Origin of the sequence: Rahnella sp. WP5 (assembly GCF_000745615.1) — a bacterium.
Taxonomy (GTDB): domain Bacteria; phylum Pseudomonadota; class Gammaproteobacteria; order Enterobacterales; family Enterobacteriaceae; genus Rahnella; species Rahnella aceris.
On the sequence record NZ_KN050720.1, the window covers coordinates 651,585 to 766,927 of the forward strand.

At 52.3% G+C, this 115,343-nt stretch carries 102 protein-coding genes, 2 tRNA genes and 1 riboswitch; of the genes, 47 read left to right on the forward strand and 57 right to left on the reverse strand.

Annotated features, from left to right (window positions below):
• The first annotated feature begins 1 nt into the window (after window position 1).
• Together EX31_RS20110 and EX31_RS20115 are read left to right on the forward strand one after the other, a co-directional pair.
• Window positions 2–77: transfer RNA gene (locus tag EX31_RS20110), tRNA-Val, on the forward strand.
• A 7-nt stretch (window positions 78–84) separates the two neighbouring features.
• Window positions 85–160, forward strand: a tRNA-Lys gene (locus EX31_RS20115).
• A 65-nt stretch (window positions 161–225) separates the two neighbouring features.
• Here EX31_RS20115 and eutC read toward each other — a convergent pair.
• The 3 genes from eutC to eat are packed head-to-tail and all read right to left on the reverse strand — an operon-like array spanning window position 226 to window position 3,860.
• Window positions 226–1,035, reverse strand: a complete 810-nt coding sequence (eutC, locus tag EX31_RS20120) for an ethanolamine ammonia-lyase subunit EutC (protein ID WP_037036336.1) — start codon at window positions 1,033–1,035, stop codon at window positions 226–228.
• Between the two features lie 11 nt (window positions 1,036–1,046).
• A complete protein-coding gene (locus EX31_RS20125) occupies window positions 1,047–2,429 on the reverse strand; it encodes an ethanolamine ammonia-lyase subunit EutB (RefSeq protein WP_037036339.1) in 1,383 nt (460 codons plus the stop codon).
• A 21-nt stretch (window positions 2,430–2,450) separates the two neighbouring features.
• Window positions 2,451–3,860: an ethanolamine permease gene (eat, locus tag EX31_RS20130; RefSeq protein WP_015689496.1), complete on the reverse strand. Its 1,410-nt coding sequence runs from the start codon at window positions 3,858–3,860 to the stop codon at window positions 2,451–2,453.
• Between the two features lie 287 nt (window positions 3,861–4,147).
• Here eat and EX31_RS20135 point away from each other — a divergent pair, with 287 nt between their 5' ends.
• Both EX31_RS20135 and EX31_RS20140 read left to right on the forward strand, forming a co-directional pair.
• Window positions 4,148–4,699 (forward strand): nucleotidyltransferase family protein, encoded by a 552-nt coding sequence (locus EX31_RS20135; RefSeq protein WP_037036341.1) that lies wholly within the window; start codon window positions 4,148–4,150, stop codon window positions 4,697–4,699.
• Window positions 4,700–4,813: 114 nt separating this feature from the next.
• A complete protein-coding gene (locus tag EX31_RS20140; protein ID WP_013574442.1) occupies window positions 4,814–5,155 on the forward strand; it encodes a FlxA-like family protein in 342 nt (113 codons plus the stop codon).
• A gap of 32 nt (window positions 5,156–5,187) precedes the next feature.
• Here the strand turns inward: EX31_RS20140 and EX31_RS20145 are convergent, their stop codons facing one another.
• Window positions 5,188–6,114: a LysR family transcriptional regulator gene (locus EX31_RS20145; protein WP_013574441.1), complete on the reverse strand. Its 927-nt coding sequence runs from the start codon at window positions 6,112–6,114 to the stop codon at window positions 5,188–5,190.
• A gap of 98 nt (window positions 6,115–6,212) precedes the next feature.
• Between EX31_RS20145 and EX31_RS20150 the strand changes: the two genes are divergently transcribed.
• Window positions 6,213–7,202, forward strand: coding sequence for a bile acid:sodium symporter family protein (locus EX31_RS20150; RefSeq protein WP_013574440.1), 990 nt, complete (start codon window positions 6,213–6,215; stop codon window positions 7,200–7,202).
• 78 nt (window positions 7,203–7,280) lie between these two features.
• Here the strand turns inward: EX31_RS20150 and EX31_RS20155 are convergent, their stop codons facing one another.
• The 3 genes from EX31_RS20155 to zipA form a co-directional block, all read right to left on the reverse strand.
• A complete protein-coding gene (locus EX31_RS20155) occupies window positions 7,281–7,523 on the reverse strand; it encodes a DUF3820 family protein (RefSeq protein ID WP_037036343.1) in 243 nt (80 codons plus the stop codon).
• Between the two features lie 3 nt (window positions 7,524–7,526).
• Window positions 7,527–9,548, reverse strand: a complete 2,022-nt coding sequence (gene ligA / locus EX31_RS20160; RefSeq protein WP_037036345.1) for an NAD-dependent DNA ligase LigA — start codon at window positions 9,546–9,548, stop codon at window positions 7,527–7,529.
• Window positions 9,549–9,619: 71 nt separating this feature from the next.
• The gene (gene zipA / locus EX31_RS20165; RefSeq protein ID WP_037036348.1) at window positions 9,620–10,618 is read right to left on the reverse strand and encodes a cell division protein ZipA; all 999 of its coding nucleotides are present in this window, start codon (window positions 10,616–10,618) and stop codon (window positions 9,620–9,622) included.
• Between the two features lie 223 nt (window positions 10,619–10,841).
• On the opposite strand from zipA, the gene cysZ reads away from it, so the two are divergent.
• From cysZ to crr, 5 genes are all read left to right on the forward strand, one after another.
• Window positions 10,842–11,642, forward strand: a complete 801-nt coding sequence (cysZ, locus tag EX31_RS20170) for a sulfate transporter CysZ (protein WP_013574435.1) — start codon at window positions 10,842–10,844, stop codon at window positions 11,640–11,642.
• Between the two features lie 210 nt (window positions 11,643–11,852).
• Window positions 11,853–12,818 (forward strand): cysteine synthase A, encoded by a 966-nt coding sequence (gene cysK, locus EX31_RS20175; protein ID WP_013574434.1) that lies wholly within the window; start codon window positions 11,853–11,855, stop codon window positions 12,816–12,818.
• Between the two features lie 403 nt (window positions 12,819–13,221).
• A complete protein-coding gene (gene ptsH, locus EX31_RS20180) occupies window positions 13,222–13,479 on the forward strand; it encodes a phosphocarrier protein Hpr (protein ID WP_013574433.1) in 258 nt (85 codons plus the stop codon).
• A 50-nt stretch (window positions 13,480–13,529) separates the two neighbouring features.
• A complete protein-coding gene (gene ptsI / locus EX31_RS20185) occupies window positions 13,530–15,257 on the forward strand; it encodes a phosphoenolpyruvate-protein phosphotransferase PtsI (protein ID WP_013574432.1) in 1,728 nt (575 codons plus the stop codon).
• 48 nt (window positions 15,258–15,305) lie between these two features.
• Window positions 15,306–15,815: a PTS glucose transporter subunit IIA gene (gene crr, locus EX31_RS20190; RefSeq protein WP_013574431.1), complete on the forward strand. Its 510-nt coding sequence runs from the start codon at window positions 15,306–15,308 to the stop codon at window positions 15,813–15,815.
• 56 nt (window positions 15,816–15,871) lie between these two features.
• Here crr and EX31_RS20195 read toward each other — a convergent pair whose 3' ends face one another.
• The 10 genes from EX31_RS20195 to EX31_RS20240 all read right to left on the reverse strand — a co-directional run bounded on the left by EX31_RS20195 (window position 15,872) and on the right by EX31_RS20240 (window position 25,239).
• Complete coding sequence (locus EX31_RS20195) at window positions 15,872–17,221, reverse strand: HAMP domain-containing sensor histidine kinase (protein WP_037036350.1); 1,350 nt, start codon at window positions 17,219–17,221, stop codon at window positions 15,872–15,874.
• On the reverse strand, window positions 17,202–17,885 hold the full coding sequence (locus EX31_RS20200; RefSeq protein WP_013574429.1) for a response regulator transcription factor: 684 nt from the start codon (window positions 17,883–17,885) through the stop codon (window positions 17,202–17,204). The genes EX31_RS20195 and EX31_RS20200 overlap by 20 nt, the downstream gene beginning before the upstream one ends.
• A gap of 102 nt (window positions 17,886–17,987) precedes the next feature.
• Complete coding sequence (cysM, locus tag EX31_RS20205; protein ID WP_013574428.1) at window positions 17,988–18,872, reverse strand: cysteine synthase CysM; 885 nt, start codon at window positions 18,870–18,872, stop codon at window positions 17,988–17,990.
• A gap of 115 nt (window positions 18,873–18,987) precedes the next feature.
• Window positions 18,988–20,082, reverse strand: a complete 1,095-nt coding sequence (cysA, locus tag EX31_RS20210) for a sulfate/thiosulfate ABC transporter ATP-binding protein CysA (protein ID WP_013574427.1) — start codon at window positions 20,080–20,082, stop codon at window positions 18,988–18,990.
• Window positions 20,072–20,947, reverse strand: coding sequence for a sulfate/thiosulfate ABC transporter permease CysW (gene cysW, locus EX31_RS20215; protein ID WP_013574426.1), 876 nt, complete (start codon window positions 20,945–20,947; stop codon window positions 20,072–20,074). The genes cysA and cysW overlap by 11 nt, the downstream gene beginning before the upstream one ends.
• Window positions 20,947–21,777, reverse strand: a complete 831-nt coding sequence (gene cysT, locus EX31_RS20220) for a sulfate/thiosulfate ABC transporter permease CysT (protein ID WP_013574425.1) — start codon at window positions 21,775–21,777, stop codon at window positions 20,947–20,949. Before cysT ends, cysW begins: the two co-directional genes overlap by 1 nt.
• The gene (locus tag EX31_RS20225; protein ID WP_037036354.1) at window positions 21,777–22,799 is read right to left on the reverse strand and encodes a sulfate ABC transporter substrate-binding protein; all 1,023 of its coding nucleotides are present in this window, start codon (window positions 22,797–22,799) and stop codon (window positions 21,777–21,779) included. Before EX31_RS20225 ends, cysT begins: the two co-directional genes overlap by 1 nt.
• A gap of 212 nt (window positions 22,800–23,011) precedes the next feature.
• Window positions 23,012–23,911 (reverse strand): Dyp-type peroxidase, encoded by a 900-nt coding sequence (locus EX31_RS20230; protein ID WP_037036357.1) that lies wholly within the window; start codon window positions 23,909–23,911, stop codon window positions 23,012–23,014.
• 104 nt (window positions 23,912–24,015) lie between these two features.
• Window positions 24,016–24,645, reverse strand: a complete 630-nt coding sequence (locus EX31_RS20235; RefSeq protein ID WP_037036358.1) for an RpoE-regulated lipoprotein — start codon at window positions 24,643–24,645, stop codon at window positions 24,016–24,018.
• Between the two features lie 150 nt (window positions 24,646–24,795).
• On the reverse strand, window positions 24,796–25,239 hold the full coding sequence (locus tag EX31_RS20240) for a DUF2919 domain-containing protein (RefSeq protein ID WP_013574421.1): 444 nt from the start codon (window positions 25,237–25,239) through the stop codon (window positions 24,796–24,798).
• 217 nt (window positions 25,240–25,456) lie between these two features.
• Between EX31_RS20240 and EX31_RS20245 the strand changes: the two genes are divergently transcribed.
• The gene (locus EX31_RS20245; RefSeq protein WP_037036599.1) at window positions 25,457–25,855 is read left to right on the forward strand and encodes a YgiW/YdeI family stress tolerance OB fold protein; all 399 of its coding nucleotides are present in this window, start codon (window positions 25,457–25,459) and stop codon (window positions 25,853–25,855) included.
• A gap of 63 nt (window positions 25,856–25,918) precedes the next feature.
• Here EX31_RS20245 and EX31_RS20250 read toward each other — a convergent pair whose 3' ends face one another.
• The gene (locus tag EX31_RS20250; RefSeq protein WP_013574419.1) at window positions 25,919–26,344 is read right to left on the reverse strand and encodes a GNAT family acetyltransferase; all 426 of its coding nucleotides are present in this window, start codon (window positions 26,342–26,344) and stop codon (window positions 25,919–25,921) included.
• Between the two features lie 276 nt (window positions 26,345–26,620).
• Between EX31_RS20250 and amiA the strand changes: the two genes are divergently transcribed.
• The 4 genes from amiA (at window position 26,621) to EX31_RS20270 (ending at window position 30,039) form a co-directional block, all read left to right on the forward strand.
• Window positions 26,621–27,505 carry an N-acetylmuramoyl-L-alanine amidase AmiA gene (amiA, locus tag EX31_RS20255; RefSeq protein ID WP_037036359.1) on the forward strand — a complete coding sequence of 295 codons (885 nt, stop codon included), beginning with the start codon at window positions 26,621–26,623 and terminating at the stop codon, window positions 27,503–27,505.
• A gap of 99 nt (window positions 27,506–27,604) precedes the next feature.
• The gene (gene hemF, locus EX31_RS20260) at window positions 27,605–28,588 is read left to right on the forward strand and encodes an oxygen-dependent coproporphyrinogen oxidase (protein ID WP_015689490.1); all 984 of its coding nucleotides are present in this window, start codon (window positions 27,605–27,607) and stop codon (window positions 28,586–28,588) included.
• Window positions 28,588–29,037 carry a YaiI/YqxD family protein gene (locus EX31_RS20265; protein WP_013574416.1) on the forward strand — a complete coding sequence of 150 codons (450 nt, stop codon included), beginning with the start codon at window positions 28,588–28,590 and terminating at the stop codon, window positions 29,035–29,037. The genes hemF and EX31_RS20265 overlap by 1 nt, the downstream gene beginning before the upstream one ends.
• 54 nt (window positions 29,038–29,091) lie before the next feature.
• Entirely contained in the window at window positions 29,092–30,039 is a 948-nt protein-coding gene (locus EX31_RS20270) for a uridine-preferring nucleoside hydrolase UriH (RefSeq protein ID WP_037036361.1), read from the forward strand.
• 59 nt (window positions 30,040–30,098) lie between these two features.
• Here EX31_RS20270 and maeB read toward each other — a convergent pair whose 3' ends face one another.
• A complete protein-coding gene (gene maeB, locus EX31_RS20275; protein WP_013574414.1) occupies window positions 30,099–32,378 on the reverse strand; it encodes an NADP-dependent oxaloacetate-decarboxylating malate dehydrogenase in 2,280 nt (759 codons plus the stop codon).
• A gap of 369 nt (window positions 32,379–32,747) precedes the next feature.
• Between maeB and tal the strand changes: the two genes are divergently transcribed.
• From tal to yegD, 3 genes are all read left to right on the forward strand, one after another.
• Complete coding sequence (tal, locus tag EX31_RS20280) at window positions 32,748–33,698, forward strand: transaldolase (protein ID WP_013574413.1); 951 nt, start codon at window positions 32,748–32,750, stop codon at window positions 33,696–33,698.
• A 56-nt stretch (window positions 33,699–33,754) separates the two neighbouring features.
• Window positions 33,755–35,749 carry a transketolase gene (tkt, locus tag EX31_RS20285; RefSeq protein WP_037036362.1) on the forward strand — a complete coding sequence of 665 codons (1,995 nt, stop codon included), beginning with the start codon at window positions 33,755–33,757 and terminating at the stop codon, window positions 35,747–35,749.
• A 141-nt stretch (window positions 35,750–35,890) separates the two neighbouring features.
• On the forward strand, window positions 35,891–37,243 hold the full coding sequence (gene yegD, locus EX31_RS20290; RefSeq protein ID WP_013574411.1) for a molecular chaperone: 1,353 nt from the start codon (window positions 35,891–35,893) through the stop codon (window positions 37,241–37,243).
• Between the two features lie 68 nt (window positions 37,244–37,311).
• Here the strand turns inward: yegD and EX31_RS20295 are convergent, their stop codons facing one another.
• Window positions 37,312–38,265, reverse strand: a complete 954-nt coding sequence (locus EX31_RS20295; RefSeq protein WP_037036363.1) for an aldo/keto reductase — start codon at window positions 38,263–38,265, stop codon at window positions 37,312–37,314.
• A 259-nt stretch (window positions 38,266–38,524) separates the two neighbouring features.
• On the opposite strand from EX31_RS20295, the gene mdtD reads away from it, so the two are divergent.
• The 12 genes from mdtD (at window position 38,525) to EX31_RS20360 (ending at window position 52,917) form a co-directional block, all read left to right on the forward strand.
• The gene (gene mdtD, locus EX31_RS20305) at window positions 38,525–40,000 is read left to right on the forward strand and encodes a multidrug transporter subunit MdtD (RefSeq protein WP_037036364.1); all 1,476 of its coding nucleotides are present in this window, start codon (window positions 38,525–38,527) and stop codon (window positions 39,998–40,000) included.
• Window positions 39,997–41,382 (forward strand): envelope stress sensor histidine kinase BaeS, encoded by a 1,386-nt coding sequence (gene baeS / locus EX31_RS20310; protein WP_037036365.1) that lies wholly within the window; start codon window positions 39,997–39,999, stop codon window positions 41,380–41,382. Before mdtD ends, baeS begins: the two co-directional genes overlap by 4 nt.
• Entirely contained in the window at window positions 41,383–42,102 is a 720-nt protein-coding gene (gene baeR, locus EX31_RS20315) for an envelope stress response regulator BaeR (RefSeq protein WP_037036367.1), read from the forward strand.
• A 154-nt stretch (window positions 42,103–42,256) separates the two neighbouring features.
• Window positions 42,257–42,604, forward strand: coding sequence for a YegP family protein (locus tag EX31_RS20320; protein WP_013574406.1), 348 nt, complete (start codon window positions 42,257–42,259; stop codon window positions 42,602–42,604).
• A 186-nt stretch (window positions 42,605–42,790) separates the two neighbouring features.
• Window positions 42,791–44,176: a prephenate-dependent tRNA uridine(34) hydroxylase TrhP gene (yegQ, locus tag EX31_RS20325; protein ID WP_013574405.1), complete on the forward strand. Its 1,386-nt coding sequence runs from the start codon at window positions 42,791–42,793 to the stop codon at window positions 44,174–44,176.
• Window positions 44,177–44,545: 369 nt separating this feature from the next.
• Entirely contained in the window at window positions 44,546–45,433 is an 888-nt protein-coding gene (yegS, locus tag EX31_RS20330) for a lipid kinase YegS (RefSeq protein WP_013574404.1), read from the forward strand.
• A 245-nt stretch (window positions 45,434–45,678) separates the two neighbouring features.
• Window positions 45,679–47,241, forward strand: a complete 1,563-nt coding sequence (locus EX31_RS20335) for an MFS transporter (RefSeq protein ID WP_037036369.1) — start codon at window positions 45,679–45,681, stop codon at window positions 47,239–47,241.
• The gene (yiaK, locus tag EX31_RS20340; RefSeq protein WP_037036371.1) at window positions 47,228–48,241 is read left to right on the forward strand and encodes a 3-dehydro-L-gulonate 2-dehydrogenase; all 1,014 of its coding nucleotides are present in this window, start codon (window positions 47,228–47,230) and stop codon (window positions 48,239–48,241) included. The genes EX31_RS20335 and yiaK overlap by 14 nt, the downstream gene beginning before the upstream one ends.
• Before the next feature lie 191 nt (window positions 48,242–48,432).
• The gene (manD, locus tag EX31_RS20345) at window positions 48,433–49,647 is read left to right on the forward strand and encodes a D-mannonate dehydratase ManD (protein ID WP_013574401.1); all 1,215 of its coding nucleotides are present in this window, start codon (window positions 48,433–48,435) and stop codon (window positions 49,645–49,647) included.
• An 11-nt stretch (window positions 49,648–49,658) separates the two neighbouring features.
• Window positions 49,659–50,672, forward strand: coding sequence for a Zn-dependent oxidoreductase (locus tag EX31_RS20350; RefSeq protein WP_037036374.1), 1,014 nt, complete (start codon window positions 49,659–49,661; stop codon window positions 50,670–50,672).
• A gap of 123 nt (window positions 50,673–50,795) precedes the next feature.
• Entirely contained in the window at window positions 50,796–52,085 is a 1,290-nt protein-coding gene (locus EX31_RS20355; RefSeq protein WP_015689485.1) for an MFS transporter, read from the forward strand.
• A 277-nt stretch (window positions 52,086–52,362) separates the two neighbouring features.
• On the forward strand, window positions 52,363–52,917 hold the full coding sequence (locus EX31_RS20360; RefSeq protein WP_037036379.1) for a chorismate mutase: 555 nt from the start codon (window positions 52,363–52,365) through the stop codon (window positions 52,915–52,917).
• Window positions 52,918–52,922: 5 nt separating this feature from the next.
• Here the strand turns inward: EX31_RS20360 and EX31_RS20365 are convergent, their stop codons facing one another.
• Window positions 52,923–54,896: a glycoside hydrolase family 127 protein gene (locus EX31_RS20365; protein ID WP_037036380.1), complete on the reverse strand. Its 1,974-nt coding sequence runs from the start codon at window positions 54,894–54,896 to the stop codon at window positions 52,923–52,925.
• Between the two features lie 23 nt (window positions 54,897–54,919).
• A complete protein-coding gene (locus EX31_RS20370; protein WP_037036381.1) occupies window positions 54,920–56,329 on the reverse strand; it encodes an MFS transporter in 1,410 nt (469 codons plus the stop codon).
• A gap of 281 nt (window positions 56,330–56,610) precedes the next feature.
• Here EX31_RS20370 and EX31_RS20375 point away from each other — a divergent pair, with 281 nt between their 5' ends.
• The 3 genes from EX31_RS20375 (at window position 56,611) to EX31_RS20385 (ending at window position 59,186) form a co-directional block, all read left to right on the forward strand.
• Window positions 56,611–57,438 carry an AraC family transcriptional regulator gene (locus tag EX31_RS20375; protein WP_197060751.1) on the forward strand — a complete coding sequence of 276 codons (828 nt, stop codon included), beginning with the start codon at window positions 56,611–56,613 and terminating at the stop codon, window positions 57,436–57,438.
• A gap of 90 nt (window positions 57,439–57,528) precedes the next feature.
• The gene (locus EX31_RS20380; RefSeq protein ID WP_013574394.1) at window positions 57,529–58,215 is read left to right on the forward strand and encodes a GntR family transcriptional regulator; all 687 of its coding nucleotides are present in this window, start codon (window positions 57,529–57,531) and stop codon (window positions 58,213–58,215) included.
• 122 nt (window positions 58,216–58,337) lie between these two features.
• Window positions 58,338–59,186: a hypothetical protein gene (locus EX31_RS20385; protein WP_013574393.1), complete on the forward strand. Its 849-nt coding sequence runs from the start codon at window positions 58,338–58,340 to the stop codon at window positions 59,184–59,186.
• A 7-nt stretch (window positions 59,187–59,193) separates the two neighbouring features.
• On the opposite strand, the gene thiD is transcribed toward EX31_RS20385, so the two are convergent.
• The gene (thiD, locus tag EX31_RS20390; RefSeq protein ID WP_037036383.1) at window positions 59,194–59,994 is read right to left on the reverse strand and encodes a bifunctional hydroxymethylpyrimidine kinase/phosphomethylpyrimidine kinase; all 801 of its coding nucleotides are present in this window, start codon (window positions 59,992–59,994) and stop codon (window positions 59,194–59,196) included.
• Window positions 59,991–60,800, reverse strand: a complete 810-nt coding sequence (gene thiM, locus EX31_RS20395; RefSeq protein WP_037036384.1) for a hydroxyethylthiazole kinase — start codon at window positions 60,798–60,800, stop codon at window positions 59,991–59,993. Before thiM ends, thiD begins: the two co-directional genes overlap by 4 nt.
• A 34-nt stretch (window positions 60,801–60,834) precedes the next feature.
• A riboswitch (TPP riboswitch) is annotated at window positions 60,835–60,933 on the reverse strand.
• A gap of 290 nt (window positions 60,934–61,223) precedes the next feature.
• Here thiM and EX31_RS20400 point away from each other — a divergent pair.
• The 6 genes from EX31_RS20400 to EX31_RS20425 all read left to right on the forward strand — a co-directional run bounded on the left by EX31_RS20400 (window position 61,224) and on the right by EX31_RS20425 (window position 66,862).
• The gene (locus tag EX31_RS20400; protein WP_051931106.1) at window positions 61,224–62,213 is read left to right on the forward strand and encodes a glycosyltransferase family 2 protein; all 990 of its coding nucleotides are present in this window, start codon (window positions 61,224–61,226) and stop codon (window positions 62,211–62,213) included.
• 30 nt (window positions 62,214–62,243) lie between these two features.
• Window positions 62,244–62,882 (forward strand): class I SAM-dependent methyltransferase, encoded by a 639-nt coding sequence (locus EX31_RS20405; RefSeq protein ID WP_231576089.1) that lies wholly within the window; start codon window positions 62,244–62,246, stop codon window positions 62,880–62,882.
• Complete coding sequence (locus EX31_RS20410; protein WP_051931108.1) at window positions 62,867–63,775, forward strand: hypothetical protein; 909 nt, start codon at window positions 62,867–62,869, stop codon at window positions 63,773–63,775. Before EX31_RS20405 ends, EX31_RS20410 begins: the two co-directional genes overlap by 16 nt.
• Window positions 63,759–65,531, forward strand: a complete 1,773-nt coding sequence (locus EX31_RS20415; RefSeq protein ID WP_037036389.1) for an ArnT family glycosyltransferase — start codon at window positions 63,759–63,761, stop codon at window positions 65,529–65,531. Before EX31_RS20410 ends, EX31_RS20415 begins: the two co-directional genes overlap by 17 nt.
• Before the next feature lie 97 nt (window positions 65,532–65,628).
• Window positions 65,629–66,063: a GNAT family N-acetyltransferase gene (locus EX31_RS20420; protein WP_037036391.1), complete on the forward strand. Its 435-nt coding sequence runs from the start codon at window positions 65,629–65,631 to the stop codon at window positions 66,061–66,063.
• A 139-nt stretch (window positions 66,064–66,202) separates the two neighbouring features.
• Complete coding sequence (locus tag EX31_RS20425) at window positions 66,203–66,862, forward strand: DUF3313 domain-containing protein (RefSeq protein ID WP_037036392.1); 660 nt, start codon at window positions 66,203–66,205, stop codon at window positions 66,860–66,862.
• Between the two features lie 51 nt (window positions 66,863–66,913).
• Here EX31_RS20425 and EX31_RS20430 read toward each other — a convergent pair whose 3' ends face one another.
• Window positions 66,914–67,807: a LysR family transcriptional regulator gene (locus EX31_RS20430; protein WP_037036394.1), complete on the reverse strand. Its 894-nt coding sequence runs from the start codon at window positions 67,805–67,807 to the stop codon at window positions 66,914–66,916.
• Between the two features lie 85 nt (window positions 67,808–67,892).
• Here EX31_RS20430 and EX31_RS20435 point away from each other — a divergent pair, with 85 nt between their 5' ends.
• Window positions 67,893–68,666, forward strand: a complete 774-nt coding sequence (locus EX31_RS20435) for an NAD(P)H-dependent oxidoreductase (protein WP_037036396.1) — start codon at window positions 67,893–67,895, stop codon at window positions 68,664–68,666.
• Between the two features lie 118 nt (window positions 68,667–68,784).
• On the opposite strand, the gene EX31_RS20440 is transcribed toward EX31_RS20435, so the two are convergent.
• The 3 genes from EX31_RS20440 to guaB all read right to left on the reverse strand — a co-directional run bounded on the left by EX31_RS20440 (window position 68,785) and on the right by guaB (window position 73,521).
• Window positions 68,785–70,119, reverse strand: a complete 1,335-nt coding sequence (locus EX31_RS20440) for a sensor domain-containing protein (RefSeq protein WP_037036397.1) — start codon at window positions 70,117–70,119, stop codon at window positions 68,785–68,787.
• Between the two features lie 253 nt (window positions 70,120–70,372).
• The gene (guaA, locus tag EX31_RS20445) at window positions 70,373–71,950 is read right to left on the reverse strand and encodes a glutamine-hydrolyzing GMP synthase (RefSeq protein ID WP_013574385.1); all 1,578 of its coding nucleotides are present in this window, start codon (window positions 71,948–71,950) and stop codon (window positions 70,373–70,375) included.
• Between the two features lie 104 nt (window positions 71,951–72,054).
• Window positions 72,055–73,521, reverse strand: coding sequence for an IMP dehydrogenase (gene guaB / locus EX31_RS20450; RefSeq protein WP_015689478.1), 1,467 nt, complete (start codon window positions 73,519–73,521; stop codon window positions 72,055–72,057).
• 168 nt (window positions 73,522–73,689) lie between these two features.
• On the opposite strand from guaB, the gene xseA reads away from it, so the two are divergent.
• Window positions 73,690–75,063: an exodeoxyribonuclease VII large subunit gene (gene xseA / locus EX31_RS20455; RefSeq protein WP_037036399.1), complete on the forward strand. Its 1,374-nt coding sequence runs from the start codon at window positions 73,690–73,692 to the stop codon at window positions 75,061–75,063.
• A 53-nt stretch (window positions 75,064–75,116) separates the two neighbouring features.
• Here the strand turns inward: xseA and EX31_RS20460 are convergent, their stop codons facing one another.
• Together EX31_RS20460 and EX31_RS20465 are read right to left on the reverse strand one after the other, a co-directional pair.
• Window positions 75,117–77,480: a glycoside hydrolase family 31 protein gene (locus tag EX31_RS20460; protein WP_037036401.1), complete on the reverse strand. Its 2,364-nt coding sequence runs from the start codon at window positions 77,478–77,480 to the stop codon at window positions 75,117–75,119.
• Window positions 77,477–78,790: an MFS transporter gene (locus EX31_RS20465; protein ID WP_013574381.1), complete on the reverse strand. Its 1,314-nt coding sequence runs from the start codon at window positions 78,788–78,790 to the stop codon at window positions 77,477–77,479. Before EX31_RS20465 ends, EX31_RS20460 begins: the two co-directional genes overlap by 4 nt.
• 214 nt (window positions 78,791–79,004) lie before the next feature.
• On the opposite strand from EX31_RS20465, the gene EX31_RS20470 reads away from it, so the two are divergent.
• The 3 genes from EX31_RS20470 (at window position 79,005) to EX31_RS20480 (ending at window position 81,602) form a co-directional block, all read left to right on the forward strand.
• A complete protein-coding gene (locus EX31_RS20470) occupies window positions 79,005–80,087 on the forward strand; it encodes a LacI family DNA-binding transcriptional regulator (RefSeq protein WP_013574380.1) in 1,083 nt (360 codons plus the stop codon).
• A gap of 135 nt (window positions 80,088–80,222) precedes the next feature.
• Window positions 80,223–81,257 (forward strand): M4 family metallopeptidase, encoded by a 1,035-nt coding sequence (locus tag EX31_RS20475; RefSeq protein WP_037036402.1) that lies wholly within the window; start codon window positions 80,223–80,225, stop codon window positions 81,255–81,257.
• Complete coding sequence (locus tag EX31_RS20480; RefSeq protein WP_037036404.1) at window positions 81,258–81,602, forward strand: protealysin inhibitor emfourin; 345 nt, start codon at window positions 81,258–81,260, stop codon at window positions 81,600–81,602.
• Here the strand turns inward: EX31_RS20480 and EX31_RS25580 are convergent.
• From EX31_RS25580 to trmJ, 16 genes are all read right to left on the reverse strand, one after another.
• Entirely contained in the window at window positions 81,587–81,817 is a 231-nt protein-coding gene (locus EX31_RS25580; RefSeq protein ID WP_072012296.1) for a zinc ribbon domain-containing protein, read from the reverse strand. The genes EX31_RS20480 and EX31_RS25580 overlap by 16 nt on opposite strands.
• Window positions 81,818–81,828: 11 nt before the next feature.
• The gene (locus EX31_RS20485; RefSeq protein ID WP_013574376.1) at window positions 81,829–82,785 is read right to left on the reverse strand and encodes an AEC family transporter; all 957 of its coding nucleotides are present in this window, start codon (window positions 82,783–82,785) and stop codon (window positions 81,829–81,831) included.
• Window positions 82,786–82,851: 66 nt separating this feature from the next.
• Window positions 82,852–84,336 (reverse strand): ribosome biogenesis GTPase Der, encoded by a 1,485-nt coding sequence (gene der / locus EX31_RS20490; RefSeq protein ID WP_013574375.1) that lies wholly within the window; start codon window positions 84,334–84,336, stop codon window positions 82,852–82,854.
• A 211-nt stretch (window positions 84,337–84,547) separates the two neighbouring features.
• A complete protein-coding gene (gene bamB, locus EX31_RS20495; RefSeq protein WP_013574374.1) occupies window positions 84,548–85,729 on the reverse strand; it encodes an outer membrane protein assembly factor BamB in 1,182 nt (393 codons plus the stop codon).
• 11 nt (window positions 85,730–85,740) lie between these two features.
• Window positions 85,741–86,361 (reverse strand): YfgM family protein, encoded by a 621-nt coding sequence (locus EX31_RS20500; RefSeq protein WP_037036407.1) that lies wholly within the window; start codon window positions 86,359–86,361, stop codon window positions 85,741–85,743.
• Window positions 86,362–86,374: 13 nt separating this feature from the next.
• Window positions 86,375–87,649, reverse strand: a complete 1,275-nt coding sequence (gene hisS, locus EX31_RS20505) for a histidine--tRNA ligase (protein ID WP_037036409.1) — start codon at window positions 87,647–87,649, stop codon at window positions 86,375–86,377.
• A 136-nt stretch (window positions 87,650–87,785) separates the two neighbouring features.
• On the reverse strand, window positions 87,786–88,907 hold the full coding sequence (gene ispG, locus EX31_RS20510) for a flavodoxin-dependent (E)-4-hydroxy-3-methylbut-2-enyl-diphosphate synthase (RefSeq protein WP_013574371.1): 1,122 nt from the start codon (window positions 88,905–88,907) through the stop codon (window positions 87,786–87,788).
• A gap of 42 nt (window positions 88,908–88,949) precedes the next feature.
• The gene (gene rodZ, locus EX31_RS20515) at window positions 88,950–89,942 is read right to left on the reverse strand and encodes a cytoskeleton protein RodZ (protein WP_037036410.1); all 993 of its coding nucleotides are present in this window, start codon (window positions 89,940–89,942) and stop codon (window positions 88,950–88,952) included.
• Window positions 89,932–90,669, reverse strand: a complete 738-nt coding sequence (gene pilW, locus EX31_RS20520) for a type IV pilus biogenesis/stability protein PilW (protein WP_041673193.1) — start codon at window positions 90,667–90,669, stop codon at window positions 89,932–89,934. Before pilW ends, rodZ begins: the two co-directional genes overlap by 11 nt.
• Before the next feature lie 100 nt (window positions 90,670–90,769).
• Window positions 90,770–91,969: a dual-specificity RNA methyltransferase RlmN gene (locus EX31_RS20525; protein WP_013574368.1), complete on the reverse strand. Its 1,200-nt coding sequence runs from the start codon at window positions 91,967–91,969 to the stop codon at window positions 90,770–90,772.
• Window positions 91,970–92,194: 225 nt separating this feature from the next.
• Window positions 92,195–92,620 carry a nucleoside-diphosphate kinase gene (ndk, locus tag EX31_RS20530; RefSeq protein ID WP_013574367.1) on the reverse strand — a complete coding sequence of 142 codons (426 nt, stop codon included), beginning with the start codon at window positions 92,618–92,620 and terminating at the stop codon, window positions 92,195–92,197.
• Window positions 92,621–92,842: 222 nt separating this feature from the next.
• Window positions 92,843–93,706, reverse strand: a complete 864-nt coding sequence (sseB, locus tag EX31_RS20535) for an enhanced serine sensitivity protein SseB (RefSeq protein WP_037036412.1) — start codon at window positions 93,704–93,706, stop codon at window positions 92,843–92,845.
• Between the two features lie 78 nt (window positions 93,707–93,784).
• Window positions 93,785–95,095 carry an aminopeptidase PepB gene (pepB, locus tag EX31_RS20540; protein ID WP_037036414.1) on the reverse strand — a complete coding sequence of 437 codons (1,311 nt, stop codon included), beginning with the start codon at window positions 95,093–95,095 and terminating at the stop codon, window positions 93,785–93,787.
• An 81-nt stretch (window positions 95,096–95,176) separates the two neighbouring features.
• Window positions 95,177–96,346, reverse strand: a complete 1,170-nt coding sequence (locus EX31_RS20545; RefSeq protein ID WP_037036416.1) for an IscS subfamily cysteine desulfurase — start codon at window positions 96,344–96,346, stop codon at window positions 95,177–95,179.
• Between the two features lie 273 nt (window positions 96,347–96,619).
• The gene (gene iscR / locus EX31_RS20550) at window positions 96,620–97,114 is read right to left on the reverse strand and encodes a Fe-S cluster assembly transcriptional regulator IscR (RefSeq protein ID WP_013574363.1); all 495 of its coding nucleotides are present in this window, start codon (window positions 97,112–97,114) and stop codon (window positions 96,620–96,622) included.
• A gap of 215 nt (window positions 97,115–97,329) precedes the next feature.
• Window positions 97,330–98,067, reverse strand: coding sequence for a tRNA (cytosine(32)/uridine(32)-2'-O)-methyltransferase TrmJ (trmJ, locus tag EX31_RS20555; RefSeq protein ID WP_013574362.1), 738 nt, complete (start codon window positions 98,065–98,067; stop codon window positions 97,330–97,332).
• Window positions 98,068–98,194: 127 nt separating this feature from the next.
• On the opposite strand from trmJ, the gene suhB reads away from it, so the two are divergent.
• Entirely contained in the window at window positions 98,195–98,998 is an 804-nt protein-coding gene (gene suhB, locus EX31_RS20560; RefSeq protein ID WP_013574361.1) for an inositol-1-monophosphatase, read from the forward strand.
• Between the two features lie 80 nt (window positions 98,999–99,078).
• On the opposite strand, the gene EX31_RS20565 is transcribed toward suhB, so the two are convergent.
• A complete protein-coding gene (locus tag EX31_RS20565) occupies window positions 99,079–100,098 on the reverse strand; it encodes a nickel/cobalt transporter (protein WP_037036418.1) in 1,020 nt (339 codons plus the stop codon).
• Window positions 100,089–100,754, reverse strand: a complete 666-nt coding sequence (locus EX31_RS20570; protein ID WP_223509731.1) for a DUF1007 family protein — start codon at window positions 100,752–100,754, stop codon at window positions 100,089–100,091. The genes EX31_RS20565 and EX31_RS20570 overlap by 10 nt, the downstream gene beginning before the upstream one ends.
• A 187-nt stretch (window positions 100,755–100,941) precedes the next feature.
• Between EX31_RS20570 and csiE the strand changes: the two genes are divergently transcribed.
• The gene (gene csiE, locus EX31_RS20575; RefSeq protein WP_037036420.1) at window positions 100,942–102,222 is read left to right on the forward strand and encodes a stationary phase inducible protein CsiE; all 1,281 of its coding nucleotides are present in this window, start codon (window positions 100,942–100,944) and stop codon (window positions 102,220–102,222) included.
• On the opposite strand, the gene EX31_RS20580 is transcribed toward csiE, so the two are convergent.
• Both EX31_RS20580 and glyA read right to left on the reverse strand, forming a co-directional pair.
• Window positions 102,219–103,379 carry a 3-phenylpropionate MFS transporter gene (locus EX31_RS20580; RefSeq protein WP_037036422.1) on the reverse strand — a complete coding sequence of 387 codons (1,161 nt, stop codon included), beginning with the start codon at window positions 103,377–103,379 and terminating at the stop codon, window positions 102,219–102,221. The two genes, csiE and EX31_RS20580, sit on opposite strands and share 4 nt — an antisense overlap.
• 163 nt (window positions 103,380–103,542) lie before the next feature.
• On the reverse strand, window positions 103,543–104,796 hold the full coding sequence (gene glyA, locus EX31_RS20585) for a serine hydroxymethyltransferase (RefSeq protein ID WP_015689472.1): 1,254 nt from the start codon (window positions 104,794–104,796) through the stop codon (window positions 103,543–103,545).
• A gap of 332 nt (window positions 104,797–105,128) precedes the next feature.
• Here glyA and hmpA point away from each other — a divergent pair, with 332 nt between their 5' ends.
• Window positions 105,129–106,319 carry an NO-inducible flavohemoprotein gene (gene hmpA / locus EX31_RS20590; RefSeq protein WP_037036423.1) on the forward strand — a complete coding sequence of 397 codons (1,191 nt, stop codon included), beginning with the start codon at window positions 105,129–105,131 and terminating at the stop codon, window positions 106,317–106,319.
• Between the two features lie 64 nt (window positions 106,320–106,383).
• Here the strand turns inward: hmpA and EX31_RS20595 are convergent, their stop codons facing one another.
• From EX31_RS20595 to EX31_RS20625, 7 genes are all read right to left on the reverse strand, one after another.
• On the reverse strand, window positions 106,384–107,787 hold the full coding sequence (locus tag EX31_RS20595) for a c-type cytochrome (protein ID WP_037036425.1): 1,404 nt from the start codon (window positions 107,785–107,787) through the stop codon (window positions 106,384–106,386).
• Window positions 107,788–107,797: 10 nt separating this feature from the next.
• On the reverse strand, window positions 107,798–109,399 hold the full coding sequence (locus EX31_RS20600; protein WP_037036426.1) for a GMC family oxidoreductase: 1,602 nt from the start codon (window positions 109,397–109,399) through the stop codon (window positions 107,798–107,800).
• Between the two features lie 26 nt (window positions 109,400–109,425).
• Window positions 109,426–109,947 (reverse strand): sorbitol dehydrogenase family protein, encoded by a 522-nt coding sequence (locus EX31_RS20605; protein ID WP_015689471.1) that lies wholly within the window; start codon window positions 109,945–109,947, stop codon window positions 109,426–109,428.
• A 419-nt stretch (window positions 109,948–110,366) separates the two neighbouring features.
• Window positions 110,367–110,705: a nitrogen regulatory protein P-II gene (glnB, locus tag EX31_RS20610; RefSeq protein WP_013574351.1), complete on the reverse strand. Its 339-nt coding sequence runs from the start codon at window positions 110,703–110,705 to the stop codon at window positions 110,367–110,369.
• A 154-nt stretch (window positions 110,706–110,859) separates the two neighbouring features.
• Window positions 110,860–112,197 (reverse strand): two-component system response regulator GlrR, encoded by a 1,338-nt coding sequence (gene glrR / locus EX31_RS20615; RefSeq protein ID WP_037036428.1) that lies wholly within the window; start codon window positions 112,195–112,197, stop codon window positions 110,860–110,862.
• A complete protein-coding gene (gene qseG / locus EX31_RS20620; RefSeq protein ID WP_013574349.1) occupies window positions 112,194–112,949 on the reverse strand; it encodes a two-component system QseEF-associated lipoprotein QseG in 756 nt (251 codons plus the stop codon). Before qseG ends, glrR begins: the two co-directional genes overlap by 4 nt.
• On the reverse strand, window positions 112,949–114,388 hold the full coding sequence (locus EX31_RS20625; RefSeq protein WP_037036608.1) for a sensor histidine kinase: 1,440 nt from the start codon (window positions 114,386–114,388) through the stop codon (window positions 112,949–112,951). The genes qseG and EX31_RS20625 overlap by 1 nt, the downstream gene beginning before the upstream one ends.
• Window positions 114,389–115,343 lie beyond the last annotated feature (955 nt).

Genomic DNA, 115,343 nt, shown 5'->3' on the forward strand with positions numbered 1-115,343 from the left:
TGGGCGATTAGCTCAGTTGGTAGAGCATCTCCTTTACACGGAGGGGGTCGGCGGTTCGAGCCCGTCATCGCCCACCACTTCTGCGGGCCGTTAGCTCAGTTGGTAGAGCAGTTGACTTTTAATCAATTGGTCGCTGGTTCGAATCCAGCACGGCCCACCAATTCAGAGAAAAGCGCCTATAGGCGCTTTTTTCGTTTCTGTACTCCGGTAATTTTTTCCCTTCTCCTACTCCAGTTTAAACATCGGCACGACCTTATTGTGTAGCGCCGGATTATCGCTTTCATCTTTCAGATTGACGCCCGACAACTGGCGATGGAAAGATTGTTCGAGCAGCCAGGCGAGTTTAAAAGCCGCCTGCGGATAATTCAGCCCTTCCGGCCGCACATTGGAAATACAATTTCGTTCCGACTCCAGCCTTTTGGTATGTGGCCCCCAGGTCATGTAAATGCCTAAACTGTCGGGAGATGACAATCCCGGACGTTCTCCGATCAAAATCGCTACCGCCTTCGCTTTCATCACCTGCGCAATATCATCGCCCAGTGCCACCCGCGACTGATGCGCCAGCACCACAGGCCCGATTTTCAGCTCCAGCGTGCGCAGATAGGGCAATAACGCCGCAATCAGCGGTACGGCCTGCCGGTGCACGGCTTTCGATGACAAACCGTCAGCGATGACCAGCACAACGTCGGCAGGCTCCGGCGCCATACGCTGCAAGGCCTGACGGCTGCTTTCTGACAGCTTGCGGCCAAGATCAGGACGACACAGATAGGTCGCCCTGTCCGGTGCAGCGCTGGCAACGGTCAGCGTTTCCAGCCCCAGCGCATAAAGTTCGGGTTCGAGCTTCTGGCTGTCAAAAGGCTGATGCACGGCATCACGCGCCTGCGCATGGGCTAAACCAAATCGCAGCAGCTCATCGGTGGGCAGACTCGAACCGGTACGTCCCAGCGCGATACGTGCAGCCGTAAACTGACGCAGAGTTTCCCACGGGTTGCTATGCACCAGCGGCGATAATCCCTGCTCTTTTTCTTTATTCATCAGCACAGACCTCAGCTCAGTTGCGGCAACTGACGCAGTAACGGATGGGATGCACGGGTATCCTGCAAGACGCCCTGCGGATCGATAATTTTCATTTTCTCCAGCCATACGGCAAATTCCGGCGCATGTTTCAGCCCGAGTAATTCACGGATGTATAACGCGTCATGGAAAGAAGTGCTCTGATAATTGAGCATGATGTCATCCGCGCCCGGTACGCCAATCAGGAACGTCAGCCCGGCAGTGCCGAGCAGCGTCAGCAAAGTGTCCATATCATCCTGATCGGCTTCTGCATGATTGGTGTAACAGACATCGCAGCCCAGCGGCACGCCCAGCAGTTTGCCGCAGAAATGGTCTTCCAGACCCGCACGGATAATTTGTTTACCGTCATACAAATACTCCGGGCCGATAAACCCCACCACGGTGTTAATCAGCAGCGGTGAAAAATGGCGGGCGATGGCGTACGCACGCGCCTCACAGGTTTGCTGATCGACCCCAAAATGCGCATTGGCAGATAAACAACTGCCCTGCCCGGTTTCGAAATACATCACGTTGTCGCCGAGCGTGCCACGCTTAAGACTGAGCGCCGCCTGTTGCGCTTCCGCCAGCAGCGCCAGATTGATACCAAACCCGCTGTTCGCCGCTTCAGTTCCCGCTATCGACTGAAACACCAGATCAACCGGTGCGCCGCGCTCCACCAGTTTGATGGTGTTAGTGACATGCGTCAGCACACAGGACTGCGTGGGAATTTCAAAGCGCGTAATGATGTCATCAAGCATGTAATTGAGGTTTTCCAGCAGCGGTAAGCTGTCGCTGGCAGGATTAATGCCAATCACCGCGTCGCCGGAGCCATATAACAAACCGTCGAGCATACTGGCAGCAATGCCCTGTAAATTATCGGTCGGATGGTTCGGCTGCAGGCGCACGCTCATGTGCCCCGGCAGCCCGATAGTATTGCGGAATTGAGTAATCACCCGGCATTTTTTAGCCACCAGGATCAGATCCTGATTGCGCATCAGTTTGCTGACGGCAGCCGCCATTTCGGGCGTGATCCCGCGGGCGACGGCTGCCAGCACAACGCTGTCGGTTTTTTCACTCAACAACCAGTCGCGGAAATCCCCGACGGTGAGATGCGAAATCGCGGCAAACGCCGCGACATCATGAGTATCGACAATCAACCGCGTGACCTCATCGTCCTCATACGGCACCAGCAATTGTTGCAGGAAGGTTTTGAGCGGCACATCAGCCAGTGCCATTTTTGCCGCCATGCGCTCTTCAGCGCTGGCGGCAGCCACTTCAGCCAGATAGTCGCCCGACCGTGCGGGCGACGCCTTTGCCATCAGTTCGCGTAAATCCTTAAACTGATAACTTCGGTGACTTAATGTCGTCTGAAACATAACACTCCTTAGCGCGCCGGATTATTTGCTGCTTTTAGCGGGAACCGGGCGCAGGCCACGTAATTGCGGATCTTCCGCAGCATCAGTCCGCGACTGATGGGTGATACGGAACCAGGCATACGCCAGCAACATCATGGCGGCGAAGATCAAAAACAGTAAGGTGTTGTAGTAAATCATAGCGATCAGACAGACGACTGCCAGCACCAGCGCCAGAGCAGGTGCAAAAGGATAGAGCGGCGCACGGAACGGACGGATTAAATTCGGTTCGCTGCGGCGGAGTTTAAACAATGCAGCCATCGAAATGATGTACATCACAATGGCGCCAAAGACCGACATTGTCACGATATTGGCCGTCAGTGGCTGGCCGCCAATCACGATCAGTGAATCCGAGAAAATAGCCGCGATGCCAACAACGCCCCCCGCGATAATACCAAGATGCGGTGTCTGGAAACGGGCGTTGACGCTGGCCAGTCGTTTAGGCAAATAACCTGCCCGGGCCAGCGCGAAGATCTGACGGGAATACCCCATGATAATGCCGTGGAAAGAGGCAATCAGGCCAAAAAGCCCCAGCCAGACCAGCATGTGCAGCCAGCCACTGTTGCTGCCGACAATCAGTTTCATGGCCTGCGGTAACGGGTCGTTGATATTCGACAGCTTGGTCCAGTCGCCCACACCACCGGCAAACAACATCACGCCGAGCGCCAGAACGGTCAGAGTCAGAATGCCGCCGATAAAAGCTTTCGGAATGGTACGCTGCGGATCTTTCGCCTCTTCAGCGGCCATTGAGGCACCTTCTATCGCCAGGAAAAACCAGATGGCAAAAGGAATGGCCGCAAAAATACCGGAAAAGGCTGCGGGACTGAAAGTGTCGCTGCCCGCCCATCCACCGTGAACAAAGTTCGACATTTCAAAGCCCGGTGCCACCACGCCCATAAAGACCAGCAATTCAAAAATTGCCAGCAACGTGACCAGCAGTTCAAAGGTGGCGGCAATACTGACGCCGAGAATATTGAGCGCCATAAATACCAGATACGCGCCAACAGCCACCCATTTCGGCTCAATCGACGGGAACTGCACATTGAGATACGCCCCGATCGCCATCGCGATAGCGGGCGGCGCAAAAACAAATTCCACCAGCGTTGCGAAACCCGCGACAAATCCGCCCGTTGGCCCGAACGCACGGTAAGCGTAAGCAAAAGGACCGCCCGCGTGCGGAATCGACGTAGTGAGTTCGGTAAAGCTGAAAATAAAGGCGCAATACATAGCCGCTATCACCAGAGCAGTGATAAGAAAGCCCAGTGTGCCTGCCTGCGCCCAGCCGTAACTCCAGCCAAAATATTCGCCGGAGATAACCAGCCCGACGGCAATGCCCCAAAGTTTAAAACTCCCCAGTGTACGTTTTAAAACAGGTGTGACTTTCGTGGTTTGCATAAATGATCCCCTGCCCGGTGATAATTCAATTTTCGTTGGAAAAGAACTGCGACAGCCTTGCTCTTATTTGTGTTGCAAAGGATGGATGTTGCAAAGGCTGTACCACTTAAGAAACCCTCAGCAGGCGCGGCCTGTAGCCGTATTCAGGGGAGGCTTGCTACATTTTAGCGCGCCGCCGTAAGCTGCATATCCGAAATGGTGCGTTGGATAAGCGTCACAAAAGGGCGCTACACTTTGGCTTCTCAGAACGCTGACGTCGGATAAAAGGAGAACATCACGTGGCAACAATGGAACAGCAAATCATCACCTGGCTCAGAGAGGAACCGCTTCATTTGCAGGCACTGACGCAGGCACGCACGCAAAATCTTAACGATGCCTGGCTGGCGGCGGGCTTTGTCCGCAATCTGGTCTGGGACCGGCTACACGGATATGCGCAGGCCACTGCGCTCAATGATATCGACGTGGTGTATTTCAATCCGCTGGATTGCTCGCCGGAAGCTGACGAGCGCTATGAACATCGCCTGAAAGCGCAATCGCCCGACCTTCCCTGGTCTGTGAAAAATCAGGCCCGCATGCATGAGCGCCACGGCCATGCGCCCTATTCCTCCAGCGCCGAGGCGATGAGCTACTGGGTGGAAATGGAAACCGCTATCGGCGCAAGAATGAATGCTGACGGGCAAATTGAGCTGAATGCGCCGCTGGGACTGGATGCGTTGTTTGCTTTCAGTATTACGCCAAACCCGCGGCATGCGATCCCCGCAGTTTTTGCCGAGCGGATCAGCAGCAAAAGCTGGCTGACCCGGTGGCCGAAGCTCAGAGTGAAAGCGTTAACCGAATGAAAACCATAAATACCGTAAGGAATATGCAAAGCCTGTAAAGCCTCGCTGATTTTTGCCGATATAGCTTAAGCACTTTTACGTGCAAAATTTTATTCTTACTCAATGAGGCTTTTTATGACGACTATCAGCGCGACCAGCAGTTCGGTAAGCTCTGCGTCCACCAGCGACTCAGGCAGTGCCAGCCAGATTGCAAAGCTGACTAAGCAGATTACCAAACTGACTGAGCAGCTCAAAAACGTGGGCAATTCAGGCGGCGATACTGACGAAGTTAAGCAACAGCAAGAACTCCTGCAGCAGCAAATCGAAATGCTGCAACAGCAGATCGCGCAGATTCAACAACAACAGGCTCAGAAAGCGCTTCAGCAACAGCAGCAACAACAAGCTGACGCTGAAATGAAGAAAGACGAAGGCGTGAATAAGCCTTCAGAAACCAACGCAGTCGATATCTACGTATAACCCGGTCAAAGCCTGAAACAGCCGGCAAGGTATCAGTGGTTGTACATTCCCTGCTGGCTGCGTTTTTCCCGTAATAAATTCGCCTGCTCTTTCACCACCTGCCAGATGGCCTGTGCAGCGGGTGATAACGACCGGTTTTTACGTCTGACCAGCATCAGCACCCGGTTGATTTCCGGCACCAGGCTTCTGACCACCAGACGGCTCCCTTCCGGCATGGGCAACGCCAGCGCCGGGATAACACTGATACCAATTCCGGCTTCCACCATCGGGAATAACGTGGCTGGATGGCCGATTTCCTGAGCAATCTCCGCTTTCACTTTCTGCGCTTTCAGTGCGCCGTCGATCAGGATCCGGCTTCCTGATGCGTAATCCTGCAGCACCAGTTTTTGGCCGTTCAGTGCCTGCCATTCAACCTCCGGCAGCGCCGCCAGCGGATGATCCTCACGGCACATCAGCAAAAACGGCTCATGCAGAATCGGCTCGCAGTCCAGATCGGTGTTTTCACCCGGATCAATCACAATGCCGAAATCCACTTCCGCATTTCTGACGCTGTTAAGCACCAGTTGCTGCGCCTGATCGCGCAACAAAATACGAATGTCCGGATACTGCCGCTCGCCGCTGGAGATACATTGCGGCATCAGTTGCGCCGAAATCGTCTGGCTAGAGGCAATACGCACCCGACCATTATGCTGCGTGCCGAAGCTGCGGGTGTCGAGCAGCATGGCGTGGAGTTCGTCGAGCAACGGCTCGACACGATTCGCCAGACGCAGACCGGCATCAGTGAGCACGACTTCGCGCGTTGTGCGGTCCAGCAACCGTACGCCCATTTCGGCTTCCAGCTCTTTCATACTGTGGCTGACAGCCGACTGGCTTAAACCAATGGACTCACCAGCCCGGCTGAAGCTGCCGTAGCGTGAAACGGTCACAAATACGCGAAGTTGCCTGAGCGAATAATTCATGAATTTTCTGCATTAATGGATTAAATAAATCAATTTTTTAATTGTATCGCAAAGACTCAGAATAGCCGCATTCAGAAACAACAAATCCGAGACTTGTTATGCGCTTCCTACCCGATCGCTTTACCCTGACACTCATCGCTACGGTTTTGCTGGCGACGTTCTTCCCGGCCAGCGGCATATTTGTGGCTTTCTTCAATAATCTGACCATTTTCGCCATCGGCCTGCTGTTTTTCATGCATGGCGCAAAACTCTCGCGCGAAGCTATTTTTCAGGGCAGCAATAACTGGCGTCTGCATTTGTGGGTGATGTTCAGTACCTTCATTTTATTCCCGATCCTCGGGCTGCTTTTCCAGTGGTGGCATCCGGTAGACGTCAGTCCGCAAATTTACAGCGGCTTTGTCTATCTGTGTATTTTGCCTGCGACGGTGCAGTCGGCGATTGCATTTACCTCACTGGCAGGCGGGAACGTAGCGGCAGCGGTGTGCAGCGCCTCCGCATCAAGCCTGCTGGGGATTTTTGTTTCGCCGTTGCTGGTCAGCCTGCTGATGCATGTGCAAGGGGAAACGGGGAATGGTTTAGAACAGGTCTGGCATATTGTTCTGCAACTGCTGGTGCCGTTTGTCGCCGGGCATTTACTCCGTCCGCTGATTGGCGGCTTTGTCGAACGTCACCGTAAAATGATCGGCAAAACCGACCAGACATCGATTTTGCTGGTGGTGTATTCCGCTTTCAGCGAAGCCGTGACGCAGGGGATCTGGCATCAGGTCGGCATCGGTTCACTGCTGTTTATCGTGGTGTTCAGTCTGGTACTGCTGGCCTTTATCCTGGTGATCAATACCTATATGGCGCGCTGGATGGGCTTTAGCAAACCCGATGAAATTACCATCGTGTTCTGCGGCTCGAAGAAAAGCCTGGCGAACGGTATTCCGATGGCGAACATTCTGTTCCCGGTCAGCGCGATTGGCATGATGGTGCTGCCGCTGATGATTTTCCATCAGGTACAGTTGATGACCTGCGCGGTGCTGGCAAAACGTTATCAGAAAAAACAACAGGAAGCGGCGCTGAAACACGCGCCTGTTACTGAATAAGCTGGCTAAATAGCAGGCAGAAAAAAGGCGCTGAATTCAGCGCCTTTGTTTTATGAGTTGACCCGCTCTCAACAGCGTTTACTCGTCAGTGCCGTCCAGTCCCGGACCATTGCGGCGCAGCGGATTGATCAGGCTTTGCAGCCCTTCGCTTTTAATCGTCAGCGTCAGCTGCATCAGTTCACCCAGTTTTCCTTGCGGAAATTCGTCCTTACGGGCGAACCACAGCAAATATTCTTCCGGCAAGTCGATCAGCACCCGTCCGGTATATTTACCGAACGGCATCACCGTATTGGCTATCTGGATCAGATCTTCTTTTTCCATGATTTATTCACCCAGCAGACGGATCATTTCCGCCTCGTCGATCACCTCAATGCCCAGTTCCTGCGCTTTCGCCAGCTTGGAACCCGCCGCTTCACCGGCAATCACCAGATCGGTTTTCTTCGACACGCTGCCGGAGACTTTCGCGCCCAGCGCAGTCAGACGATCTTTGGCGTCATCGCGGGAAAGAATCGACAGCGAACCGGTCAGTACCACAGTTTTGCCGGCAAACGGACTGTCGATTTCTTCCGGTACAATGACCTGCACTTCCGGCCAGTGAATATTGATTTCAGGGCTTAACAACTCGTCGATGACCTGCTGGTTATGTTCTTCCGACAGGAAATTCACCACGTGTTTCGCCACTACATCACCCACATCCTGAACGCCTTTCAGCGATTCAATATCTGCCGCTTTAAGTGCCTCAACCGAGCCGTAATGCGCGGCAAGGTTAGCCGCCGTGGCTTCGCCCACTTCACGAATACCCAGCGCATACAGGAATCTCGCCAGCGTGGTTTCTTTGGCTTTTTCCAGCGCACTGACCACGTTCTGCGCCGATTTCGGCCCCATGCGGTCCAGACCGGTAAGTTTGCCCGCCGTCAGACGGAACAGATCTGCCGGCGTTTTGACATATTCTTTCTCGACCAGTTGATCGATGATTTTGTCGCCCATGCCGTCAACGTCCAGCGCACGACGGGAGACGAAATGCTTCAGCGCCTCTTTGCGCTGTGCACCACAAATCAGACCCGCCGTACAACGCGCTACCGCTTCGCCTTCGACACGTTCGACATCCGAGTGACAGACCGGGCACTGCGTCGGGAAAACCACTTCGCGGGCATCTTCAGGACGCTCATCCAGCACCACGCCCACCACCTGCGGGATAACATCTCCGGCACGACGGACAATCACGGTATCGCCGATACGCAAGCCAAGACGCTCGATTTCATCTGCGTTATGCAGCGTGGCATTGCTGACCATCACGCCCGCAACCAGAACCGGCTCCAGACGTGCGACCGGCGTGATCGCACCAGTACGCCCGACCTGGAACTCGACGTCTTTCACCAGCGTGATTTGTTCCTGCGCCGGGAATTTGAAGGCTGTTGCCCAGCGCGGCGCACGTGCCACAAAGCCCAGCGTTTCCTGAATATCCAGCGAGTCAATTTTCACTACCACGCCGTCAATATCAAAGCCCAGTGACGGACGGTCGGCTTCAACCTGACGGTAAAACGCCAGCACTTCTTCGCTGCCGGTACACAGGCGGACGCGATCACTGACCGGTAAACCCCAGGCTTTAAACTGTTGCAGGCGGGCAAAGTGGCTGCGCGGCAGTTCCCCCCCTTCCAGCAGGCCAACGCCGTAGCAGAAGAAGGTCAACGGACGTTTGGCGGTGATACGCGGATCGAGCTGACGTAATGAACCGGCTGCCGCATTACGTGGGTTGGCAAACACTTTCCCGCCGGTGCGGCGCGCTTCGTCATTCATCGCCTCAAAGCCCGGCTGTGGCATAAAGACTTCACCACGCACTTCAAGGCGCGCAGGAATGTTGTCGCCATGCAGACGCAGGGGAATGGCGCGGATGGTCCGTACGTTGGCGGTGATGTTCTCGCCGGTGGTGCCATCGCCACGCGTGGCCGCCTGCACCAGTTCGCCATTCTCATACAGCAGGCTTACCGCCAGACCATCAAGTTTCAGCTCGCAGCAGAATGTCAGAGGCTCAGCCGTTTTCAGGCGATCCTGCACGCGCTTATAAAATGCCAGATAGCTTTCTTCATCAAATACGTTGTCGAGCGACAACATCGGTACCTGATGTTTAACCTGTTCAAAGGCAGAAAGCGGTGCTGCGCCCACGCGTTGCGTCGGAGAATCCGCAGTAATCAGTTCAGGGTGCGCAGCTTCCAGCTCACGCAACTCGCGCATTAAGCGGTCATACTCCGCATCCGGCACTTCCGGTGCATCCAGAACATGATACTGGTATTCGTGATGGCGCAACTGAGTGCGTAATTGATTGATTTGTTCTTCGATAGTGGCCATGACTCACCGTGGAGATAAAAAACCCCCGGCAAGCGGGGGTCAGGGAAGTGGGTGTTTCACGAACGCCGGACTCAGGCGATCGCCTCGAGGACCTCGCGGATCCGCGCTTTGTACGTTTCGAGCTTCTGCGGCGTAATCATACGACGCTCATCGTCAAGCACCATCGCACCGACATCATCGGCAATACGCTGGGCGGACTGCAGCAACAGTTTGAAGTTCTGATGCGCATCACCGTAGCAAGGTACCATCATAAACAACGTAACGCCTGGGGTGGAGAAGTCAGACATATTGTCAGGGTCGAAGGAACCCGGTTTGACCATATTTGCCAGACTGAACAACACCGGACCGCTGCCCGCAGGGCTGACGTGACGATGGAAAATATTCATGGCACCAAACTGGAAACCGGCCTGAAGCACGCTGTTGAGCAACACTTCACCACCGATGACACCGCCCTGATGCGCGGCAACATGCAATACCAGAACCGTCTCTTTCAGTTTCGCTTTCTCAGCCGGTGCTTCTTCTGCAGGAGCAAAAGGTGCAGCCTGAGGTTCTGCTTTCGCAGCAGGCGCGGCATCAGCATGAATTTCCTGCGGCGGAACCGGTGTGTGCGGTTTAGCTTCAGGCGTGTATTCCTGATGCGCAAAATCTGCGGCAGGTTCGCGACGCGGTGCAGTGACGGGTTCAGCAGCTGAATAACCACTCAGCAAGGGATCATCCTGCACACCATGTTGCTGCGGCTGAGCCGGTTGCTGAGGACGAGCAACAGATGCTGGCGCTGGCTGCGCAGGGGAAACCTGCGGCTGACGTGGCGGTGCAGTCTGTTCGGGCTCGCCATACTGACCTAAAGTCGGTTCATCCTGAGGATAAGCAGGACGCACGCGCACTTCCCCCACTCCATCGACAAAATCTTCGGACGGAGATTGTTCCCGTTCTTTTTTCACACGTTTAGCTGGACGATCGCGGAAAAGCGAAGAGCGTTCTTTACGGCTGGTCCACAAACCGTGTAACAACAACGCTATTATGGCGATCGCGCCAACAACGATTAATATCAGACGCAAATCCTGCATCATTGCTATCTCTGTTGTTCTAATACATTGCCACCACGGCAAACATTCACATGATTAACTCTATTTGCCCACGTAGATAAGTGCAAGTCTCGACTCTACTTTCTGCTAATAAATAGGGCAGTTGCACCTTTTTTTGCTGTTTTTTCAGCCAATCCACCGCTAGCCAGTGGAAAATCATACCGATATGATAGCCCATGTCATTCAACTCAGAGAGAAAATTTCGTTTATGACCTCCTCGCACAGCACCAGACAACAAAATGGTGTGCATTATTTCAAACAAGGCTGGACGCTCATTTCCTTGCCGGGGATACGACGTTTTGTGATTTTACCCCTCGCCGTCAACGTGCTGTTGATGGGCGGCGCATTCTGGTGGCTGTTCACCAAACTGGGTGAATGGATCCCGGCGATGATGAGCAAGGTGCCGTCGTGGCTCAGCTGGCTGGATTATCTGATCTGGCCGGTCGCAGTGCTTTCTGTCGTGCTGGTGTTCAGCTATCTCTTCAGCACCCTCGCCAACTGGATAGCCGCCCCCTTCAGCGGGTTGCTCGCCGAACAACTCGAAGCGCGCCTGACAGGGAAAACGCTGCCTGATACCGGCATCTGGGACATCATGAAAGATTTACCGCGTATCATGAAACGTGAATGGCAGAAACTGGCGTATTACCTGCCGCGCGCCCTGCTGCTGTTCGCGCTGTACTTTATTCCGGTGATCGGCCAGACCGTGGCCCCGGTGCTGTGGTTCTTCTTCAGCGCGTGGATGGTCGTCATTCAATATTGCGATTATCCGTTCGATAACCACAAAGTCAGCTTTGCCGATATGCGCCGTTCACTCGGCAGCAACAAAATCGACAACATGCAGTTTGGTTCGCTGGTCAGCCTGTTTACGATGATCCCGTTGCTGAATCTGGTGATCCTGCCGGTTGCCGTGTGCGGCGCGACGGCCATGTGGTGTGATCGTTATCGCAATATTTACGTTAAAAGCGATGTTTATAACAATAGTATCGACGTGAATTCCAGCCGCAAATAACGCTTTTTATTCACAGCCGCCTGCAGGCGGCTGCCTGCTATGCTTGACTTTTCTCCCTCAAACTTATTTCTTAATAACGTATCGATATAGCAAATACCAAAACCTTACTTCACTGGGAAAGCGGTTCGCGTATGCTTTCCTGATTCCCACTAATTTCATAGTGTTGAAAGCTTCACACCGTGAATATTTCATACAGTTAAAGGACGGGTTATGAGCAAGATCTATGAAGACAATTCATTAACAATTGGCCACACGCCACTGGTTCGCCTGAACCGTATCGGTAATGGTCGAATTCTGGCTAAGGTCGAGTCACGTAACCCGAGCTTCAGCGTGAAATGCCGTATCGGTGCCAACATGATCTGGGATGCTGAAAAGAAAGGCATTCTGACCAAAGATATCGAACTGGTTGAACCTACCAGCGGTAACACAGGTATCGCACTGGCCTATGTGGCTGCTGCGCGCGGTTACAAGCTGACACTGACTATGCCGGAAACCATGAGCGTTGAACGCCGTAAGCTGCTCAAAGCGCTCGGCGCCAATCTGGTGTTAACCGAAGGCGCCAAAGGCATGAAAGGTGCGATTGCCAAAGCCGAAGAAATTCAGGCCAGTGATCCGCAGCGCTATCTTATTCTTCAGCAGTTCAGCAACCCGGCCAATCCGGCTATCCACGAGCAAACCACCGGCCCGGAAATCTGGGAAGATACCGATGGCGCAGTGGATGTGCTGATTGCAGGCGTGGGTACCGGCGGGACTATCACCGGAACGGGCCGTTATCTGAAAAGTAAAAAAAGCAGCGTGAAACTGGTGGCCGTTGAGCCAACAGACTCCCCGGTTATCACCCAGACGCTCAACGGTGAAGAAGTGAAGCCGGGCCCGCATAAAATCCAGGGTATCGGCGCAGGCTTTATTCCGGGTAACCTGGATCTGGCATTGCTGGATCGTGTCACGTTAATCACCAACGACGAATCCATTCAGATGGCACGCCGTCTGATGGAAGAAGAAGGCATTCTGGCCGGGATTTCTTCCGGTGCTGCGGTTGAAGCTGCGGTGAAATTATCCAAAGAACCGGAGTTTGCAGATAAAACGATTGTGGTTATTCTGCCTTCTTCCGGTGAACGCTATCTGAGTACCGCATTGTTTGCAGATTTATTCACTGAAAAAGAATTGCAACAATAATGCCACATCCTTAAAAGCGGCTAAAAAAGCACCTCGAGGGGTGCTTTTTTGTGGCCTGCGTCAAACTTTACACCACTTCGTCATTGATTTTACCCGCCAGGTTTAGTATTTAACCGGACAATTATTTCGATGCTCGAAATTAATCGCTTCCACGAGTCTTCCCCGCTGAATCGATTTACTGATTTGTTACACGAGGGGAAAAGACGGCATAATGGAGGAATAACAGAAAAAGCCTGGATCCAGGGCAAAGAGTTTTATCGCTGAGTGCGTTATTTTCTCTTTTCTGTTGCATCTGAACCTGCCCCTGAACCATAGTCAGGCGCGAATCTCTACAGGCTAAAGTGAAGGCCATAAGCTAAACTTTAGCTCCACAACATTACTTTAATAAGTTGGGGAAACAACAATGTTCCAGCAAGAAGTTACTATTACCGCTCCTAATGGTCTGCACACTCGCCCTGCTGCACAGTTCGTGAAAGAAGCTAAAGGTTTCGCTTCTGACATCACCGTGACTTCAAACGGTAAAAGCGCCAGTGCTAAAAGCCTTTTCAAACTGCAAACTCTGGGCCTGACCCAAGGTACCGTTGTGACCCTCTCAGCTGAAGGTGAAGACGAGCAGAAAGCCGTTGAACACTTGGTAAAACTGATGGCAGAGCTCGAGTAATACACAGCCGCTCTTATAAAGTTTAAACCAGTCAAGAGAAAGGTAGGGTTATGATTTCAGGCATTTTAGTATCTCCCGGTATCGCTTTCGGCAAAGCACTTCTGTTGAAAGAAGATGAAATTGTCATCAACCGGAAAAAAATCTCTCCAGATCACGTTGATCAGGAAGTTGAACGTTTCCTGACGGGCCGTGCGAAAGCGTCTGCTCAACTGGAAGTGATCAAGACCAAAGCCGGTGAGACCTTCGGTGAAGAGAAAGAAGCCATCTTCGAAGGCCACATCATGTTGTTGGAAGACGAAGAGCTTGAACAGGAAATCATAGCCCTCATCAAAGACGAGCACGCTTCTGCTGACGCTGCAGCTTTCTCTGTCATTGAAGGCCAGGCGAAAGCCCTGGAAGAGCTTGATGACGAATACCTGAAAGAACGTGCGGCTGACGTGCGTGACATCGGTAAACGCCTGCTGCGCAACATTCTGAACATGACCATCGTTGATCTGAGCTCCATCCAGGACGAAGTTATCCTGGTTGCGACCGATCTGACGCCATCAGAAACAGCGCAGCTGAACCTGAACAAGGTTCTGGGCTTTATCACTGATTTGGGTGGTCGTACTTCCCACACCTCAATCATGGCCCGCTCCCTGGAACTGCCTGCTATCGTGGGTACCAGCGATGTGACCAAACAAGTTAAAAATGATGACTATCTGATCCTCGATGCTGTTAACAATAAAATCTATGTCAACCCGACAGCAGACGTTATTGACGAGCTGAAAGCCGTTCAGAACCAGTACATCACTGAAAAAGACGAACTGACTAAACTGAAAGACTTGCCGGCTATCACGCTTGATGGTCATCAGGTTGAAGTTTGTGCCAACATCGGTACCGTGCGCGACGTCGCCGGTGCAGAGCGCAATGGCGCTGAAGGTGTCGGCCTGTATCGTACAGAATTCCTGTTCATGGATCGTGACAGTCTGCCTACCGAAGAAGAGCAATTCCAGGCGTATAAAGCCGTTGCTGAAGCGATGGGGTCACAGGCGGTTATCGTACGCACCATGGACATCGGCGGTGACAAAGACCTGCCGTACATGAACCTGCCGAAAGAAGAAAACCCGTTCCTGGGCTGGCGCGCAATCCGTATCTGTCTGGATCGCAAAGAAATTCTTCACGATCAGCTGAAAGGTATTCTGCGTGCTTCTGCGTTCGGTAAACTGCGCATCATGTTCCCGATGATCATTTCTGTTGAAGAAGTGCGTGAACTGAAAGCAGAACTCGAAATGCTGAAAGTGCAGCTTCGTGAAAAAGGCCAGGCATTCGATGAGACTATCGAAGTCGGCGTGATGGTGGAAACACCCGCAGCGGCTGTGATTGCGCATCACCTGGCGAAAGAAGTCGATTTCTTCAGTATTGGTACAAACGATCTTACCCAGTATACTTTGGCGGTGGATCGCGGTAACGAGCTGATTTCTCATCTGTACAACCCAATGTCTCCGTCTGTACTTGGTTTAATTAAACAAGTTATTGACGCATCTCATGCTGCCGGTAAATGGACAGGGATGTGCGGCGAGCTAGCCGGTGACGAACGTGCTACACTTCTTCTATTGGGCATGGGGTTAGATGAGTTCAGCATGAGCGCTATCTCTATCCCACGCATCAAGAAAATTATTCGCAATACAAACTTCGAAGATGTGAAAGCGCTGGCAGACCAGGCCCTGGCCCAACCTACGGCGCAAGAGTTGATGAACCTGGTTAACAAGTTCATTGAAGAAAAAACACTCTGCTAATTGCGCGATGCTGGTAAAGCTGCCCAAATTAATGCTTAGGAGAAGATCATGGGTTTGTTCGATAAACTGAAATCATTGGTTTCTGATGATAAAAAAGACGTTGGCACTATTGAAATCGTAGCGCCAATCTCTGGTGAAATTGTCAACATTGAAGATGTGCCAGACGTTGTTTTCGCTGAGAAAATCGTTGGTGACGGTATTGCTATCAAACCATCTGGCAACAAAATGGTTGCTCCGGTTGACGGCACTATCGGTAAAATCTTCGAAACTAACCATGCTTTCTCAATCGAATCCGACAGTGGCATTGAGTTGTTCGTGCACTTCGGTATCGACACCGTTGAACTGAAAGGCGAAGGCTTCAAACGCATCGCTGAAGAAGGTCAACGTGTTAAGAAAGGCGATTTGGTTATCGAGTTTGATCTGGCTCTGCTGGAAGAGAAAGCGAAGTCTACTTTGACTCCGGTTGTCATCTCTAACATGGACGAGATCAAAGAGCTGATTAAACTGACTGGTAGCGTGACTGTGGGCGAAACCCCAATCATCCGTATCAGGAAGTAATTTGCTCAGCGAGAAGTAAAAAAAACGGCGCCTAATCAGCGCCGTTTTTTATTGCTTCACATTTGCCAGTGCGGGACTTGAAGGCTGATGATCAGGCCATGAGGCTGCGCGTTACGGGCATCTACTTTCCCCTCATGCGCCAACATCACTTTGCGGGTGATCGCAAGCCCCAGGCCGTAGCCTTTGCCTGACAGCGGCGATTTCACGCGCACGAACGGGTCAAAGATACTCGACAGCTTATCTTCTTCCACGCCCGGCCCCTGATCGGCCACTTCAATTTGCAAATACTGTTCAACCTGAGCCAGTGAAACACTGATAGTTTGGCCGCGGGCCGAAAAACGCAGGGCATTACGCACCACATTATCCACCGCACGACGCATCAGCTCAGCATTACCCTTCACGGTGTAATCCATATTATCCGGAGACTCGGGGTACATCGCGATTTCGACCTCCGGCAACTGCGCTTCATAGCGGGCATCATTAACGACCGCCTCCACCAATCCGTAGAGATCGAAATACTCTTCATCAGGGATTTCACTGCTTTCAGTACGTGACAACGCCAGCAGTTCGCCAATCATTTTATCCAGCCTGCCCGCTTCGTGTTCTATGCGACTCAGGGAGCTTTCGACATTCGACGGATTCTGCCGCGCCAGACCGATTGCCAGTTGCAAACGCGCCAGCGGAGAACGCAGTTCATGCGAGACATCGTGCAACAGCTCTTCGCGCGCTTTGACCAGCACCTGCAGGCGTTCAGCCATAGAGTCAAAATCACGCGCCACTTCAGACAGCTCATCGTGCCGCTTACCCATACTGGTAAACAAGCGGACTGATAAATCCCCCTGCGCCACCCGTCCGAAGGCTTTACGCATTTGCAACATTGGCCGCGTCAGGTTCCATGCCAGTACGGCGCTGAACAGTAAACCGCCCAGTCCACCCAGCCACAACAGTGGCGGCGGCATATTCAGCCAGTCCCTGTGACGTCTCGGGCGATATTCATGCATCAGCCCGTCAACATCATATTTCAGCCGGTAACCCTGCCCGTCCGGTCCCTGCACAAACTGCACGACTTCATGCGGAATTTTACCGGGTTCCAGATCCTTAATCGTATTGCCTTTAGCAGGCAGCAACGACGGCGACACTGAGAAGAATTGTCGGTCATCTTGCGGCCAGTCGGCCATCATGGCGTTAAGAGCAGGCAGACCGCCGTAATGCAGCGTGGAAACAGCCGAGGTAATTTGCAGTTTCACAAACCGGCGGGCAATTCCGCTTTCCGGCGGTTCATGTGGATTGTAGAAAGCAAAAACCACCCACAGGCCCTGAGTGATCGCCACGAAAGTAAACCAGAATCCCAGCAGTATTTTCCAGAACAGTCTGCCGCGCAGTCGTTTAGCGGATTCGATAGCCAATGCTGCGCACCGTTTCAATAGTCAGAATATCGCCACCTTCCAGTGACCCCAGTTTCTGACGGATGTTACTGATATGCACATCAATACTGCGGTCATAAGCTTCGCGCGGACGCCCAAGACCTTTTTCCGACAACTCATCTTTCGATACCACGCGTTCAGGAGAACGTAACAGTAACTCCAGAAGGTTGAACTCAGAAGCCGTCAGATCGAATGGCACGCCGCGCCATTCACTGCTGCGGGTCGCCGGATTGAGCGTCAGATCGCCATAGTTGACCGAGGAATTATCAGAGTGTGATTCCTGCTGCTCTTCCACCCGACGCAGCACAGCACGCAAACGCGCCACCAGTTCGCGCGGGTAGCACGGCTTTGGCATGTAATCATCTGCGCCCATTTCCAGACCGATGACACGATCAATGTTGTCACCCTTCGCGGTCAGCATGATGATCGGCAGACGGCTGTTTTTACGCACCTGACGCAATACATCAATACCGCTCATGTCCGGCAGCATAATGTCGAGGATCATTGCGGTATATTCGCCAGACATCGCACCTTCCACACCCGCTTTACCGGTCAGCACCAGAGAAGCATCAAAGCCTTCTGCGATCAAGTATTCGCTGAGCATGGTGCCTAATTCAAGATCGTCATCGACTAATAAAATTTTCATTCTTCATTTCCGCCTGGCTAAAATTTTGGTCATTTTTACCACTAAGCCAGCCATTAGCAGCCGCTTTTACTCTAATTTTACATTCAACAGATGAATATAGGATCAAACATTAAACACACCTGTGGATAAATAACGGTCACCACGATCACAAATAATCGCCACAATCACGCTACCCGGATGATTTCTGGCGACGCGTAAAGCGCCCGCTACCGCCCCCCCGGAACTCACGCCACAGAAGATACCTTCCCTACGCGCCAGCGCCCGCATGGTGTCTTCTGCTTCGCCCTGCCCCATATCCATCACTTCATCGACCAGTTCAGGATTGAAAATGCCCGGCAGATATTCTTCCGGCCAGCGGCGGATACCTGGAATGCTGCTGCCTTCTGACGGTTGCAGCCCGACAATTTTCACGCCAGCATGCTGGCTGCGCAGATAACGACTGACACCGGTTATCGTGCCGGTAGTGCCCATGCTGGAGACAAAATGGGTGATGCGCCCGTGTGTCTGTTGCCAGATTTCAGGGCCTGTCGTCGTAAAATGTGCGAGCGGATTGTCAGGATTGTTAAACTGATCCAGCACTTTCCCCAGTCCCTGTTTTTCCATTTCCAGAGCGAGATCACGTGCGCCTTCCATTCCCTGCGCGCGGCTGACCAGCAACAGTTCAGCACCATACGCCCGCATTGATGCCTGACGCTCAAGGCTCATATTTTCGGGCATCAGCAATTTAAGCCTGTAGCCTTTCAGCGCCGCAATCATCGCCAGCGCAATGCCGGTATTGCCGCTTGTGGCTTCAATCAGCGTATCCCCCGGATGAATTTCACCCCGTTTTTCCGCCTGCTCAATCATAAACAGCGCGGCGCGATCTTTAACCGAACCGGCGGGGTTATTGCCTTCCAGCTTGACCCAAATCTCGCTGTCCAGCCCCTGCGTCAGACGCTGTAATCTCACCAGAGGGGTATTGCCGATGTAATGTTCGAGCGTACTCACGGGCTTGCCTTATATTAAAAAGGTATATTGACTGATAAAAAACACATAAACAGGTATCAGGCGATAAAAAGGGCGGCCCGATGACCGCCCTGAGAAAAATGCTGATTAAAAAATATCAGGCACTCTTCGCTAACGCAACGGGTTGTAACGGCTGGTCGCCAGCATACAGGCGGCCATTCAGTCCGCCGACATAGAAACGATCGCCGCGCTGAGGTGCGCTATTACCGTGGATTTCGGAAAGCACCACCGAAAGCGGTTCGTCGTGCCAGCCCTCGGCCTGCACGATAAGCTGCCAGAAATGGCCACGCGGGCTGACTTCCAGCACCTTCACCGGCAACGGACAGCGTGCCGTACTGTGCGGCGTAATTTCCATTTCCCAGGGACGCAGGAATAAATCGACCACACCCTGATGCAGTGGCGGGTTATCCAGCGGCCAGTGATATGCACCGACGTACAGCTGAGATCCCCGAATTTCGCCATGAATTTTATTAACTTCACCCATGAATTCCAGCACGAAACGGGTTGCCGGTTCACGCCAGATTTCCTGCGGGGCGCCGACCTGTTCGATATTACCCTGGCTCATGACCACCACGCGGTCAGCGACTTCCATCGCTTCTTCCTGATCGTGAGTCACGAACACGCTGGTGAATTTCAGTTCTTCATGCAACTGACGCAGCCAGCGGCGCAGCTCTTTACGCACCTGTGCGTCCAGCGCACCAAAAGGTTCATCCAGCAGCAGAATTTGCGGTTCAACCGCCAGCGCACGGGCCAGCGCCACACGCTGTTTCTGACCACCGGAAAGCTGTGCCGGATAACGGTTTGCCAGATGGCCAAGTTGCACCATCTCCAGCAATTTAGTGACTTTCTGTTTGATGGCTTCAGCATTCGGACGCTCACGGCGCGGCAGCACCGTCAGGCCAAACGCGATATTGTCGAACACCGTCATATGGCGGAACAGCGCATAATGCTGGAAAACGAAACCGACCTGACGATCACGGGCATGCAGGCGCGTCACGTCTTTACCGTGAAAACTCAGGTGTCCGGCGCTTTGATTTTCCAGTCCGGCGATAATACGCAGCAACGTGGTTTTACCTGAGCCGGAAGGCCCGAGCAACGCCACCATCTCTCCGGAAGCAATATCGAGCGAGATATCATTGAGCACCTTAGTGCGGCCAAAATATTTGTTGATACCGTTAATTTCAATGCTCATGACTTTCCTCCCGCTCAAGACGGTCGTTGTGGCGCTTCAGACGCCATTGCAGGCCGCTTTTCAGAAACAGCGTGACAATTGCCATCAGGGTTAACAGCGCAGCGGCAGTAAACGCGCCTGCGGTGTTGTAGTCCTGATGCAGTAATTCGACTTGTAATGGCAGCGTGTAGGTTTCGCCACGGATAGAACCGGACACCACCGATACCGCCCCGAATTCCCCAATCGCGCGGGCGTTGGTCAGCACCACGCCATACAGTAATGCCCAGCGGATATTCGGCAGGGTCACGCGGCGGAACATCTGCCAGCCGGACGCCCCCAGTAACACTGCCGCTTCATCTTCATGACTGCCCTGACTCAACATCACCGGCACCAGCTCACGGATGACAAACGGACAGGTGACGAATACTGTCACCATCACCATGCCCGGCCAGGCGAACATAAACTGAATATTGTGCGCATCCAGCCAGCCGCCAATCGGGCCGTTGGTGCCGTAAAACAGCAAATACAGTAAACCGGCAACCACTGGTGAAACCGCAAACGGGATGTCGATCAGCGTCAGTAATAACTGACGTCCCGGGAAATTAAAGCGCGCGACCAGCCAGGCCAGCAACGTGCCGAAAATCAGGTTCACCGGCACGGTGATCAGCGCCATCAGCACGGTCAGCCAGATAGAATGCAACATGTCGGAGTCCGACAGGTTCTTCCACACCGCTGCAATGCCGTCGGAAAACGCCAGCACAAAAATGCTGATCATCGGGATCACCAGTAGCAGAATACAAATCAGCACACCCGTGCCGATCAATGACCATTTCACCCAGTCAATACGCTGACGTCTTTCGCCCGCAAAAGCCGGAATATCAGACATTACTGGCCTCCCAGACGACGGCCATAACGGCTCTGTAAGGTGTTAATCGCAAACAGCAACAGCAGCGATGCGGCGAGGATCACCGAAGCAATAGCGCTGGCTGCCGGGTAATCAAACTCCTGTAAGCGGATAAAAATCATCAGCGAGGTCACTTCGGTTTTCCAGGCAATGTTACCGGCGATGAAAATCACTGCGCCGAATTCGCCCAGGCTGCGGGTGAAGGACAACGCCGTACCCGCCAGCAAGGAAGGCATCACTTCCGGCAACACCACGCGACGAAAACTCTGCCAGCGCGAAGCGCCCAGTGTTTCAGCCGCTTCTTCATATTCCGGCCCTAATTCTTCCAGCACCGGCTGCACGGTACGCACCACAAACGGGATGCTGGTAAATGCCATCGCCACCGCAATACCAAGCCAGGTGTACGCCACTTTGATATCAAAATGCGCCAGCCACTGACCGTAAAAACCGGTGGTAGAAAACAATCCTGCCAGCGTTAAACCGGCGACTGCCGTCGGCAGGGCAAACGGCAAATCCATCAGACCATCGATCAGACTTTTACCCGGGAATTCATAACGGGTCAGGATCCACGCCATCAGCATGCCGAAGAAACAGTTAAAAATACTCGCCACGCCCGCCGCCAGCAGCGTTACTTTATAGGCCGCCACCACCTGACCGTTGGTGATCACATCCCAATATTGCGCCAGTGTCATTTGTGACAACTGCATCACCAGCGCACTCAGCGGCAGCAACAGCACCAGGCACACGAACAACAAACTGCTGCCGAGGCTCAGGGTGAATCCGGGTAATACGCGTTTGCTCGACAACAACATTACTTGTGACCTTGCTCTAACAGTTTATCCAGCTCACCGCCGGTACTGAAATGGGTTTCCATCACTTGTGGCCAGCCACCGAACTGCTCTTCAACTTTGAACAGTTGGGTCTCCGGGAACTGCTCTTTCGCCGCCGCCATCGCCGTTTTGTCATACACGCGGTAGTTAAAACTGGTGATGATTTTCTGCGCCTGCGGGCTCCACAAATAATTCAGATAATCTTTTGCGGCTTTCTCTGTGCCATTTTTCTCAACGTTTTTGTCCACCCAGGCGACCGGGAACTCCGCCAGAATATCCACCTTCGGAACAATCACTTCATATTTATCATCACCGTACTGCTTACGGATGTTGTTCACTTCCGATTCAAAGCTGATCAACACATCGCCCAGTCCACGTTCGACAAATGTGGTGGTTGCGCCACGGCCGCCGGTATCAAAGACCTGGACGTTTTTCAGGAAACTCGCCATCTTTTCGCGGGTCTGCGTCTGGTTTTTATTGTCTTCCAGATTGAATGCGCCCCAGGCACCGAGATAGGTATAACGACCATTGCCGGAGGTTTTTGGATTCGGGAACACCAGACTCACGCCCGGACGTGCTAAATCGTCCCAGCTGTGAATGTTTTTTGGATTGCCCTTACGTACCAGGAAGGCCATGGTGGAATAGAATGGCGAACTGTTATTAGGCAGACGGCTTTGCCAGTTGGCCGGGATCAGGTTGCCGCGGTCATGCAAAATCTGCACATCGGTCACCTGATTATACGTCACCACATCTGCTTTCAGGCCCTGCAAAATCGCCAGCGCTTGCTTGGAGGAACCGGCATGCGACTGTTTAATATCGAGTTTATCGCCATTATTTTGATCAGCCCACTGTTTCTGGAATGGCGGATTCAGCGCGGCAAAAAGTTCACGGGACACATCATAAGAGCTGTTGAGCAATTCGGTTGCCGAAACCGCCCCGCTGGCCAGCAACAATGCCGCCACAGAACTTTTCAGCACATTGCCGGTAAATCCGAGTGTTTTCATGCTTAGCCTTAGGTGAGTGAACCGATATGCGACGCTGATATATGTCGCTCAATATCACACAGTGTATTTATAACTGAGGGTCAGGCTGTAACGGTTTTATATACCATTTGGTGATTTTCAAGCATGAAAAGCTATAAGGCATTAACAAGCGATGGGGGAATAACAAAAAGGAGAGAAGCAGGCGCGTCCGCGACGGAACGCGCCGGAAGAACTTAAAGCGCTAACAGCCGGGTCAGTGAAGGGGCGAAATAATAACTGCCGGTCACCGGACGGGTGAAGCGCAGCATGGCATCGCGTTTGCCATCAAGATCGCCAAACATACTCAGCAGCTGTTTCTCAATGTTCCACAAACGGGCGCAATAGCTAATGAAATACAAACCGTGCTCACCGCTGGCCGTACCGTAAGGCAGGCTCTGACGCAGAATTTTCAGGCCTTTGCCGTCTTCTTTCAGGTCAACACGACTGACGTGGGAAGTGTCCGGGCGAGTTTCTGAATCCAGCTCTTCGTCGGTTTCTTTTGTACGCCCGATAACATCTTCCTGCTGCTGCACAGAGAAGCGTTCCCATTGCACCAGATTATGTTTCCAGCGCTGAACCATCACGTAACTGCCACCTGCATCAACACTGCCTTCAGGAATAATCGCCACCTGAGCGCGGGCTTCTGCTTTCGGGTTTTCAGTTCCGTCGATAAAACCGCTGAGGTCACGTTCTTCCAGCGCACGGAACCCGTGGGTTTCTTCTTCGACAGTGATTGAACTGCCGAAGGCTTTCAATGCCGCCTGTGCCAGCGCAAAGTTCACGTCATGACGCAGGGACTGAATGTGCAACAACATATCGCGCTGCGTCGCCGGTGCCAGACCTTTACCCAGCGGCTCGAAAGATTTCAGCTCAGCGGCACCCTGATTTCCGGATAAATCACGCCATACATCGTTGCCAAAGGCCACGACCGCACCAAGATGTTCAGTGGGAAATTTTTTCTGCATGTCTTCCAGTACGGCCAAAAATGCACGGCAGCCGTGCCGGAGCGCATCCAGGTCACCCTGCGCTTTCGCTTCAATGTAAATCGCGAAACGGCAATGTTCGGGTAAAATGCCGCTCTGAACCTGAGTCATTTTCTCATCCTCGTTAATTTGACCGGCGATATCATACCGGATGTCAATAAAAATGCCTTGCGCGAAGGCAAGGCATTGAGGGCTTTTTAAGCGGAGAAACCCGTTTATTGCGCGGCAGCGGCCTGCGCAGTATTAGCACGCCAGATAATTTTGCTGACCTTCCAGTCTTTCAGGGCATCATCCGAAGGCATCAGCGAATCCGGGCCATGCCAGATACCGCTGAACACATACGTCACGTGAGCACTTTGCGGCGCTTTACACTCGACGTTTTCAGCATCGTCCCCTTCGCCCTTCACGCACACATCGAAAGCCTTGCTGTAGAGATCGCTGAAGGGCGTACCGATTTTAACGCCCCATTCACTTTCAACTTTCGTATCAACAACATCGACGCGCTGGACGTTACCTTTCGGCTCACCGCTGATCGACATCTTCACGTCTTTACCGTCCATCGCCTGGAAGAAGCTCAGCATTTTGCCGTTGCTCATCGACATACCGCTGCGCAGGGTATAGTCGCCGTCCAGCGCATCTTTAATGGCCGTTTCTGTCAGCGGGGTGCTGGCCGTAATATCACCCACCCCTTTGTCGCTGACCGTCAGGCTGCTGCCAAACCAGTTAAGCGGATTCATGGCCGACCAGGACACGCCCGGCCATGACATAGATGACATCGACGAACAGCCGGTCAGGATCAGCGGCAGCACCAGTAACATCGGGCGAACCCGCAGGCGAACAGTCATTCGGTACACTCCTATACTCCCCGTTCCCGTTGGCCGGTGCGGCCTGACGGATAAACCGGCAGTGAAATTATTATTTATTTACGCATTATTGTTCAGCGCCAGTTCGAGTACTTTTCTGGTAAAAAAGTTCAGCCTCGAATGGAATATGCATCAGGCCAGACGCCGCGCGGCATCAAAACAAGCGCGCAAACGGCGGCTCAGTAACCAGTAAGCCAGCGCGGCGGCATCCAGCAAGGCCAGCACGATATCCACGCCGGAAATCGTATCTGTGCTTTGCCACAGCCCCAGCCCCTGCAATGCGAAAGTGATAAACATCCCGGCCAGGAGTAACCAGTAACCGGCCTGCCAGATACGCGGCCACAGATGGCGACGGCCGCTAAGCAGAAAAACCAGCGCGGGCGGCAACCCGAGCAGCATGCCAGACCAGAAACTTTGCTGATCAGGATAAAACAACGCCAGCAGATCACTCCCCTGCTGGCGCGATGCGCCGGCCATCACAAACAATAACCAGGTCCTCGCCTGCAAAATCAAAATAGTCCAGAACCACAGCGGCAATCGCAACATACCGTGGTCGTTATAATCATCCGGGTTCATAAAAAGGACAACATTCCTGCAAATAAGGTGAAAGTTAACCATCACTCAAGGACATACCCAAAATAATTCATAATCTGCAATTTAAAGTATGCCGGGTATGCGCTTAAGAAACTGTTAAGAACTGTCTGTTTTAATGGTCTCCAGCACGGCAAGACATGCGAAACGATGTCATAGTTGCCGGTACCCGGAAACGTTAAATTAAGGACGACCTATTATGATGAAGAAGATCACTCTGGCAACCCTGATTGCACTTTGTTCAGCGACTGCATTTGCCCAACAGACCGGTGGCTTTAACGGCCCGTCAGCGCAGGAGTCGCAGACCCAGCCAGCAGCACAGGGCGGTTTCACTGGCACCACGGCGCTGAGTACAGTAAAAGACGCGCAAACCATGAAAGATGATCAGTGGGTTATGCTGGAAGGGTTTATCGATCAGCGTATCGACCACGATAAATACATTTTCCGCGACAATACCGGCACACTCAATGTCGAAATTGACGGCAAACGCTGGCAGGGACAGAACGTGTCGCCGAAGGACAAAATCCGCATTGAAGGTAAAGTCGATAAAGACTGGAACTCTGTGGAAGTGGATGTCAAAAACGTAAAATTGATTAAGTAAATCAGAAAACTAAAAGCCCCGGCAAAGTCATACTTGCCGGGGCTTTTTATTGAGGAAACGGCTTCAGTACTCTTGATCTTCGATCAAACGTTTGCCAAGCAAAAGAGTATCCGAAATTTCATAACCCAGTTTTTCATACATACTGACCACTGCATCGTTTTCAGCACGCACCATTAAATTCATCTTCGGGCAGCCGCGGGCGATTAACTTCTTCTCCAGACGGTTAACCAGCGCATTGGCAATGCCACGCCCGCGATAATCCGGATGCACACCCAGATAATTCGCCGAACCACGATGACCGTCATACCCCCCCATCAGCGTGCCTACCACTTCACCACCGACTTCCGCCACCAGGAAAAACTCCGGGCTGTGGTTAATTTTACGTTCAATATCCAGCTCAGGATCATTCCACGGGCGCAATAAATCGCAGCGCTCCCATAAGGTCAGTACTTCTTCAAAATCTTCTTGACGGTATACGCGAATTTCCATCACTGTTCGCCGCTGTTGATAGGGGTTTATATGATTATCGCGTGATCTGTTTGATACGCAACATCAAAATCACAAATTGAGGAGTTTACAAACCATTTTGAACGATAAAATCTTCACATAAAACAACGCGACGCCTTTCCTGCAACGGATATTTATTCGGTCATGACATCATTCACGACACAATATTCATAAAAAGTAATAGTTCTCAGATCGAAACTATAAAAAAGATACTCTATAACATAGAGCATTCTGCACTTTTCTGACGGTAACGGACTGATGTTAAACCCTCTGAACAAATTTCTGCATTTCCAGCCTTTGCCTGCCACCGCCACACGTCGCCAGCTATTATTGTCCGGGCTGGGATTAGCGATTGCCGCATTCGGTTCGCGCTCTGCCAGCGCTGCGCAGCAGGAACACATCACCAAATCAGCCCCGGCCCCTAAACCGCCAGGCGCAAAAAAACTGGTGATGATTGACCCCGGCCATGGCGGCATCGATTCCGGTGCGGTCGGTCATGAAGGCTCGGAAGAAAAACACGTCGTGCTGGAAATCGCCAACTATGTGCGGGAATTCCTCGGCGAACAAAGTCATATTGAAGTTAAACTGACCCGTGACTCTGATCACTTTATTCCGCTTTATCAGCGCGTTGAACTGGCGCATCAGCATCAGGCCGATTTGTTTGTCTCGATTCATGCCGATGGTTACACCAGCCCCACCGCTTCCGGCGCGTCTGTTTTCGCCCTCTCCAATCGCGGTGCCAGCAGCACAATGGCGCGGTATATGTCAAAAAAAGAAAACGATGCCGATCTGGTCGCGGGCGCGAAATATGCCAAAGAAGACAACAATTATCTGCAACAGGTTTTGTTCGATCTGGTGCAAACCGACACCATCAAAAACAGTCTGACATTAGGGCATCACGTGCTCGACAGGATCCGCCCGATCCACCATCTGCACAGCCAGCAGACCGAACAGGCGGCGTTTGCTGTTCTGAAATCTCCGTCGATCCCGTCGATTCTGGTGGAAACTTCGTTTATCACCAATCATCAGGAAGAACAGTTGCTCAGCACCACAGCGTTCCGTCGCGAGATCGCACAGGCGATTTCTCAGGGTATTGTGAATTTCTTCAGTTACTTCGATGCCAATGAACGCAAGCCACGGTAAAGTTCTTCCGCCACCAAAAGCAGACGCATCTGGGCGACCCGGCTGATTTTGGGTATATAATCACTTCCTCTTTCTGATTCAGCGCCTGCAAAGCGCTGAATGTCTTTTCAGTCAACGTCTGCGAGTTTGCCCGTGAGCCAATCCATTCCCGACATCCAGCAAGTTAAAACTTTCCTGCTTAAGCTCCAGGATCATATTTGCCAGCAACTGGCCGCCGCTGATGGCAACGGCCAGTTCTCTGAAGATCAATGGGTACGGGAAGAAGGTGGCGGCGGCCAGAGCCGGGTGCTGACCCATGGCGCAGTGTTTGAACAGGCGGGTGTAAACTTCTCGCATGTTGCCGGTGCCACCCTGCCTGCCTCAGCAACCGCGCATCGCCCCGAGCTGGCTGGTCGCAGTTTTCAGGCGATGGGCGTTTCACTGGTTATTCATCCGCTGAATCCTTATGTGCCAACCAGCCACGCCAACGTACGCTTTTTCATTGCGGAAAAGCCCGGCGAAGCACCGGTCTGGTGGTTTGGCGGTGGCTTTGACCTCACGCCTTATTACGGTTTTGAAGAAGATGCCCGCCACTGGCACCTGACAGCACAACAACTTTGCCAGCCGTTTGGCGATGATGTGTACCCGAAATACAAAAAGTGGTGCGACGATTACTTCTTTATCAAACACCGCAACGAAGCGCGCGGTATCGGCGGCTTATTCTTTGATGACCTGAATTCGCCGGATTTCGACACCAGCTTCAGCTTTATGCAGGCCGTGGGCAATGGCTTTACCGACGCTTATCTGCCCATAGTGGAAAAACGTAAAGCCCTGCCGTGGGGCGAACGCGAGCGCCAGTTCCAGCTTTACCGCCGTGGCCGCTACGTCGAATTCAATCTGGTGTGGGATCGCGGAACACTGTTTGGCCTGCAAACCGGTGGCCGTACAGAATCCATTTTAATGTCGATGCCGCCGCTGGTGCGCTGGGAATACGGCTATCAACCTGAAGAAGGCAGCCCGGAAGCCGCGCTTTACAGCGATTTCCTGCCAGTTCGCGACTGGCTGGCTGAAAAGGGCTTATCTGAAAACGGAGCGCCAAACTGATGCAGATCTGGGTTGATGCAGACGCCTGTCCGAACGTCATTAAAGAAGTGCTGTTCCGCGCTGCGGAACGCACCGGCATGATGGTGACACTGGTTGCCAACCAGATCATCCGCACACCGCCGTCAAAATTCCTGCGCACCTTACGCGTAGAAGCGGGTTTTGACGTTGCGGATAACGAAATTGTGAAACGCACCGAACCCGGCGATCTGGTGATCACCGCCGATATTCCACTGGCAGCGGAAGTGATTGAAAAAGGTGGTGTTGCGCTCAACCCACGCGGCGAGCGTTACACCACTGAAACCATTAAAGAACGTCTGAATATGCGTGATTTCATGGACACCATGCGCGCCAGCGGCGTACAGACCGGCGGACCACCCGCGCTTAATCAGCGCGACCGCCAGCAATTTGCCAATGAACTGGATAAATGGCTGCAACACGCTAAAAAATAATCCGATCTGGCTGACGAAACCGACGTACCACTACATTAATTAAAGGAATAAAAAATGGTCAAAAAGATCATCCTTGATTGCGATCCGGGGCACGACGACGCTATCGCGATGTTACTGGCTCACGGTAACCCGGAAATTGAGTTGCTGGCCGTTACTACGGTCGTCGGCAATCAAACGCTGGAGAAAGTCACCCGCAATGCCCTTGCCGTGGCGCGTGTTATTAATCTGACCGGCGTGCCGTTTGCGGCGGGCGCAACCCGTCCGTTAGTGCGCCAGGTGGAAGTCGCTGATGAAATCCACGGTGAGTCCGGCCTGGATGGTCCGGTGCTGCCGGAGGCGGCCATCACCCTTGAACCTGTTCACGCCATCGATCTGATCATTGATTTGATCATGTCACACCCGCCAAAAACTATCACGCTGGTACCCACCGGCGGGCTGACCAACATAGCCATGGCGGTGCGCAAAGAACCGCGCATTGCTGAACGCGTGAAGGAAGTCGTGCTGATGGGCGGCGGTTATCACGTGGGTAACTGGAGTGCGGTCGCAGAATTCAATATCAAGATTGACCCTGAAGCCGCTCATATCGTGTTCAACGAAAAATGGCCGCTGACCATGGTCGGACTGGATTTAACCCATCAGGCGCTGGCGACACCAGAAGTCGCCGCGCGCATTGCCGCTGTGGGTACCCGGCCCGCTAAATTTGTCGGTGAGTTGCTGGATTTCTTTGGTCTGAGCTACAAAGACCGTCAGGGCTTTGATTCACCGCCAGTTCATGATCCTTGTGCTGTGGCTTACGTGATTGATCCGAACGTAATGACCGTGCAAAAAGTGCCGGTGGATATCGAACTGACCGGCACTTTAACGCTGGGCATGACAGTAGCCGATTTCCGCGTCCCAGCTCCGCCGGATTGCCATACACAAGTGGCAGTTAAACTTGATCATCAGCGTTTCTGGGATCTGATCGTCGATGCGCTGGAGCGTATCGGCGAAGTAAAATACTGAGCCAGCGATTGAGAAAAACGGGCCTCGCTATGAGGCCCGTTTTTTTCACTATACGGTGTTTATAAAGGCTCTGTTTGTGCTTCAACGACAGCCAGTGCCACCATATTGACTATTCGCCTGACCGATGCAATTGGCGTCAGGATATGTACCGGTTTCGACACCCCCATCAGCACCGGTCCGACGGTCACTCCTTCCGAACACGACACCCGCAGCAGGTTGTAACTGATACGCGCTGATTCCATGTTCGGCATGATCAGGATATTTGCTGAACCTTTCAGCGGGCTGTCCGGCATGATGTCCTGGCGGATGCTTTCGACCAGCGCCGCGTCGCCGTGCATCTCACCGTCAATTTCCAGATCAGGAGCACGCTCATTAATCAGCTCCAGCGTACGCCGCATTTTCAGCGCAGCCGGGCTGTCTGATGTACCAAAACTGGAATGCGACAACAGCGCAACTTTCGGCTCAATGCCAAACCGCCTCACCGTTTCTGCCGCCATCAGCGTGATTTCCGTCAGTTGTTCCGGCGTCGGGTCATCATTGACGTAGGTATCCGCAATAAAAGTGTTGCCGCTCGGCAGCAACAGCGCGTTCATCGCCCCGGCAACATGTGTACCTTTGCGAAACCCGAATACATTCTCCACGATATCGTAATGCTCATGATAGGTGCCAACCGTGCCGCAAATCATCGCATCGGCTTCTCCGCGCAGCAGCATGATGGCAGAAATCAGTGTCGGATTGCCGATCACTGCCCGACGCGCCTGCTCCTGCGATACACCGCGCCGTTTCATCAGCTCATAATATTCACGCCAGTATTCATTAAAACGCGGATCAGATTCGTTGTTCACCACTTCAAAGTCCCGTCCCGCTTCCAGTTGCAGGCCGAGCTTTTTGATGCGCATAGCGATGACACTGGGACGCCCGACCAGAATTGGCTTCGCCAGCCCGAGGGAAATCAGCTCCTGCGTGGCATGCAGTACGCGCTCCTCTTCTCCTTCTGCCATCACCACCCGTTTAGCGTCTTTCTTCGCCTGCGAGAAAATGGGTTTCATGAACAGATTGGTTTTGTAGACGAACTCGGCGAGTTTTTCGGTATACGCTTCCAGATCCTCAATCGGGCGCATGGCCACACCGGAATCCATTGCAGCTTTCGCCACCGCAGGCGCAATTTTCACGATCAAACGCGGGTCAAAAGGCTTAGGAATAATATATTCGGGGCCGAAAGACAGCTCTTCTTCACCGTAAGCGGAAGCCACCACATCACTTTGTTCGGCCATCGCCAGGTCCGCGATAGCATGAACGCAGGCCAGTTTCATTTCTTCATTAATAGTGGTCGCCCCGACGTCCAGTGCGCCGCGGAAAATGAACGGGAAACACAGCACATTGTTCACCTGATTCGGGTAATCCGAGCGTCCGGTGCAGATAATGGCATCCGGCCGGACGGCTTTTGCCAGCGGCGGTAAAATCTCCGGCTCCGGATTGGCCAGCGCCAGAATCAGCGGATCTTTGGCCATGGTTTTCACCATCTCCTGCGTCAGCACGCCGGGGCCGGAACAGCCCAGGAAAATGTCCGCATCCGGGATTGCATCGGCCAGCGTACGCTGGCCGTTATCTGCAATGGCATACGCCGCTTTGGTTTCGGCCATATTTTCTTCACGACCCTGATAAATCACACCACGGGAATCGCAGGCCGTGATGTTGTGGCGTTTCAGCCCCAGCGCCACCAGCAAATTCAGGCAGGCGATGGCGGAAGCCCCTGCGCCGGAAACGACCAGCCGCACATCGGAAATGCTTTTCCCAACCACGCGCAAACCATTTAATACTGCGGCAGTACAGATAATGGCGGTGCCGTGCTGATCGTCATGAAACACCGGGATTTTCATGCGTTCCCGAAGCTTTTTTTCAATGTAGAAACATTCCGGCGCTTTGATATCTTCAAGATTGATGCCACCGAATGTCGGCTCTAGTGCGGCAATCACATCGATCAGTTTATCGGGATCGTTCTCATCCACTTCGATATCAAAAACATCGATACCGGCGAATTTTTTGAACAATACGCCCTTGCCTTCCATCACCGGTTTCCCCGCCAGTGCACCGATATTCCCCAGTCCGAGAACGGCAGTACCATTGGAAATCACCGCCACCAGATTGCCGCGTGCGGTGTATTTGTATGCCGCCAGTGGATCTTTAGCGATCTCCAGACACGGGGCAGCAACGCCCGGAGAATAGGCCAGCGCCAGATCACGTTGTGTCGCAAGAGGCTTGGTGGGCGAAACCTGAATTTTTCCGGGCACCGGAAACTCATGGAAATCGAGCGCACTTTGCTTGAGTTGTTCGTCCATTGCAGGATCCTTTTCTTGTTTTTGTAGGGTACGGGGAAATATCAGCATCTGGTTTTCCCGCTGACCAGTATAGATAACCCTGCCACGACTAAACGCGGATCACGACCAAAAATTAGCGGTTACATTGATTACTTTTCATTCATGGAAGACGTCTCGTAAAAATGCACTAAGCTTAAAGTTTGTCCTTGCGCTTTTCTCGCCAGACGCTCAGTTTGACGGGCAACAGGGGCCGCCATTGTTGAGACCCATTGCAGTAATCAGAAAAAGCGCATTCAGTTTGTTAACCGGATGATGCAGGGTAGGAGCCCTACGAAAGAGAGTCGTTCGACCTTATTGCTGTATCGTTTTTTCTCGCCAAGGAGCTAAGAGATGAACCAGTTAGACGCACTAAAAAAAATCACCACCGTCGTTGCCGACAGCGGTGACATTGAATCTATCCGTCATTTCGAGCCTCAGGATGCGACGACCAATCCTTCGCTGATCCTCAAAGCAGCCGACCTGCCACAATACCAAAACCTGATTAAAGACGCGCTGGACTATGCCCGCAAGCAAGGCGGCAGCAAAGAAACTCAGGTGATCAATGCCACAGATAAACTGGCCGTCAATATCGGGGCCGAAATTCTGAAAAGTGTACCAGGGCGCGTCTCGACAGAAGTGGATGCCCGCCTGTCATTTAACCGGGATTTGTGTATCGAAAAAGCCCGCAAACTGATTGGTTTATATCAGGATCATGGCATTGATAAATCGCGCATTCTGATCAAACTGGCGTCTACGTGGGAAGGCATTCAGGCCGCCAAAGAACTGGAAAAAGAAGGCATCAACTGTAACCTGACCCTGCTGTTCTCCTTTGCTCAGGCACGCGCCTGCGCCGAAGCCGGTGTCTACCTGATTTCTCCCTTCGTTGGCCGTATCTACGACTGGTACAAAGCCAAAGAGCCCAATGCCACTTACGACGTTGAAAAAGATCCGGGCGTGAAATCTGTCCGGGATATCTACGAATACTACAAATCCCACGGTTACGAGACAGTCATCATGGGTGCCAGTTTCCGCAAAGTGGAACAAATTCTGGCACTGGCAGGCTGTGACCGCCTGACCCTTTCTCCAAACCTGCTGGAAGAGCTAAAAGCCAGTGACGCCCCGGTTGAACGCAAACTGCAACCGTCCTCTCAGGCGGGTAAAAAGCCTGCACCGCTGACTCAGGCTGAATTCCTCTGGGAACATCATCAGGATGCGATGGCGGTAGATAAACTGGCCGAAGGTATCCGCCAGTTCGCCGTCGATCAGAAAAAACTCGAAGATATGCTGTCAGCACAACTTTAGTTTTAACTCAATTTAAGCGCTGAACTTTAGCTTTGAAAAAAACAGATGGAGTGAATATGCCCTCTCGTAAAGAACTTGCGAATGCGATCCGTGCCCTGAGCATGGATGCCGTTCAAAAAGCGAACTCAGGCCATCCCGGCGCACCAATGGGAATGGCGGATATCGCTGAAGTGCTGTGGCGTGATTACATGAATCACAACCCGACCAACCCGAAATGGGCCGATCGCGACCGCTTCCTGATGTCTAACGGACACGGATCAATGCTGCAATACAGCCTGCTGCACCTGACGGGTTACGATCTGCCAATGAAAGAGCTGGAAAACTTCCGCCAGTTGCATTCGAAAACGCCTGGGCACCCGGAATTCGGCTATACACCGGGCGTCGAAACCACCACCGGCCCGCTGGGTCAGGGTATCGCTAACGCCGTAGGTTTCGCGATTGCCGAGCGCACGCTTGCAGCTCAGTTTAACCGTGAAAATCACGACATCGTGAACCACTACACCTACGCCTTTTTAGGCGACGGCTGCATGATGGAAGGCATCTCACACGAAGCCTGTTCGCTCGCCGGCACCATGAAGCTCGGCAAGCTGATTGCGTTTTATGATGACAACGGGATCTCCATCGACGGCCATGTGGAAGGCTGGTTCACCGATGACACCGCTAAACGCTTTGAAGCCTATCACTGGCATGTGATCCGCGGTATTGACGGGCATGATCCTGATGCCGTAAAAGCCGCCATCGAAGAAGCCCACAAGGTGACCGACAAACCGTCGCTGTTGCTATGCAAAACCGTGATTGCATTCGGCTCACCGAACAAAGCCGGCACCCACGGCGCGCATGGCGCTGCGCTGGGCGATGATGAAGTCGCTGCCACCCGCAAACACATTGGCTGGAACTATCCTCCGTTTGAAATACCGCAGGATATTTACGCCCAATGGGATGCCAAAGAAGCCGGTAAAGCGAAAGAGAAAGCCTGGAACGAGAAATTTGCGGCTTACGCAAAAGCCTATCCGGAACTGGCCGCCGAATTTGAGCGCCGTGTGAGCGGCAAACTTCCCGCTCACTGGCAAAACGAAGCTCAGAAATATATCGAAGAATTGCAGGCGAAACCGGCCAATATTGCCAGCCGTAAAGCCTCGCAAAACGCGCTGGAATCCTTCGGTAAAATCCTGCCTGAATTCCTCGGCGGTTCTGCGGACCTTGCGCCAAGTAACCTGACGATGTGGTCTGGTTCAAAATCCATCGGTGACGATAAAGCGGGTAACTACATCCACTACGGCGTACGTGAATTTGGCATGACCGCCATCACTAACGGTATCGCCCTGCACGGCGGTTTCCTGCCGTATTCGGCGACCTTCCTGATGTTCGTGGAATATGCCCGTAACGCCGTTCGTCTGGCGGCACTGATGAAAATCCGCAACGTGTTCGTGTATACCCATGACTCTATCGGTCTGGGTGAAGACGGCCCGACGCACCAGCCGGTAGAACAAATGGCCAGCCTGCGTGTGACGCCAAACATGAACACATGGCGTCCGGGCGATCAGGTAGAATCAGCTATCGCCTGGAAATACGCCATCGAACGTACTGACGGTCCTTCTGCACTTATCTTCTCGCGCCAGAACCTGACTCAGCAGCCCCGTACGGCTGAGCAACTGGCTAACGTAGCTCGCGGCGGTTATGTACTGAAAGATTCTGACGGCACACCGGACGTTATCCTGATTGCCACCGGCTCTGAAGTCGGCATCACGGTGGAAGCCGCAGAGAAACTGACCGCGTTGGGTACCAGGGTTCGCGTGGTGTCCATGCCGTCCACCGATGTCTTCGATCAACAGGACGCAGCGTACCGTGAGTCTGTTCTGCCGAAAACGGTGACCGCACGCGTCGCTGTTGAAGCCGGTATCGCCGATTACTGGTACAAGTATGTAGGCCTTAACGGTGCCATTGTCGGCATGACAACCTTCGGGGAATCCGCACCCGCAGAGCAACTGTTTAAAGAGTTCGGCTTTACCGCTGATAATGTCGTTGCGAAAGCACAGGGGCTATTGAAGTGATAGAAATGAAGTAATTCTCCGCCCTTTGTTCCCTCTCCGCCCCGGGAGAGGGACTTCCTCAGAATTGTACCGCCCATCTGACTTGATGAATCTCGCTCTCTCCGGTAAAGTCCCGTCCCTTCTTTGGCATGGGGAACAATGATGTTTATTGGATTTGACTACGGTACAGCGAATTGCTCCGTTGCGGTGATGCGTGACAATAACGCTCACCTTCTGGCGCTCGAAAATAACGATCCTTACTTACCCTCCATGCTTTGTGCGCCGACACGTGAAGCGGTCAGCGAATGGCTGAACCGTCACGGACAGGTTCCGGCAGGCAGTGATGAAAATCTGGCGCTGCTGCGTCGCAGTATCAGCTTTAACCGCGAGGAAGATATTCCGGTCAATGCCAACAGCGTAAACTTCGGTTTGCAGGCGCTTTCGACCTATATGGAAGATCCGGAAGAAGTGTACTTTGTGCGTTCACCAAAATCGTTCCTTGGCGCAAATGGCCTGAAACCCCAGCAGATCGCTCTGTTCGAAGATCTGGTTTGCGCGATGATGTTCCACATCAAACGCCAGGCTGAATCCGTCTTGCAGGAAAGTATTGAACAGACCGTTATCGGCCGCCCGATTAACTTTCAGGGTATGGGGGGTGAAGAGGCCAATGCCCAGGCGCAGGGGATTTTGCAGCGTGCGGCTGAACGCGCAGGTTTCCGCGATATCGCTTTCCAGTTTGAACCGGTGGCGGCAGGTCTGGATTTCGAAGCCACACTGACCGAAGAGAAAACGGTTTTAGTTGTCGATATCGGCGGCGGTACCACCGACTGCTCGGTGCTGCTGATGGGGCCACAATGGCGTGATAAAGCAGAGCGTCAGAACAGCCTGCTCGGCCATAGTGGTTGCCGCGTCGGCGGTAATGATCTGGATATCATGACCGCATTCAAGCAACTGACACCACAATTTGGTATGGGCAGTGAAACCCAGAAAGGTATCGCTATTCCGGCCCTGCCTTACTGGAATGCCGTCGCGACCAACGACGTTCCGGCACAACTGGATTTCTATAGTGTGGCGAATGGCCGCATGCTGCGTGATCTGATCCGCGATGCAGCACAGCCTGATTTGATCAAACGCCTGCTGAAAATTCAGCAACAACGTCTGAGCTACCGTCTGGTTCGTGCAGCGGAAGAAAGTAAGATTGCACTGTCTGAACATGAAAGCGTAACGGCGGCAATGGACTTCATTGAATCGGGTCTGGCAGAAACGATCAGCCAGCAACAACTGAGCGAAGCGATTTCTCAGCCACTGGAACGTATTCAGGAGCAGGTCAGTCTGGCACTTGCCAGCAGCGAAATTAAACCGGATGTAATTTACCTGACCGGTGGCAGTGCGCGTTCACCGTTATTGCGTGCTGCGTTGCAGGCTCAGTTACCGGGTATCCCGCTGGTCGGAGGGAATGATTTTGGCTCGGTCACCGCCGGTCTGGCGCGCTGGGCACAAACGTTGTTCCGTTAAGATTTAAAGATGCAGATAAACGTAAACCGCCTGAATCAGGCGGTTTTTTTATATCTCAGATCCCGGGTTTACCAGGCACTGGCGTCATTTAAGGTCCTGATATCGGTATCATCGAGTTTCAGGGTTGCGGCCTGCGCCAGTTCATTGAGCTGTTGCAGGGAGGTCGCACTGACGATCGGTGAGGTAATGCCCGGGCGGGCAATCTGCCAGGCCAGTGCAACCTGTCCCGGTTGTGCGCCATGCTTCTCAGCCACCTGATCCAGTCCGGCCAATACTTTCAGGCCGCGCTCATTCAGGCAACGCGCAATCACGTTTTCGCCGCGTTTACTCTTACCGGCATCGGCTTTGGTTCGATATTTCCCGGTCAGAAAGCCGGCGGCCAGGCCATAGAAGTTGATGACACCCAGACCATTATCTGTCACGACTTTTTCCAGCGCTTCCTCATACACTTTGCGGTCATACAAATTGTATTGTGGTTGCAGCGTTTCATAACGCGCCAGCCCGTTTTCCTGACTGACGTTAAGCGCTTCTGCCAGACGCGGCGCACTGTAGTTAGATGCCCCGACGGCGCGCACTTTCCCTTCTTTGATTAACGCGTCAAATGCCGCCATAGTTTCAGCCAGCGGTGTATCCGCATCGTCATCATGTGACTGATACAAATCGATATAATCTGTTTGCAGACGTTTCAGAGAGGCTTCTACCGCTTCTTTAATATAGCGCGGCGACAAACCGACTTTACCTTCGCCCATCGGCTTACCGACTTTGGTGGCGAGAATGATCTGGTCACGCTTACCGGCTTTTTTCAGCCAGTTGCCGATGATGGTTTCGGATTCTCCCCCTTTGTTGCCTTCAACCCAGCTCGAGTACACATCTGCCGTATCGATGAAATTCAGTTTATGATCCAGCAAGGCATCCAGCAGGTTAAACGAGGCAGTCTGATCGACGGTCCAGCCAAATACATTGCCACCAAAGGTTAACAGCGGCACCTGAATACCTGAACGACCCAGTTCTCTTTTGCTCATCATTCTCTCCCTTTATAAGTTCAGATTAGACTTACTTTGCGTGCGAACGGTTCATGGTCAAAGGTCAACCTTAGCATTTTGATATAAAATGTCAGGCTGAAAGCTATTCTTTATTGTCAGAGGAATTGTCAAAAAATGGGAAAGACTCTCCTTATTTCCTCCATTTTCTGCTGAAACATTCTGGCTACACTGTGAGCCGGTCTGCAGGTGAATTCCCTCCTGAAATGCCACAAAAATGATTGTGCTGATGCGATGACTCATGAAATCTGAAAACACTGACACCTTATCGCCTTCCACGCCGCTGCCACCTTCGGTTCGCTGGCAATTGTGGATCGTCGCCTTTGGCTTCTTTATGCAGGCCCTCGACACCACGATCGTCAATACTGCCCTGCCGTCCATGGCCCGCAGTCTGGGCGAAAACCCGCTGCACATGCATTCGGTTATTGTCGCTTATGTGCTGACGGTTGCGGTGATGTTACCGGCGAGCGGCTGGCTGGCGGATAAAGTCGGTGTGAAGTGGGTATTCTTTTCAGCCATTGTGCTGTTCACGCTCGGCTCGCTGCTGTGCGCGCAATCGGAAAGCCTGCGTGAACTGGTGATGTCGCGCATAGTTCAGGGGATCGGCGGCGCGATGATGGTGCCGGTCGGACGGCTGACGGTGCTGAAAATTGTCCCGCGCAGCGAATACATGGCAGCGATGACGATGGTGACACTGCCCGGTCAGGTCGGTCCGTTACTGGGTCCGGCGCTGGGTGGTTTTCTGGTGCAATATGCCAGCTGGCACTGGATTTTTCTGATCAATCTGCCGGTCGGTCTGGCCGGTTGCATCGCCACATTAATGATCATGCCAAATTATAAAATGCAGACCCGGCGCTTTGATATCAGCGGGTTTGTCATGCTGGCCGTGTGTATGGCGACGCTGACGCTGGCACTGGAAGGCAGCCGCAGCATGGGGCTGACGGCGCTGGAAATCGTATTGCTGGTGGTGGCCGGTGGCGGCGCGCTGGGCATTTACTGGATGCATGCGCGCGGCAATCTCTCGGCACTGTTTTCCCTGCGCCTGTTCCATACACCAACCTTTAAGATCGGTCTGATTGGCAGCCTGCTGGGACGTATCGGCAGCGGCATGTTGCCATTTATGACGCCGGTCTTTCTGCAACTCGGGATGGGCTTTACGCCCTTCCACGCCGGGCTGATGATGATCCCGATGGTGCTGGGCAGCATGGGGATGAAACGCGTGGTGGTCCGGCTGGTAAATCAGCTGGGTTACCGTTCTGCACTGGTCAGCGCCACCTTGCTGCTGGCACTGATTACGCTTATCTTCCCGCTGGTGGCGATTTATGGCGCCATGTGGATGATCCCGATTGTGCTCTTCTTCCAGGGAATGGTGAACTCCCTGCGCTTCTCGTCGATGAATACTCTTACGCTCAAAGATTTGCCGCCGCGCCTTGCCAGCAGCGGCAACAGCTTACTGTCGATGATCATGCAATTGTCGATGAGCCTCGGTGTCAGCGTCGCCGGGTTGCTGATTGGCCTGTTTGCACATCAGCAAGCGATTACGCCAGACAGCAGCACCATGCACACCGCTTTCCTGTATTGCTACATGTCAATGGCACTGGTGATTGCCCTGCCCGCCTGGGTATTTTCCAAAGTGCCGCCTGACACGCAGAAAAATGCCATCATTAGCCGTCGTCGTGCTGAGGCCGGCTCCCCCGATCCGATGAGAAAATCATGAAACCTGGTATCACTGCCAAGCTGTTTATGGCCATCTTTTGTACCTGCGCGCTGGTGTTGATCACCATGAACTGGGGCGTACGGATGAGCTTCGAACGGGGCTTTATTGACTACATCCGCCAAAGCAATGAACAGCGTGTCGAGCTGCTGGCGGACACATTGCAGGAGCAGTACAAGCAGCATGGCAACTGGGAATTTTTGGAAACAAATGACCGGTTAATCTATCAGCTGATGCGCTCATTTGAACAAAACAGCAGCCCGAGAATGCCACCGCAGGGCTGGCGGACAAAATTCTGGATCCTCGACAGTCACGACCGCCGGATCGGTGGTTACGATCAGCCTGTTCCCCCCGATCTGCAGGGACCGCGCCGCGTGATGACCGTTGATGGCGTCGTCATCGGTTCGGTAATTTCCACACCTGCTGAGCGCCTGACCCGCGATGCCGATATCAACTTTGAGCGCCAGCAAAGCCGGACCAGTTGGATGATTGTCGCCTTTACTGCACTGCTGGCCGCCGCCGTAACCTGGGTTTTATCCCGCGGAATGCTCGCGCCGGTAAAACGGCTGGTGAATGGCACCCACCAGCTTGCCGCAGGAAATTTCAGCACCCGCGTGGAGGTCGACAGTGAAGACGAACTGGGGAAACTGGCGCAGGACTTTAACCAGCTGGCAATGACGCTGGAGAAAAACGAGCAAATGCGCCGGGCATTCATGGCGGATATTTCTCACGAATTACGCACTCCACTGGCGGTATTGCGCGGTGAGCTGGAGGCCATGCAGGACGGTGTGCGAAAAATGACAGTCGGTTCACTGGAATCACTGCAATCTGAAGTATCGATTCTGACCAAACTGGTCGATGACCTGCACCAGCTTTCGCTGTCTGATGCCGGTGCGCTGGCGTACCGTAAAGTCGACACTGATGTGGTACATCTGGTGCAACTGGCAGAGGCCGGTTCGCGCGATCGTTTCCACAACAAACATTTAACGCTCACCAGCCATCTGCCGGAAAGCGCCGAAGTATTTGGTGACCCGCAGCGGTTGTCGCAACTTATCAACAATCTGCTGGAAAACAGCCTGCGCTATACTGACCCAAATGGCGGCCTGGAAATTCTGGGAGAAATTCGCGAAAAAACGCTGTATCTGATGTTCCAGGACAGCGCGCCGGGCATCAGTGATGAACAACTGATCCGTATTTTTGAACGATTTTACCGCACCGAAGGCTCGCGTAACCGCGCCAGCGGCGGCTCGGGTTTAGGTCTGGCGATTTGCCAGAATATCGTCGAAGCCCACGGCGGGCAAATCAGCGCCAGCCACTCTCCGGCAGGTGGCGTGCGCATTACCATCGTCCTGCCCCTTTCTGTTCCACATGGCCTGAGAAACTGAATGAACGACTCTGTACTGTCCGGCCCTGCGCCGTTGAAAATTCTGATCGTGGAAGATGAACCTAAACTCGCCCAGTTGCTGATCGACTACCTGGAAGCCGCCGGCTATGCCACCCAATGGTTGCCGGACGGGCACGACGTGATTACGCTGGTTAAAAATCAGCCACCGGCGCTGATCTTGCTGGATCTGATGCTGCCGGGCAGCAGTGGCCTGTCGATTTGCCGCGATATCCGCCAGTTCTCTGATGTCCCGATCATGATGGTGACCGCCAAAACCGAAGAAATCGACCGCCTGCTTGGCCTGGAAATCGGTGCCGATGATTACATTTGCAAGCCGTACAGCCCGCGGGAAGTGGTCGCGCGCGTGAAAGTGATCCTGCGCCGTTGTGTACGTCCGGATGAGCACGTGGCAAAAGAAACCGGTTTGCACATTGATGAAGCCCGCTTTCAGGCGACATTCCAGGGGCACGAACTGGAGCTGACGCCAGCGGAATTCCGCCTGCTGAAAACCCTGTCCGTCAAACCGGGTTACGTTTTTACCCGCGAAGTGCTGCTCAATAATCTCTACGACGATTACCGCGTTGTGACCGATCGCACCATCGACAGCCACATCAAAAATCTGCGTCGCAAACTCGAATCACTGGACGGCGAAAAGGCGTTTATCCGCGCGGTATACGGCGTCGGTTACCGCTGGGAAGCGGAGCCCTGCCATTTGGTTTAACGCGCTTCTGGCCGGCAATTGAGTTTTGTAAAGTTGCTGAAAGTCTGTCGGCCAGTTCACATTTCATGCCTTAAATTTCTCCTGTCTCCGCGAAAAAGTTTCCTTTAACTACACTTATCTCTGGAAAATAACCCCTCTGATGGAGATTACCTTTATGGCTAATGGTCACTATGATCTGAAAAAAGCGAAGAATGGACAGTTTCACTTTAACCTGAAGGCCGGGAACGGAGAGATTATCCTCACCAGTGAAATGTATGCCAGCAAAGCCTCGGCCGAAAACGGCATTTCATCGGTTCAAACCAACGCACCTGACGAAGCGCAGTACGAAGTCAAACCCTCGAAAGACGGCCAGTTCTACTTTGTGCTGAAAGCAAAAAATCATCAGGTGATCGGCGTGAGCGAAATGTACTCCACGGAAAGTGCATCGAAGAAAGGCGTTCAGTCGGTCGTGAAAAACGGTACCAGTACCGATATCCGTGATCTTACCCAGCAAACCGCCTGACCTGATTGTCCTGAGGCTGCCACATTCCCTGTTGGAGCCTCAGGATGCAAAAATTGATCTGCCCCCGTAAAACCTCAAATACCCACACGAACTGGCTGCTTTTGATCAACTCAGACGTTACAATTCCGACCTTTCGTCGCCCCGCATCCGGGACGGCCCTGACTTGTGATCAGACTGAGATTGACTATGTTTACCCGCGATTCTTTTGTTCCGGAACTGCTGTCCCCTGCCGGCTCCCTGAAAAACATGCGTTACGCTTTTGCTTACGGTGCCGATGCAGTTTATGCCGGTCAGCCGCGCTACAGCCTGCGCGTACGTAATAACGAATTTAACCACCAGAATCTGGAGACCGGCATCAACGAAGCCCATGCTCTGGGTAAAAAATTCTATGTGGTAGTGAATATCGCCCCCCATAACGCCAAGCTGAAAACCTTTATCCGTGATTTACAGCCGGTCATCGATATGGGGCCGGATGCCCTGATTATGTCCGATCCTGGCCTTATCATGATGGTACGGGAAGCGTTTCCGCAGATGGATATTCACCTGTCGGTGCAGGCCAACGCCGTTAACTGGGCGACAGTAAAATTCTGGAAACAAATGGGGCTGACGCGGGTGATTTTATCCCGCGAATTGTCGCTGGAAGAGATCGCTGAAATCCGCGCTCAGGTGCCGGACATGGAAATCGAAATCTTCGTGCACGGCGCACTGTGCATGGCGTATTCAGGCCGCTGCCTGCTTTCCGGTTACATCAATAAACGCGATCCCAATCAGGGAACCTGCACCAACGCCTGTCGCTGGGAATATAAGGTTCAGGAAGGCAAGGAAGACGCCATCGGCAATATCGTGCATCAGTACGAGCCAATCCCCGTTCAACAGGTTGAAGCCGCCGAACCGACATTAGGCATCGGCCAGCCGACGGATAGAGTCTTTATGCTGGAAGAAGCAATGCGTCCGGGCGAATATATGAGTGCGTTTGAAGACGAACACGGCACTTATATTATGAATTCCAAGGATCTGCGGGCGATACAGCACGTGGAAACCCTGACCAAAATGGGTGTGCACTCGCTTAAAATCGAAGGCCGTACCAAATCCTTCTACTATTGCGCCCGCACCGCACAGGTTTATCGCCGCGCCATTGACGATGCAGTCGCCGGAAAACCTTTTGACCCGACTCTGCTTTCAACGCTGGAAGGCCTGGCGCATCGCGGTTACACCGAAGGTTTCCTGCGCCGTCATACGCATGACGCACAACAGAACTACGAATACGGTTTCTCCGTCAGCGACCGCCAGCAGTTTGTCGGTGAATTCACCGGTAACCGTAAGGATGGTTGGGCAGAAATCGACGTGAAAAATAAGTTCAGCGTCGGTGACAGTGTGGAAATGATGACGCCGCAGGGTAACGTTCAGTTCACACTGGAAGCGCTGCGCAACAAAAAAGGTCAGCCGACCGACGTGGCGCCGGGTAATGGCCACTTCGTATATGTCGCGTTGCCGGAAGATGTCAGCCTGGAATTCGCTATTTTGTTGCGTAATCTGGAAGAAACTGACACCCGGAATCCGCATTCAAAATAAGGAATTCTTCGAAAACAAGAATTCGATCACATCTATTTTTAGGGTGGCTGGTTAATATGCATTCGCAATTTACTTCGAATGCAAAATAAAGCACCGGACTATACCAGGAACCACCTCCTTGGCCAGCTCAATCTCCCTTGAGCTGGCTTTTCTTTTGGTATTCGGGCAATTCTCTGTTCTCCCATTCAGTGAACAAATAACCTCTTCCCGCCCTCAAAATAAAAAATCATTTGCAGATAAATAAGTGTTTTATTGAATGACTTTAACTGCAATTATTTAATACCAGAAAGAATGCTTCACTGATTTATCCGATAGCCAAATACGGTCATAATCATCTATTGTTGTTATGTATAGATAAAAGGAGCGTACATGACCACAGCACTGCTGATTTTAAATGGAAAAGGTGCAGCCATCGAAGAACTGCGCGAAGCGGTGAACGCGCTGCGTGCCGAAGGCGTGAAGCTGGAAGTACGGGTCACCTGGGAACACGGTGATGCGGCGCGTTACGTCGCTGAAGCCATAGAACTGGGCTGTGAAACCGTGATCGCCGGTGGAGGTGATGGCACCATTAACGAAGTGGCAGGTGCGCTGGCGCAAATCGACGGTGTCAGACCGGTTCTGGGGATTGTGCCACTGGGGACGGCGAACGATTTCGCCACCGCCTGCGGTATTCCCCCGACGCCTGAACAGGCGTTACAACTGGCGGTAAAAGGCCGGGCCGTCGATATTGATCTGGCATGCGTCAACAGCCAGCATTTCTTCATCAACATGGCGACCGGCGGCTTTGGGACGCGTATCACTACGGAAACACCGGAAAAACTGAAAGCAGCTCTGGGTGGTGTTTCCTATTTCATCCACGGACTTTTACGTCTGGATACGCTCAAAGCTGACCGCTGCGAAATTAAAGGCCCTGATTTTCAGTGGGAAGGCGATGCGCTGGTTATCGGCATCGGTAACGGCCGACAGGCCGGTGGCGGGCAACAAATTTGCCCGGACGCGCTGATCAACGACGGCCTGTTGCAGCTACGCCTTCTGACATCAGAAGAGTTGCTGCCTTCATTCCTGCGCAGTCTGCTCAGCAATGAAGAAAATAAAAACATCCTTTCTGCCAGTCTGCCGTGGCTCGAAATCACCGCGCCGCACGACATGACCTTCAACCTCGACGGCGAACCGCTGACCGGCAAACAGTTCCGTATCGAAGTGTTGCCTGATGCCATTCAGTGCCGCTTACCCCCTCAGTGCGAACTGCTCGGCTGATATTACCCCTTCTCATTGTTCATTCTCTGTACTGTGATCCATCTTGCAGTACAGAGGAATTCTGCCCTTATTTTTGTGATCCTATCCGATAAAACCCACTTCACATACTTGTATGGTAGAAGTGCATTACCTAATTTTAATCTGCCGATGTCGCTGAATAATTCATTCATGAATTTTTTGCGGGCACAAACGACGTATTTCTTTTTACGACTCTTATTTATCCGGTGACGGAATGCAGGGGTAGTATGATTAATCATGATAAAGAAAGACCGATATCGGTAAAAAATATGCTGGCTTACGGCGGAGGAGATTTCTTCGGCGGCGGTTGTTTTGCGGTTTTGGGTCTGTGGATAATGTTTTTCTATACTACCTATGCAGGATTAAGCCCCGCAGAGGCCGGTGCCGTTATTGCGACAGCACGTCTGCTGGATGCTTTTTTCGATCCGCTTATGGGGTATGTCACGGATAATTTCTATCGTAATCCGCTGGGTAAAAAATACGGCCGCCGCGGTTTCTTCTTCTTATTTGGTGCTCCGCTGATTATGGTGACCTACATTATTATGTGGGTCAGCGGCATGGGATTCTGGTACTACCTGTTCACTTATATTCTATTCTATGCTGCTTATACGCTGGCAATTGTGCCTTATGAAACACTGGCAGCGGAAATGACATCCAGTTTTAAAACGCGCACCAAACTGACCGGCGTCAGAATGTTCTTCTCTACCGGTGCCGCGATATTAGCGGCCTGGTTACCCGGCCGGATCATTGCCTATCTCGGTGAAGATTCATCGTCATCATTTCTGATTATGGGGGTGATTTTTGGCGTGCTGTTTGCCGTGGTGATCCTGATGCTTTACTTCTACACCTGGGAGCGTCCGATCCCGGTTGATGTCGCTGCGCCGAAACTTTCTTTCCGCCGTGACATGAAACATCTGTTTAAATCCCTGATTTCGACAATGAAAGTCCGCACCTTCCGTCAGCATGTCGGGATGTATCTTGGCGGTTATGTCGCTCTCGATGTGCTCGGTGCGGTGCTGGCCTACTACATTATTTTTGTCCTCGGGCAAAACGCCGTGACAGCGTCGAATGCCATGACGTTAATGACTCTGGTGCAGTTTGTCTGCGTCGCCTTATTTATTTTCCTGTGTATGAAATTAGGCAACGGGGCTTCTTACCGCATCGCACAGCTATTTATGCTGGGCAGTGTCGGGTTATTTTTAGCCATTCATTTATTACAATTGCCTTTTAATATGGCGCTGCTTTATCTCTCCGTCATTTTAATGGGCGTTGGCCGTTCGGGTACCAGTTATGTTTGCTGGAATATCTACAGTTTTATTCCCGATGTGGATGAAATGCTGACCGGAAAACGGCGCGAAGGAATATTCGCCGGGGTAATGACATTTGTACGCAAAGCCGTTCAGGCGGTGGCGTTATTTGGAGTTGGCCTGTTATTACAGCATTACGGATTTACACCGAAAAGCGCAACGCAACCGGTCGAAGCTGTTTACGGCATCACGCTGGTATTTGGCGCAGGTTCCGTCATTTTCCTGCTGGTAGGGTTATACAGCTCAATGAAATTCCGTCTCACCCGACATAACCATGCGTTGCTGGTCAGTGAAATTGAGCGGCTGAAAGCCGGCGGCAGTAAATACGATGTTACACCAGAAGCCCGTTTAGTTGCCGAGCAACTTACCGGCTGGCCATACGAAAAATGTTGGGGTGATAATAATATTCTTATCCAGACAGAAGAATTATCCCCTCTGACGCCTGATGATCTCTCAACCGGAGCCAACCATGCCAAGAATTGAATTCAGCATGATGCAACAGACCATCTTCCGCGCCCTGCAAAAAGCCGGTCTGGATGAAGAAAGCGCACGTACCTGTGCACGAATCCACACAGAGTCCAGTTGCGACGGCATTTCATCCCATGGGCTGAACCGTGTGGCGCGCTTTGTCGATTACGTTAAAAAAGGCTGGATTGATATTCATGCCAAACCAGAGCTGGAAAAATCCCTTGGCGCCATCGCCATCTACAACGGTAACCGCGGGATCGGCATTACCAACGCCCTGTTTGCCGTCGAAAAAGCGGCAGAGATGGCAAAAGAATACGGCGTCGGCATTGTCGCACTGAAAAACAGCAGCCACTGGATGCGTGGCGGAAGTTATGGCTGGCATGCGGCAGAACAAGGCATGGCGGCGATTTGCTGGACGAATACTGAATCCTGTATGCCTGCGTGGGGCGGCAAAAACCCCCGCGTGGGCAACAACCCGTTCGTGATGGCCGTGCCCCGGGCCAAAGGCCCGATCGTACTGGATATGGCGATGTCACAATATTCCTACGGTAAATTGCAGGTCACGCGGCTGAAAAAGGAAAAACTGCCGTTCCCCGGCGGCTACGATAAAGAGGGAAACCTCACAGACGATCCTGGCCCAATCGAGGCCTCCATGCGTATTTTACCGACGGGTTACTGGAAAGGCTCCGGCCTGGCAATTGTGCTCGATGCTATGGCCGCGCTGTTATCTGCCGGATCGCCCACCAATGAGATCGACAAAATAGGCAAAGGCAGTTGTACCGGCGCCAGCCAGATTTTTATGGTGTTTGACCCGACACAACTCGGTGGTGCCGAATTCACCGAACGCATGGCCGACAGCGTTGCAGACTATGTGAATCAGTCCGACCCCGCCGAAAACAGCCGCGATGTCCGTTATCCGGGCCAGACTGCCGCTTCCAACCGCGAAGAAAACCGCCGTTTGGGCATCCCGGTCGATGAAGCCGTATGGGATGAAGTGGTACGGCTGGCGGAATAGTTCCCGCTCTTTCACGTCAAATCACGCCTGTTAATAGCAGGCGTTTTGTTTTTAATCCCCGCAACATTTCCCTCACAAAGTGTGATCCTCTCCGGCAAAAAACGATAAACATACTTGTATGGTAGTTAGGATAAGGCGTATTTATAACCACAGAAAATGCTTCCTACTTTTACTGCAGAAGGTCGTAACCGATGAAAATCGTGAATGCTGAAGTTTTTGTCACTTGCCCGGGACGCAACTTTGTTACGTTGAAAATCACCACTGACAGCGGACTGACTGGCATTGGTGATGCCACGCTGAACGGCCGCGAGTTACCGGTCGCGTCATATCTGAAAGATCATGTGTGTCCGCAACTGATTGGTCGTGATGCGCATCAGATTGAAGACATCTGGCAGTTTTTCTACAAAGGCGCTTACTGGCGTCGCGGCCCGGTCACTATGTCGGCGATTTCTGCCGTGGACATGGCGTTATGGGACATCAAAGCCAAAGCCGCCAACATGCCGTTGTACCAGTTGCTCGGCGGCGCATCCCGCACCGGCGTCATGGTCTACTGCCACACCACCGGCCATTCCATTGATGAAGTGCTCGACGATTACGCCAAACATAAAGAGCTCGGTTTCAAGGCGATCCGCGCACAATGCGGTGTTCCGGGCATGAAAACGACTTACGGCATGGCGAAAGGCAAAGGTCTGGCCTACGAACCGGCGACGAAAGGTAACTGGCCGGAAGAGCAGTTGTGGTCGACGGAAAAATACCTCGATTTCACGCCAAAACTGTTCGAAGCCGTGCGTGATAAATTCGGTTTCGATGAACATCTGCTGCACGACATGCACCACCGTCTGACGCCCATCGAAGCAGCGCGCTTTGGCAAAAGCATCGAAGAATATCGCCTGTTCTGGATGGAGGATCCGACCCCCGCTGAGAATCAGGAATGCTTCCGTTTGATCCGCCAGCACACAGTGACACCCATTGCGGTCGGCGAAGTGTTCAACAGCATCTGGGATTGCAAGCAGCTTATCGAAGAACAGCTTATCGACTATATCCGCACCACACTGACGCACGCTGGCGGTATCACCGGCATGCGCCGCATCGCTGATTTCGCTTCCTTGTATCAGGTGCGTACCGGTTCCCACGGCCCTTCTGACCTTTCGCCGATTTGTATGGCCGCAGCCCTGCACTTCGACCTGTGGGTGCCGAACTTCGGCGTGCAGGAATACATGGGTTATTCCGAGCAAATGCTGGAAGTCTTCCCGCATAACTGGACGTTCGACAACGGCTACATGCACCCGGGCGAAAAACCGGGGCTGGGTATTGAGTTTGACGAAAAGCTGGCCGCGAAATATCCGTACGAACCGGCGTATCTGCCGGTGGCCCGTCTGGAAGACGGCACTTTGTGGAACTGGTGAGGGAGCGAAAAATGAACAGTGTCGTTATTCAGAAACCTGGAAAGTTAGTCATCGAGCAACGTGCTTTGCCGGTACCTGCCGCCGGCGAGGTACGAGTTCGGGTCAGTCACGCGGGCATCTGTGGTTCAGATGTTCATATTTATCACGGTCACAATCCGTTTGCGAAATATCCACGGGTAATCGGCCATGAGTTTTTCGGCCACATCGACAGCGTCGGTGAAGGCGTAGACGTCAAACGTATCGGCGAGCGCGTGGTTATCGATCCGGTCGTCAGCTGTGGACATTGTTATCCGTGCTCGATTGGCCGCCCGAATGTCTGTGCAGAACTGCAGGTTATCGGCGTCCACCGCGACGGCGGTTTCAGTGATTACGCCTGTGCGCCAGCGAAAAACGCTTATGTGGTGCCGGAAATAATCCCGGACAAACTCGCCAGTATGGTCGAGCCGTTTACTATCGCGGCCAATATCACGGCGTTTCTAAAACCGACACCGCAGGATACCGCGCTGATTTACGGCGCAGGCCCGATGGGGCTGACGGTGATTCAGGTGCTGAAAGGCGTTTATGGTGTGCAGAAAGTGATTGTCGCTGACCGTATCGACGAACGGTTGCAGATGGCGCAGGCCAGCGGCGCAGACTGGATCATCAACAATAGCGAACGCAGCGTGGCTGATGAACTGGCCGCTGAAGGTGTGCGACCAACGCTCATCGTCGATGCCGCCTGCCATCCGGCGATTTTGCAGGAAGCTATTCTGCTGGCGTCTCCGGCAGCACGTATCGGTATGATGGGTTTCTCCGGCGAGCCCAGCCTGGTCACGCAGCAAAGCATTACCAGCAAAGAGATTTCACTGTTTTCTTCACGCCTGAACAGTCACCGGTTCCCGCAGGTGATTGAATGGATGGAGCAGGGAAAAATCGCACCCGAAAAACTGGTGACGCACTGGATGCCCGCCAGCGAAGTGGAAGCGGCATTAACGCTGTTTGAGAAAGATCAGCGTTCCTGCTGCAAGGTTTTACTGACATTCTGATTTTTTGATTATTTTTATACAAGACGGGAAGATTTCAAATATCTTCCCGTCGCCCGTACCTCATATTCTACCTATAAAAACGCAACACTATTAAAACGACACCTACAAGTGGAGCATACATTTATGTTTAAGAACCTACGCTGGATCATCGTATTCTTGCTGTTCTTGGTTTACATGATCAATTACCTCGACCGCGTTGCGCTGTCGATTACTGTGCCTATGATAGAAAAAGAACTGACCATTAACCCCGAACAATTCGGCATGATATTTGGCAGTTTCTTCTTTGGTTACGCAATATTTAACTTTATCGGTGGCCTGGCCGTGGATAAATTCGGTCCGACGCTGGTAATGGGATTAGCCGTCGGCTTATGGTCAGTATTTTGCGGCATGACCGCTATCGCGACCGGTTTTTATTCCATGCTTATTTTACGGGTATTATTCGGCATGGCCGAAGGCCCGATCTGCGCCTCAGCAAATAAGATGATTAACGGCTGGTTCCCGAAGAAACAGGCGGCAACCGCGATGGGCTTGCTCAGCGCCGGTTCTCCCCTCGGCGGTGCAGTGGCCGGGCCGATTGTCGGGTATCTGGCGATTTCCTTCGGCTGGCGTCCGGCGTTTATGGTCATTGCCAGTATCGGGATCGTCTGGATGGTCGTGTGGTTCTTTACCGTTGCCGATAATCCGCTGAAAAGTAAACGTGTTTCACCGGAAGAATTGCGTTTAGTTGATGAAATGAAGAACGAGCATTTAAGCGAAGAAGAGAATATGGCGCAGGCCGCACATGGTCTGGGCTATTATTTACGTCAGCCGATTATTCTGGTTACGGCATTTGCGTTCTTCTGCTACAACTATATTTTATTTTTCTTCCTCAGCTGGTTCCCGGCTTACCTGGTTCAGGCACATGGCCTGAATATCAAAGAGATGAGTCTGACAACGGTTATTCCGTGGATTGTCGGTTTTGTCGGCCTGGCATTGGGCGGTTATATTTCTGATAAGATTTTCAATATTACCGGCCGTTTGTTATTGTCGCGTAAAATTATATTAGTGGTCAGCCTGTTAGCTGCGGCTATTTGTGTCGCCCTCGCCGGTATTGTCACCAGCGTGGTGCCGGCAGTCATTCTGATGTCAGTGTCTATTTTCTTCCTGTATACCACCGGTGCGATTTACTGGGCGATTATTCAGGATGTGGTGCATAAATCCCGCGTCGGCGGCACCAGCGGATTTATTCATCTGGTCGGCAGCGTCTCGGGCATCATTGGTCCGGTCGTGACGGGTTTCATTGTGCAAAACACCGGTCGTTTTGACAGTGCCTTTATTCTCGCTGGTGGCGTCGCCGCACTGGGTGCAATGCTGGTGTTCTTCGTGATTAAACCACCAAAACACCTGCCCGACTCCACTCTGTCTCACAACTGATATTCTGAATACCAATGCTGCTCCCTGCCACAGGGGAGCGGCATTTTTCCCTATTCGCTGAATGTAATCTTACATTAACGCGATGCTGTTCATTCCGGGAGCGCCCTTTCCACCATCCGCACAATCTGTACCCGGTACGCCATGCTTGCCATACTGCCCATCACTCAAAAGCCGTCAGAGCACATTTCAGGCGTATTGCATGAATCTTTGTAACACTGCGGTATTATTTTAATGGCAAGGTAAATTCCTTATTCTTCCTGACGCAACTGAGGGTGTTATGGCTTATATCATGGTGTTTTTGTCTTCGTTATTTATGGTGGGCTCAGTTTATGCGGCATCGGTGCCGGCCACAGCGATCTCTTCTCTCACAACGGCGATGAACGAACGCATGGTGGATATGAAAGACGTGGCGGCTTATAAAGCGGCAAATCATTTACCGGTCGAAGATTTGGTGCGTGAAAAGAAGGTTCTCTCTCTCGCGCAGGCTGAAGCGGAAGAAGCAGGGCTTGACCCGCACTCGGTGCTTCCTTTTATTCAGGCGCAGATGGACGTCGCCAAAGCTATCCAGTACCGCTATTTTGCTGACTGGTTATCGCAGCCCGATATGGGGGACAAACCGAAAAGCCTCGATAAGGTCAGAGACTCCATCTCTGCACAGGATAAGCAAATTTTGAGCGCCATTAGTCAGCGCCTGTTGGCCGGCGGGTTCAGTGAGGAAGATAAATCAGAGATTATGATTCTGCTGCATGCGCCGCAGCTAACCGAAGTGGATAAAGCGCGTCTGGTCCAGGGGTTATCCGGGATCAGACGCGTGAAACAGGCTGAAGGATGACGGCTTTATTCGTCCACCCAAACCCGCATCTCTCCTTCCCCACGATTCGCCCAGGTAAAGTACGGCACAAAGGTTATGGTTTGCGGTACCGTTTCTTGCGCTGGCGGATTGTAGCGATACAGTGGCTGCTGACTGGCCTGAACGGATGTCCGGCGTTCGCCCTGTGTCTGCAATAAGATTTTACCGGCGAACAATCCGCTGCCGGAAATCAGACGGAATTGCGCATCACCCGGCAGGCGGATGTTATGCAGTTCACTGCCGTTGTCTGCCTGCTCAAGGCAATACACCAGCGGCCCGCGCTGCACTGCCACTTTCCCCGCAACATGCCGCAACAGCGCGTTGCCTTTCACCCGCATCACCGGCATCGGCAGCATCATTTCAATACGATCGCCTTTCTGCCATTCCTGCGTCAAACGCAAATATCCACGTTGCGTCAGGCTGGTCAGTTCAAGCGGATTGCCATTGAGCGTGACCTGCGGACTGGCGCACCAGTCAGGTAAACGCAGCGCCAGCGTGGCTTCCAGTGGCTGATCGGTATCGATTTCAATCAGCACGCCTTCTGCCCACGGATAACCGCCGGACTGTTTCAGTCGCAACGCCTTTCCGCCGATGGTCGCTTCGACATCACTGCCGATATACAGATTGATATCCACACCGTCCGGACGCTGGGTATAGATATAATGGCCGAGCGACGCCAGCAGACGCGCAATATTCGGCGGACAGCAGGCACAGCCGAACCAGCGCTGACGCACCGGTTTTACGTGGTCATAAATATGGTTGAACGGAATGCTTTTCGGATGCACTTCCAGAGGATTCACATAAAAGAAATGTTTGCCGTCGAGCGCCATACCGGCCAGCACGGTGTTATAAAGCGCACGTTCCATCACATCGGCATAACGGATGTCAGAATCCATCTGCAACATACGGTTGGCGAACATCATCAGGCCAATCGATGCGCAGGTTTCGGTGTAAGCCGTGTCGTTGGGTAAATCATAGTCGGAAGAAAACGCCTCACCGCTGCTTTGCGAGCCGATTGAACCGGTGATGTACATCTGCCGCTGGGTCATGTTTTCCCACAATCGCTGGCACACTTCGCGTTTTTCCTGATCCTGACTCAACCGCGCCAGATGCGCCACACCGGCATACAGATACACAAAACGCACCGCGTGCCCGATGGCCGTTGTCTGCAAAGCCACCGGTATATGCGCCTGACTGTAGGCTTTGTCTTTCACCATCCACGCCGGACCATAAGTATTCCAGTGCGAGGTTTTTCCACGTTTCTCATATTCGATATCGTAGAAATGCGGTTGTGTGCCGCGCTGTTCAACAAAATAGCGGGTCAGTTCGAGATATCGCGTTTCGGCGGTTTGTTCATACAAACGCATCAGCGCCAGTTCAATTTCCGGATGCCCCGGATAGCCATGCAGTTGCTGTTCGCCCGGCCCGAAAACGTCTGCGATGTGATCCGCCAGTTTGCAGACAATCTCGAGTAACCGGGTTTTGCCGGTCGCCTGCGCATAGGCCACACCCGCTTCAATCAGATGTCCGGCGCAGTAAAGTTCGTGACATTCAGCCAGATTGGCCCAGCGTTGTTGCGGCTCTTTGACGGTGAAATACGTGTTCAGATAGCCGTCAGGTTGCTGCACCGCGCCGACCAGCTCGATCACCTGATCCGCCGTTGCTTCCAGCGCAGGATCCGGCGTTTTCGCCAGCAAATACCCCACCGCTTCCAGCCATTTAGCCACGTCGCTGTCCTGAAAAACCATGCCATAAAACTCGCCATCACTTTGCCCGGCGGCAATCCGGAAATTTTCAATCGCATGGCTTGGTTCGGCGTCGGCGACGTCATCGTTGAGCGCTTTCCACTGATACGGCACCACCACATCTTTTACCAGTCGCTGATATTCCAGCCAGAACGCATCGGAAACATTCACTTTTTGCAAAGGCACTTCTAAAGAATCAACCGGAGAAAACGGCATACAACCTCCTGAAAAACAGTAAATTAGATTTTTGCGGCCAAATCGTGCGACATCCGCGACAGCAATTTGTTATCGAGTTTGCAAAACATCAGCGTTCCCGCCAGCAGCAGATGCATCGCCGCAGGCAACAATGTTTCCAGCAAAGTGATCCCGCCGAGCGACGCTGCGGTCTGGTGCTCTGCGCCAGCCTGATAAGAGACCAGAATGAAGACCAGGCTGATGATCCCGGCACTTGATGCCCAGGCCAGTTTGATAAAGAACAGATTGAAGGCAAAGTTCATGCCGGAGGAACGGATACCATTTTTCCAGTGCCCGTAATCGTCGGCGAACGCCATGATGGAAAAGTGCAGCGGCAAGGTGAACCCGAGGATCACACAGTGTACAAAGATGATACCGAGCCACAGCGTCTGATAATGTTCACCGGCAGGGACAAACCACAGCATCAGGGAAAACACCGCCAGTACCAGATTAGTCAACATATACAGCCGCACGCTGTCGATAAATTTGGTCAGATGATTGACGATCACCGCGCCAAGAATGGATGCCAGCGTTACCATGCCGAAGAACATAGAGGCGTAGCCCGCCCCGCCTTTCAGCACATAAGTGATGAAATACATGTAGCCGCCGCCACGCAGATTGAACACGTTGATCAGCAGGAAAGACATCAGTAAAACCAGCAGCAACTGATCGTTTTTCAGCATCCCGCGAATGTGTTCCTTAACGCTGAATTGCCCGAGCAGTGCAAGGGGCAGGCGTTCGCGTACCGTGAAGAAGCACCACAGGAACATCACCACAGCAACCGCGCAAAGCAATCCTACGCCCTGCTGATATCCCACCGCCGCATTACCTTTACCCAACACCTGCACCAGCCACGGCAGCCCGACGGAAACCATAAAGCCCGCCACGCCGCACAGTACAAAGCGCCACGACTGACAAGACATCACTTCGCGATGATCAGTGGTCATGGTGTTAATCAGCGCGCAGTACGGCACGTTGATTGCCGTATAGGACACGGAGAGCAGGAAATAGGTGAAGAAGGCGTAGGCAATTTTGGCATCGCCACTCAGGCCGGGTACCGTAAAAGTGAGAAATCCGACCACGCCAATAGGCAACGCGATCCATAACTGCCAGGGACGAAAACGTCCCCAGCGGCTTTGCGTGCGGTCAGCCAGAATGCCCATCAGCGGATCGGAAATCGCGTCAATCACACGCAGCGAAATAAACAGCGTACCGACAATCGCAGGTGTCAGCCCGAAAACATCGGTATAAAAGAATGTCAGAAAACTGGTGATAAGACAGGTAATTATCGTGCCACCGGCATCACCTAATCCATAACCGATTTTTTCACTGACAGAAAGTTTGGCATTAGCAGAAAGTATTCTGTCCTCACCGTTTACCGGTGCAGAGCCTGTATTAACTGAATCTGTTGGCATTATCTTTCCTCGCTTTTATATCGTTATTTATAAGCTGTAGGAACACAATGAATAAGGCTAATTATTCGTATCAGCCCTGAGATGAAATAAGGTACGCCATAAATCTGGCATAGGGTTCTCATGCCAACAAGAGGAGAGAAAAGTAGTTAAACGGGACAATTCCGACTCACACCCAGAATCTGTGAAGCAGATCAAAACCTCTTCATGCCCGGCTGGTGGTGCACGTTTCCTGTGCTACTGTCAGACAAACCTTGCCTGGTGAGTGCCTTAAAATGCCTGAAATGCTTGCGTTCTCCGTAAATTACCCGGTTAAAGTGCAAAACGGTGGCCTGTTCATTTCCAGAGGAATTGGCACACATCCGACCCGACGCCTGAGTTCGCACGAATTAATTTATGTCGTCCGTGGCTCGTTGTCTTTACAGGAAGAAAATACGCGTTTTGATTTGCATACAGGAGAAAGTTTACTGTTATTTCCCGGCAGGGAACATAAAGGCGTCACAACCTTTGATCCCGATTTAAAATTTTACTGGCTGCATTTTGATATTGTGGAAGATATAGCAATCATTAAACCACAGCAAAATAGTCCCTCTTTACAGCTAAATATTCCACAGCATTGTAAAGTCAGGGACAGTGAAACCCTGTTAACGCTGTTCAGATTATTTTTATATGAACAGGAACGCGGCGGTAATTCTCTTGAGCTGTTCCTGATTTTACTGTTAGAGGAAGTCTCGCGCGCCTGGCCGGAGAATGTCGAACCCGGCGGCCCCGGCGTGGCGCTGGCCTACAAAGCCCGTCAGTTGATCACAACACAGTTTCATCTGCCACTGGGAGCCTCTGAGCTGGCGCAGCGGCTGCACTGTAACGCGGATTATCTCGGGCGGGTTTTCCGCCTGACCTTTCAGATGACGCTGACGGATGCGCTGCATAAACAACGTGTCGCTGCAGCAGAAAAGCTGTTACTGGCCAATACCGGCAATGTGGCGGACGTGGCACGCCTGACGGGGTTTAACGATGTGGCGTATTTTCGCCGGGTATTTCGTAAACTGCTGGGTATCACACCAGCGGCCTATAAAAAGCTGTATTGCCGGGAGCATATAAACTCCCAATAATTTGATGAAAGCTTGCGCTAACAATCTCAAAAACATCAGAAAACTCATGTTAGTATTGTCGTTTCCCGACTTTAAAGACAACTTTTGCCCATGACAGACTCCTTTGAATTTCTCAGTAATGTGCCGGTTAATCAGCAGATTTATCGCACCTTGCGTCAGGACATCGTCACCTGTGCCATCGCGCCGGGGGCATTCCTGTCGGAGAAAGAGATTTCCACACGCTTTAATGTGTCCCGCCAGCCGGTTCGCGAAGCTTTTATCAAACTGGCCGAAGCCGGGCTGGTTCAGGTTTTACCGCAACGCGGCACCTATGTAATGAAAATTTCCTCCAAGCGGGTTGCCGACGGACGCTTCATTCGCGAAGCAGTCGAAACCGCCGTGGTACGCCGTGCAGCCATGGTCGCCACCGATAAAGATCTGGCCTTGCTCGAACATAATCTTGAGCGTCAGACGCTGGCGGCAAAGAGTCAGCAAACGCAGGAATTCCTGCTGCTGGATGATGAGTTCCACCGCACGATTGCGCAGATCATCGACTGCCGCCTGGCATGGGAAACCGTCGAGCACATCAAAGCGACAATGGATCGCGTCCGCTTTTTGACACTCAGTAAAGTGTCACCGCCGGAAAATCTGATTGCACAACATTATGCGATTTTTGACGGGCTGAAAGCGCATGACCCGGACGCCGCTGAAAAAGCTATCCGCATTCATTTGCAGGAAATGATTTCCACCATTACCCCGATTGCCGAACAGAACAGTGACTGGTTTGATGCCGAGTAAGTAAAAGGACGTTGTAATACACAAACAGTGAACGACAGCGATCAAATTTTGCGGGTTATCCCTAAAATCTGTATGACAACTTGGTGTAAGCTGTAAACCACATCAATATCGTGGATACTTTTATGCCAGCCGCAGCCGCCCTGAAAAAAAGCTACTACAGTGCCGATCAGTCACTGTCCCTCTCCCAGCTCGATAACGAGAAAATCACCCAGATCGTTCACGATCTGGACGTGGCAGAAAGCGAAAAAGAACATTACGTCACGGGCTGGATGGGACAGAACAGCGTGGTACTGGTGAGAAATTATCAGGACAAACGGGGCACTTCCAGCGGCCTGGTGATGTCACGTGGCAACCGTTACAAACTCACCGTTCAGGCCATCACTTTCCGCATCCCCAAAGTGCTGCTGTGGGTCACATTCCGCCGTAAGCCCCGCACCATGACCGTTATTGCCTATAACAAGCTGGGTGAGCAGGCGACCGGCCTGCAACAGTTCATGCATGTGCAGGATCCTGAACTCAGGGAGAAACTGGAACAGGACTGGCGTGAACTGAACGATTATCTCGGCATGGCCTGCTGGCAGATGGATAACAACCGCCCGCAGTGGCGCCAGTTGTATGCGGATATCACGCCGCAAGCCCTCCTGACGCTGGCTGAATCACCGTGGTTCAGTGGCAAAAAACTGCAAAAGGATGGCGAATTTGAAGGGCTGTGGTCACACGGACAATTTATTGGCCGCCGCAGCGGTGAGCATGCGGCATTGCTGCTGTCGTGGCAGGACGAGGAGAACGACGATATTGCCAGCTATCTGTTTGAACGGATGTCAGCAACTAAAATCCGCGTCATGCTGCGCCCGCGTAAAGAAGAAAAATTCTATCCGCTGAACCCGTTTGATGCCGTTCATTTGCAACAGGCGCTGACGAAATTTCATCAGGTTGAACAGGCGCTGAGCGAAACCCAGCACCAGGCATAATCCGCGGTTACCACCAGCGGTGGAAATGATGCACAGGCCCGATACCGTGGCCGACTTCCAGTGAGTCGGCCTGCATCAGCGCCTGCTGTAAATAGGCTTTGGCTTCGCGTACCGTATCGGCCCAGTTGTGATGACGCGGACGTAACGCGGCCAGCGCGGCCGACAGCGTGCAACCGGTGCCATGAGTATGTCGGGTATTCACACGCGGCGCAGTAAACCGCTCGCGGGAACCGGTCACAAACAACCAGTCAGGGCTTTCCTCATCACTCAGATGTCCCCCTTTCATCAGCACGGCACCACATCCCATCGCCAGTAAGGCTTCTCCCTGCTCACGCATTTCGGTTTCATTCGCCGCCACCGCACATTCCAGTAACGCCGCCGCTTCGGGCAGATTTGGCGTAATAATGGAAGCCTGCGGGATCAGCAAACGACGCACGGCATCCACGGCCTCCGGCAGCAGTAACGGATCGCCACTTTTCGCCAGCATCACGGTATCCAGCACCACAAACGGCGGCTGATAATGTCTGAGTCGCTCCGCAACCGCCTCCACAATCTGACTGTTCGCCAGCATGCCGATTTTCGCACTGTCGATCCGCACATCGCTCAGTACGGAATCGAGCTGTGCTGAAACGAAATCTGGCTCAATGTTATAGACCGACTGCACACCACGGGTGTTCTGCGCCACCAGCGCGGTGATCACACTGGTGCCGTACGCACCCAGCGCCGAGAAGGTTTTCAAATCCGCCTGGATCCCCGCCCCGCCACTCGGATCTGTGCCTGCAATCGTCAGTGCATTAATACGTTTCATTGCATTTCCTCGCCGTTCAGCCATTCTTCGCCCATTAAATACAGATTATCGAGGTATTCAGGCGTGAAACTGCCCGGCCCCTTCACGACCGCACAGGCGCGCTCGCCGGCACAGGACATCACCCGGCAGGCGGCGGCCACGTTATCCAGGCGATCACCCGGCAAAGCCACAAAGGCCGCCACCACCGCAGATAATGCGCATCCGGTACCCACCACGCGGGTCATCATCGGATGTCCGCCAGCCACCGCCCAACTGCGCATCCCGTCGGTGACGTAATCGGTTTCACCCGTCACAGCCACTACCGCGCCGGTCTCCCGCGCCAGTTGCTGTGCGGCAGGTAAGGCAGAAAGGGAATCATCACCGCTGTCCACGCCGCGCCCGGACGCACTGAGGCCGCTGAGAGCCAGGATTTCCGAGGCATTACCGCGGATTGCGGCAGGTTTAAGTGTGATGATTTCACGACAGAATTCTGTACGCCAGCTTAGGCCACCGACGGCAACCGGATCCAGCACCCAGGGCTTTCCGGCCTGACTGGCTGCGTGAATAGCCGCCCGCATCGCATCGGCATGGGGATGTGTCAGCGTGCCGACGTTCACCAATAAGGCATCGGCAATGGCGCCAAATTGCGCCGCTTCGGCGGGATCAACCACCATCGCCGGAGATGCACCCAGCGCCAGCAGGACATTGGCGGTAAAAGATTGCACCACGTCGTTGGTCAGGCAATGAACCAGCGGCGCTGAAAGGCGGAGTTGTTTGAGAGAAGTGGCGGCTAAGGTGCCGGGCAAAAAGGTAGGTCGGGTATTCATAAATCTCCCCACCGGCACTCAGGAAGGCGGTATCAGGAGAGATACCTGACTTCCCTACGCTGGCATAATCCAGATCAGGTAATACGGGTAAAATCTCAGCCCTGCTTTGCAGCGGGCACCCCGAGTCAAGGGAACATTATTGGCGGCGAAGGTCAGAAGATCAATCAGGAAATGCGTTAAAAACCACTGTTCTCTAATAGGACAGTATTAACATATCCATTGGTTTGACAGGAATACCCTTACTAAGGCGGCTTTTCATTAATATGTTATTTTTGCCACAAGCATCACATATACCTGCTAATCTATATCAAATACCGTCTGGTTTTATATATGCTTAAGAATATCTATAAGTGCTTTTACTTATTGAAATGATTATATTAAATTCATGAATAATATACATCAGCGTTAGCAGAGGAATGTGATGTGAAATTAATTATACAAATACCTTGCTTTAATGAAGGTGGCACGTTGGCTATTGCTCTGAATGCCTTGCCCCGGCATGTTGAAGGCTTTGATAGCGTTGAATGGCTGATTATTGATGATGGCAGCTCAGACGATACCATCGACGTGGCCAGGAAAAATGGCGTAGACCACATAGTCAGGCATAAGACCAATAAAGGCCTGGCTTATGCATTCATGACAGGAATTGATGCCTGTTTAAAATTTGGTGCCGACGTCATCGTCAATACTGATGCCGATAATCAATATAATGCAGATGATATTCCGAAATTAGTTGCCCCAATACTCTCGTCACAGGCAGAATTTGTTATTGGGGAACGTCCAATTCAGGCAATTGAACACTTCTCACCTTTGAAGAAATTACTTCAAAAACTAGGGAGTTGGGTTGTGCGGACGGCCAGTAAAACGGATATTCCTGACGCGCCCAGTGGTTTTCGTGCAATTAACCGCGAAACGGCTCAAAAGCTTATAGTTTTCAGTAATTATACTTATACCCTTGAAACTATTATCCAAGCCGGACAGAAAAACATCTCTATCACATCCGTACCTATCAGAGTAAATGATGACTTACGCCCTTCCCGACTGGTGAAAAGTACATTTTCATATATCAAAAGAAGCGTAATCACAATTATAAGAATATTCGTGATCTATCGTCCATTCAGATTTTTTGGAACCATTGGCTTGACACTTTTCACCATTGGATTTTTGATCGGACTACGTTTCTTATTCAAATACTTTACGGGAGATGGCACAGGAAATATACAGTCTCTAATTTTGGCATCTATCTTGTTGGGGATGGGATTTCAGACCTTGCTGATTGCATTCGTTGCAGATTTGCTTTCTGCTAACAGAACATTACTTGAAGATTTAAGATTTAAAACCGCACAACTGCACAACAGAAATCCTCAACCTTTGGCAAAAAAAAATTATCCACCTGAAAAAGATCAATTATAAAACTAGAAAATTATTACAATAGGAAAAATGATGGCTATAAAAATTGCTGGTGGTAAAACTGAAGATGGTATTGTTGTAGGTAATAATTACGATAAATATGCTTCTAAAAATCCAATAGTACGCTGGATGATGAAAGGGTTCGAGAATTCTCTTTCAGGACTTGTTGCAACCGTTGATCCTCAGACGATCCATGAAGTTGGATGTGGCGAAGGATATTGGGTTCTTAAGTGGAATAAAGAGGGAATTGATGCGAGGGGGTGTGACTTTTCACAACAAATTATTAGTATTGCACAAGAAAACTCATCCTCAGAAAATTTGCCCGCTTCATTATTCAAAACAAGAAGTATTTATGACCTCAATAAATCTGAGGATTCTGCGGAGCTGATTGTCTGTTGCGAGGTGCTGGAGCATCTGGAAGATCCTGAAGCAGGCTTAAAGGCAATAAAAAAAGTAGCCGATAATTATGTCATATTAAGTGTTCCCAGAGAGCCTTTGTGGCGAGTACTTAACCTTGCCCGTGGGAAATATGTTAAGGATATTGGAAACACTCCCGGTCACTTACAACACTGGTCAAAAAAATCATTCATAGAATTAGTTGATAAACACTTCATTATTGTTGAAGTGAAAAGCCCATTACCATGGACAATGATTTTATGTCGCCAGCGTTAAAATTTAATAAATCGACGATAAATATCGCACTTAATATCCTGGGTAGCGGATTGGCAATAATCGGCGTCATTTTTGTCGTAGCACGCCTCCATAATTATTGGCAAAAAGCGGACATTCAATCTTTACCTCCTGTCTCTTGGTTATTGATTGGGTTTATGGCCATATGCTATGGCATAATAAATTTGTTACTTGCTATTGCATGGAAAAGCATCTTACTTCACTTGACTATTTCTGTCGAAAAAAGGTGGGCAATCAGAACTTATGGGATATCTCAGCTTGCTAAATATATTCCCGGGAATATTTTTCATATAGCGGGAAGACAAGCTATAGCAATGGCTTCAGGATACCCTTCCAGGCAAGTTTTAAAATCAAATTTTTATGAATTAATATTGATAGCACTAGCAGGTAGTACCTCTATATTCCTCATTATACCAATAATATTCCCCGTCATACCGCAAGTTATAGGGGTAATGATTACCGTCTTAAGCATCATCATAACCTTCGCTGTAATTAAAGTATTTTTTAGTAAGCAACTTTCGCATGCATTCTTATTGCAACTACTATTTCTTTCTCTGTCTGCAATAATATTTACTTTTATTTTAACAGAAATTTCATTCAAAGAACGAATACCATTAAACTACTATATTTATATATTTGGCGCATATACCATTGCATGGCTTGTAGGGTTAATCACTCCGGGAGCGCCAGCAGGAGTGGGCATACGAGAGTTAGTTATTGTTTTTTGTCTGCGATCTATTATCCCAGAGTCTGAATTGTTGCTAGCCGTGGTATTAGGGCGTTTTGTCACCGTTCTCGGGGATGTCGTATTCTATTTCTATGTATACACGCTATTGAATATCAAAAAGGATAAAAGTCATGAGCCTGTTAAATAAAGATAAAATGGCCCTGCTTGTGTTTGTGATTTTTTTCATCCTTTGCACTGGCTACTATTTAAACACTGACTTAGGGTTGTTTCCTGATGAAAACCCGCATCTCGGATATGTTCTTGATGTTGCCAAACACGGCTTCCCTGATTATATATCTGGAAAATCATATGGTTCTGTAAAGTTGAACAGACTCGAGCACCCGGCACTTTATTATATCATTGCGGGAATGATAGATAATATCGCAACTTTACTAAGCTCGCCTATTTATAAGTCTTTACGCATTATCAATTTCTTCATATCTTCACTTACGCTAATCTTCATATATAAAAGCCTAAAATCTTTTAAAGTAAATAATGAATCTGCTATTCTCTCAATGCTGGTACTCGTCAGTATACCTATGTTTATCTTGCTTAGCGCTTCGATAAATAATGACCCTCTTATGATTTTAGGATGTGCTCTGGTATTTTATGGTCTCAGCCTCTACTATAATTATCATTCTGTCAGACATACATTGCATTATATATTAATTGGCGGAATTATCGTTTCTTTGACAAAGGCCACTGGTGCTTTATCTGTTGTTTGTATTCTTTTTATATTCATCCTTATAGAAAACAAAAGACTGCTCATCAAATGCAATGAATTGAAACGCGCAGATTTTATTTACATAACCCTCTCAATATTATGTGTTGTGGCCTATTATGTTTTCATGCTGCTCACTTATGGAAAGTTTTTCCCGACACCTCAGGGTGATCCAAGTGATTGGTTCCACGCCGCTAATCCTGACGCACCACGCTTTACAAAAATGGAGTACATTACTGCTTTTTACCAGTCAAATTTAAATACATTACTAACACCATATGGACATAAATCATTCGATGACTGGGACATCAGACGACAACTTCTGGGCCTGACCTTAAGCCTGTTGCCAATATTTTGTGTCATCGCTATTTATAGAAAAATAAAAGATCGCTCTCCACAATGGCGCTTCATTGCATTAAGTGCAATTTCATTTTTATTATTCATAGGATTTTATTTCATTACAATTTATCGTTTAAATGTTAAAACTGGATATCCAGGCGCTATGCAAGCTCGTTATTTTTTTGGTTTTTTACCTGCTATGGTCATCGTTTACGCCCTCGTTATCCATGGTATAAAAATAAATTTCATAAGACTTTCGCTAAGTATCTTAATATCATTTACGACTCTACTTTCCTTTTATCCTGCATTCTACCCTTCAGTAAGCAATATGATTCACCCCTATTTTGGACAAACCAGTATCAATACAGTAGTAGGCGAACTCACAAAAGACCACTTGTTTGAGCAAAGTTTTATTGCACAATACAATTCTGTAGAAAGGGTTGATCTGAATCTCGCCACCTATGCAAGAATAAACACCGGAATACTGTCACTGGAAATAGTTGATAACTCAGATAATGTGATAGCGCAAAGCAAATTAAGCATAAACAAAATTCACGATAATACTTGGGTCACTTTTAATTTTAAACCAACAGTTCTAATAAAAGGATCAATGTATAAACTCAGATTATCATCACATGATAGTATTCAGGGAAACGCAATTACCTGGTATGCCTATAAAAAACCCAACCCTTATCCTATGTATAATGGGACAGTGTATGGACCGGAAGAATCAAACAGCAAAGATAATGAAGGTGTCAAAGCATTTATAGATGAAAAGCCACTAGAGGCAACATTCTCATTCAAAATTTACGGGCCAGCCTGGAATTATGCATTTAAAAATTAGTAAGTTATAGATAGTATAACGTCTTCTCCTTCGTATCCTCACTATCAGTAGATGCGGAAATTATTTTTTAAGAATTGGCTTTCAGGGAGATTACGTTTTGCCATCAACTCTCAAGATCCGTCCTTATGAAGAAGCAGACCGCCCGTTTTTACGCACGTTGTATCTGGCCTCACGCAAGCATACCTGGACATGGCTGGAAGACGATTTTCAGCTGGAAGATTTTGACCGCGCAGTGATCGGCGAGACGATTCTGGTGGCAGAACGTGACGGACATTTACTGGGATTCGCCTCAATTTTCACTCAGGAAAATTTCCTGCATAACCTGTTTGTTGATCCGCAATATCAGGGAACCGGTGCAGGTTCAGCATTGCTTCAGGCTGCGGAAGAAGCGTTTACCCGTCAGGGATCGCTGAAATGCTTAGTAAAGAGTAAAAAATCAGTTGCTTTTTATCTGTCAAAAGGCTGGAACATCATCTCTACGGGGGACAGTCCAAAAGGTGAATACTATTTGTTTCATTCATCAAAAAAATAATTAAGGAAGAAATGATTACCTCACAGAACTGTATTTTCGCGATCCTGATGAATATCAATTTTTCTTTGTCGTTAAGAGGTTAAATTCCGCAGCGGTGCTATACATACTTGGTCTTCCTTAAAATATTTCGAGGGTACGAATGAAAACAATAAAACTGATGCAGATCGCCGCAGTGACTGGCGCACTGTTCCTGGCCGGTTGTACCAGCCACATTACCAAGACGGAAAAATACTCAGGTTTTTTAGGCGATTATTCCGGCCTTAAGGAAGTGAAAACGGCTGGAGGAAATCCGGTTCTGCGCTGGATCGATCCTTCGTTTAAGAAAGAAAATTATTCTTACATCAAATACGAACCGATTAAATTCTACCCGGAACCGCAGCCTACGGCGCAGATCGACAAAGCCACCTTGCAGGGGGTGCTGGATTACGCCAACAGCCGCATGAAACCTGCACTGGCAGAGCGCCTGCCACTGACAGATCACGCAGGGCCGCGCACATTGATTTTCAAAGGCGCGATCACCGGTGTGAACACGTCGGCAGAAGGTTTGCAGTTCTATGAAGTCGTCCCGGTCGCGCTGGTTATTGCCGGTACTCAAACCGCGACAGGCCACCGCACGCGTGATACTGAAGTGTATTTCGAAGGTGAGCTGATCGATGCCAGTACTGGCAAACCGGTGATCAAAGTCGTGCGTAAAGGATTCGGTAAACAAGTTTCCAATGATAAGCAGAAAGTTACCGCTAACGATTTAAAAGTTGTGGTAGATAGCCTGGCGAATGATACCAAGCTGTTCAACGAATAAGCTCCGGTTTTTCGCACCGTCAGACACAGGCAGTCGTAAGGCTGCCTTTTTTCAGACTGAATCAGCGATAAACTCACGCAGCCACTGATGTGCAGGATCACGATGAGCGCGCTCGTGCCAGACCATGTACATCTCGAACCCCGGGACATCCAGCGGCGGTGTAGTAACCTGCAAAGCAGGATTTCCACGTACCAGACGTTCCGGCAACATCGCCACCAGATCAGTGGTCATCAGCACCTGAACGACAAACAGGAAATGCGGCACTGACATGACGACGCGGCGCGATAATCCAGTGGCCGCCAGCGCGATGTCAGTATTGCCATAGAAACCCCCACCATCGGGTGAAACGATCACATGTTCCAGTGCGCAAAACGCTGAACGCGATATCTCGCCTTTAACCTGCGGATGTCCTTTTCTGCTCACCAAAACATAACGTTCAGCAAACAATAATCGGCTGTGCAGGCCATTCATCACCGCCTCGCCGGTATGGAATGCGAGATCCAGCGTACCCTGCTCCATTTTGCGGATAATCCGCGCAGGTGACGTTTCAAAAATAGCCAGCCGTGCAGAAGGTGCGGCTCTACGTAATGCCCGTAACGCGGGCAGCACAATGGTCGATTCGCCATAATCTGCCGCCCCCAGATTCCAGGTATTCTTTGCCGTCGAGGGGTCAAACACTTCACCCGCAGATACGGCCTGCTCCAGCGCGGCCAGTGCCCGTCGCAGCGGCTCACGTAATTCATCAGCACGCGCGGTCGGCCGCATCCCCCGTGGTCCCGGCAGCAGCAAAGGGTCATCAAAAAATTCCCGCAACTTCGCGAGCTGAACGCTGACTGAAGGTTGTGAAAGATTACGGCGTTGCGCCGCACGCGTGACGTTTTGCTCGGCGAGCAGGACATCCAGCGTCAGCAACAAATTGAGATCCAAACGGCCGAAATTACTCATCGCTATACCTGCTATATGATCAATTCATTTCAACTATACCTGACAACAACCTACTCTGCGTTTACCACTTAGCGGAGAATTCGTCATGAATGTATTGATCGTCTATGCCCACCCTGAATCACAATCACTGAACGGCTCGCTGAAAGATTTTGCGGTCAGTCATTTGCAGGCCGCCGGGCACAATGTGCAGATATCGGATTTGTATGCCATGCAATGGAAAGCCGCGCTGGATGCCGGAGATAACACCGGGCCTTCACCAGGGCCTTTTCAACCTTCGCAGGATTCACAGCGCGCTTACCAGAATGGCACGCAAAGCCATGACATTGCCGCCGAACAGGAAAAATTACAGTGGGCTGATACCGTGATATTTCAGTTCCCGCTATGGTGGTTTTCAATGCCCGCGATTATGAAAGGCTGGGTGGAACGCGTTTATGCCTACGGATTTGCTTACGGCGTCGGTGAACATTCCGACACGCACTGGGGCGACCGTTACGGAGAAGGCAAAATGGCCGGTAAACGCGCCATGCTGATGGTCACGACCGGCGGGTGGGAACCGCATTACAGTGCGCGTGGGATTAATGGCCCTATCGACGAGCTGCTGTTCCCGATCCATCACGGCATCCTGCACTATCCGGGCTTCAGCGTACTGCCGCCGCTGGTGTTCTACCGCACCGGACGCATGGATGAAACCCGCTATGCGCAAATTTGCGCGGAGATGTCTCACCGGCTGGATACATTAGAAAGCACGACACCCATTTCATTCCGCCAGCAGAATGGCGGCGATTACGCTATTCCGTCACTGATATTGAAACCGGAAATTGCGCCGGAGAAAAATGGGTTTGCGGCGCATTTGAAATAAGGATCTGAGAGAATTTCAGGCATAAAAAATGCCAGTGGATAATTTAATCACACTGGCGTTTTGTGGATTTTAAATAGCAGATGTCTCTAAAACTTATTCCCATTTGATCGCTATTTTCTCAATGCGCTTTGCCGTTTTTGGCTACATACATGGCGTTGTCGGCATATTCGAGAAGCTGACGTTCATCGTTACCATGCTCCGGATAGAGTGCGATTCCGATACTGGGCGTGATGTTCAAACTGTGGCCTTCCAGGGTAAAAGGAGGATTGAAAGCGTCACGGATTTTCTCTGCTACCCGAGCAGACGCGGGTAAGGAAACCCCCTGAAGCAAAACCACAAACTCATCGCCGCCGACACGAGCGACGGTGTCCGATTCGCGCACACACAACTTCAGGCGCGCAGCGGCCCCCTGCAGCAGTAAATCCCCAATACCATGGCCAAGCGTATCGTTAACCTGTTTAAATTTGTCGAGATCAATGTACAACAGCGACAACTGACCTTGCTCCCGACGTGCTGTTGAGAGCGCGACTTTCAGGCGGTCATGTAAAAAACCCCGGTTCGGGAGGTCAGTCAGTGGATCATACTGCGCCATATACTGCAGCCGAGCCTGCATTTGCTGACGCTCAATGACAGTCGCAATTTGAGTCGAAACGAACTGCAGTAACTCCTGATCCTGTTCGTTGTAGCACACACCACCCGGGTAGCTTTTGACCATAAGCACGCCAATCGTGCCCTTATGCGACTTGAGCGGAACACCCAGCCAGCAGAATGGATTCATGCCAAAAGAGACCCGCAATTCTTCCATGCGGGCAACCATCGTTTCAGGTGTGAGCAGCAGCGGCAGACCGGTATGAATAATCTCTGCGTAGAACGTACCTGGGATCAGGGTAAAGGGGTCTGGCCTCGGCAGAAACTGATCCACATGATAAGGGAAGCTAAGTTTACCGGTTTCATCATCGTAGAGCGTCACCGAGAAATTATCGACGGGCAGCAGCGTGCCGACGATCTCATGAATGCGCTGGAATAACTTGAGTAAATCTTCGGCGGTATGTGCAGCTTCAGAAATAGAATAAAGCGCAGACTGCAACAATTCGGATCGTTTGCGTTCGGTAATATCTCGGGCAACACCAATGCGCAATTGATCAGCCGGTGACCAGCGTGCCGTCCACATGATGTTGACTACTTGTCCATTCTTATGAATGTAACGGTTCTCAAAATGAAACTGAGGATTGCCAGACATGATCCCCACCACCGAGTTTCGGGTTATTTCCCGATCTTCAGGCAGCATCATGTCAAACATGTTTTTGCCGATCATTTCTTTCGGCGTATAGCCAAAGATACGTTCGCATGATGCGCTCGCAAAAACGATATTGGCATGGGCATCAACCGCAAAAACAGCATCCATCATGAGATCAATAAAACTGGCCAACGGCGCGTGAGGATTCGATTCCATAGAGAAACTATAAGGCCTGAATATAAGAGTGAGTACGGCTACCTTTACGATAGATATCCGTCGTCCATTAGCACTGCATCGTTTTGCACCACCGGTTAAAGATAGTACAGGTACAGTTGAATAAACTATGGAAAGAATCACATGATAAGGTTGAAACGGCCGTCTGATATCTGACAGATATCAAAAAGCCCGCATTTACGCGGGCTTAGAGGTGTTTATTGCTTTAACGTGCAGGCTGTTGCCAGACGCGAAATCATTCCCACTCAATCGTTGCCGGTGGTTTGCCCGAGATGTCATAGACAACACGGGAGATACCGTCGACTTCGTTGATGATGCGGTTGGAGCAGCGGCCAAGGAAATCGTACGGCAGGTGTGCCCAGTGCGCGGTCATGAAATCGATGGTTTCTACTGCACGCAGGGAAACGACCCAGTCGTATTTACGGCCATCGCCCATCACACCAACGGAGCGGACAGGCAGGAAGACGGTGAAGGCCTGGCTGACTTTGTTATACAGGTCGGCTTTATGCAGTTCTTCGATGAAGATAGCATCGGCGCGACGCAACAGGTCGCAGTACTCTTTCTTCACTTCGCCCAGCACGCGAACGCCCAGACCCGGACCCGGGAACGGGTGACGGTAAAGCATGTCATACGGCAGGCCGAGTTCCAGACCGATTTTACGTACTTCGTCTTTGAACAGTTCTTTCAGCGGCTCAACCAGACCCAGTTTCATTTCTTTCGGCAAACCGCCCACGTTGTGGTGCGATTTGATCACGTGCGCTTTACCGGTGGCCGAGGCTGCGGATTCAATCACGTCAGGGTAGATGGTGCCCTGCGCCAGCCATTTCACTTCATCCTGCTTGCAGGCTTCTTCATCGAACACTTCAACAAAGACGCGGCCGATGATTTTACGTTTGGCCTCAGGTTCATCAACGCCTGCCAGCGCAGACAGGAAGCGCTCTTCCGCAGCGACATGAACGATGTTCAGACCGAAACGGTCACCGAACATTTCCAGCACCTGATCTGCTTCGTTAAGACGCAGCAGACCGTTATCGACGAACACGCAAGTCAGACGGTCGCCAATGGCGCGGTGCAGCAACATGGCGGTCACGGAAGAGTCAACGCCACCGGACAGGCCGAGGATCACATGATCGTCGCCAATCTGCACACGCAGACGTTCAACGGCATCTTCAATGATTTTTGCCGGCGTCCACAGTGCTTCGCACTCGCAGATATCCATGATGAAACGTTCGAGCATACGCAGGCCCTGACGGGTATGCGTCACTTCCGGGTGGAACTGCACACCGTAGAAGCGTTTTTCTTCGTTGGCCATAATGGCAAACGGGCAAGTCTCAGTGCTGGCAACGGTCACGAAATCAGACGGGATGGCCGTCACTTTATCGCCGTGGCTCATCCAGACGTCGAGCAACGGTTTGTTGTTCTCACTCAGGGCATCCTGAATGTCACGGATCAGCGCGCTTTCAGTCTGAACTTCAACCTGCGCATAACCAAATTCGCGCTCGTTAGAGCCTTCAACATGGCCGCCTAACTGCATCGCCATGGTTTGCATGCCGTAGCAGACGCCCAGAACCGGCACACCGGCTTCGAAGACATAGTCTGGTGCACGCGGGCTATCATGCTCGGTGGTACTTTCCGGGCCGCCGGACAGGATGATCCCGTTCGGATTGAATTCGCGGATTTGGGCTTCGGTTACGTCCCAGGCCCAGAGTTCGCAATAGACACCCAGTTCACGCACGCGGCGCGCAACAAGTTGGGTGTACTGGGAGCCGAAATCGAGGATCAGGATACGGTGCTTGTGAATATTTTCGCTCATGAGGGGGCGTTTTCCAGAAAGCAATAAAAGCGTTAAAACAACAGGTTAAATTTTCTAACAATCTTAAAAGCAGACAGCGAGCCTTTAGCTCGCTGTCTTTAGGGTCAGGATCCCATGCGGTAGTTCGGTGACTCTTTGGTAATCGTCACGTCATGTACGTGGCTTTCCTGGATCCCGGCACCGCTGATGCGGACAAACTCAGCCTTGGTGCGCAGGTCGTCGATGGTAGCACAACCGGTCAGCCCCATACAGGAGCGCAGACCGCCCATTTGCTGGTGGATGATCTCTTTCAGACGGCCTTTATACGCCACACGACCTTCAATACCTTCCGGTACCAGTTTGTCAGCAGCGTTATCAGTCTGGAAGTAACGGTCTGAAGAGCCTTTGGACATCGCGCCCAGAGAACCCATGCCGCGGTAAGATTTGTATGAACGGCCCTGATACAGCTCGATTTCGCCCGGAGATTCCTCAGTGCCCGCCAGCATCCCGCCGACCATCACACAGCTTGCGCCGGCAGCGATAGCTTTAGCGATGTCGCCGGAGAAGCGGATACCGCCGTCAGCGATAACCGGAATACCGGTGCCTTCCAGCGCTTCAACCGCGTCAGAAACGGCAGTGATTTGCGGAACACCCACGCCGGTCACGATACGGGTAGTACAGATGGAGCCAGGACCGATACCGACTTTCACCGCGCTCACGCCTGCTTTCGCCAGTGCCAGAGCACCTGCGCCAGTCGCAACGTTACCGCCAATGATTTGCAGATCCGGGTATTTAGCGCGGGTAGCGCGGATACGTTCCAGAACGCCTTCGGAATGGCCGTGAGAGGAGTCGATCAGCAGGACGTCAACACCGGCAGCAACCAGCGCATCGATACGTTCTTCGTTGCCCGCGCCCGCACCAACCGCTGCACCGACGCGCAGGCTACCCTGCTCATCTTTACAGGCATTCGGTTTACGTTCGGCTTTCTGGAAGTCTTTTACGGTGATCATACCGAGCAGATGGAATTGCGCGTCAACCACCAGCGCTTTCTCTACACGTTTTTCGTGCATTTTTTGCAGCACGACTTCGCGGGCTTCGCCTTCTTTGACGGTGACCAGACGTTCTTTCGGCGTCATGACCGCAGTGACAGGCTGTTCCAGATCGGTCACGAAGCGCACGTCACGACCGGTAATAATACCGACCAGTTCGTTTTCTTCGGTCACGACCGGATAACCGGCAAAACCGTTAATTTCAGTGAGTTCTTTAACCTGACGCAAAGTGGTCGATGGCGTGACGGTTTTAGGGTCAGCAACAACGCCGCTTTCATGCTTCTTCACGCGACGGACTTCTTCCGCCTGACGCTCAATAGACATGTTCTTGTGAATGAATCCGAGGCCGCCTTCCTGCGCCAGAGCAATGGCCAGATTCGCTTCAGTCACGGTATCCATCGCTGCGGACAGCATAGGGATATTCAGACGGATTTTAGCGGTCAGTTGAGTACCGAGGTCGGCAGTATTAGGCAAAACTGTGGAGTGGGCTGGAACAAGGAGAACGTCGTCGAACGTTAGTGCTTCTTTTGCGATACGTAGCATGGGCAATATCTCACCAAGGTGGATGCGGAAAAGATAAAATATTGCAGCGGGAGTATACAGGTGAGTAGGCATTTCGACCAGAACTATTTCAAAAACTTCTTGATTACCTTTTGCGGGCATGTAGTATCGTTCGATTAAGTCTCTGTTTTTGAATTTGATCTGGATCACATGTCGCTACCTTCTTCGCCTCCTATTTTTACCGTAAGCCGCCTGAATCAGACGGTCCGACAGTTGCTGGAAAACGAAATGGGTCAGGTCTGGCTCTCCGGTGAGATTTCAAACTTCTCTCAGCCGTCCTCCGGCCACTGGTATTTTACGCTCAAAGATGACCGCGCTCAGGTCAAATGTGCCATGTTCCGCAACACGAGTCGCCGCACAACGTTCCGCCCGCAAAATGGCCAGCAGGTATTAGTCCGCGCGACCATTACGCTGTATGAGCCACGTGGCGATTATCAGCTGATTGCCGAAAGTATGCAGGAAGCCGGCGACGGTTTATTGCAGCAAAAATTCGATCTGCTGAAACAGCAACTGGCCGCCGAAGGTCTGTTTGATGCACAGTTTAAACAACCGCTGCCCTCGCCGGCCAAATGCGTGGGTGTGATTACTTCCGCCAGCGGCGCGGCGCTGCATGACGTGTTAAATGTCTTAAAGCGTCGCGACCCGTCGTTACCCGTCATTATTTATCCGACGTCAGTTCAGGGCGCGGATGCGCCGGGGCAAATCGTCCGCGCCATTGAGCTGGCTAACGCTCGGGAAGAAGTCGATGTCCTGATTGTCGGGCGCGGTGGCGGTTCGCTGGAAGATTTATGGAGCTTTAACGATGAGCGCGTGGCACGGGCGATTTTTGCCAGCCGCATTCCGATCGTCAGCGCCGTCGGCCACGAAACCGATGTGACGATTGCCGATTTTGTTGCTGATTTACGTGCGCCGACGCCATCTGCTGCTGCCGAACTGATCAGCCGCAATCAGCTGGAATTGCTGCGCCAGATCCAGTCGCAGCAGCAGCGCCTCGAAATGGCGATGGATTATTATCTCGCACAACTGACGCAGCGCTTCACGCGTCTGAATCACCGCCTGCAACAGCAGCACCCGCATTTACGTCTGGCGCGTCAGCAAACGACGCTGTTCAAATTGCGCCGTCGTCTTGATGAAGCCATGCAAAACCAGCTGCGTCAGATGCTGCGCCGAACCGACCGTTTGCAGCAACGCCTCACGCAGCAGCAACCGCAGCCGCGCATTCACCGCGCCCAGCAGCGGGTTCAGCAGCTTCAGTACCGGCTGCAACAGGCGATGTCATCGCAACTGACCGAAAGCCGTCAGCGTTTCGGTACTGCCTGTACGCAACTGGAAGGGGTCAGTCCGCTGGCGACACTCGCCCGCGGCTATAGCGTGACGACCACGCCGCAAGGCGCGTTGCTGAAGAAAACCACGCAGACTGCACCGGGCGATACACTGAAAACACGTCTGGCCGATGGCTGGATTGAAAGTGAAGTGAAATCGATTGTGGTAGAGAAGAAAGTGCGTAAACGTGCGGTTAAATAAGCGTTAGGTTTACCCCCATCCTCCCCCTTCGCAGGGGGAGGAGATTGAAAAGCTTACAGATTATAGTTATTTGTCTTCACGCCATTCACCCAAACTTCACGCGTTTCGCCTTGCGGCAGCACAATGCTCAGGGTTTTCCACGCTGGTTTGAAATCACCGCGCTGCGTCAGCGTGATGTTGATTCGCTGATCGTCACTGGCGATATCCCAGTTCAGCCACAGCGCATGATTCTGCTCCCAGCGATGGCTTTCGCCGTCATCTTCAAACAGCATGCCTGACGATGTCGCCTGACCCGGTGCCGGATACACATGCAATTCACGCAGCATATCTTTACTGGCCTCAACATGCGCCAGACGGCAAGATTGCGGCAATGCAGCACCGGCGCGCACCAGCAGCGGCAGGCGATCCAGTGGTGCGTCGAGGGTGATTGTCTGGCCCCCCGCAAACCATTCGCCGGTATAGAAATCGCACCAGCCCATTCCGTTATCAGGCAGATAAACATTACGCTCACGCTGCCCCTCATCCACCACGCTGGCGACCAGCAAATCACGTCCCATCAGGAAGTCATCGGTTTCCGCGAAGGTGTTTTTGTCGTGCTCGTGGTCGAGGAATGTCGGGCGCAGCATCGGCTCGTCATCCGCATGAGCCTGCCACAGCAAGGTGTAGAAATAAGGCAATAAGCGATAACGCAGACGGATGGCATCACGAATAAGCGGGGTCACCTGCGGATACATCCACGGCTCATTCACCGTGTGATCATCATTCCAGGAATGAATGGTGAAACGTGGATGCATCACGCCGTTTTGCACCCAGCGGACAAACAGTTCGGCATCCGGCTTATCCCCTGAGAATCCGCCGACGTCGTGTCCGACGTTATACAAACCGGATAAACTCATGCCGATGCCCATGCGGGTGTTGTAGCGCAGCGTCTGCCAGTTAGTGCGGTTATCACCGCTCCAGGTTTGCACGTAACGCTGCATGCCGGAACAGCCGGAGCGGGAAATCAGATATGGCCGGATTTCCGGCGCGAAGTTTTGCTGTGCTTCAAACGACGCACGCATCATCAGCAACGGCATCACCGGACGGATATGTTTGATGGCGATAGACTTGCCAAAACCGTGGCAACGCGCATCGCTGTCCCAGACTTCATACTCGTTGTTGTCGTTCCACGTCGAACCGATGCCTTTTTCGAGCAGCTGTTGCGTCACGCCTTTCTGCCACCAGCGCACAGCGGCAGGATGAGTGAAATCGAGGTGGGAACCTTCGTCATCCCAGAATACTGAGCGTTCCGGCACGTCGCTTTCGCTGTCGCGGATAAATAAACCCTGCTCAGCAACCTGTTCATATTGCGGGTGATCCTGCAACAGGCAAGGTTTGATATTGGCCGCCAGACGGATACCGGCGTCGAGAAACGCTTTCGACATCACTTCCGGCTCAGGCACTTTGTCGTAGTTCCAGTTAAAGACGTAGCGCTTGTTGCCGATCGAGGTGTAACCCGATGATAACTGAAATGAATCGCAGGGAATTTGATGTTGCTGACACAGCGTGATGAATTTCATCAGCTGTTGCTGGGCATCCGGCGCATCGGTGTAATACATGGTCGAGCCACTGTAACCGAGACTCCATTTCGGCCCAAAGGTAGTTTTACCGGTCAGGCGCACCAGCTTTTTGGTGACGTCGAGTGACGTCGGGCCGACAAACAGGTAGTAATCCAGATCGCCCGCTTCGGCACTGAAACGACGGTAAGGCAGATGGTAATTATCCAGTTCATTGCCGAGATCAAGCCAGACATTGCTGAGATTGTCGTAGAAAACGCCAAAACTGACACCATTGCGCCGCGTCAGGGTAAACGGGATATGCTTATACAGCGGATCGGTGCTGGCGGCGTTATAACCCATCGCATCCAGATTACGCATTTCAAAGCGGCGGCCGCTACGGTTGAGATCACCGGCTTTCTCGCCCAACCCGTACACGCCATCCTGCGGTTCACGCAGCTGATAGTGCGCCGATGCTTCGTTTTTCACGCCGAGCATATACGCGCCGGTTTTCCGATCTTTTACCAGCGGCTGCCAGACACCGGCCTCATTCTTATATTCCCAATCCAGCCACAACGGCTGATGCACCGTGACGCGCAGCGCCTCAGTGGTCAGTGTCAGGCAATCGTCGCCCTGTTCGAGCTGATAACCCGGCACTGAAAAACCTTCGTTGCTCAGACGGTCACGCCCTTCCCATGGTGCATCATTTTGTGGTGCGATACTCCAGGTACGATCCAGCGCAAGCTCGCCGTTTCGCTGGATGAATACGCGGATTAACCCCTGTTCCAGCACACGCAGAGAAAACAGATGTTTACCATCAACCCGCAAATCCACGCCTGCTTCATCCTGCCCGGCAAGCTCCCAGTGTTTTAACGTCTTCATAGACTCTCCCTTTTTGCCGGATTGCGGCGTTCAGCGATCAGAGCAACCAGGAAGACTGCGCCGATCAAATCAAAGAAACCCATCGCGATAAACAGCGGATTGAAACCCATTTTGTCGGCAACGGCGCCGATCAGCAGTGAAAACAGGAAACTGGCGATCCACGCCGAAGAACCGCGCATGCCGTTAACCGTCGCCACCTGGCTCTTATCGAATGTCTCCACCACGACGGCACTCAGCATGCAGGAAATCACCTGATGACCGAAACCGCCGATGGAAATCAGGGCGATGGCGGCATACGGGCTTTGCGTCAAGGCGACCAGCGCCAGCGACAGCATCATAAATGCGCCGGTGACGGAGCTGGCGACGATGGAGTTAATGCGGGTGCAGCCAAACACTTTGCGGTACAGCGTGGTGAGATAGCCGCTGGCAATACTGCCGAGGTCGGCGGCCAGGAACGGCAGCCAGGCAAACATCACAATGTGTTTTAAATCCATCCCACGTTCATTGGCGAGATACAACGGCACCCAGAAACTGAACACCGCCCACGCTGGCTCAGCCAGAAATGCCGGAATGGCGATACCGTAGAATTTCTTGTTTTTACAGACAATTTTCAGCGATTTGATAAACGGCAGACGCGTTTGTTGCGGTTCGTTATCGGAACGGATCAGCGCCAGTTCATCTTTGCTTAAGTTCGGATGCGTTTCCGGTGAATGGTAGAACTTCCACCACAACAGAACCCACAGCATTGACAGCACACCGCAGAACAGGAACGCTCCGCGCCAGCCAAATGACACATGGGCGACCAGGATAATCGGCGGGGCCAGCATGGCACCAATCGAGAAGCCTACGCCTGCCCAGCCCGCGGCAACCGGACGCTCTTTACGCGGGAACCAGTCGGAAATCGCTTTGGCGTTGGCCGGAGTCGCCGCCGCTTCGGCACTGCCCATAAAGAAGCGCAGAACGGCGAGTTGGATCCAACTGCCCGCCCCTGCATGCAGCATACAAACCACCGCCCAGATTGAGGCGCAGATCAGAAAGCCCAGCTTCAGGCCAATTACATCAATCAGCCAGCCGCACAACGGCTGGAAAATGGTGTACGCCGCCTGAAACGCCGCGACGATGTAAGAATATTGTTCCGTGGTCATGTTCAGGCTGGTTTTCAGTTCAGCCGCCAGTAACCCCAGAGAATTTCGGGTGACGTAGTTGACCGTCACGCCGAGCAGAAACAGCGCCAGCATCCACCAGCGTAAAGCCTTTATCTTTCTGCGTCCTGCAACCGCAGCTGTCCCGGTATTTATTTGAATTGTCATGTCCGTTCTCCCACCCGTCGGCCTGGCCGCAGATGATGTGTCATGTGAGGTACTTCTGCAGAGTAGGCACACGGATTTGTGAGGGAAACGTGATTTTTTGCAAAAGCTTTCACGCTATAACTGCACCGGGAAGTCAGGGAGGATAAAAGCTCACAGGCAGCACATCTTCTGATATGAAAATTTTTGCATGGACGATTTTGAAGGAGATCACAGTTTGAAAGGAAAGTTAAATATCCAGCAAATTGCCGACCAGACAGGGTTGTCGATCAGTACCGTTTCGCGGGTTTTAGCCGGGAAAAATAACACCAGCAGCAAGGCGCGTGACAGCGTGCTTGAGTGTGCCAAATCTCAGGGCGTTCTCGATGGCCTTTCCACCGGCAGGCTGATGCTCAACAACATTTTGATTTTCGCTCCCGCCCGCGCCTTTGATGTGCGCAGCGATATTTTTTATTACAAGGTGATCCAGGGCATTCTGGCTGCCACCGCCCATCATGAAGTGCGCGTCCGTTATTGTGCGATGGAAGAAGAAAACGCCGATGCCGCGCTGTTCATCGCCAAAATGACCGATCCGCAAACCGAAGCCGTATTACTGGTCGGTATCGACGATCCTCACATTCATCAATTGGCCGCTGACATGGGCAAGCCCTGCGTGCTGGTCAATTGCCATGACCGGCATATGCGCCATGACAGTGTCAGCCCAGATCATCAGACGATGGGCGATTTCGCCTGCGACTATCTCTTTTCTCAGGGCCACACACATATCGTGACCGTGCAGTGCCTGCGACGTCATACGATGGAACTTCGGCTCACGGGGATTAAACAGGCGTTCACGCGCCATCATCAGGTTTTCAGTGACAGCCAGCATTTGCTGAATACCTCAGGATTCGGTGCCCAGGAAAGCGAACAGGCGTTGCTGGAATTTCTGGATGCCTTGCCGCCCGGCCAGCCACTGCCGACCGCAATCCTGGCCGGTGGCGATTTTATGGCTTCCGGCGTGGTAGCCGCGCTGGCTAAACGCGGCTTTTCCGTGCCCGGGGATATCAGCGTTATCAGCACTGACGGATTCAATCTTGCAGAAATTCACGATGTGCCGCTGACAGCGGTGCATGTGCCGCGCGATGAACTCGGTGCCGAAGCGATTTCCCTGTTGCAACGGCGCATGCTGCGCCCCGATGCGCCCCACACAACGCAGCTGTTGCAGGGAAAACTGGTGGTGCGCGAGTCGGTCAGAAAAGCCAGCGGACGCGCTGTGATTTGTCATTCGCATACGTTGTATGACCCGCAGCCGGACAGATAAATCTCATCTTTAACAGGCTTAACGCTCAGCAGTCCTATACTGACGGTGATGACTATTCATTAGCCGGCTTTCAGTATCAGACGGTCAGAACACCTTGTTTTCACCTTCGGGTGACTCTTGATAAGGAGATTCACGATGAATCACAGTTCAGCAAAGCGTTACAACAGCGTTATCCCGCCCTACATGCTTAACCGTATTATTGAACACGGTTCAGAGCCCCAGCGCAGATGTGCCAGACAGACGCTGGTACATGTGAATACCCTGATGGCACAGCCCTACGCCAAACCGCAGAAGATCGTGACAGCCAAAGCGGGTCAGGTTGAGCGTGATATTTATGACGCCAAAAATACCACCCGACTACCGGGGGAGTCCGTGCGTAAGGAAGGTCAGCCGAGTAACGGCGATGTGTCGGTGGATGAAGCCTATGATTATCTTGGCGTGACCTATGATTTCTTCTGGCAGGCCTATCAGCGAAATTCCCTTGATAACAAAGGGCTGGCGCTTCTCGGCACGGTACATTATGACAAAGGCTATCAGAATGCCTTCTGGAACGGGCAGCAGATGGTGTTTGGTGACGGTGACGGCGAAATCTTTAACCGCTTCACGATTGCTATCGACGTTGTCGGGCACGAGCTTTCCCACGGTGTCACCGAAACGGAAGCAGGTCTGGAATATAACGGCCAGTCCGGCGCGCTGAACGAATCAATGTCGGATGTGTTTGGTTCGCTGGTGAAACAATTCCACCTGAAACAAACTGCCGATAAAGCCGACTGGATTATTGGTGAAGGCTTGCTGGCGAAAGGCATTAACGGTTCCGGCCTGCGTTCTATGTCTCATCCCGGCACCGCTTACGATGACCCGCTGCTGGGTAAAGATCCGCAACCGGCAGACATGAAGGGTTATGTGAATACCCGCGATGACAACGGCGGTGTGCACATTAATTCAGGCATACCTAACCGCGCGTTCTATCTGGCAGCGACTAAACTGGGTGGTAACGCGTGGGAACGTGCAGGTTACGTCTGGTATGACACGGTTTGTGATGAATCCCTGCCCAAAAATGCAGACTTTGTCACGTTCGCCCAACTGACGATTCAGCATGCGGAAAAACGCTTTGACGCTTCCGTTGCACAAGCGGTTCGTGAAGCCTGGGAGCAGGTCGGAGTGATGTAAATGAAACCTTTAGATTCGCTGGAAAGTAATGCGGTCATTGAGATTTACCGCGAAGGCGGCATTGCGTTTATCCCGAAACTCAGCGGGCCGCGACGGGTCGAACTTTCAGGTATGAGTGATGATAAGCGGCGGGAAATTTGCCAGCTCATCAACAAAGCCCTGCCCTATGCTCAGGAAAAAGAAAACGCCGGTCATGGCGACCAGCGTTATTTCCGGCTGGAGATTTACTATGCATCGGAAGCGCATTCGGCCAGCCTGGTGGTGATTATTCCTGAAACCGAAACGCCCGAGGAACTGGTGAATTTATGGAAGCAGGCTCCCCCTGACGATCACTCTGCGGAATAAGGCGAATACGTAAACTGTACCCTTTTTTTAGAAATCATCCCGTGCCCGTTTTGGCAGAAGTAATCTAACGCGCCGCAGGCTTTCAGCTCCTGCAACGGTTGCTGGCAATCCGGGCACAATGCGATTTGCTGATAGTCGCCATGGCTGGCGTCACAATGAAAGTGACCACTTACCCAGCTCATCGGCTGGCTGCAAACCGGACAAAGTGCATCCATCGTCTATCCCTCTAAATAACACCCAGCGTCCGCAGTAAATACAGACCCAGTGCGGTAGTGAAAAATGATCCGAGCGTGGTGACGGCAATAATATTCGCCGCCAGCGTCGCGTTGCCGCCCATTGCGCGGGTCATCACGTAGCTGCCCGCTGCGGTCGGTGTGCAGGAAAAGAGAAATATAACGCCGAGCGCCGCGTCGCGAAAGCCAAACAACCATGCCCCGAAGGTCATCAGCGCAGGCACAAATATCACACGTGACGCGGAAGACCAGGCCGCCACGTGAGAACTGCGGAACATCGCCTTCACGTCAAGACTGGCACCGGCACATAACATTGCCAGCGGCAGCGCCATCCCTGAAATAAACTCACCGGTGCTGGCAATGGTCGCTGGCATCGGTAAATGGCTGTACTTAAACGCCAGCCCGAGCACCAGACCAATAATCAGCGGATTGGTGATAATACCGCGCAGAATCGGCTTCAGCCCGATGCTATTCCCCTGCCCGCCTTTCAGGCTGCGGGTTAGCGTAATCACGGAAAGCACGTTGAAGAGGATCACTGTGACCGCCAGATACATCGACCCCAGCGCAATACCTTCGCTGCCAAAGGCCAGCGAGGCATAAGCAAGACCCGCGATGCCGGTATTGGCGCGGAATCCTCCCTGCACAAAAATACCGCGCTCACGCGGGTCTTTCACCAGTTTTATCGCCACCAGTTCCAGCAACAGAAATGAAGCGACGGTGCCAAGGCCACCATAAATGGCGAGCGGCAGATTTGAGCCTGAGGAATCATGCCCTTGCGCCACGCTGAAAAAAAGCAGGCAAGGTAAGGCGATATTGAATACCAGACGGCTGGCTTTCTCGTTAAAACTGTCGTCCATCAGGCCAGTGCGGCGCAAAAACACGCCCAGCAGCAAGATCAATAAATTGGGAACCGTAACGCCAAACGCAAAACTCCAGGTCTGCCAGAACATCCAGCCAGCTCCTTGCGGGGAAATTAAGACGAAAAAAAGGGGTACATTTTCATGCACCCCATTCGTTTAGGATTTGTTTTTCAGGTGCTGCATCAGACGTCGGCGCTTGCGCTGCTGGTGAGGAGAAAGCGAGTTTTTCTTGCCTTCATACGGGTTCTCACCTTCTTTGAACTGAATGCGGATTGGCGTTCCCATCACTTTCAGTGAACGACGGAAATAGTTCATCAGATAGCGTTTATAGGAATCAGCCAGGTCTTTCACCTGATTACCGTGAATCACCACGATAGGCGGGTTATAGCCCCCGGCGTGAGCATATTTCAGTTTCACGCGGCGACCATTGACCAGCGGTGGCTGGTGATCGTCAGCCGCCATTTGCATGATACGGGTCAGTAAGGAAGTGCTCACTCGCGTGGTTGCACAGGTGTACGCTTCGTTTACTGACTCAAACAGGTTACCAACGCCGCTGCCGTGCAGGGCAGAGATGAAGTGAATGCGGGCAAAATCAACGAAACCAAGACGCAGATCCAGCTGATCTTTAACCTGAGCACGCGCTTCTTCGCTCATGCCATCCCACTTGTTGACCACGATAACCAGTGAGCGCCCGCTGTTGAGGATAAAGCCTAACAGCGAGAGATCCTGATCGGAAATGCCTTCGCGGGCATCGATAACCAGCATCACTACGTTGGCATCTTCAATCGCCTGCAAGGTTTTGATTACCGAGAATTTCTCAACGGTTTCAGTCACTTTGCCGCGCTTACGCACACCGGCGGTATCAATCAGAACGTATTCACGCTCGTCACGCACCATCGGGATATAAATACTGTCACGGGTGGTGCCCGGCATGTCATAAACCACGACGCGCTCTTCACCCAGAATACGGTTAGTCAGTGTGGACTTACCTACATTCGGACGTCCGACGATAGCCAGTTTGATTGGCAGAGACTGCGGGTCGAAATTATCTTCTTCGTCTTCAGGGATTTCATCACCGGTGGCTTCCTGCTCGGCCCAGTAAGCCGCGTTAGCTTCTTCCTCGGTCAGTTCGACTTCTTCCGGCTTTTCACCCACGAACGGGATCAGTACGTGTTCGATCAGTTGCGTCACGCCACGGCCGTGTGAAGCCGCGATAGCATACACATCGCCCAAACCGAGTGAGTAGAAATCACCGGTTGCGCTGTCCGGATCCAGCCCGTCAGTTTTGTTCGCCACCAGGAAGGTGGCTTTTTCACGGCTGCGAAGATGCTGGGCAATGCCCTGATCGGCAGGCATCAGGCCCGCACGGGCATCGACCATGAACAGCACGATATCCGCTTCTTCGATAGCCAGCAGAGATTGCCCTGCCATGCGGGTTTCAACGCCATCTTCGGTACCGTCAATACCGCCGGTATCCACGATGATGAATTCATTACCCTCAATTTCGGCACGACCATACTTGCGGTCACGCGTAAGCCCCGGGAAATCCGCCACCAGCGCATCACGCGTCTTGGTTAAACGGTTAAATAAAGTGGATTTACCCACATTCGGGCGCCCAACAAGCGCAACGACAGGTATCATTTTGAAGCCTCAGTGTTTTTATAGGTGGTGCTAAACGCAAATAGCTGGCCTGCTGAATTTCATTGCAAACCACTATAATTCAATTTGTTACAGCGCAATCTCTCATTGGGGATTACGCGGATTTCAGAATACGAAACGGCCCCTGAGCAATTCAGGAGCCGTTTTAAAGCCCGGGGTCAACCGACCTCAGGGCCAGATGCCGGTCGCAGTATTAGCGGGTGAAGGAGTAAACCTCGCCACCTTTCGCCTGCACAACCAGCTTGTCGCTTGCCACAATCGGCGCACTCAGGAAGCCATCGCTGTCGACTTTCTGCTGAGCAACAAAACGACCATCAGTGGTATTGATCCAGTGCAGATAGCCTTCGGAATCGCCGACCACAATGTAACCATTATACAGCACCGGTGCCGTCAGGTTACGGTGCAGCAACTCACTTTGGCGCCACACGCTGACACCACCCTGAGTATCGAGCGCCATCACGCGGTCATCCTGGTCAACCATATAGATATGGCCTGCGTCGACAATGATGTCATTCACAGAACCAACATCACGTTTCCACATAATCTGACCAGAACGCAGATCCATCGCCACCAGATTGCCATTGTATGCCAGCGTGTAAACAACGCCATCAACGATAACCGGCGTGGTATCCACATCGCTCAGACGGTCGATTTCAGTCGTACCGGTAGTCTGAGAAATACGTTGTTGCCAGATCAACTGACCTTCTTTCATCAGTACAGCACTGACGCGGCCATTATCACCACCGACGATTGCAGCACCAAAGGCTACCGCAGGCGCTGATTCACCACGCAGAGACAGCGTTGGCATATCGAGGTTAGCGGTCCATTGAATGGTACCGTCGGATTCATTCAGACCCTGCAACATACCATTGCCGGTGTGAACCAGAACCAGACCATCGCTGACAACCGGACGGGACAATGCTTCCCCCGCCACTTTGGTCTGCCAGGCGATTTTACCATCAGTGGTGTTCAATGCATAAACGATAGCTTTTTCACTGCCAACGTAAACGTGATCACCTGAAACTGTCAGGCCGCCAGACAGCTGTGCAGAAATATTTCTGGAGAGGAAGCCGGTCTTTTCAGACAGGTTGACGCTCCATTTTTCTTTACCACTGTCAGCATCGAGTGCTTTAACCAGACCAAAACGGTCAGCTGCAAAAATGGTGCTGTCCTGCCAGGCCGGACGCAGATTGGAGTAGAATTCGCCAATGCCGTCGCCTACGGATTTGCTCCACACTTGCGTCGGTGTGAACTGGTTCTCAACTTTTGGCAGCGGAGACATTTTGACCACGTCTTCTTCGCTGTTAAACAATGAACAGCCACTTAGCAGGGCAACAGAAACCCATCCTACCAAGAGTGTTTTACGCAATTGCATCGGGGTTCCCCTTAGCTGGCTAAGTTGTTCAATTTCATACGCAGCACGGTTTGCAGCGTTTGAGAGAGTTTAGAATCAAGTCCTTTGCTGTAGGCTTCACGAGCACCTTTTGCATCGCCTTTGGCAAGCAAAACATCACCACGGATGCCTTGTTGCATAGCCGTCCAGCCTTCACCCTTCACGCCGTCTAACGTTTTGAGTGCATCATCAAATTTGCCTTGCTGCATCTGGACACGCGCCAGACGTAAGTTCACCAGCGAACGTAAATTATCTTCTTTGGCCTGACCTTGCGCCTGCACTAATTGCTTTTCAGCATTGGCGAAATCACTGGTTCCGACAAAATGATCAGCCAGTTGCAGGGCGGCAAATACGCCGTAATTATTGTCATTGCTCTGAGCAAATTTTTCGAGATCAGCCACGCCTTTCGCGTTATTGCTGGTCAGCGACTGATTAGCTTGCTGGAAAGACGCAGAAGCTTCCGTCAGGGCAGAGTCCTGGTGACTCTGCCAGAAACGCCAGCCGCCCAGGGCTGCAATACCCAGAACAACGCCGATGGCCAGCGCTTTACCGTTTTCGGCAAAGAAGCGACGTACAGCATCAACCTGTTCATTCTCAGTGGTATAGACTTCCACAGTGTCCTTCTCCTTAACCCAACATCGAAGCCAGACGCGCGACGATTTCGCTTTGCGCCAGCGTTTCTTGCGTTCCACTCTGCAGGTCTTTTACGACGACCTGCTGGTTAGCGACTTCAGTTTCGCCTAGTACCAGGGCAACACGCGCACCCCATTTATCAGCACGGGCGAACTGTTTCTTGAAATTGCCGCCACCGTAGTTAGTCATAACTTTCAGCTCAGGCAACGCATCACGCAGTGTTTCAGCCAGTTGCATAGCCGCGCTTTGCGTGCCAACACCGGATGAGATCACGTAGGTGTCGACGGTTGCCGGTGCTTTGAAGTCCGGGTTTACGGCCTGAACCAGTAATACCAAACGTTCCAGCCCCATGGCGAAACCGACACCCGGTGTTGCACGACCGCCCAGTTGTTCGACCAGACCGTCGTAGCGGCCACCCGCACACACAGTACCTTGTGAGCCTAAGCTGCTGGTTACCCATTCGAACACGGTGCGGTTGTAATAATCCAGACCGCGCACAAGTCGCTGATTAACCGTATATGGGATACCAGACTGCTCTAAAAGTTCACACAGACCTGCAAAGTGTTCTCTTGATTCTTCATCAAGATAATCACCCAGCTCCGGTGCATCATTTAATAACGTCTGAATATCGGGATTTTTGGAGTCCAGAACACGCAGCGGATTGCTGTACATACGACGTTTACAGTCTTCATCCAGCTTGTCTTTATGTTGCTCAAGGAAAGCCACCAGCGCATCACGATAGTTCGCACGGGCTTCCAGTGAACCGATAGAGTTCAGTTCCAGCGCCACGTGCTCAGAAATCCCCAGCGCGCGCCACCAGCGGGCGGTCAGCAGAATTAATTCGGCATCAACGTCCGGCCCTTGCAGACCAAAGACTTCTACACCCAACTGATTGAACTGACGATAGCGACCTTTTTGCGGGCGTTCGTAACGGAACATCGGACCGATGTACCACAGACGTTGTTCCTGATTGTACAGCAGACCATGTTCAATACCGGCGCGCACGCAGCCCGCCGTACCTTCCGGACGCAGCGTCAGGCTTTCGCCGTTGCGGTCTTCAAAGGTATACATTTCTTTTTCCACGACATCAGTCACTTCACCGATAGCGCGTTTAAACAATGGGGTCTGCTCTACAATCGGCATACGGATTTCACTGTAGCCGTAACTGCCAAGCACTTGTTTCAACGATCCTTCAATACGTTGCCACAGAGCTGTGTCTTCTGGCAGGTAGTCGTTCATGCCGCGAATGGCCTGGATATTCTTTGCCACGTCAGTTCTCTATCGTTTTATAAAAAATGAACCCGATTATAGGGGCTTTGTGGCTTGTGGTTCAACGCACAGAAGCCATTACCCCGGTCGGGTTCAATATAATAATGCAGATGTACGCTGACACCTGCAACCGATGTTACTTTTCAAGATGATTGATAACGATACGTTTACTCTCATCCATAATCGCCGCTTTGGCGCGAATTTTTGCTTCTAACTGGTCGATCATATCATTGTTATCAAAACGCTCTCTCTGACGAACACCGTCTTCATAGAAACCGCTTTTGTTATGACCGCCGGTGACGCCCATGGTAGAAACCAGCGCTTCGCCCGGACCGTTAACCACACAACCAATGATCGAAACATCCATTGGCGTGATGATATCTTCCAGACGTTGTTCCAGCGCATTCACGGTACCGATGACATCAAACTCCTGACGCGAACAAGTCGGACAGGCAATAAAGTTGATACCACGGGAACGGATACGCAGTGATTTGAGGATATCGAATCCGACTTTGACTTCTTCAACCGGATCGGCCGCCAGCGAAATACGCAGCGTGTCGCCGATACCTTCTGAGAGCAGCAGGCCCAGACCAATGGCTGATTTAACGGAACCTGCACGCAGGCCACCGGCTTCGGTAATTCCCAGATGCAGAGGCTGAACAATTTGCTTAGCCAGCAGGCGGTAGGACTCAACCGCCAGGAAAACGTCAGAGGCTTTTACGCTGACTTTGAACTGGTCGAAGTTAAGACGGTCAAGAATATCAACGTGGCGCATCGCCGATTCCAGCAGCGCTTGCGGAGTAGGTTCGCCGTACTTTTCCTGAATATCTTTTTCCAGGGAGCCACCGTTCACACCGATACGGATAGGAATATTTTTGTCGCGTGCGCAATCCACCACGGAGCGGATGCGGGATTCGTTACCGATGTTACCTGGATTAATACGCAGGCAATCTACGCCGTATTCTGCAACCTGCAGGGCGATGCGGTAATCGAAATGAATATCAGCGACCAGCGGGACATTAACCTGCTGTTTGATAAGTTTGAATGCTTCTGCCGCATCCATGGTTGGCACAGAAACGCGAACAATGTCGACACCGACGCGTTCCAGTGATTTGATCTGTGCGACTGTCGCCGCGACATCTGTGGTGCGAGTGTTGGTCATCGATTGCACCGCAATCGGTGCTCCGTCACCTACAGGCACCTTGCCGACATAAATCCGGGTTGATTTGCGACGGGTAATGGGTGCTTGGTTATGCATTACTTCACTCTCCATCGTTGCAATCGTCTGACAAACTGCCGATTACTCGGCAGCTAAGGTCAGGCGCGCAACACGGCTTGATTTTACAAAACGACTTAAATCAACCGGCTTGCCCTGGAATTGGATATCAACCGCCCCCGGCGCACCGATTTTCAGTTTATACGGCGCAGTGCCCTTCACGCTGAAGGTCTCTCCGCCTTTCTTCATGCCGCTGAACAGGGTTTTTCCTGATGCGTCATCAATCTGGAACCAGCAGTCAGCTTTAAAGGTAAAGGTCACCGCTTGTGGATCCGCACCTGCTGCCGCAGTTTGTGCATCACCGGTTGGCAGACCGTTTTCAGCTGTTGCAGGCTGACTGGTTGAAACAGCGGCAGGCGCTTGCTCCGCTGGCGTACCGGATGCTGCCGGTGCGTTGCTTGCTGCTGCGCCCGGTGCGGTATTCAGCGGGATAGAATTCTGCGGCTGTGTTGTGTTTGCAGCAGGAGCCGGGTCAGAAGAAGTATCTTCTGTTGTCGGTGCAGAATTCGCATTGTCGCCCAGAGGAATAGTTTGCCCCTGGCCGCTATCCTGATTCAGTTGTGCCGATGACTGATCGGCCATTGTTGCGATTTCCTGCTGTTGCGCCTGATGATTTTGCCACCACCACGCACCGGTCAGGCCAATCACCACAAACACCACCAGCCAGGTAAAGCCCATCAGCCAGCCATCGCGTTTTTTGCGAGACTTACCGAGAGAGAATCCCTGCATTGAAGCCACTTTAGGCACTTTAATCGGCGCTTGTTTACCGATCAGACCTAATAATTCTTCTTCCGGGACATGAACCAGTTTTGCATAGGAACGGAGGTAACCACGCAGGAAAGTCGGCGCAAGATCGGCCGGCGTCGTTTCTTCTTCGATTTGGCGAATAGTTGAGACTTTCAGACACAGGCGTTCTGCAACAGCCTGATGACTAAGACCTAACTGTTCACGAGCCTGACGCAGACGTTCGCCTGTAGTCAGTTTTGCATTATTTTCTTGAGGGGCTTCAGTATTCATTGGCTAAGAACTGCTGGTACTGTTTAGATTGTGGATAACTACGCGCAAGTTGCTTACCGTAGCGTTGAACGCTATCCGGGTTGCCCGCTAACGCAGCGAATCGAATTTGTAACATGAGGCTGTCGGCAGTGGCTGGCAGAACATGTTGATATACATCCAGTAATAGTTTCGCCTGAGCGCGGTTCCCTTCCCCAAATTCTTTGGTTGCCTCAGTCAGCAAGGGTGCGCCTTTATCGGGATCCACTTTCAATGCCCGGCTTAGTAACACTCGCGCTTCCTCATTCTGATTGGCCTTCAGAAAACAGTAGCCTGCATTTTCCAGACTGTCAGCAACCTGACCGTAATCAGGCGCATTAGCTGCGGCGCTAAACTGCTGTTGTGCGGGTACATACTGCCCTAAACTACACAAAAACGCACCGTAATTATTTAAGACCGTCCCATTTTGCGGCGCCAGCTGCAACGCTTGCTGGTAGCGGCTTTCCGCTGCTTTCTGATTGCCGTTTTTTTGCTCGTAAAGCGCCATGCCAAGCTGTGTCCGATAATCCTGCGGCGCACCGTCAACGGCTTTCTGCAGATTCTGCCTGGCCGCCTCCATGTTCCCCTGATTCAGGTACGCCATACCAAGTTCGAGACGCGTTTGTGCTGCGCCGCTGGCCTGTTGCGTTTCTTTCGGTGAACTGGAACATCCCGCCAGTAAAGCCACAGTCATGCCTGCGGCGATCAGCATTTTCACACTGCCCTTCATTGTCATGCTTAATTCCCTTTACCCTGCCAGCGACAATAAAACAGCGGGCTTCGACGGAACACCGTGGCGAAGCCCATTGGGATCAGACGGCTTTTACGGAAATCTGTTGCTCGCCTGCCATTTTTTTCTTCAACGTACGTTTGGTACGGTCGATAACATCACCGGCCAGCTGACCACACGCGGCATCAATGTCATCACCACGGGTTTTGCGCACGATAACTGTAAAGCCATAATCCATCAGCACTTTAGAGAAACGATCAATACGGCTGTTCGAGCTGCGGCCATACGGCGCGCCCGGGAACGGGTTCCAGGGGATCAGGTTGATTTTGCATGGCGTATTCTTCAGACGCTCAGCCAGTTCATGCGCATGCTCGGTGCCATCATTGATGTGATCCAGCATAACGTATTCGATGGTAACGCGGCCCTGATTGGCGTTGGATTTGCTAATATAACGCTCAACAGCGGCCAGGAAGGTATCGATATTGTACTTGCGGTTGATCGGCACAATTTCGTCACGAATGGCGTCGTTAGGTGCGTGCAGGGAAATCGCCAGCGCGACATCAATCATATCGCCCAGCTTGTCCAGCGCAGGGACGACACCCGATGTGGAAAGCGTCACGCGACGTTTTGACAAACCGAAACCGAAATCGTCGAGCATGATTTCCATGGCCGGAACCACGTTATTGAGGTTCAGCAAAGGTTCGCCCATGCCCATCATCACCACGTTGGTGATGGGGCGCGTACCGGCCACTTTCGCCGCACCGATAATTTTTGCCGCACGCCATACCTGACCGATAATTTCGGACACACGCAGGTTACGGTTAAAACCCTGTTGCGCCGTGGAACAGAAAGTACATTCCAGTGCACAGCCGACCTGAGAGGAAACGCAAAGCGTCGCACGGTCGCCGTCCGGGATATACACGGTTTCAACCAGTTGTCCGCCCACCTGAATCGCCCACTTGATGGTGCCGTCAGTTGAGCGTTGTTCTGACGCGACTTCCGGTGCACGAATTTCTGCAACCCGGGCCAGCTTTTCACGCAGCGCCTTATTGATATCGGTCATTTGCTCGAAATCATCGCTGCAGTAGTGATACATCCACTTCATGACCTGATCAGCACGGAACGGTTTTTCGCCCATGTTGATGAAGAACTCACGCATTTGCTTGCGGTTAAGGTCAAGAAGGTTAATTTTTGCGGCAGCAGGCACGACAGTATTCACGGCTTCTGCGGAAACAGCGTTATTTTCAGACAAAATTGGCTCGGACGTGTTGGATTCTAACATGATGAAAATGGCCTCGTTGTTACACGTTATGGCGTATTGGAAGTGCAGAGCCTGGCCCGAAAGGTAACGGCTGGCCTGCAAATAAAATTGCGCCCCGAAGAGGCTGGCTCATTCGGGGCGCAACATTGTACAAATTTTAGGGCACGGTTGCCATGTTTGGAAAGTACAGTTACAAAATTCTTGTGAATTTGCGGCTTATCTTCCAGCAACGGTGACTCAAAAATCTTAACGCGGGCAGATTTCGCTTTCGGTAAAGAAGTAAGCGATTTCGCGTTGTGCAGATTCTACAGCGTCAGAACCGTGAACCGCGTTAGCAGTGAAGCTATCCGCGAAGTCTGCACGCAGGGTGCCAGCCAGTGCGTTGTCCGGGTTAGTGGCGCCCATGATGTCACGGTTACGCTGAACCGCGTTTTCACCTTCCAGAACCTGAACCATGATCGGGCCAGAGGTCATGAACTCAACCAGACCGTCGAAGAACGGACGGCCTTTGTGTTCTGCGTAGAAGCCTTCAGCTTGTTCTTTCGTCAGTTTCAGCATTTTAGACGCGATGATGGTGAAGCCAGCGCGTTCGAAACGTGCGTAGATAGCACCGATGTCGTTGTTAGCTACGGAGTTTGGCTTGATGATGGAGAAAGTGCGTTCGATAGTCATGAAAAAACCTCTGTCTGACTTTTATAGGTAGGGCCGGTTAATTTAATGTTATACCTGCCGTAAAATGGCGGTGATTATAGGGAGCGAAGTTACGATTGCCTACCCGAATCACAACATTTAATTAAAAAAATGTGTGATTAATTCACTATCGAACCTAAACCACCTATTTCCCGCAAACAAAACAGGGGCAAAACGGTGCTTTCCCCTGGTGTCCTCTCACTTTTATGCCTGTCCTGACGAAGGAATAATATTGCGCAACCAGCTTCCCCACTTGCGCTGATAGAACGGCTGGGTGTGGCTGATCAGATAATGGCTGATGCCACGCTCTTTTTCAGAAACGATACAGAAATCCACCGGACGATCGTCGGGAGAGGTTTCGCTCGCCACATTTCCCGCCTCGCGGATCAGCGCGTCAATTTCCTGCTCATCGCCGTCCGCTTCGACGCCAATCAGCAGGTTTGGCTGTTCATCCACGGCTTTATCGTGGATCAGCGCCATAAATGCACGGCGCACCGGTTTCTTCTGGGTGAAAAGCGTGGTGAGCGCGTCGATCATAGCGGAAGGATACTCCTCCGGCTGGCCGATCAGCAGCTGACTTTCTTTATCCAGCACCAGCTCAGACGGCGCATTTAACCCGCCATTGCTCAGCAACAGCGTAACCTCGTTCGGGGTGAATTCCTTGCCGTACTCCGATTTCGGATTCAGAAACAACTCCTCCCCTTGTGTCATTTCAAACAACACGCGGGCAGGCAGCGCGACAAACGCCTGCTCATCCGGGCTTTCGCCGGCACTGGCTTTTTCCAGAACCTCCACAGAGGAAAAGAAAGGAATGATCGAGCTGCCGTCCTGTTTTTCCCAGTGCAAAACATTCAGTTCACTGCCTGCGGTAATCGCCACACTGCCCTGCTTTTCAGCGTCATCCTGCCCTGCATCACCGAGCACAAACACGGTAGACTCCAGCAAAGTTTGATAAAACGCCGGACGCCAGGCAGGCGCGGTGACAGACAGGCGGAGCAGGCGCTCCAGCTCGTTTTCACCGTCGGTCGCCGCCGCGCTGGCAGGGAGATGATCGTGTGGGACACTCATGGTTCTTAACTCCGCTAGTGGTATAAAACGGGGCGCTGTTAAGCGCCCCGTTGTGCTTCATGCATTGCTTTCTAAAACTTACTTCGCCTTGGCTAACAGCAGGTTGGCGACGGTACGCACCCCCAGACCTGTCGCACCGGCAGACCACTGATCCGCCGCGCTTTTGCGGTACGTTGCGGAACAGTCGATGTGCAGCCAGCCTTTCTTATAGTCAGTGACGAAATGAGACAAGAACGCCGCAGCTGTGCTTGCACCCGCAGTGTGTGCAGGACCGGCAATATTGTTCAGTTCAGCAAAGTTAGACGGCAGATGAGAACGGTGGAATTCTTCCAGTGGCAGACGCCAGAACGGTTCGTGTTCGGCTTTCGCACTTTCCAGCAGTTCGCCTGCCAGTGCATCGTCAAAGCTGAACAGTGCGTGATAATCGTTACCCAGCGCAGTTTTCGCCGCACCGGTCAGCGTGGCCGCATCAATGATCAGTTCAGGCTTTTGCGCAGAAGCGTCGATCAGGCCATCAGCCAGCACCAGACGGCCTTCGGCGTCGGTGTTCATCACTTCAACGGTTTTACCGTTGCGGTAGCGGATAATGTCGCCCAGTTTCAGTGCATTGCCGCTGACCATGTTATCCGCGCAGCACAGATACAGTTTCACACGTTTATTCAGACCGTTCGCCGCAGCCAGCGCCAGTGCGCCGGTCAGCGTGGCCGCGCCGCCCATATCCGCTTTCATGGAATCCATTGACGCGCTTGGCTTCAGGCTGTAGCCGCCGGTATCAAAAGTGATACCTTTGCCGACCAGACAGGCGTAAACCGGTGCATCTGCGTCGCCGCCCGGGTTGTAATCCAGCGCCAGTAATACCGGCGGACGGTCAGAACCGCGGCCCACGGTGTGGATACCCATATAACTTTGCTGACGCAGGTCGTCGCCTTTGGTGATGCGGTAGCTGACTTTTTCATTACCGAATTCACACATCAGATCAACTGCGCGGGTCGCCAGTTGTTCAGGGGACAAATCCTCTGCCGGGGTATTAATGGTATTACGTACCCAGTCGATGATTTTCAGGCGTTGTTTAAGCGTGTTCGCGTCATCCTCAGACAATTCTGCCCATTCAACGTTGCGTGTGCCTTTCGGGCCACGGAAGCCTTGCCAGAATGCCCAGCTATTTTCGAGATCCCAGCCTTCACCCGCCAGTTTAACATTTTTAACACCCTGACCGTCGATACGACGCGCGGCACGGGCAATGACCGTCAGCACATCGCCGCCATTCAAATGAATGGTCATACCGGCGGAATCAGTGCTCAGTGTGGCTTTTTCGCCCCAGCGCGCATCAGCAGGCTGGGAAGAAAGGAATACGGACATTGCTTCATTGGTCGTGACTTCGGAACTCATAACAGCACTCCTGATGTTTTTTATCTTCAATGAATATTCATTTTCAATGACAGGCAAATCACCCTTTCATCGGGTGGCACTTCATTTCGTATAAACTGGTGGCAACTCACGCAGGCGGCGGACAGATTTCACCACCAGCGCAATCGCATAATCAATTTCTTCTTCCGTTGTCCAGCGCCCCAGCGAGAAGCGAAGGGAGCTGTGCGCCAGTTCTTCACTTAATCCCAGAGCACGCAGAACATAGGAAGGCTCAAGGCTGGCAGACGTACAAGCCGAACCTGACGATACCGCCAGATCTTTCAACGCCATGATCAGAGACTCCCCTTCTACACTGGCAAAACTGACGTTGAGAATATTCGGTGCTGCATGTTTCGGCGTGCCGTTCAGAAACACCTGATCCAGCGCCTGAATGCCTTTCCACAGGCGATCGCGCAGTTCAGTCAGACGCGCTACTTCGGTTGTCATTTCTTCTTTGGCGATACGATAAGCCTCGCCCATCCCGACAATCTGATGCACCGGCAATGTACCGGAACGCATGCCGCGTTCATGCCCGCCGCCGTGGATTTGCGCGTCAATCCGCACTTTCGGTTTACGACTCACGTACAGCGCGCCAATGCCTTTCGGGCCGTAAATCTTATGCGCGGAAAACGACATCAGATCAACCTGCAACTCGCTGAGATCAATCGCAATCTTGCCCACACTTTGGGTCGCATCCACATGGAAAAGGATGCCCCGACTGCGGCACAGTTCGCCGATGGTCGCAATATCCTGTACCACGCCGATTTCATTATTCACCTGCATGATGGACACCAGAATGGTGTCCGGGCGCAGCGCCGCTTCAATCGCCGCTGGCGGAATAAAACCATCTGCCTGCGGCGCCAGATAGGTGACGTCGAAGCCTTCGGTTTCCAGTTGAGCACAGGTGTCTAACACCGCTTTATGCTCAGTCTGGCTGGTAATAATGTGTTTGCCTTTCGCGCTGTGCGCGTGGGCGGCACCTTTAATCGCCAGATTGTCAGATTCGGTGGCGCCCGATGTGAAGACGATTTCACGCGGATCGACATTAATCAGCCCGGCAATCTGGTTACGCGCTACATCCACCGCCTCTTCAGCCTGCCAGCCGAAACGGTGAGAACGGGAAGCCGGATTACCGAAAGTACCGTCCAGTGTTAAACACTGCATCATTTTCTGTGCAACACGCGGATCAACCGGCGTGGTGGCAGAGTAATCAAGATAAATAGGTAATTTCATGGCAGGTAAGCTCCGGACTGCGCGTTCGGCTTCGAACGAAAGAATTAAAAACGACATCCAGTTTAAAACGGGTTCACGGCTTCTTAAAAGGGAAATGACGCTTTGCGGGCACTAATCGGTAAGAATTGACGTCAGAAAAGCAAAAGCCCGCAGAAATGTGCATTTCCGCGGGCTTTGAGTAACGTAAAAATTCACATGCATCCCCTAAATCATTCGTGTCGCATCAAGGCGGCAACGGAGCAAACCCCGAGGCGGCGCGAAGGATGACAGGGATTAGGCTCGAAGATTGACGTTGATAGTTTCCATCTGGCGGCCATTCGGCTGACGACGGGTTTCACCGTTCTGACGGTCAGCCACTTCCAGGATTTCCTGATTATTGACCAGCTCTGCCAGCGTAATATTGTTCAGGAAGCCGCTGATGCGTTCGCTCAGATCACGCCATAAGGTATGAGTCAGGCAACGTTCGCCATTCTGGCAGCCTTCTTTACCCTGGCAACGGGTCGCATCGACAGATTCGTCAACGGCAGTAATCACTGCACCAACGGCGATATCACCAGAATCTTTACCTAACAGATAACCACCGCCCGGACCACGAACACTGGCAACCAGACCATTTTTGCGTAAGCGCGAGAAAAGCTGCTCCAGGTAAGAAAGGGAAATACCCTGACGCTCAGAAATGTCAGCCAGTGGTACTGGTCCTTCCTGGGAATGCAGTGCAACGTCGAGCATAGCGGTCACGGCATAACGGCCTTTGGATGTCAGTCTCATAGCATGGTTACCTGTTTAAATGACTTAGAAATTCAATAGTGCGGAACATGCAAACGAGTCTGCCATTCCCGAGTAAAACAGTCAACTATTTAACCTAGTAATTTACTCAAGTATTACAGATCGGACAGAACCGCACGATTTCTGTCATTTACTGATAATCGACAACCCTTTGATAAAAAGCCACAAACCGGTGTTTTATAATCAAATTCCGATACTTATTCTTTGTTGCTATGAGTCTTTTCAATCGACGTCAGGATACCGCGCAGGATGTTTAATTCCTGAGATTCAGGTCGTGCACGGGTAAACAGACGGCGTAATTTGCTCATCACCTGCCCCGGATGTGCCTGACGAATAAAGCCGGTTTCCAGCAAGGTTTTTTCCAGATGCTGATAAAAACGTTCGAGATCGTCGACCAGTGGATACGGTGTCTCTTCATATTCAATCTGCGGTTTTGCTGCTTCCAGCAAAGCCAGATGTGCGACGCGTACTTCATAGGCAATAATCTGCACAGCCATCGCCAGATTCAGCGAGCTGTATTCAGGGTTTGCCGGAATGCACACGTGATAGTTACATTTTTGCAGTTCTTCGTTGGTCAGCCCGACGCGTTCGCGGCCAAACACCAGCGCCACCGGCGCGGTTTGTGCGGCTTTCGCACTGTGCTCACCGCACTCGCGCGGTTCAAGCATCGGCCAAGGCAGTGTGCGGGAACGTGCGCTGGTGCCGATCACCAGACTACAGCCCGCCAGCGCTTCATCAAGCGTATCAACAATTGTCGCGTTACCGATGACATCACTGGCTCCGGCAGACAAAGAGATAGCCTGAGAGTCAGGTTTTACCAGCGGATTCACCAGATAAAGGCTTGATAAACCCATGGTTTTCATAGCACGGGCGGTAGAGCCCATATTGCCAGTGTGGGACGTTTCTACTAATACAATGCGGATATTGGGCAGCATAGGAACTCTTAGCCAGACGGAAAATCACAACAGCCTAACACAACGGTAGTTAATTTTCAGAACCCCTGCTATACTGCGCGCCGTTTCCCGTATTCCCGTTCTTTAACATCCTAGTTGGAAGATATCCATGCATCCGATGCTCACCATCGCCGTGCGCGCTGCGCGCAAGGCCGGTAACCTGATTGCCAAACATTACGAAACGCCAGACTCTGTAGAATCTACACAAAAAGGTACCAACGATTTTGTTACCAACGTAGACCGCGATGCAGAACACATGATTATCGATGTTATTCGCAAATCCTATCCAAAACACACTATCATCAGTGAAGAGTGTGGCGAGCTGGAAGGCGAAGACAAAGACGTACAATGGATTATCGACCCGCTGGATGGCACTACCAACTTCGTTAAACGCTTCCCACATTTCGCTGTTTCTATCGCCGTGCGCATCAAAGGCCGCACTGAAGTCGCGGTAGTTTACGATCCAATGCGTAACGAACTGTTCACCGCGAGCCGTGGTCAGGGCGCACAGTTGAACGGTTACCGTCTGCGCGGTACTAACGCGAAAGATCTCGACGGCACCATTCTGGCGACCGGTTTCCCGTTCAAAGCAAAACAACACGCAACCAGCTACATGAATGTGGTTGGCAAACTGTTCACCGAATGTGCAGACTTCCGCCGCACCGGTTCTGCTGCGCTGGATCTGGCCTACGTGGCCGCTGGCCGCGTTGACGGTTTCTTCGAAATCGCCCTCAAGCCCTGGGATTTCGCCGGCGGCGAACTGCTGGTTCGTGAATCCGGCGGCGTGGTGACTGACTTTGTTGGCGGCCACAACCACTTCTCGTCAGGCAACATCGTTGCCGGCAACCCACGCGTCGTTAAAGGTATTCTGATGACCATGCGTGATGAACTGAGCGAAGCGCTGAAGCGTTAATTCCGCTGAGTATCAGTTAAAAAAAACGGACGTCCTTTCGGGCGTCCGTTTTTTTATGTCTGTTGTTTATGTACAGGAGGTTATCCCCTGAATGGCCCGCCGGTTATCGGCGAAACATCACCGCCGCCGGTGCTGAAGAGCAAAATGCCCGCCACCAGCAGCACAATTCCGCCGGTCAGCGCCAGCAGCGACCAGGTGATCCGCTGCCACGCTGCAGGCGTGCGGGTTGCGCTTAGTTTCACCGCCAGCGCACGGCTGTAAAACACTAGTACGCCAATCAGCGAGACGGTCAGCGACGTGCCGATAGCCATCGTAATGGCTGAAATCACGCCCCAGTTGTAGACGCCAATCACTTTGGAAAACAGCAACACCATGATCGCGCCGGAACACGGGCGTAATCCCATCGCCAGCACAATCGCCACCTGCGTGCGCAAATCTCCGCCCGCCTGAAGCTGCTGATCGTTTGGCACATGCTGATGGCCGCAACCGCAATGTTCGTCGTGGACATGCGTTTCATTGCCCATTGGCGACAGGCTGTGGATTTTCATGGCGTGAACCGGACGCAAACTTTTGATGGTTTGCCACATCCGTTTAAGCGCCCGCCAGCACAACAGCAACCCCAGCAACATCACCAGAATGAAACTGCCCCGCTCCATCCAGAAACTGCTCTGATGCAGCTGACGCGAAGACAGTTGCAGCACGCCGAGCACCACACTGACCAATAATATTGCCACCAGCCCCTGCACAATCGCCGACGCGAAGGTCAGCTTCAGGCTGTTTTTCAGTCGCGAAGGATGCGTCGCCAGATAGGTGGTGATAACGATTTTGCCGTGCCCCGGCCCGATGGCGTGGATCACGCCATAAATCAGGCTAAAACCGGCCAGCGTCATACCCGCCTGCATCGGATTTTCTTTCACCTGCCGCAGCAGACCCGCCAGTTCCTGATGTAACTCCCGCTGCCAGATAATACTGCTGAGCAAAATACGCGGCCAGTAATGGATTAAGAGGGAAGCGCCGCCCGCCAGCAGCAACAGAAATACTGCCAGCGGCCAGAGATCGCGCCAGGACAGGGTTTTCGATGGCGTGGAGATTAATGACATTCCAGCGTGACCTTCTGAGCAAATTGCTGACCAAGATCCATGTCTTCCGGCGGGGCATCAGCCTTATCGAGTGACAGGGCATAATTTTGCAGCGAGGCATCCGGCTTCGGCGTAAACAGTGCCAGCGTACAGCGTTTTTCCAGCGCCGGTGGCAGATGCAACGCGGTTTTGTCTTTATAGGTCATATCGACAAAATACGAAGGATCAAAAGTGGAGAATTCCATCGGTTTGCCTTCCAGCCCTTGCGGTTTGGCCAGCGGCAGGACGAATTCCAGCACTGCCTGATCGCCCTTACGGGAAAGCTGATACTCACTGGGCAGATCCAGATATTTCACCGGTTTTCCGTCACGATAGAAATCTGTGAAGTAATGCTGACTCAGCACCCGCGCCATGACTTCGGCCGCCAGTTTCTTCCAGATATCAGACCCCGGCTTGGCGTTCTGTGCGTCGTACAACAAATCTGCCGAGGTGATTTCATCCATCGTCCAGACCATTTTCAGCCCGGTCAGCGAGGTTTCATTCGCCACGAGCGTGGTCTGCATATCAATAAAACTGTGCGGGTGCGCCAGCACCGTTGCGGGCAGACAGAACAGCGCAACGCCCAGCCATTTGGCGTAACGGGAGAAAGGCCGGTTCCGGGCCTGGTGTAACGTCATTTCCATATCAGGCGCCATTATATTGTTACTAAGTAACAGTATTTTGCTGTGCATTTAACCGGTCGTCAAAAATATCTGTGATCTGAGTTGTAAGCCGGAGTAAAAGCCAATCCCCGCGCCTTATTGCGGGCATTCGCTTTGCTATGCTTGACTAATAATTTCAGGCGATACCTTTTCGGCAGGTGATATGAATCCAGAAAAACAGCCCTCCCCTGCGCTTTCCGCTTCGCAACGCCGTTGCCACGTGTTGCTGATGCTGTACGCGCCGCTGACGGCGGTTCAGCTGGAGATCATCAGCGAAATTAACGGCGTCGGGTTAGACATGACGTGGGAAGATCTGGCGGAAGTGACCTGCGAAATTCAGCGGATCCATCAGCTTGATGTGCTGCAGTACAGCGAAAAAGAATGCCGCATTCAGGGCGATACGCTCGCTCAAAGGTTGTGTTTATTTCAGGGCTTGCGCCGTACATTGCGCATTTCACCGGACTTCGTTTCCCGCCATTTTATTCCCTGGCTGCATATTGCCTTCGAAGGCCAGGCCTGCCCGAAGGCTGCTCTGCGCACCGACATTCTTGGCATGATGCTGGAAGACTGCGGCGCGTTATTACCCAAACCCCTGAGCGGACACGACCGCCAGCTGATGCTCATCTGCCTGCAATACTGTCTGTGGCAAAACAATGGCCCGACCGGCTTACGCTTCACCGAACAACAGCGTCGCTGGCTGCGCGAAAAGCCCGAATATCCTGCCGCCCGCGAACTGTTTATTCAGTTACAGGAACTCAGCAACGGCCGGCTGGATGAGTGCGAATGTGAGTTTTTCACCCTGATGTTACGTATGCTGAAAATCCACAGTTATCAGAGTTCCGGTTCGACGGAAGATCAGCGGCTGTTATTAGAAATTGAAAATATGGTGGCGCGTTTTCAGGATATCGCCGGGATGAAATTCAGCAGTTACGAAGGGCTGGTCGGCCAGCTTTTCGCCCATCTGGGCCCGGCGATCGAACGCTGTCATTTTGGCATCGGCATCGACAATCTGATGCAGGAAGAAGTGAACCGCATGTATCCGCGTCTGGTGCGAACCACCCGCGAGGCGTTGCAGGGTTTCGAACACGAATATCTGATTACGCTTTCTGAGGATGAAATCGGGCTGGTGGCGATCACTTTCGGAGCGTGGCTGATGCAGGGTAATGCCTTGCAGGAAAAACAAATTTTGCTGCTGACGCACGACAATCCGCAGCTGGAAGAAGCGGTCGAGCAGCAAATTCGCGAAGCGACGCTGCTGCCGCTGAACATTAAATATCAGACGCTGGCGGATTTCTATAAATTCGGTGCGCCGAGTGGCGTAGCGCTGATTGTCACCCCTTACGCCACCCGCAGCACCGACGCCGACCCGCTGGTGATCCACACGCAACTACCGCTGGCCAAAGAGCAGCGTAAACGTATCCGCTCGCTGCTCGAAGCCCCCTAACGGGCTGACGTCACCGGCGCTGACGGCGTAACCACCGGACGCAGGAAAATCGCCGGCACCGCCAGCAGCGCCATCACCCAGAACAATCCGGCATGCAGATGTTCGAACAGGAAACCGGATACCATGGTCATCACGGCCACGCCGCCCCCCATCGCCAGTGCGGAATACACCGATTGCAGGCGGATCACCTGATCACGTGGTCGTGCAGCGATAAATCGCATGCCCGCCAGATGGCAAACCGTAAACGTGCCACAGTGCAGAATCTGCATCACAATCAGCCACGGCAACGCGGTAAACGCCCCCATCATTCCCCAGCGCACCACGCCACACACGGCCGAAAGCAGCAGCAGATCCCGCGCTGACCAGCGGCTGAACAGCTGTTTACTAAAGGTAAAGACCAGCACTTCCGCCACGACGCCCAGCGACCACAAATAGCCGATGGTCGTGGAAGAATAGCCCACGTCCTGCCAGTAAATTGCACTGAAACCGTAATACGCCGCATGGGCGCCCTGCAACAGCGTCACACATAACAGGAAACGCCAGACTGGTTTTTCGCCAAGCAACGCTTTCCACGAAATACCCGGCGCACCGCTGGTACGCGGCTCTCCCACCGGCTTCACGCTCGGGCGCAGCAACATGCCGAGCAACATCGCGGCCACGCCTGCGGTCAGTGTGTACAAAATCGCCTTATGACCGTAGGCCTCAACCAGCTTGCCGGTCACCGCTGATCCAATCACGAAGGCAATGGAGCCCCAGACACGCACCTTGCCGTAATCCATATTGATCTGGCGTTGCAACGTGCCTGCCAGCGCATCGGTCAGCGGCACCAGCGGACCGAAAAACAGACTGAAACCGGCAATGTTGATCATCAGCCACGCCCAGCCGTTGCCAAACCAGAACCCGACGGCAAACGCCAGCGTAAGCAGCGCCAGAATACGCAAACCGGTGATGAGGTAAGACGGGTCTTTGATGGACGGAGAAATGATTAACGTGCCAAGAAAACGGGCGACCAGACCCGCACCCAGCAACAAGCCGATGCTTTCGGAGGAGATCCCCTCACCTTTAAGCCACAGGCCCCAGAAAGGAAGAAAAATACCGTAACTGAAAAAATAGGTGAAATAACTGAGTGCAAGCCAGCGCGTGGAACGCAATTCCATAAATCCTCCGGTGTGAGGCCAATACTTTGACAAAGCTCACAATCGCTAGCAATCCGCAGACGCTTTCATACTCCCGTAATGTCTGCCAGCTCACAAATTCTGATACATGCCCATAAAAAAACCCGCCGTAGCGGGTTTTAGCAGCTTAACGGCTTCGCAAATATTACGCGTAAACCGGGAAACGTGCACAGATGTCGAGAACTTTCTGTTTAACGCGTTCGATCGTTGCTTCGTCGTTCACGTTGTCCAGCACGTCACAGATCCAGCCAGCCAGTTCGCGCACTTCAGCTTCTTTGAAACCACGACGGGTCACAGCCGGGGTACCGATACGCACACCAGAGGTCACAAACGGGCTCTTCGGATCGTTAGGTACGCTGTTTTTGTTCACAGTGATGTTAGCGCGACCCAGAGCGGCATCGGCTTCTTTACCGGTCAGATTTTTATCGACCAGATCCATCAGGAACAGGTGGTTGTGCGTACCGCCGGAAACCACTTTGTAGCCGCGTTCCAGAACCACAGCCACCATTGCCTGTGCGTTTTTAGCCACCTGCTGTTGGTAAGCTTTGAACTCAGGTTCCATCGCTTCTTTCAGTGCTACCGCTTTACCGGCAATCACGTGCATCAGCGGGCCGCCCTGACCACCCGGGAAGACAGCAGAGTTCAGTTTTTTGTAGAACTCTTCGTCGCCGCCTTTCGCCAGAATCAGACCGCCGCGTGGGCCAGCCAGCGTTTTGTGCGTGGTGGTGGTCACGATGTGTGCGTGTGGAACCGGGTTCGGGTAAACGCCCGCAGCAATCAGACCGGCAACGTGTGCCATGTCAACGAAGAAGTAAGCGCCAACGCTGTCGGCGATTTCACGCATTTTTGCCCAGTCAACGATACCGGAGAATGCAGAGAAGCCGCCGATGATCATTTTTGGTTTGTGCAGTTCGGCCTGACGTTTCACGTCTTCGTAATCGATGTCGCCGCTTTCGTCGATACCATAAGGCACCACGTTATACAGTTTACCGGAAAGGTTAACCGGTGAACCGTGCGTCAGGTGACCGCCATGGCCAAGGTTCATCCCCAGAATGGTGTCGCCCGGTTGCAGCAGTGCGGTATACACCGCGAAGTTTGCCTGTGAGCCGGAGTGCGGCTGAACGTTGGCGAAATCTGCACCGAACAATTCTTTTGCACGGTCGATAGCCAGTTGTTCAACGATGTCGACGTACTCACAGCCACCGTAATAACGTTTGCCCGGGTAGCCTTCTGCATATTTGTTGGTCAGTTGCGAACCCTGAGCCTGCATGACACGCGGGCTGGTATAGTTTTCTGACGCAATCAGCTCGATATGTTCTTCCTGACGAACAACTTCTTTTTCCATTGCTGCCCACAGCTCAGCATCATAATCGGCAATGTTCATTTCACGCTTTAACATCCGCATCTCCTGACTCAACAAACTAAAAATAAACGCCCCTTCCGGGTTCTGCGCCACAGTGTAAATGTTTAAGCGGCCTTCGGATAGGGTCAGTTTGAGGTTTTTAGGCAAACGATTGGCTCCAGATACAGCAAGGCTTTGATCTGCGAACATCTGTCCATAATCAAGGGATAAATATTCACCTGAACATGTACAAATTTCAGCTTTGTGACTCAGCCCCTGTCGGGAAAAGCCCTTACCCCTTTAGGGGGTGTTTACAGAAATAGTGGGTTTATATAAGATGCATTTAAAATACATGTTTAAATAAAATCATCACAGACAAGGTGTTCACCATGCTTGATTCAGCCACTATCGCCACCGTTAAATCCACTATTCCGTTGCTCGCTGCAACCGGTCCGAAACTGACCGCACACTTTTATGACCGTATGTTTGCGCATAATCCCGAACTGAAAGACATCTTCAATATGAGCAACCAGCGCAACGGCGATCAGCGTCAGGCGCTGTTTGATGCCATCTGCGCTTATGCCGCCAATATTGAAAATCTGGCGGCGCTGCTGCCTGCCGTGGAACGCATCGCGCAAAAACACACCAGCTTCACCATCCAGCCTGAGCAATACAATATTGTCGGCGCTCACCTGCTGGCAACGCTGGATGAAATGTTCAGTCCGGGTCAGGAAGTGCTGGATGCATGGGGCAAAGCCTATGGCGTGCTGGCGAATGTGTTTATTAACCGTGAAACCGAGATTTATCAGGACAGCGCAGAAAAAACGGGGGGCTGGCGCGGCACGCGTGAATTCCGCATCGCCGAAAAACAACCGCAGAGTGAACTGATTACCTCTTTCCTGCTGGAACCTGTCGACGGTAAACCGGTGGCCGACTTTCAGCCGGGGCAATATCTGGCGGTATATATCCGCGATGCCTCACTGGAAAATCAGGAAATCCGCCAGTATTCCCTGACCCAGGCACCGAACGGCAAAACCTACCGCATCGCGGTAAAACGCGAAGGGCAAGGTGCCGTATCCAACTTCCTGCATAATTTTGCGCAGCCGGGCGACATCATTCATCTTGCTGCCCCGCACGGTGATTTCTTTATGGATATCAGCGATACCACGCCGGTGGCGCTGATTTCTGCCGGTGTCGGCCAGACGCCGATGTTGGGTATGCTCAATACGCTGGCAGAACGCGGACATCATGCGCCGGTACAATGGCTGCACGCGGCTGAAAACGGTGCCGTGCACGCATTTGCCGGTGAAGTGACAAGCGCGCAGAAAAACCTGCCGCAACTGGAAAGCCATGTCTGGTATAACCGGCCACAGGCAAATGATTTACCCGGTGAAGATTTTCAGTATCAGGGGCTGATGGATCTGAGCAAAGTCAGCGCACAGCTGAGCGATCCGGCGATGCATTTCTACCTGTGCGGTCCGGTCGGCTTTATGCAGTTTGCAGCCAAACAACTGCTGGGGATGAACATCAGCGAAGCCAACATTCATTACGAATGTTTCGGTCCGCACAAAGTGATTTAATCCCTGCACGAAAAGAAAAGGCTGACACAGAATGTCAGCCTTTTTTATTGCTGTTCAGTACAGATTAATGACGACGTCGGCGACGTACAAAAAACAGCGCAATCAACAGGATAACCACCAGTCCCGCAATGCCCATGCCCCAGTGCGCCAGTTCAAGCAACGGCGAAGGTTTGCCACCTGCGCGCAATTCTTTCACGCGGTCAGATGTCACTTTCGCCTGATCGTTACCAAACTGCCGCAACAACTGATTGCTCAGCGTAGCGACCTGCGTATCCGACAGTAAATGCTCAAACGCTGGCATCGCGACATCTTTGCTTTCCGGCCCGCGCTGCACGCCATGCAAAATAACCATCACCAGGTTGTCGCTGTTCAGGTGCCCGAGCGCTGTATTATTGATCAGCGATGGCAGGCCACCGTCCTTGCTGCCACGGCCGTCGGGCTGATGGCAACTGGCACAATAGCCATCATAAACCTGCCAGCCAGTCATTTTATCGGCATCAGCCGGACGCGGAACACCACGCAAAGTATCGACATAATTCGCCGGTGATCCGAACTGGTCTGTAGCTCTCGCCTGCCCTTGCTGACTGACCGGCGTGGTCTGTTTCAGCCACACGGCAATGGCCTGCAAATCGCTGTCACTCAGATGGCTGAGGCTATGGTCGATCGCTTCCGCCATCGGCCCTGCCGCCTGCGCTTTACCCGGCGCGTGACCGGTTTTCAGGTAACCGGCGATCTCACCGGTGCTCCAGTTGCCAATCCCGCTGACCGCATCCGGCGTAATGTTCGGCGCGAACCAGGTGCCCAGACTGCTGCCGCCCAGCGCTTTATCGCCCTGTTCCGCCATCAGCGCATTACGCGGCGTATGGCAGGTGCTGCAGTGCGCCAGTGCCTCGCCGAGATACGCGCCACGGTTGACCTGATCGCTTTTCGACGGATCGGCTTTAAACGCGCCTTTTTCGAGGAACAGTAAATTCCAGCCTGCCATCGACAATCGCACGTTGAACGGGAACGGCAGCGCCGTCGGCGTTGACGGCACATCCACCGGCTCCACGCCCTGCATAAAGTAGGCGTACAGCGCTTTCATGTCGTCATCGCTGATTTTGGCATACGAGGTGTAGGGCATCGCCGGATACAGATTCGCACCATCACCGCGCACGCCATCACGCACCGCGTGTTCAAATTGCTCCAGCGTGTAATTGCCGATACCGTCTTTTTTAGACGGCGTAATGTTGCTCGAGTAAATAGTGCCCAGTGGCGTTGCCAGTCCGAGGCCACCGGCGAACGGTTTGCCGCCTTCGGTGGAGTGACAGGCCACGCAGTCCCCGGCGACCGCGACATATTCGCCTTTCCTGATCAGCGCATCCTGTTCCGGCGATAACGCGGCATAAGCTGTGCCCGCCGTCAGGCTCAGGCCAAAGGCCAGCAACGCGCCCGTCAGACGTTTTTGAGTTAAACGATTCAGAGTCATGTCAGTCAGCCTATAGCGCAGTTTTGGCAAGATGATCAGCAGTGCGTAACGCCAGTGCGACAGCGGTCAGCGTCGAATTGACCGTGGCCGAGGTCGGCATGACACCGGTACTGGTGATGAACAGATTTTCATGGTCATGAGTACGTCCGAACGCATCCACCACGGAATCTTTCGGGTCATGCCCCATGCTCATCGTGCCGGTAATATGCTGGTTGTTGCCGTAAACGCCCGGCTTGCTGAAGCGCAAATTGGTGCCGCCCATCAGTCTGGCGATCTCGGTATATTCTTTTACCGCGCGCGCCATACCGCGATGCACATAATCGTCCATGTGGTAAATCGCTGCCGGTTTCGGGATACCCAGTTTGTCTTTTTTGTCGCTGAGAATGATGCGGTTATCGTAATTCGGCAACTGCTCCATCACGTTTTTCAGGCTGGTCTGGTGCGAGGCACGGCGACGAATTTCGTTATCCAGGCTGATGCCGTAAACGCCTTCCGCCAGCAGATCTTGCGTTACCGACTGCACCTGAGATGAGTTGGCGATATCGATACGGAACGAGGCGTAATCTTTACGGAAATCGCCGTCGCGCAGGCTGTTGATAGACGCCGGACTCATTGGCCCGCGCCCCGCCCACAACGGTTCTTCGGTTTCGAAGGTCAGTGAGTTACTCGGGTGATCCATCAGATGACGCCCGACGGTGCCGGAACTGTTTGCCAGCCCGTCAGGATATTTATCGCTGGCGGAGATCAGCAGCAATTTCGGACTTTCGATGCCGTTGGCCGCCAGCACAAAGTTTTTCGCCGTAACTTTATGTTCGCCTTTATCCGGGTCGTAATAATGCGCGGCAACAATACGGCCTTTCTCGTCATGCTCCAGACGGTAAACCACCGCGCTGGTGATCAGTTTTGCCCCCGCCGCTTCCGCAGCCTGCGCGGCGATGCCGCCGTGATATTGCGCGTCAATCGGGCAAATCGGCATGCAGTTGTTATTACCGCAGCAGGCAGGACGCCCGTCATAGTTACGGCTGTTACGGGCGGTGGTGTTAACGATCACCTCATAACCGCCCGGTGCCAGACGCTCGCGGAAACGCTGTTGCAGCCAGGATTCAGCGACCGGTTCCATCGGGAAGGGCTGGCTGCGCGGTGAACCGTTATTCGGCGCACCGGACACGCCCATTTTCACTTCGGCTTCGTAATAAAACGGTTCCAGCTCATCGTACGACAACGGCCAGTCACGCCCGACGCCGTACAGTGTTTTAATCTTCATATCATTAGGCAGAACACGCCATGCCTGCGCCGCCCAGTGCCAGGTCGTGCCGCCCATAATGCGGATGTATTCCGCCGGGAAAGGATACGGTCCCTGCTGTTGCAGATAATCATTATCTTCCGGTTTATATACCGGATGCGGTGACCAGTCCGAGTACGGATATGGCGACATAAAGTCTTTTTTGCGCGGCGAATTACGGAAGTTTTCAGTCAGCGTACCGCTATCAATACGCGGGCCGGATTCGAGAATAATGACGGAGATGCCCTGTTTTGCCAGACGCTGTGCGACCAGCGAGCCGCAGATCCCCGAGCCGATGACGACGACGTCAGCGGAAAGTTGTTCACTCATTGTTTAACCCTTTTTGAACGTTATTTTCAGACAGGCTGTTTTGCCCAGGTGCCGTAAGCGCCGTAGGCATAACTCGGCGGGTTGAGGTGATCGCGAACCGCAACATTCATCAGCGCATTTTCATACGCCAGACAAACCGCCTGTTTGCCATCGCCGACCACGCCGAGATACCACGCCTGAAGAATGCTGCGCGGCAGTTTCGCCAGCGCGGGCTGCTGTGCATCCAGCGCTTTTTGCAGTTCAGCGGCATCAATGTGATTCGCCGTGATAAACGCCTGCAACGCCTGAACCTGTGCGGTGAAGTCCGGGTACAGCGCTAACATCGTCTGGTAATAACGTTCAGAAAGGGCCAGGTCCAGCCGGTCGTGACCGGTCAGATACCGCGAGAGTTGGGTGAAATCCTGTTTTGCCTGTGACAAACCGGCAACCGGCGCGGCATAGACCGGGCTGAGCAGCAGCTTATTCATCAACGGAACGGAAAGCGCCGCCAGTGCGCCCCCTAAAAATACGCGCCGGGAAATGCGTATGGGTTTTTCTGGTTGTGACATTGCAAAGCCTTCTGAATGGGTGTGAAAACCACGATCAACGGAGATCAATCCACACCAGTTCCGGCCGCCTGATACTTTCACCCTGAATTATTTTAGTGGGTGATTACAACGTATCTGACAGGTTATCTGAACTGGTATAACAACAAACGTGATTTTACTCTCACTTTTTCAATGAAGTCACAATAAAAACCCCACAAATTTCACACAAAACTAACAAATAGCATTTTTTGTGGTTATTGGCGGAGAGGAACTTTGGGGACTGATGAACAGAATTAACCGCTAAGAACTGGATAAACAAAGAGTTGAGAAGTGATGTGGTTAAAAAATGATTGGTATAACAAGACAGGAAGGAGGAAACGCGGAATAACAGAGGAAAAACTCAGGGCCGGTAACATCGTATTACCCGCCCTGATGAAACATTAAATCGCTTCTTCGTCCTGCTCGCCGGTACGGATACGCACCACACGCGCCACATCAAACACGAAGATTTTACCGTCGCCGATTTTACCGGTCTGCGCGGTGGTCATAATAGTTTCCACGCAGGTATCCACGATGTCATCCGCCACGACAATTTCGATTTTCACTTTTGGCAGGAAATCGACCATGTATTCCGCACCACGGTACAGTTCTGTGTGACCTTTCTGACGGCCAAAGCCTTTCACTTCGGTCACGGTCATCCCGGTAATCCCGACTTCAGCCAGTGCTTCACGGACATCGTCGAGTTTGAATGGCTTGATAATCGCATCAATCTTTTTCATGGCGGACCCTTATAATCATTCGTTTGCTCTCCGCCTTCCTGAGCGGCAGCATGGTTCACAATCTGGTTTCGGATGCCGGAGGCATGCGAAGGCGCTAAAGGTATCATAGTTCAGCGGCAGGAATGTACCTCAAGCCTCTGAAAGTAAATTCCCGTTACTCTTTAAAATCGGTCGCTTCTAATTCATGACGGGACAGCAACTTGTAAAACTCAGTGCGGTTACGCCCGGCAATACGTGCTGCCTGCGTCACGTTGCCTTTGGTGATTTGCAGCAACTTGCGCAGATAATTCAGCTCGAACTGATTACGTGCATCGGCAAACGTTGGCAGCGCGGTATTTTCACCTTCCAGCGCCTGTTGCACCAGCGCTTCGCTGATCACCGGTGCAGACGTCAGCGCCACACATTGCTCAATGACGTTCACTAACTGGCGCACATTGCCCGGCCAGCTGGCAGCCATCAGCCGTTTCAGCGCATCCGTCGAAAAACTGCGCACAAAAGGTTTATGTCGCTGCGCCGCAACACGCAGCAGATGATTGGCCAGCAGCGGAATGTCTTCTGATCTTTCACTCAACGTCGGCAGCTTCAGGCTGACGACATTGAGGCGATAAAACAGGTCTTCGCGAAACTCACCCTTCTCCATCGCTTTTGGCAAATCACGGTGCGTCGCAGAAATAATGCGCACATCCACATCGACATCCTGATTGCTGCCCAGCGGGCGCACCTTGCGTTCCTGCAACACGCGCAGCAATTTCACCTGCAGCGACAAGGGCATATCGCCGATTTCATCAAGGAACAATGTGCCGCCGGTCGCTGCCTGGAAAAGACCTTCACGGCTGCTCACCGCGCCAGTAAACGCCCCTTTGGCATGACCGAATAATTCGGATTCCAGCAACTGTTCCGGCAATGCGCCACAGTTAATGGCAATAAAGGCTTTCTTGCCGCGCGGGCTGGCACCGTGAATGGCCTGCGCCAGCACTTCTTTACCGGTGCCGCTTTGGCCGTTAATCAGCACGCTGACATCAGACTGTGCGACCATATTGGCCTGTTCAAGCAGACGCAACATAATCGGGCTGCGGGTGACAATCGATTCGCGCCAGCTTTCATCGACTGACGGGCTGGACTGCGCCAGCGCTTCATCGATAGCTTTATACAACGCATCGCGGTCAACCGGCTTGGTGAGAAATCCAAATACGCCCTGCTGGGTGGCGGCGACCGCATCGGGAATAGAACCGTGTGCCGTCAGAATGATCACCGGCATGCCGGGCTGGAATTTCTGGATTTCGGCGAAAAGCGCCATGCCGTCCATTTCATCCATGCGCAAATCACTCAGCACCAGATCAATACGTTCGCGATGCAGCAAACGCAACGCTTCAGCGCCGCTTTCCGCCGTGGTGACGCAAAAACCTTCGCTGGTCAGGCGCATGCCCAACAGTTTTAACAGGCTGGGATCGTCATCAACCAGCAATAAACTGGCAGCTTTACGTATCGTCATTTGGCGTTCTGATCCTTAGCGGGCGGCGCATAGGTTTCGGCAGGTTTGACCGGCTTACCGGATGTCGCTTTCGCAGGTACGCTGGCGTCGTTATCCGGCAAATCTCCCTGAATTTGTTTACGCGAGGAAAGCTGACGCTCAATGTCGGTCAGGTTTTCCAGTTTACGCCGCGTATCCGCAAGATTGTTTTCCAGCACCTGCTGTCCGGCGATCATCGTCTGAAGTTTTTCTTCATTCATCACCTGCTGACGGGCGTTGCGGGCTTTTTCATCCCCCAGCACCACCTGCAAATTCTGACGTTCACGCCATAACTGCACCAGCGGGCGAATCGAACCCGGCATCTGGCCACGGTACTCGCTCACTTTCGCCAGCAATGCGCGACGCTGTTGCTGATCGGGATCCGCACCGGCAAGCAGGATGCTTTGTTTAAACACCTGTTCCCAACTTGTGGCCGGGATCTGCTGCGCCTGGTAACGCGCCTGCGCATCACTCATCCGGTCAGCGCAGTCCATCGCCCGTAACCAGTACAGCGAATTGGTCAGCGCGTCGCTGTCATCCAGCGCCCAGAGGGTTTCACAGGGCGCAATGCGAAAGTCGATCACTTTGCTGTCAGGCACGACCTGATCGGAAACTTGCTGATAATAGGGATTACTGGCGGAATGCGGCGCGCAGCCTGCAAGCACCAGCGGTATGCTCAATAAGATTACCCGGCAGCGTAACAGCACATGCAGCCAGCCTGAAAATTTCATCATTATTCATTCTTCTCAGCCGTCAGGGGCAATTCGATACGAAAACAGACGTCCGCATCCTCAACGGCAACCAGTTGCAGCTCTCCATGCATGCGGCGAATACAGTCCTGAGCAATACTCAACCCCAGACCGCTGCCTTTTACAGCCCCTTTCCTCTGCTGGCTACCCTGGTAAAAAGGTTCAAAAATCATCGTGCGCTCGGCCTGCGGGATCGGTATTCCGGTGTTCGCCACCTCGATTATCACCCGTCCGTTTTCCTGCCGGCTACGGACCCAAATAGTACCGGATTCAGCCCCGTAGTGCACCGCATTGGAATAGAGATTATCCAGCACCCGCCTCAGTAAGGTCGGTTCCGCCAGACACCGGGGTGCACCGATCATCACTTCACTGCGGATTTTCTTTGCGCGGGCGGGCAGGCTGTTAGCCGTTACGACGTCATCCACCAGCGCTTTAAGATCGACAAACACACTCAGCGTCGGCGCATCAGCCAGCTTGCGGTTGTAATCGAGCAGTTGTTCAATCAGCGTTTGCAGGTGACGGCTGCTGCTATTGAGGATAGCCACCACCTCTTTTTGATCCGGCGTCAGCGGCCCGGCCACTTCATCTGCCAGCAGTTCGGTGCCTTCACGCATACTGGCGAGCGGGGTTTTAAGTTCATGAGAAATATGGCGCAGGAATTCGTGGCGCTGTGATTCCAGCCAGGCAAGACGTTCACTCAGCCAGACGATGCGCTGCACCAGCGAGCGGATCTCCCGCGGCCCTTTAAAACGGGTCACATCGCCCAGATTACGCCCTTCACCCAGCCGGTTGATCATTCGTTCAACACCTTTCACCGGCCCGATAATCATGCGGGTGAACAGCACCACCAGCGCGCCACTGAGCAGAAAAAGTACCAGCGCCTGCCAGCCAAAGAACTGACCACGTTCGGCAATCGCGCGCTGGAGTTGCTGTCCGCGCGAAAACACCACTTCCCGTGTCGCCTGAACCATTTCGGCATTGGTGCGCGAGAAATTTTCCAGCCGTGCAGAGGAATCTTTATCCGGCGAGTTATTCAGGCAGGTCGGTTGTGTCAGTTGAGTCAGTAAGGTGCGCAACGTCTGGTAATAGCGTAAATCCGGCAGCACAGACGCATGGGCATCCAGCAACTGGGCATATTGCTTGTGCTGATTCTGATAAAGGCGGGAAAGGGTCGGATCGTCAAGGACACAATACTGGCGGTAGCTGCGCTCCATCTCCAGCGCGATGCCGGACATCGATTCACTGCGACGCGCATCACTCAGCGTGGTGCGGTTGATACGCGCCGCCTGCCGGCTGAGCTGATCGAGGCTGTCATAGGCCTGATAGGCCAGCACCAGCAACGGCAGCATCACCAGCAGGAAAGCCATCAGTACCAGCTGACGTAACGAGCCGGGGAATAAACGTCCTCTTTTCAACGCATTCATCTCATTGACCACAGATAACGTCATGCTAGCGGACAACGGTTTGAACAGCCAGTGTCAGAGAGGATATGTAAAAGGATTGGGAAACAAAAAGGCAGACTTCAGAGGGGTTGGTATTGCTGAACATCCTGACGGATGTTCAGCAAACCGGAAGAGGTGGTGCCTCACTCAACGTGTCGTTCGATGCTTGATAACGTGCTTGCGCAACGATTATCGGTCGGGTGAACGATAGGCACCGTTTCTTTGGCGTCATTCGGACATTATGAGCATATCAACGCTTTCGCGTGAGCCAATCATAATCAGGTGAATGAGCAACTGCCCGATTCTAGCAGGATGCGTGCCAACTTTAAAGTTAAATTACCAAGATTATGAATTTAAAGGTTTTTTATTTTAAACGTGTTTTCAGGCATCTGCACGACGCCCAATAATCCGTTTAAAAAACACCCGGAGTGTCGCCGAAACCCAACAGTATTCGATGAAGTAATTCAAACGCTTAATTATCAATGTGTTAAATGTCTCCAAATGACGACAACACATAACGTGACTGTCGCCATTTTATGACACACGCTGTTTCGCAGGGGATGACGGCTTTCCGTCGCATAAAACATACGCAATGAAAAAATCTGCCGGTTTCACGGCCGCTTATACCTCCCGTTAAAGAGAAGCTGCAATATCATTATTCTTAAGAAGTGATTAAGTCATTAAAAAAAACGCATATGTTATATTCCCCACCATATTCCCCTAAAATTTACCAACGAGATTATTATGTTTTCCCATAAAAAATCAGGAATTCATTTTATTAAAAAGCAGGATATTAAACATTCATCTGGATGATGTGGAAAAATTGAATCTGACTATAACATGTATTCTTATTATGCAGATGCCCCTCAGGTTGCAACGGAAAAAGCAGCTGACATAAATGGACTGAAATACGAAATAATCTCAATGAATAGCAACA

Bases quoted from the DNA above. Each gene is read 5' to 3' on its own strand.
- eutC (WP_037036336.1), bottom strand. From the start codon at position 1,035: ATGAATAAAGAAAAAGAGCAGGGATTATCGCCGCTGGTGCATAGCAAC.
- EX31_RS20125 (WP_037036339.1), bottom strand. From the start codon at position 2,429: ATGTTTCAGACGACATTAAGTCACCGAAGTTATCAGTTTAAGGATTTA.
- eat (WP_015689496.1), bottom strand. From the start codon at position 3,860: ATGCAAACCACGAAAGTCACACCTGTTTTAAAACGTACACTGGGGAGT.
- EX31_RS20135 (WP_037036341.1), top strand. From the start codon at position 4,148: ATGGAACAGCAAATCATCACCTGGCTCAGAGAGGAACCGCTTCATTTG.
- EX31_RS20140 (WP_013574442.1), top strand. From the start codon at position 4,814: ATGACGACTATCAGCGCGACCAGCAGTTCGGTAAGCTCTGCGTCCACC.
- EX31_RS20145 (WP_013574441.1), bottom strand. From the start codon at position 6,114: ATGAATTATTCGCTCAGGCAACTTCGCGTATTTGTGACCGTTTCACGC.
- EX31_RS20150 (WP_013574440.1), top strand. From the start codon at position 6,213: ATGCGCTTCCTACCCGATCGCTTTACCCTGACACTCATCGCTACGGTT.
- EX31_RS20155 (WP_037036343.1), bottom strand. From the start codon at position 7,523: ATGGAAAAAGAAGATCTGATCCAGATAGCCAATACGGTGATGCCGTTC.
- ligA (WP_037036345.1), bottom strand. From the start codon at position 9,548: ATGGCCACTATCGAAGAACAAATCAATCAATTACGCACTCAGTTGCGC.
- zipA (WP_037036348.1), bottom strand. From the start codon at position 10,618: ATGATGCAGGATTTGCGTCTGATATTAATCGTTGTTGGCGCGATCGCC.
- cysZ (WP_013574435.1), top strand. From the start codon at position 10,842: ATGACCTCCTCGCACAGCACCAGACAACAAAATGGTGTGCATTATTTC.
- cysK (WP_013574434.1), top strand. From the start codon at position 11,853: ATGAGCAAGATCTATGAAGACAATTCATTAACAATTGGCCACACGCCA.
- ptsH (WP_013574433.1), top strand. From the start codon at position 13,222: ATGTTCCAGCAAGAAGTTACTATTACCGCTCCTAATGGTCTGCACACT.
- ptsI (WP_013574432.1), top strand. From the start codon at position 13,530: ATGATTTCAGGCATTTTAGTATCTCCCGGTATCGCTTTCGGCAAAGCA.
- crr (WP_013574431.1), top strand. From the start codon at position 15,306: ATGGGTTTGTTCGATAAACTGAAATCATTGGTTTCTGATGATAAAAAA.
- EX31_RS20200 (WP_013574429.1), bottom strand. From the start codon at position 17,885: ATGAAAATTTTATTAGTCGATGACGATCTTGAATTAGGCACCATGCTC.
- cysA (WP_013574427.1), bottom strand. From the start codon at position 20,082: ATGAGCATTGAAATTAACGGTATCAACAAATATTTTGGCCGCACTAAG.
- cysW (WP_013574426.1), bottom strand. From the start codon at position 20,947: ATGTCTGATATTCCGGCTTTTGCGGGCGAAAGACGTCAGCGTATTGAC.
- cysT (WP_013574425.1), bottom strand. From the start codon at position 21,777: ATGTTGTTGTCGAGCAAACGCGTATTACCCGGATTCACCCTGAGCCTC.
- EX31_RS20225 (WP_037036354.1), bottom strand. From the start codon at position 22,799: ATGAAAACACTCGGATTTACCGGCAATGTGCTGAAAAGTTCTGTGGCG.
- EX31_RS20230 (WP_037036357.1), bottom strand. From the start codon at position 23,911: ATGACTCAGGTTCAGAGCGGCATTTTACCCGAACATTGCCGTTTCGCG.
- EX31_RS20235 (WP_037036358.1), bottom strand. From the start codon at position 24,645: ATGACTGTTCGCCTGCGGGTTCGCCCGATGTTACTGGTGCTGCCGCTG.
- EX31_RS20240 (WP_013574421.1), bottom strand. From the start codon at position 25,239: ATGAACCCGGATGATTATAACGACCACGGTATGTTGCGATTGCCGCTG.
- EX31_RS20245 (WP_037036599.1), top strand. From the start codon at position 25,457: ATGAAGAAGATCACTCTGGCAACCCTGATTGCACTTTGTTCAGCGACT.
- EX31_RS20250 (WP_013574419.1), bottom strand. From the start codon at position 26,344: ATGGAAATTCGCGTATACCGTCAAGAAGATTTTGAAGAAGTACTGACC.
- amiA (WP_037036359.1), top strand. From the start codon at position 26,621: ATGTTAAACCCTCTGAACAAATTTCTGCATTTCCAGCCTTTGCCTGCC.
- hemF (WP_015689490.1), top strand. From the start codon at position 27,605: ATGTCTTTTCAGTCAACGTCTGCGAGTTTGCCCGTGAGCCAATCCATT.
- EX31_RS20265 (WP_013574416.1), top strand. From the start codon at position 28,588: ATGCAGATCTGGGTTGATGCAGACGCCTGTCCGAACGTCATTAAAGAA.
- EX31_RS20270 (WP_037036361.1), top strand. From the start codon at position 29,092: ATGGTCAAAAAGATCATCCTTGATTGCGATCCGGGGCACGACGACGCT.
- maeB (WP_013574414.1), bottom strand. From the start codon at position 32,378: ATGGACGAACAACTCAAGCAAAGTGCGCTCGATTTCCATGAGTTTCCG.
- tal (WP_013574413.1), top strand. From the start codon at position 32,748: ATGAACCAGTTAGACGCACTAAAAAAAATCACCACCGTCGTTGCCGAC.
- tkt (WP_037036362.1), top strand. From the start codon at position 33,755: ATGCCCTCTCGTAAAGAACTTGCGAATGCGATCCGTGCCCTGAGCATG.
- yegD (WP_013574411.1), top strand. From the start codon at position 35,891: ATGTTTATTGGATTTGACTACGGTACAGCGAATTGCTCCGTTGCGGTG.
- EX31_RS20295 (WP_037036363.1), bottom strand. From the start codon at position 38,265: ATGAGCAAAAGAGAACTGGGTCGTTCAGGTATTCAGGTGCCGCTGTTA.
- mdtD (WP_037036364.1), top strand. From the start codon at position 38,525: ATGAAATCTGAAAACACTGACACCTTATCGCCTTCCACGCCGCTGCCA.
- baeS (WP_037036365.1), top strand. From the start codon at position 39,997: ATGAAACCTGGTATCACTGCCAAGCTGTTTATGGCCATCTTTTGTACC.
- baeR (WP_037036367.1), top strand. From the start codon at position 41,383: ATGAACGACTCTGTACTGTCCGGCCCTGCGCCGTTGAAAATTCTGATC.
- EX31_RS20320 (WP_013574406.1), top strand. From the start codon at position 42,257: ATGGCTAATGGTCACTATGATCTGAAAAAAGCGAAGAATGGACAGTTT.
- yegQ (WP_013574405.1), top strand. From the start codon at position 42,791: ATGTTTACCCGCGATTCTTTTGTTCCGGAACTGCTGTCCCCTGCCGGC.
- yegS (WP_013574404.1), top strand. From the start codon at position 44,546: ATGACCACAGCACTGCTGATTTTAAATGGAAAAGGTGCAGCCATCGAA.
- EX31_RS20335 (WP_037036369.1), top strand. From the start codon at position 45,679: ATGATTAATCATGATAAAGAAAGACCGATATCGGTAAAAAATATGCTG.
- yiaK (WP_037036371.1), top strand. From the start codon at position 47,228: ATGCCAAGAATTGAATTCAGCATGATGCAACAGACCATCTTCCGCGCC.
- manD (WP_013574401.1), top strand. From the start codon at position 48,433: ATGAAAATCGTGAATGCTGAAGTTTTTGTCACTTGCCCGGGACGCAAC.
- EX31_RS20350 (WP_037036374.1), top strand. From the start codon at position 49,659: ATGAACAGTGTCGTTATTCAGAAACCTGGAAAGTTAGTCATCGAGCAA.
- EX31_RS20355 (WP_015689485.1), top strand. From the start codon at position 50,796: ATGTTTAAGAACCTACGCTGGATCATCGTATTCTTGCTGTTCTTGGTT.
- EX31_RS20360 (WP_037036379.1), top strand. From the start codon at position 52,363: ATGGCTTATATCATGGTGTTTTTGTCTTCGTTATTTATGGTGGGCTCA.
- EX31_RS20365 (WP_037036380.1), bottom strand. From the start codon at position 54,896: ATGCCGTTTTCTCCGGTTGATTCTTTAGAAGTGCCTTTGCAAAAAGTG.
- EX31_RS20370 (WP_037036381.1), bottom strand. From the start codon at position 56,329: ATGCCAACAGATTCAGTTAATACAGGCTCTGCACCGGTAAACGGTGAG.
- EX31_RS20375 (WP_197060751.1), top strand. From the start codon at position 56,611: ATGCTTGCGTTCTCCGTAAATTACCCGGTTAAAGTGCAAAACGGTGGC.
- EX31_RS20380 (WP_013574394.1), top strand. From the start codon at position 57,529: ATGACAGACTCCTTTGAATTTCTCAGTAATGTGCCGGTTAATCAGCAG.
- EX31_RS20385 (WP_013574393.1), top strand. From the start codon at position 58,338: ATGCCAGCCGCAGCCGCCCTGAAAAAAAGCTACTACAGTGCCGATCAG.
- thiD (WP_037036383.1), bottom strand. From the start codon at position 59,994: ATGAAACGTATTAATGCACTGACGATTGCAGGCACAGATCCGAGTGGC.
- thiM (WP_037036384.1), bottom strand. From the start codon at position 60,800: ATGAATACCCGACCTACCTTTTTGCCCGGCACCTTAGCCGCCACTTCT.
- EX31_RS20405 (WP_231576089.1), top strand. From the start codon at position 62,244: ATGGCTATAAAAATTGCTGGTGGTAAAACTGAAGATGGTATTGTTGTA.
- EX31_RS20410 (WP_051931108.1), top strand. From the start codon at position 62,867: ATGTCGCCAGCGTTAAAATTTAATAAATCGACGATAAATATCGCACTT.
- EX31_RS20415 (WP_037036389.1), top strand. From the start codon at position 63,759: ATGAGCCTGTTAAATAAAGATAAAATGGCCCTGCTTGTGTTTGTGATT.
- EX31_RS20425 (WP_037036392.1), top strand. From the start codon at position 66,203: ATGAAAACAATAAAACTGATGCAGATCGCCGCAGTGACTGGCGCACTG.
- EX31_RS20430 (WP_037036394.1), bottom strand. From the start codon at position 67,807: ATGAGTAATTTCGGCCGTTTGGATCTCAATTTGTTGCTGACGCTGGAT.
- EX31_RS20435 (WP_037036396.1), top strand. From the start codon at position 67,893: ATGAATGTATTGATCGTCTATGCCCACCCTGAATCACAATCACTGAAC.
- EX31_RS20440 (WP_037036397.1), bottom strand. From the start codon at position 70,119: ATGGAATCGAATCCTCACGCGCCGTTGGCCAGTTTTATTGATCTCATG.
- guaA (WP_013574385.1), bottom strand. From the start codon at position 71,950: ATGAGCGAAAATATTCACAAGCACCGTATCCTGATCCTCGATTTCGGC.
- guaB (WP_015689478.1), bottom strand. From the start codon at position 73,521: ATGCTACGTATCGCAAAAGAAGCACTAACGTTCGACGACGTTCTCCTT.
- xseA (WP_037036399.1), top strand. From the start codon at position 73,690: ATGTCGCTACCTTCTTCGCCTCCTATTTTTACCGTAAGCCGCCTGAAT.
- EX31_RS20460 (WP_037036401.1), bottom strand. From the start codon at position 77,480: ATGAAGACGTTAAAACACTGGGAGCTTGCCGGGCAGGATGAAGCAGGC.
- EX31_RS20465 (WP_013574381.1), bottom strand. From the start codon at position 78,790: ATGACAATTCAAATAAATACCGGGACAGCTGCGGTTGCAGGACGCAGA.
- EX31_RS20475 (WP_037036402.1), top strand. From the start codon at position 80,223: ATGAATCACAGTTCAGCAAAGCGTTACAACAGCGTTATCCCGCCCTAC.
- EX31_RS20480 (WP_037036404.1), top strand. From the start codon at position 81,258: ATGAAACCTTTAGATTCGCTGGAAAGTAATGCGGTCATTGAGATTTAC.
- EX31_RS25580 (WP_072012296.1), bottom strand. From the start codon at position 81,817: ATGGATGCACTTTGTCCGGTTTGCAGCCAGCCGATGAGCTGGGTAAGT.
- EX31_RS20485 (WP_013574376.1), bottom strand. From the start codon at position 82,785: ATGTTCTGGCAGACCTGGAGTTTTGCGTTTGGCGTTACGGTTCCCAAT.
- der (WP_013574375.1), bottom strand. From the start codon at position 84,336: ATGATACCTGTCGTTGCGCTTGTTGGGCGCCCGAATGTGGGTAAATCC.
- bamB (WP_013574374.1), bottom strand. From the start codon at position 85,729: ATGCAATTGCGTAAAACACTCTTGGTAGGATGGGTTTCTGTTGCCCTG.
- ispG (WP_013574371.1), bottom strand. From the start codon at position 88,907: ATGCATAACCAAGCACCCATTACCCGTCGCAAATCAACCCGGATTTAT.
- rodZ (WP_037036410.1), bottom strand. From the start codon at position 89,942: ATGAATACTGAAGCCCCTCAAGAAAATAATGCAAAACTGACTACAGGC.
- pilW (WP_041673193.1), bottom strand. From the start codon at position 90,669: ATGCTGATCGCCGCAGGCATGACTGTGGCTTTACTGGCGGGATGTTCC.
- EX31_RS20525 (WP_013574368.1), bottom strand. From the start codon at position 91,969: ATGTTAGAATCCAACACGTCCGAGCCAATTTTGTCTGAAAATAACGCT.
- ndk (WP_013574367.1), bottom strand. From the start codon at position 92,620: ATGACTATCGAACGCACTTTCTCCATCATCAAGCCAAACTCCGTAGCT.
- sseB (WP_037036412.1), bottom strand. From the start codon at position 93,706: ATGAGTGTCCCACACGATCATCTCCCTGCCAGCGCGGCGGCGACCGAC.
- pepB (WP_037036414.1), bottom strand. From the start codon at position 95,095: ATGAGTTCCGAAGTCACGACCAATGAAGCAATGTCCGTATTCCTTTCT.
- EX31_RS20545 (WP_037036416.1), bottom strand. From the start codon at position 96,346: ATGAAATTACCTATTTATCTTGATTACTCTGCCACCACGCCGGTTGAT.
- iscR (WP_013574363.1), bottom strand. From the start codon at position 97,114: ATGAGACTGACATCCAAAGGCCGTTATGCCGTGACCGCTATGCTCGAC.
- trmJ (WP_013574362.1), bottom strand. From the start codon at position 98,067: ATGCTGCCCAATATCCGCATTGTATTAGTAGAAACGTCCCACACTGGC.
- suhB (WP_013574361.1), top strand. From the start codon at position 98,195: ATGCATCCGATGCTCACCATCGCCGTGCGCGCTGCGCGCAAGGCCGGT.
- EX31_RS20565 (WP_037036418.1), bottom strand. From the start codon at position 100,098: ATGTCATTAATCTCCACGCCATCGAAAACCCTGTCCTGGCGCGATCTC.
- EX31_RS20570 (WP_223509731.1), bottom strand. From the start codon at position 100,754: ATGACGTTACACCAGGCCCGGAACCGGCCTTTCTCCCGTTACGCCAAA.
- csiE (WP_037036420.1), top strand. From the start codon at position 100,942: ATGAATCCAGAAAAACAGCCCTCCCCTGCGCTTTCCGCTTCGCAACGC.
- EX31_RS20580 (WP_037036422.1), bottom strand. From the start codon at position 103,379: ATGGAATTGCGTTCCACGCGCTGGCTTGCACTCAGTTATTTCACCTAT.
- glyA (WP_015689472.1), bottom strand. From the start codon at position 104,796: ATGTTAAAGCGTGAAATGAACATTGCCGATTATGATGCTGAGCTGTGG.
- hmpA (WP_037036423.1), top strand. From the start codon at position 105,129: ATGCTTGATTCAGCCACTATCGCCACCGTTAAATCCACTATTCCGTTG.
- EX31_RS20595 (WP_037036425.1), bottom strand. From the start codon at position 107,787: ATGACTCTGAATCGTTTAACTCAAAAACGTCTGACGGGCGCGTTGCTG.
- EX31_RS20600 (WP_037036426.1), bottom strand. From the start codon at position 109,399: ATGAGTGAACAACTTTCCGCTGACGTCGTCGTCATCGGCTCGGGGATC.
- EX31_RS20605 (WP_015689471.1), bottom strand. From the start codon at position 109,947: ATGTCACAACCAGAAAAACCCATACGCATTTCCCGGCGCGTATTTTTA.
- glnB (WP_013574351.1), bottom strand. From the start codon at position 110,705: ATGAAAAAGATTGATGCGATTATCAAGCCATTCAAACTCGACGATGTC.
- glrR (WP_037036428.1), bottom strand. From the start codon at position 112,197: ATGACGATACGTAAAGCTGCCAGTTTATTGCTGGTTGATGACGATCCC.
- qseG (WP_013574349.1), bottom strand. From the start codon at position 112,949: ATGATGAAATTTTCAGGCTGGCTGCATGTGCTGTTACGCTGCCGGGTA.
- EX31_RS20625 (WP_037036608.1), bottom strand. From the start codon at position 114,388: ATGAATGCGTTGAAAAGAGGACGTTTATTCCCCGGCTCGTTACGTCAG.